Source organism: Streptomyces sp. NPDC051987 (genome assembly GCF_040680735.1).
GTDB lineage: Bacteria > Actinomycetota > Actinomycetes > Streptomycetales > Streptomycetaceae > Streptomyces.
Genome location: NZ_JBFAXI010000004.1, coordinates 1 through 115343 on the forward strand (window position 1 = coordinate 1; position 115343 = coordinate 115343).

The 115343-nt window shown below is 70.9% G+C and carries 100 protein-coding genes and 1 pseudogene; 75 read left to right on the forward strand and 26 right to left on the reverse strand.

All coding sequences use genetic code 11. From position 1 onward, the window contains the following. Nucleotides 1-135: 135 nt before the first annotated feature. Nucleotides 136-3714 carry an FG-GAP-like repeat-containing protein gene (locus AB0M11_RS03015; protein WP_365700702.1) on the reverse strand — a complete coding sequence of 1193 codons (3579 nt, stop codon included), beginning with the start codon at nucleotides 3712-3714 and terminating at the stop codon, nucleotides 136-138. A gap of 415 nt (nucleotides 3715-4129) precedes the next feature. Here AB0M11_RS03015 and AB0M11_RS03020 point away from each other — a divergent pair, with 415 nt between their 5' ends. Then, a complete protein-coding gene (locus tag AB0M11_RS03020) occupies nucleotides 4130-11767 on the forward strand; it encodes a ricin-type beta-trefoil lectin domain protein (RefSeq protein WP_365700704.1) in 7638 nt (2545 codons plus the stop codon). 955 nt (nucleotides 11768-12722) lie between these two features. Here AB0M11_RS03020 and AB0M11_RS03025 read toward each other — a convergent pair. The 3 genes from AB0M11_RS03025 to AB0M11_RS03035 all read right to left on the reverse strand — a co-directional run bounded on the left by AB0M11_RS03025 (nucleotide 12723) and on the right by AB0M11_RS03035 (nucleotide 15466). After that, nucleotides 12723-13568, reverse strand: a complete 846-nt coding sequence (locus tag AB0M11_RS03025) for an FkbM family methyltransferase (RefSeq protein WP_365700706.1) — start codon at nucleotides 13566-13568, stop codon at nucleotides 12723-12725. A 146-nt stretch (nucleotides 13569-13714) separates the two neighbouring features. Then, a complete protein-coding gene (locus AB0M11_RS03030) occupies nucleotides 13715-14602 on the reverse strand; it encodes a hypothetical protein (RefSeq protein WP_365700708.1) in 888 nt (295 codons plus the stop codon). 39 nt (nucleotides 14603-14641) lie between these two features. Further along, complete coding sequence (locus AB0M11_RS03035) at nucleotides 14642-15466, reverse strand: helix-turn-helix domain-containing protein (protein ID WP_365700710.1); 825 nt, start codon at nucleotides 15464-15466, stop codon at nucleotides 14642-14644. Between the two features lie 692 nt (nucleotides 15467-16158). Between AB0M11_RS03035 and AB0M11_RS03040 the strand changes: the two are divergent. Then, nucleotides 16159-16563 (forward strand): annotated as a pseudogene (locus tag AB0M11_RS03040) (DUF5753 domain-containing protein); the annotation flags it as partial. Nucleotides 16564-16702: 139 nt separating this feature from the next. On the opposite strand, the gene AB0M11_RS03045 reads toward AB0M11_RS03040, so the two are convergent. Then, a complete protein-coding gene (locus AB0M11_RS03045; protein WP_365700712.1) occupies nucleotides 16703-17053 on the reverse strand; it encodes a hypothetical protein in 351 nt (116 codons plus the stop codon). Nucleotides 17054-17132: 79 nt separating this feature from the next. Between AB0M11_RS03045 and AB0M11_RS03050 the strand changes: the two genes are divergently transcribed. The 5 genes from AB0M11_RS03050 to AB0M11_RS03070 all read left to right on the forward strand — a co-directional run bounded on the left by AB0M11_RS03050 (nucleotide 17133) and on the right by AB0M11_RS03070 (nucleotide 23999). Next, nucleotides 17133-17780, forward strand: coding sequence for a hypothetical protein (locus AB0M11_RS03050; RefSeq protein ID WP_365700714.1), 648 nt, complete (start codon nucleotides 17133-17135; stop codon nucleotides 17778-17780). Between the two features lie 222 nt (nucleotides 17781-18002). Continuing rightward, complete coding sequence (locus AB0M11_RS03055) at nucleotides 18003-18215, forward strand: bacteriocin immunity protein (protein ID WP_365700716.1); 213 nt, start codon at nucleotides 18003-18005, stop codon at nucleotides 18213-18215. 98 nt (nucleotides 18216-18313) lie between these two features. Next, nucleotides 18314-22954, forward strand: a complete 4641-nt coding sequence (locus AB0M11_RS03060) for an RHS repeat-associated core domain-containing protein (RefSeq protein ID WP_365700718.1) — start codon at nucleotides 18314-18316, stop codon at nucleotides 22952-22954. Between the two features lie 50 nt (nucleotides 22955-23004). After that, nucleotides 23005-23739, forward strand: a complete 735-nt coding sequence (locus tag AB0M11_RS03065) for a hypothetical protein (RefSeq protein ID WP_365700720.1) — start codon at nucleotides 23005-23007, stop codon at nucleotides 23737-23739. A gap of 59 nt (nucleotides 23740-23798) precedes the next feature. After that, entirely contained in the window at nucleotides 23799-23999 is a 201-nt protein-coding gene (locus AB0M11_RS03070; protein ID WP_365700722.1) for a hypothetical protein, read from the forward strand. 84 nt (nucleotides 24000-24083) lie between these two features. Here AB0M11_RS03070 and AB0M11_RS03075 read toward each other — a convergent pair whose 3' ends face one another. Both AB0M11_RS03075 and AB0M11_RS03080 read right to left on the reverse strand, forming a co-directional pair. After that, complete coding sequence (locus AB0M11_RS03075) at nucleotides 24084-26957, reverse strand: poly(A) polymerase (protein WP_365700724.1); 2874 nt, start codon at nucleotides 26955-26957, stop codon at nucleotides 24084-24086. A 3-nt stretch (nucleotides 26958-26960) separates the two neighbouring features. Beyond that, nucleotides 26961-28613 (reverse strand): RNA ligase family protein, encoded by a 1653-nt coding sequence (locus tag AB0M11_RS03080; RefSeq protein ID WP_365700726.1) that lies wholly within the window; start codon nucleotides 28611-28613, stop codon nucleotides 26961-26963. A 549-nt stretch (nucleotides 28614-29162) separates the two neighbouring features. Between AB0M11_RS03080 and rpsJ the strand changes: the two genes are divergently transcribed. The 31 genes from rpsJ (at nucleotide 29163) to truA (ending at nucleotide 46633) form a co-directional block, all read left to right on the forward strand. After that, nucleotides 29163-29471: a 30S ribosomal protein S10 gene (gene rpsJ, locus AB0M11_RS03085; protein WP_003948644.1), complete on the forward strand. Its 309-nt coding sequence runs from the start codon at nucleotides 29163-29165 to the stop codon at nucleotides 29469-29471. 16 nt (nucleotides 29472-29487) lie between these two features. Further along, entirely contained in the window at nucleotides 29488-30132 is a 645-nt protein-coding gene (gene rplC / locus AB0M11_RS03090; RefSeq protein WP_181801294.1) for a 50S ribosomal protein L3, read from the forward strand. A 7-nt stretch (nucleotides 30133-30139) separates the two neighbouring features. After that, a complete protein-coding gene (gene rplD, locus AB0M11_RS03095; RefSeq protein ID WP_365700729.1) occupies nucleotides 30140-30796 on the forward strand; it encodes a 50S ribosomal protein L4 in 657 nt (218 codons plus the stop codon). Next, a complete protein-coding gene (rplW, locus tag AB0M11_RS03100; RefSeq protein WP_365700731.1) occupies nucleotides 30796-31215 on the forward strand; it encodes a 50S ribosomal protein L23 in 420 nt (139 codons plus the stop codon). The genes rplD and rplW overlap by 1 nt, the downstream gene beginning before the upstream one ends. Before the next feature lie 38 nt (nucleotides 31216-31253). Next, nucleotides 31254-32090, forward strand: a complete 837-nt coding sequence (rplB, locus tag AB0M11_RS03105) for a 50S ribosomal protein L2 (RefSeq protein WP_093499642.1) — start codon at nucleotides 31254-31256, stop codon at nucleotides 32088-32090. Between the two features lie 12 nt (nucleotides 32091-32102). Further along, on the forward strand, nucleotides 32103-32384 hold the full coding sequence (rpsS, locus tag AB0M11_RS03110) for a 30S ribosomal protein S19 (RefSeq protein ID WP_023547380.1): 282 nt from the start codon (nucleotides 32103-32105) through the stop codon (nucleotides 32382-32384). A 43-nt stretch (nucleotides 32385-32427) separates the two neighbouring features. Beyond that, nucleotides 32428-32775, forward strand: a complete 348-nt coding sequence (gene rplV / locus AB0M11_RS03115) for a 50S ribosomal protein L22 (RefSeq protein ID WP_019329637.1) — start codon at nucleotides 32428-32430, stop codon at nucleotides 32773-32775. Beyond that, a complete protein-coding gene (gene rpsC / locus AB0M11_RS03120) occupies nucleotides 32775-33602 on the forward strand; it encodes a 30S ribosomal protein S3 (protein ID WP_093499641.1) in 828 nt (275 codons plus the stop codon). Before rplV ends, rpsC begins: the two co-directional genes overlap by 1 nt. A gap of 5 nt (nucleotides 33603-33607) precedes the next feature. Then, nucleotides 33608-34027 (forward strand): 50S ribosomal protein L16, encoded by a 420-nt coding sequence (gene rplP / locus AB0M11_RS03125; RefSeq protein ID WP_046732372.1) that lies wholly within the window; start codon nucleotides 33608-33610, stop codon nucleotides 34025-34027. Next, the gene (gene rpmC / locus AB0M11_RS03130) at nucleotides 34027-34251 is read left to right on the forward strand and encodes a 50S ribosomal protein L29 (protein ID WP_030174543.1); all 225 of its coding nucleotides are present in this window, start codon (nucleotides 34027-34029) and stop codon (nucleotides 34249-34251) included. The genes rplP and rpmC overlap by 1 nt, the downstream gene beginning before the upstream one ends. Further along, complete coding sequence (rpsQ, locus tag AB0M11_RS03135; RefSeq protein ID WP_361282967.1) at nucleotides 34251-34538, forward strand: 30S ribosomal protein S17; 288 nt, start codon at nucleotides 34251-34253, stop codon at nucleotides 34536-34538. The genes rpmC and rpsQ overlap by 1 nt, the downstream gene beginning before the upstream one ends. Nucleotides 34539-34635: 97 nt before the next feature. Beyond that, a complete protein-coding gene (rplN, locus tag AB0M11_RS03140; protein WP_003998823.1) occupies nucleotides 34636-35004 on the forward strand; it encodes a 50S ribosomal protein L14 in 369 nt (122 codons plus the stop codon). A gap of 2 nt (nucleotides 35005-35006) precedes the next feature. Beyond that, the gene (gene rplX, locus AB0M11_RS03145; protein ID WP_030671805.1) at nucleotides 35007-35330 is read left to right on the forward strand and encodes a 50S ribosomal protein L24; all 324 of its coding nucleotides are present in this window, start codon (nucleotides 35007-35009) and stop codon (nucleotides 35328-35330) included. Next, the gene (rplE, locus tag AB0M11_RS03150) at nucleotides 35330-35887 is read left to right on the forward strand and encodes a 50S ribosomal protein L5 (protein ID WP_023547375.1); all 558 of its coding nucleotides are present in this window, start codon (nucleotides 35330-35332) and stop codon (nucleotides 35885-35887) included. The genes rplX and rplE overlap by 1 nt, the downstream gene beginning before the upstream one ends. 5 nt (nucleotides 35888-35892) lie before the next feature. After that, nucleotides 35893-36078 carry a type Z 30S ribosomal protein S14 gene (locus AB0M11_RS03155; protein WP_003948630.1) on the forward strand — a complete coding sequence of 62 codons (186 nt, stop codon included), beginning with the start codon at nucleotides 35893-35895 and terminating at the stop codon, nucleotides 36076-36078. A gap of 211 nt (nucleotides 36079-36289) precedes the next feature. Beyond that, entirely contained in the window at nucleotides 36290-36688 is a 399-nt protein-coding gene (gene rpsH / locus AB0M11_RS03160) for a 30S ribosomal protein S8 (protein ID WP_004927242.1), read from the forward strand. Nucleotides 36689-36712: 24 nt separating this feature from the next. After that, nucleotides 36713-37252 carry a 50S ribosomal protein L6 gene (gene rplF, locus AB0M11_RS03165; RefSeq protein WP_365700736.1) on the forward strand — a complete coding sequence of 180 codons (540 nt, stop codon included), beginning with the start codon at nucleotides 36713-36715 and terminating at the stop codon, nucleotides 37250-37252. A gap of 3 nt (nucleotides 37253-37255) precedes the next feature. Beyond that, the gene (gene rplR / locus AB0M11_RS03170; RefSeq protein ID WP_020941679.1) at nucleotides 37256-37639 is read left to right on the forward strand and encodes a 50S ribosomal protein L18; all 384 of its coding nucleotides are present in this window, start codon (nucleotides 37256-37258) and stop codon (nucleotides 37637-37639) included. Between the two features lie 36 nt (nucleotides 37640-37675). Further along, nucleotides 37676-38281 (forward strand): 30S ribosomal protein S5, encoded by a 606-nt coding sequence (rpsE, locus tag AB0M11_RS03175; protein WP_030860989.1) that lies wholly within the window; start codon nucleotides 37676-37678, stop codon nucleotides 38279-38281. 2 nt (nucleotides 38282-38283) lie between these two features. Continuing rightward, nucleotides 38284-38466: a 50S ribosomal protein L30 gene (gene rpmD, locus AB0M11_RS03180; RefSeq protein ID WP_003974250.1), complete on the forward strand. Its 183-nt coding sequence runs from the start codon at nucleotides 38284-38286 to the stop codon at nucleotides 38464-38466. Between the two features lie 2 nt (nucleotides 38467-38468). Beyond that, nucleotides 38469-38924 carry a 50S ribosomal protein L15 gene (rplO, locus tag AB0M11_RS03185; protein WP_030233862.1) on the forward strand — a complete coding sequence of 152 codons (456 nt, stop codon included), beginning with the start codon at nucleotides 38469-38471 and terminating at the stop codon, nucleotides 38922-38924. Between the two features lie 187 nt (nucleotides 38925-39111). Further along, nucleotides 39112-40425, forward strand: coding sequence for a preprotein translocase subunit SecY (gene secY, locus AB0M11_RS03190; protein WP_365700739.1), 1314 nt, complete (start codon nucleotides 39112-39114; stop codon nucleotides 40423-40425). Beyond that, the gene (locus AB0M11_RS03195) at nucleotides 40425-41090 is read left to right on the forward strand and encodes an adenylate kinase (RefSeq protein WP_365700741.1); all 666 of its coding nucleotides are present in this window, start codon (nucleotides 40425-40427) and stop codon (nucleotides 41088-41090) included. The genes secY and AB0M11_RS03195 overlap by 1 nt, the downstream gene beginning before the upstream one ends. A 116-nt stretch (nucleotides 41091-41206) precedes the next feature. Beyond that, nucleotides 41207-42043, forward strand: coding sequence for a type I methionyl aminopeptidase (gene map / locus AB0M11_RS03200; protein ID WP_365700743.1), 837 nt, complete (start codon nucleotides 41207-41209; stop codon nucleotides 42041-42043). A 237-nt stretch (nucleotides 42044-42280) separates the two neighbouring features. After that, a complete protein-coding gene (gene infA / locus AB0M11_RS03205; RefSeq protein WP_003948620.1) occupies nucleotides 42281-42502 on the forward strand; it encodes a translation initiation factor IF-1 in 222 nt (73 codons plus the stop codon). Between the two features lie 61 nt (nucleotides 42503-42563). Then, nucleotides 42564-42677, forward strand: a complete 114-nt coding sequence (gene rpmJ, locus AB0M11_RS03210) for a 50S ribosomal protein L36 (RefSeq protein ID WP_003998809.1) — start codon at nucleotides 42564-42566, stop codon at nucleotides 42675-42677. Between the two features lie 188 nt (nucleotides 42678-42865). Further along, on the forward strand, nucleotides 42866-43246 hold the full coding sequence (rpsM, locus tag AB0M11_RS03215) for a 30S ribosomal protein S13 (protein ID WP_031167100.1): 381 nt from the start codon (nucleotides 42866-42868) through the stop codon (nucleotides 43244-43246). A gap of 70 nt (nucleotides 43247-43316) precedes the next feature. Beyond that, complete coding sequence (gene rpsK / locus AB0M11_RS03220; protein ID WP_003956432.1) at nucleotides 43317-43721, forward strand: 30S ribosomal protein S11; 405 nt, start codon at nucleotides 43317-43319, stop codon at nucleotides 43719-43721. Nucleotides 43722-43864: 143 nt separating this feature from the next. Beyond that, nucleotides 43865-44887 (forward strand): DNA-directed RNA polymerase subunit alpha, encoded by a 1023-nt coding sequence (locus tag AB0M11_RS03225; RefSeq protein ID WP_003966937.1) that lies wholly within the window; start codon nucleotides 43865-43867, stop codon nucleotides 44885-44887. Nucleotides 44888-45094: 207 nt separating this feature from the next. Further along, nucleotides 45095-45619, forward strand: a complete 525-nt coding sequence (rplQ, locus tag AB0M11_RS03230) for a 50S ribosomal protein L17 (protein WP_365700745.1) — start codon at nucleotides 45095-45097, stop codon at nucleotides 45617-45619. 168 nt (nucleotides 45620-45787) lie between these two features. Next, nucleotides 45788-46633, forward strand: a complete 846-nt coding sequence (gene truA, locus AB0M11_RS03235) for a tRNA pseudouridine(38-40) synthase TruA (RefSeq protein ID WP_365700747.1) — start codon at nucleotides 45788-45790, stop codon at nucleotides 46631-46633. A 4-nt stretch (nucleotides 46634-46637) separates the two neighbouring features. Here the strand turns inward: truA and AB0M11_RS03240 are convergent, their stop codons facing one another. The 6 genes from AB0M11_RS03240 to AB0M11_RS03265 all read right to left on the reverse strand — a co-directional run bounded on the left by AB0M11_RS03240 (nucleotide 46638) and on the right by AB0M11_RS03265 (nucleotide 55150). Then, nucleotides 46638-48668 (reverse strand): acyltransferase family protein, encoded by a 2031-nt coding sequence (locus AB0M11_RS03240; RefSeq protein WP_365700749.1) that lies wholly within the window; start codon nucleotides 48666-48668, stop codon nucleotides 46638-46640. Nucleotides 48669-48700: 32 nt separating this feature from the next. Next, a complete protein-coding gene (locus tag AB0M11_RS03245) occupies nucleotides 48701-49801 on the reverse strand; it encodes an NDP-sugar synthase (protein ID WP_365700751.1) in 1101 nt (366 codons plus the stop codon). 14 nt (nucleotides 49802-49815) lie between these two features. Continuing rightward, nucleotides 49816-51042, reverse strand: coding sequence for a hypothetical protein (locus AB0M11_RS03250; RefSeq protein ID WP_365700753.1), 1227 nt, complete (start codon nucleotides 51040-51042; stop codon nucleotides 49816-49818). A gap of 23 nt (nucleotides 51043-51065) precedes the next feature. Then, on the reverse strand, nucleotides 51066-52517 hold the full coding sequence (locus tag AB0M11_RS03255; RefSeq protein ID WP_365700755.1) for a glycosyltransferase family 2 protein: 1452 nt from the start codon (nucleotides 52515-52517) through the stop codon (nucleotides 51066-51068). 262 nt (nucleotides 52518-52779) lie between these two features. After that, nucleotides 52780-54171 carry a glycosyl hydrolase gene (locus tag AB0M11_RS03260; protein WP_365700757.1) on the reverse strand — a complete coding sequence of 464 codons (1392 nt, stop codon included), beginning with the start codon at nucleotides 54169-54171 and terminating at the stop codon, nucleotides 52780-52782. A gap of 100 nt (nucleotides 54172-54271) precedes the next feature. Continuing rightward, on the reverse strand, nucleotides 54272-55150 hold the full coding sequence (locus AB0M11_RS03265) for a hypothetical protein (RefSeq protein WP_365700759.1): 879 nt from the start codon (nucleotides 55148-55150) through the stop codon (nucleotides 54272-54274). A 369-nt stretch (nucleotides 55151-55519) separates the two neighbouring features. On the opposite strand from AB0M11_RS03265, the gene rplM reads away from it, so the two are divergent. The 3 genes from rplM (at nucleotide 55520) to glmM (ending at nucleotide 58057) form a co-directional block, all read left to right on the forward strand. Then, nucleotides 55520-55963 (forward strand): 50S ribosomal protein L13, encoded by a 444-nt coding sequence (gene rplM / locus AB0M11_RS03270; protein ID WP_020941688.1) that lies wholly within the window; start codon nucleotides 55520-55522, stop codon nucleotides 55961-55963. A 42-nt stretch (nucleotides 55964-56005) separates the two neighbouring features. Continuing rightward, nucleotides 56006-56518, forward strand: coding sequence for a 30S ribosomal protein S9 (gene rpsI / locus AB0M11_RS03275; RefSeq protein WP_352359615.1), 513 nt, complete (start codon nucleotides 56006-56008; stop codon nucleotides 56516-56518). A 180-nt stretch (nucleotides 56519-56698) separates the two neighbouring features. Further along, a complete protein-coding gene (gene glmM, locus AB0M11_RS03280; RefSeq protein ID WP_365700761.1) occupies nucleotides 56699-58057 on the forward strand; it encodes a phosphoglucosamine mutase in 1359 nt (452 codons plus the stop codon). Between the two features lie 115 nt (nucleotides 58058-58172). On the opposite strand, the gene AB0M11_RS03285 is transcribed toward glmM, so the two are convergent. From AB0M11_RS03285 to AB0M11_RS03295, 3 genes are read right to left on the reverse strand one after another with little or no spacing between them, the layout of a single operon-like run. Continuing rightward, nucleotides 58173-59111 carry a DUF389 domain-containing protein gene (locus AB0M11_RS03285; RefSeq protein ID WP_365700763.1) on the reverse strand — a complete coding sequence of 313 codons (939 nt, stop codon included), beginning with the start codon at nucleotides 59109-59111 and terminating at the stop codon, nucleotides 58173-58175. Nucleotides 59112-59136: 25 nt separating this feature from the next. Then, nucleotides 59137-60126, reverse strand: a complete 990-nt coding sequence (coaA, locus tag AB0M11_RS03290; RefSeq protein WP_365700765.1) for a type I pantothenate kinase — start codon at nucleotides 60124-60126, stop codon at nucleotides 59137-59139. Then, the gene (locus AB0M11_RS03295; RefSeq protein WP_365700767.1) at nucleotides 60123-60554 is read right to left on the reverse strand and encodes a hypothetical protein; all 432 of its coding nucleotides are present in this window, start codon (nucleotides 60552-60554) and stop codon (nucleotides 60123-60125) included. Before AB0M11_RS03295 ends, coaA begins: the two co-directional genes overlap by 4 nt. 140 nt (nucleotides 60555-60694) lie before the next feature. Between AB0M11_RS03295 and glmS the strand changes: the two genes are divergently transcribed. The 8 genes from glmS (at nucleotide 60695) to AB0M11_RS03335 (ending at nucleotide 69330) form a co-directional block, all read left to right on the forward strand. Next, a complete protein-coding gene (gene glmS / locus AB0M11_RS03300) occupies nucleotides 60695-62542 on the forward strand; it encodes a glutamine--fructose-6-phosphate transaminase (isomerizing) (protein ID WP_365700769.1) in 1848 nt (615 codons plus the stop codon). 27 nt (nucleotides 62543-62569) lie between these two features. Next, the gene (locus AB0M11_RS03305; protein ID WP_365700771.1) at nucleotides 62570-62941 is read left to right on the forward strand and encodes a holo-ACP synthase; all 372 of its coding nucleotides are present in this window, start codon (nucleotides 62570-62572) and stop codon (nucleotides 62939-62941) included. 73 nt (nucleotides 62942-63014) lie between these two features. After that, a complete protein-coding gene (locus AB0M11_RS03310; protein WP_365700773.1) occupies nucleotides 63015-64466 on the forward strand; it encodes an NAD(P)H-hydrate dehydratase in 1452 nt (483 codons plus the stop codon). A gap of 480 nt (nucleotides 64467-64946) precedes the next feature. Next, on the forward strand, nucleotides 64947-65798 hold the full coding sequence (locus tag AB0M11_RS03315; protein WP_365700775.1) for a L,D-transpeptidase: 852 nt from the start codon (nucleotides 64947-64949) through the stop codon (nucleotides 65796-65798). Between the two features lie 132 nt (nucleotides 65799-65930). Further along, on the forward strand, nucleotides 65931-67151 hold the full coding sequence (gene alr / locus AB0M11_RS03320) for an alanine racemase (protein ID WP_365700777.1): 1221 nt from the start codon (nucleotides 65931-65933) through the stop codon (nucleotides 67149-67151). Nucleotides 67152-67288: 137 nt separating this feature from the next. Continuing rightward, nucleotides 67289-68551 carry an alpha/beta hydrolase gene (locus AB0M11_RS03325; protein WP_365700779.1) on the forward strand — a complete coding sequence of 421 codons (1263 nt, stop codon included), beginning with the start codon at nucleotides 67289-67291 and terminating at the stop codon, nucleotides 68549-68551. Continuing rightward, entirely contained in the window at nucleotides 68517-69029 is a 513-nt protein-coding gene (gene tsaE, locus AB0M11_RS03330; RefSeq protein ID WP_365700781.1) for a tRNA (adenosine(37)-N6)-threonylcarbamoyltransferase complex ATPase subunit type 1 TsaE, read from the forward strand. Before AB0M11_RS03325 ends, tsaE begins: the two co-directional genes overlap by 35 nt. Before the next feature lie 130 nt (nucleotides 69030-69159). Next, nucleotides 69160-69330, forward strand: a complete 171-nt coding sequence (locus tag AB0M11_RS03335; protein WP_365701012.1) for a hypothetical protein — start codon at nucleotides 69160-69162, stop codon at nucleotides 69328-69330. Between the two features lie 217 nt (nucleotides 69331-69547). On the opposite strand, the gene AB0M11_RS03340 is transcribed toward AB0M11_RS03335, so the two are convergent. Further along, the gene (locus AB0M11_RS03340) at nucleotides 69548-70111 is read right to left on the reverse strand and encodes a hypothetical protein (protein ID WP_365700783.1); all 564 of its coding nucleotides are present in this window, start codon (nucleotides 70109-70111) and stop codon (nucleotides 69548-69550) included. A 124-nt stretch (nucleotides 70112-70235) separates the two neighbouring features. On the opposite strand from AB0M11_RS03340, the gene tsaB reads away from it, so the two are divergent. The 4 genes from tsaB to AB0M11_RS03360 are packed head-to-tail and all read left to right on the forward strand — an operon-like array spanning nucleotide 70236 to nucleotide 72775. Further along, nucleotides 70236-70892: a tRNA (adenosine(37)-N6)-threonylcarbamoyltransferase complex dimerization subunit type 1 TsaB gene (gene tsaB / locus AB0M11_RS03345; protein WP_365700786.1), complete on the forward strand. Its 657-nt coding sequence runs from the start codon at nucleotides 70236-70238 to the stop codon at nucleotides 70890-70892. 17 nt (nucleotides 70893-70909) lie between these two features. Then, nucleotides 70910-71434 carry a ribosomal protein S18-alanine N-acetyltransferase gene (rimI, locus tag AB0M11_RS03350; protein WP_365700994.1) on the forward strand — a complete coding sequence of 175 codons (525 nt, stop codon included), beginning with the start codon at nucleotides 70910-70912 and terminating at the stop codon, nucleotides 71432-71434. Beyond that, on the forward strand, nucleotides 71427-72515 hold the full coding sequence (gene tsaD / locus AB0M11_RS03355) for a tRNA (adenosine(37)-N6)-threonylcarbamoyltransferase complex transferase subunit TsaD (protein ID WP_365700788.1): 1089 nt from the start codon (nucleotides 71427-71429) through the stop codon (nucleotides 72513-72515). The genes rimI and tsaD overlap by 8 nt, the downstream gene beginning before the upstream one ends. Continuing rightward, nucleotides 72512-72775, forward strand: a complete 264-nt coding sequence (locus AB0M11_RS03360) for a hypothetical protein (RefSeq protein WP_365700790.1) — start codon at nucleotides 72512-72514, stop codon at nucleotides 72773-72775. Before tsaD ends, AB0M11_RS03360 begins: the two co-directional genes overlap by 4 nt. Before the next feature lie 27 nt (nucleotides 72776-72802). Here the strand turns inward: AB0M11_RS03360 and AB0M11_RS03365 are convergent, their stop codons facing one another. Further along, entirely contained in the window at nucleotides 72803-75100 is a 2298-nt protein-coding gene (locus AB0M11_RS03365) for a glycoside hydrolase family 3 N-terminal domain-containing protein (protein WP_365700792.1), read from the reverse strand. Between the two features lie 114 nt (nucleotides 75101-75214). Between AB0M11_RS03365 and AB0M11_RS03370 the strand changes: the two genes are divergently transcribed. The 5 genes from AB0M11_RS03370 (at nucleotide 75215) to AB0M11_RS03390 (ending at nucleotide 80776) form a co-directional block, all read left to right on the forward strand. Next, nucleotides 75215-76246: a LacI family DNA-binding transcriptional regulator gene (locus AB0M11_RS03370; RefSeq protein WP_365700794.1), complete on the forward strand. Its 1032-nt coding sequence runs from the start codon at nucleotides 75215-75217 to the stop codon at nucleotides 76244-76246. 104 nt (nucleotides 76247-76350) lie between these two features. Further along, nucleotides 76351-77733, forward strand: coding sequence for an endo-1,4-beta-xylanase (locus tag AB0M11_RS03375; RefSeq protein WP_365700796.1), 1383 nt, complete (start codon nucleotides 76351-76353; stop codon nucleotides 77731-77733). Nucleotides 77734-77828: 95 nt separating this feature from the next. After that, nucleotides 77829-78884: an LCP family protein gene (locus AB0M11_RS03380; RefSeq protein WP_365700798.1), complete on the forward strand. Its 1056-nt coding sequence runs from the start codon at nucleotides 77829-77831 to the stop codon at nucleotides 78882-78884. A gap of 121 nt (nucleotides 78885-79005) precedes the next feature. Next, nucleotides 79006-79362 (forward strand): YciI family protein, encoded by a 357-nt coding sequence (locus AB0M11_RS03385; protein WP_365700801.1) that lies wholly within the window; start codon nucleotides 79006-79008, stop codon nucleotides 79360-79362. A 193-nt stretch (nucleotides 79363-79555) separates the two neighbouring features. Next, nucleotides 79556-80776: an RNA polymerase sigma factor gene (locus AB0M11_RS03390; protein WP_365700996.1), complete on the forward strand. Its 1221-nt coding sequence runs from the start codon at nucleotides 79556-79558 to the stop codon at nucleotides 80774-80776. 58 nt (nucleotides 80777-80834) lie between these two features. Here AB0M11_RS03390 and AB0M11_RS03395 read toward each other — a convergent pair whose 3' ends face one another. Next, on the reverse strand, nucleotides 80835-82007 hold the full coding sequence (locus AB0M11_RS03395) for a methyltransferase domain-containing protein (RefSeq protein WP_365700803.1): 1173 nt from the start codon (nucleotides 82005-82007) through the stop codon (nucleotides 80835-80837). 90 nt (nucleotides 82008-82097) lie between these two features. On the opposite strand from AB0M11_RS03395, the gene AB0M11_RS03400 reads away from it, so the two are divergent. From AB0M11_RS03400 to groL, 4 genes are all read left to right on the forward strand, one after another. After that, nucleotides 82098-82988 (forward strand): polysaccharide deacetylase family protein, encoded by an 891-nt coding sequence (locus AB0M11_RS03400; RefSeq protein ID WP_365700805.1) that lies wholly within the window; start codon nucleotides 82098-82100, stop codon nucleotides 82986-82988. Nucleotides 82989-83032: 44 nt separating this feature from the next. After that, the gene (locus AB0M11_RS03405) at nucleotides 83033-83788 is read left to right on the forward strand and encodes a polysaccharide deacetylase family protein (RefSeq protein ID WP_365700998.1); all 756 of its coding nucleotides are present in this window, start codon (nucleotides 83033-83035) and stop codon (nucleotides 83786-83788) included. Between the two features lie 355 nt (nucleotides 83789-84143). Further along, a complete protein-coding gene (groES, locus tag AB0M11_RS03410) occupies nucleotides 84144-84452 on the forward strand; it encodes a co-chaperone GroES (RefSeq protein ID WP_004955293.1) in 309 nt (102 codons plus the stop codon). A gap of 118 nt (nucleotides 84453-84570) precedes the next feature. After that, nucleotides 84571-86196: a chaperonin GroEL gene (groL, locus tag AB0M11_RS03415; protein WP_365700807.1), complete on the forward strand. Its 1626-nt coding sequence runs from the start codon at nucleotides 84571-84573 to the stop codon at nucleotides 86194-86196. A gap of 222 nt (nucleotides 86197-86418) precedes the next feature. Here the strand turns inward: groL and AB0M11_RS03420 are convergent, their stop codons facing one another. Both AB0M11_RS03420 and AB0M11_RS03425 read right to left on the reverse strand, forming a co-directional pair. Further along, nucleotides 86419-87192: an SDR family oxidoreductase gene (locus AB0M11_RS03420; RefSeq protein ID WP_365700809.1), complete on the reverse strand. Its 774-nt coding sequence runs from the start codon at nucleotides 87190-87192 to the stop codon at nucleotides 86419-86421. 97 nt (nucleotides 87193-87289) lie between these two features. Beyond that, the gene (locus tag AB0M11_RS03425) at nucleotides 87290-87958 is read right to left on the reverse strand and encodes an MOSC domain-containing protein (RefSeq protein WP_365700811.1); all 669 of its coding nucleotides are present in this window, start codon (nucleotides 87956-87958) and stop codon (nucleotides 87290-87292) included. A gap of 79 nt (nucleotides 87959-88037) precedes the next feature. On the opposite strand from AB0M11_RS03425, the gene AB0M11_RS03430 reads away from it, so the two are divergent. Further along, nucleotides 88038-88937, forward strand: coding sequence for a LysR family transcriptional regulator (locus AB0M11_RS03430; RefSeq protein WP_365700813.1), 900 nt, complete (start codon nucleotides 88038-88040; stop codon nucleotides 88935-88937). A 102-nt stretch (nucleotides 88938-89039) separates the two neighbouring features. Here the strand turns inward: AB0M11_RS03430 and AB0M11_RS03435 are convergent, their stop codons facing one another. After that, nucleotides 89040-89372 carry a WhiB family transcriptional regulator gene (locus tag AB0M11_RS03435; protein ID WP_365700815.1) on the reverse strand — a complete coding sequence of 111 codons (333 nt, stop codon included), beginning with the start codon at nucleotides 89370-89372 and terminating at the stop codon, nucleotides 89040-89042. Nucleotides 89373-89753: 381 nt separating this feature from the next. On the opposite strand from AB0M11_RS03435, the gene AB0M11_RS03440 reads away from it, so the two are divergent. The 4 genes from AB0M11_RS03440 (at nucleotide 89754) to AB0M11_RS03455 (ending at nucleotide 94223) form a co-directional block, all read left to right on the forward strand. After that, on the forward strand, nucleotides 89754-90365 hold the full coding sequence (locus tag AB0M11_RS03440) for a response regulator transcription factor (RefSeq protein WP_003948568.1): 612 nt from the start codon (nucleotides 89754-89756) through the stop codon (nucleotides 90363-90365). Between the two features lie 277 nt (nucleotides 90366-90642). Beyond that, complete coding sequence (locus AB0M11_RS03445) at nucleotides 90643-91230, forward strand: sigma-70 family RNA polymerase sigma factor (protein ID WP_365700817.1); 588 nt, start codon at nucleotides 90643-90645, stop codon at nucleotides 91228-91230. 250 nt (nucleotides 91231-91480) lie between these two features. Beyond that, nucleotides 91481-92983, forward strand: coding sequence for an IMP dehydrogenase (guaB, locus tag AB0M11_RS03450; RefSeq protein WP_365700819.1), 1503 nt, complete (start codon nucleotides 91481-91483; stop codon nucleotides 92981-92983). A 115-nt stretch (nucleotides 92984-93098) separates the two neighbouring features. Further along, nucleotides 93099-94223: a GuaB3 family IMP dehydrogenase-related protein gene (locus AB0M11_RS03455; protein ID WP_365700821.1), complete on the forward strand. Its 1125-nt coding sequence runs from the start codon at nucleotides 93099-93101 to the stop codon at nucleotides 94221-94223. 106 nt (nucleotides 94224-94329) lie between these two features. Here the strand turns inward: AB0M11_RS03455 and AB0M11_RS03460 are convergent, their stop codons facing one another. Beyond that, a complete protein-coding gene (locus AB0M11_RS03460; RefSeq protein WP_365700824.1) occupies nucleotides 94330-95538 on the reverse strand; it encodes a nucleotide sugar dehydrogenase in 1209 nt (402 codons plus the stop codon). 544 nt (nucleotides 95539-96082) lie between these two features. Between AB0M11_RS03460 and AB0M11_RS03465 the strand changes: the two genes are divergently transcribed. After that, nucleotides 96083-97789, forward strand: coding sequence for a glycerol-3-phosphate dehydrogenase/oxidase (locus AB0M11_RS03465; protein WP_365700826.1), 1707 nt, complete (start codon nucleotides 96083-96085; stop codon nucleotides 97787-97789). 326 nt (nucleotides 97790-98115) lie between these two features. On the opposite strand, the gene AB0M11_RS03470 is transcribed toward AB0M11_RS03465, so the two are convergent. Beyond that, on the reverse strand, nucleotides 98116-99159 hold the full coding sequence (locus tag AB0M11_RS03470; RefSeq protein WP_365700828.1) for a serine hydrolase domain-containing protein: 1044 nt from the start codon (nucleotides 99157-99159) through the stop codon (nucleotides 98116-98118). 171 nt (nucleotides 99160-99330) lie between these two features. Here AB0M11_RS03470 and AB0M11_RS03475 point away from each other — a divergent pair, with 171 nt between their 5' ends. The 4 genes from AB0M11_RS03475 to AB0M11_RS03490 all read left to right on the forward strand — a co-directional run bounded on the left by AB0M11_RS03475 (nucleotide 99331) and on the right by AB0M11_RS03490 (nucleotide 108125). Beyond that, entirely contained in the window at nucleotides 99331-101421 is a 2091-nt protein-coding gene (locus AB0M11_RS03475; RefSeq protein ID WP_365700830.1) for a serine/threonine-protein kinase, read from the forward strand. Between the two features lie 137 nt (nucleotides 101422-101558). Then, nucleotides 101559-104360: a protein kinase gene (locus AB0M11_RS03480; protein ID WP_365700832.1), complete on the forward strand. Its 2802-nt coding sequence runs from the start codon at nucleotides 101559-101561 to the stop codon at nucleotides 104358-104360. A 200-nt stretch (nucleotides 104361-104560) separates the two neighbouring features. After that, on the forward strand, nucleotides 104561-106336 hold the full coding sequence (locus AB0M11_RS03485) for a serine/threonine-protein kinase (RefSeq protein WP_365700834.1): 1776 nt from the start codon (nucleotides 104561-104563) through the stop codon (nucleotides 106334-106336). A 127-nt stretch (nucleotides 106337-106463) separates the two neighbouring features. Next, complete coding sequence (locus tag AB0M11_RS03490) at nucleotides 106464-108125, forward strand: protein kinase (RefSeq protein WP_365700836.1); 1662 nt, start codon at nucleotides 106464-106466, stop codon at nucleotides 108123-108125. A gap of 84 nt (nucleotides 108126-108209) precedes the next feature. On the opposite strand, the gene AB0M11_RS03495 is transcribed toward AB0M11_RS03490, so the two are convergent. Beyond that, nucleotides 108210-110126, reverse strand: a complete 1917-nt coding sequence (locus AB0M11_RS03495) for a glycosyltransferase family A protein (RefSeq protein ID WP_365700838.1) — start codon at nucleotides 110124-110126, stop codon at nucleotides 108210-108212. A gap of 134 nt (nucleotides 110127-110260) precedes the next feature. Here AB0M11_RS03495 and AB0M11_RS03500 point away from each other — a divergent pair, with 134 nt between their 5' ends. The 3 genes from AB0M11_RS03500 (at nucleotide 110261) to AB0M11_RS03510 (ending at nucleotide 114933) form a co-directional block, all read left to right on the forward strand. Then, a complete protein-coding gene (locus AB0M11_RS03500) occupies nucleotides 110261-111319 on the forward strand; it encodes a serine/threonine-protein kinase (protein WP_365700840.1) in 1059 nt (352 codons plus the stop codon). Nucleotides 111320-111455: 136 nt separating this feature from the next. Beyond that, complete coding sequence (locus AB0M11_RS03505) at nucleotides 111456-113081, forward strand: succinic semialdehyde dehydrogenase (protein WP_365700842.1); 1626 nt, start codon at nucleotides 111456-111458, stop codon at nucleotides 113079-113081. Between the two features lie 73 nt (nucleotides 113082-113154). Beyond that, nucleotides 113155-114933: a GMC family oxidoreductase gene (locus tag AB0M11_RS03510; RefSeq protein ID WP_365700844.1), complete on the forward strand. Its 1779-nt coding sequence runs from the start codon at nucleotides 113155-113157 to the stop codon at nucleotides 114931-114933. A gap of 133 nt (nucleotides 114934-115066) precedes the next feature. Here the strand turns inward: AB0M11_RS03510 and AB0M11_RS03515 are convergent, their stop codons facing one another. Then, nucleotides 115067-115264 carry a hypothetical protein gene (locus AB0M11_RS03515; protein ID WP_365700846.1) on the reverse strand — a complete coding sequence of 66 codons (198 nt, stop codon included), beginning with the start codon at nucleotides 115262-115264 and terminating at the stop codon, nucleotides 115067-115069. Nucleotides 115265-115343: the final 79 nt, after the last annotated feature.

Sequence of the window (115343 nt, forward strand, 5' to 3'; positions counted from 1 at the left end):
GGTGTGTGGGGTGGGGCCCCCCCGGGGGGGGGGCGCGGGGAGTTCAACCCCAGGGGGGGGGCCTCCCCCACACACCCGGGGCCCCGGGGGAGCGGGGGCGGCTGTAGGGGCCGCCGGCTCTCCAGGGCGCCGGGCTCAGCCGAAGGCGAGCTTGCCGGTCCAGGTGCCGATCACCGTGCTGTAGCCGCCGAGCGCCGACTTGCCGCCGAAGTAGAGGCGCACGCTGCCGCTGCTCAGGTGGGCGTACAGGTCGGGGATCCCGTCGGCGTTGACGTCCGGGACGGCGAAGAAGCGGGGCACGTCGGTGCTGGACCAGCCGCCGGCCGCGTATTCGGCGTCGGAGCCGTCGGCACTCGACGCCGCGGTGGCGAGGGAGAGGACGTCGACGCCGGTGCCGGCCGTGTTGGCCTTGCCCTTGCGCAGGAGCAGCCGGCCGGAGTCCGAGCGGTAGAGCAGGTCCGGGATGCCGTCACCGCTGATGTCGGCGACCGAGACCAGGTCCCGGGTGGTCCAGGCGCTGCCGGTGTTCAGCAGGGTGGCACCGGCGAAGGAGCCGCCGGTGTAGCCGGTGAACGCCCAGTACTGGGTGCCGGAGGTCATGAACAGGTCCGGCTGGCCGTCTCCTGTCACGTCCCCGACGGCGAGGATCTGGTCGAAGGCGGAGGGGGCCGGGACGTTGACGCTCGCCCCGTTGTTGTCGGTGCCCTTGGCCGGCAGCAGGATCGGCAGACGGGCGCAGGTGTTGAACCCTCCGAAGCCGTCACCGGGGTAGACGTAGAGCCTGCCGTCGCCCATGCGGGCGATGAGGTCCTGGAGCCCGTCGCCCGGGTAGTAGTCGCCGGTGTGGGTGATCAGCGCACCCTTCCAACTGAGGTCGGCGGAGGTGCAGCCGTCGGTGTAGGCGGTGTTCTTGGTGACCTTGCCGTAGGACGGGTTCATTCCGACGTACAGGTCGCCGTCCTTGCCGGAGGGGTAGTTCCGCAGGGTGTAGGAGGGGGTGCCGTCGTCGTCCGTGGACTCGTTGATGGTCAGCAGGTCGGGTTTGTCGTCACCGGTGAGGTCGGCGGCGGACTCGTCCCGGTCACTGGGGCTGACGAAGATGCGGTAGGCGTTCGGCTCGGCCGACGCGTTGCCGGCGGCGTCCACGGCCTTGACGTACAGGACGGCGACACCCGCGAGCGGCGGGGTGACGGAGGCCACCGCGGTGTAGAAGTTGGTCTTGACCACGTCGCCCGATGCGGTGGTGCAACTGGTGCCGTCGCCCACGGTGGCGGTCTTGTCGTAGGTGGTGTTGTTCCAGCTGTAGACGTACTTCGTGGCCCGGTCCCAGGGGAGGTTCCAGAACGACATGCAGCCGGAGTGGCCGAAGGTGGCCTTGGACCACTGGTCCTCGCCGCTGTCGTTGTCGACGTCGGCCTCGTCGAAGTCGTCGGACGTGACGATCGGGGTCTTCGGGGCGACCGTGTCGATCTTGAAGTAGCACGTGTAGCTGGTGGCGGACGTGCCGCCGCTGCCGCCCGTGTCGTCCTTGACGTACACGTTCCAGGAGTACGTCCCGTCCTTGAGGACGTAGCCGCCGCTGCTGGTGGTGTTGTCGAACGTGTAGCTGGTCGTGCTCTTGCCGGAGGCGGACGCCTCACGGTTGTAGACCGTGCCGGTCCCCACGTTCTTCAGCGTCACGTGCATGACGTCGAGGTCGTCCTTGCCGTCCGGGTCGGAGGTGGCCGCGGAGAAGACGATCTGGTCGTTGCCGCCGATCGTCACGTAGGGCGAGCTGGTGGTGCACTTGCCGGGGCTCATCCTGAGCTTGGCCGGCCTGTTCGGTTTGGTGTTGAAGGTGACGTCGATGTTCGGGCCGGCGTTGTCGTTCGTGGCCTGGAACTTCTTCCACGCGTACTGGTCGTCCTCGTTCGAGGCCTGGATGCCCAGGGTCCAGTGGTTCAGGCTGTGGTCGGCCGCGTACTGGGCCGCGTCCTCGACGTCGAACTCCGTGTTCCCTGCCGCACAGCTCTTCTTGTAGCCCTTGGCGTACGACTTGGTGTCGAGGCGTGTCGTCCAGCCGGGCTGGTTGGACCAGCTGGTCTTCTTGTCGATGTCACCGGTCCGCCACACCTCGACGTCCTTCTTGGTGCAGGACCAGGAGTACGTCTCCTTCATGTTCAGGGTGGCCTTGGTGACGTCCGTGGTGCGCACCTTCTCCGGCCACTCCATGGTGAAGAAGGAGCGGCTGGTGCCGTAGGTGTCGGACTCGTAGCCGGCCCGCGCTTCGTTGGTGCCCTTGTTGAAGCCCCGGCCGTTGTAGAAGGTCGCGGTGTTCCAGCTGCCGCGCTTGTACACGGTGGTCCAGCTGCCCGCGTCCGTGTTGGTGGTCGGGTCGATGAAGACCGGGTACTTGGTGGTCGCCTTCGCCAGCAGTTGCCGGTCGGGCGTGATGGTGATGGTGCCGTCGTCGGCGAGCGTGGGATCGATGCGGGACGAGTGGGTGCCGGGCTGCGGACCGGCGAGACCGGGCAGCTCCCGGTCGATGGCAGTGGTGGAGGGGACGACGACCGCGTCCTCGTCGCCGGCCGGTTCGGTGGTCGCCGGGTCGGTGGCGGTTTCGGCGGACGCGCTGTCGCTCACGGCCGGGGAGGCGGCGGCGTCGCCATCGGTCTCCGTGGTGGCGGTCGGCTCGGGGGTGGCGTCGCCGAAGCCCGAGTCGCCCTTCTGGTCGTCCTCGATGGTGTGCCGGGCGGTGTCCGACGCGTCGTCGCCGGTGGTGGCACCCGGCTCGGCGGACGACGCCGGCGTGGTGCTCGGCGCCGGGTCGGGGTCGTCCGGGCCGCCGTCGGGGTGGGTGAGGTTGTCGGTGGCGGCTTCCTTGCCGGCCGAGTCCCACATGAGCAGGGTCGGGGTGGCCGCCACGTCGTTGCCGTCCGCGTCGTAGGCGTGGACGGAGCCGCTGCGGGAATCCAGCCTCATCGTCAGGCCGGGGGAGGAGAGGCCGTAGGAGATGGTCTTCAGCGCCGGATTGGCCGCTGCCTCGGCCGACTTGACGACCAGGACCTCGGAGAAACCGCCGTCGTTGGCGGCGACGACGAGGTCGACGCCGGGGAGCACCTCGCGGTAGAGCGCCTCGTTGCTCTCGACCTCGGGGGCGGGGAGCGAACCTGGCCAGGTGAGCTCGATGGTGTGACCGGCCGTCGTGAGGGTGACGAGCGTGCTGGTCGAGCCGTCGGCAGCGGTGTCGGCGCGGTAGGCGGCGGGGTGGACGTAAGAGGCCTGTTCGGCGCCCGAACCGGTGGACTTCGACGACCTGCTCCTCGTCCCGCCCGAGAACACCACCGGTGTGGTCGTGGCCGTCGTGGCCCAGTTCCCGTCGGCCGTGCGCCGCAGCGTCGGGTCGATCGCCCTCCACTCCCCGGCGACCTTGGTGCGCACCGGTGAGACGTGGATGCGGGTGGTGAGGGTGTGGTCCGGGTTGGCCCAGGTCGTGGTCTTCGCGGTGCGGGCGGTGACCACCTCGACGGGCTGTCCGGTGCGCTTCGCCAGAGCGCGGGCCTCGGTCTCGGTGCGAGGGTGCGGCTTCGCCTCGTGCCGCACGGTGTCGGGGTCGCCGTCGCGGTCGGGCAGCAGTACCCAGGCGGTGGCTGCCGCCACGATCAGCGCCAACAGCCCTGCGAGCAGCCGCGCGTGACGGTGGCTCAGTCTGCCTGGCCAAGAAGCGGAGGACACCGGACCGTTTCCCCTCTGACGGTGGCGACATGCGAACGGCCCTCCCTGGACGGCAGTTTGACGAGCTTTTACCGAGGCATGGGGAGGCCGTGTGGAGATCATGAACGGGAGGGGTGCGCGGAACAAGGCCCTTGGGGGCGCGAGGCGACGCCCGAGGCTGTCGCGGGGGTTTATTCCGGCCTTAACTGACGCCGATCTGTGCCCAGTTGAGCCTTCTTGTCATGTTACCGTCAGTGATCAATCCCACACGAAGTCGAACACTCTGGCGCACGGCTCGGCTGTTGATCAATAATCCCCGCTGTTTTCTCCTTACTTTCTCCATACCTTTTCGCGCGGCTGTTCTTACGTCTGACGGATTCATCCGCATCGCCGGACCGGGGCGCCTTCCCGGCCGTGCCCACCGGGGGGTTTCTTCGTGTTCGGTCGATCACGTCTGCGCTGGCACCGCGGGATCCGCCGCGCGATGGCGCCCGGCGGCGTTTTGCTGCTGTCCCTCGCCCTCTCCATAGGCGTGCTGGACAGCCAGGCCTTCGCCGAGCCGCCCCCGGACGACGATGTCGCCGCGATGGTGGACGTCCCGGCCACCGACCCGGTGGACGGTGCCGACCAGTCCCTGGACGGATACGCACGCCAGTACGCCATCGACGCGGCCGAGAACGACACCGACCCGCCGGACGGCAGCACCACCATCCCGGCCGCCGGACCCGACGGCACCGCCGACATCACCCCGGCGAAGCTGGCCGCCGCCGCCGACGGACTGATCCAGGTCGACGGCGGCGTCCCGGTGAAGATCGGCGCGGCGTCGGCCGACGCGGCCGAGCAGCCCACCGGCACCTGGTCGGTCAACGTGCTCAGTCAGGCCGACACCGCCGCGGCCGGCGTCAACGGGCTGCTGATGCAGATCACCACCAGTGACGACACACCGGCACCGGCCCGCGTCCAGATCGACTACACCGCCTTCAAGAACTATTTCGGCGCCCAGTGGTCCGACCGCCTCCAACTGGTCCGCTACCCCGAGTGCTTCCTCACCCAGCCGGACAACGAGGCGTGCGCCACCCCGGAGCCCCTCGACAACTCGGCCGACCTGCGGGCCGACGCGACGACCACGGACGCCGACGGCAACGAGACCACCGACCTGGGCGAGACCAAGGTCGGCGCGACCCTGGACCTGTCCACTCCCATGGCGGCCGACACCGCCACCGGCACGACCACCGCCGACGCCGTCGCGGCCCTGAGCAAGGGCAGCGTCCAGCCGGCGGTCTGGCACGGCGCGTCCGCCAGGGCGATGGCGGCAGCCGCCTCCGCCGGGGCGGGCGGGGTCCTCGGCACGACCGACACCGGCAGCGGTCCCGGCGGATCCTTCCGGGCGACGCCGCTCTCCTCGGCGGGCAGCTGGGCGGCCGGCTCGTCCTCAGGCGGCTTCTCCTACACCTACGGCATCGACACCCCGCCGGTCTCCGCCGGTCCGACCCCGGCCATCGCGTTCTCGTACAACTCCCAGGCGGTGGACGGCAAGACGTCCGCCGCCAACCCGCAGACCTCCTGGATCGGCGAGGGCTGGTCGTACGAACCCGGCCACATCGAGCGGTCGTACCGGGGCTGCGCCCAGGACCAGGACGGGGACGACGCCAACAACAAGGGCAAGAGCAAGAAGACGGGCGACCTCTGCTGGGCGTCGTCGAACGCGGTGATGACCCTCGGCGGCACCACCGTCGAGCTGGTCCGCAGCGACAGCACCGGCGAGTGGCACCCGAAGGCGGACGACGGCACCAGGGTCGAGCTCAAGACCGGCGCGGACAACGGCGACGGCGGCGGTGACGACGACAAGGGCGAGTACTGGATCGCCACCACCCGCGACGGCACCCAGTACTACTTCGGCCTGGACAAGGTCGGCCACGGCCACGCCGACACCGACTCGGTCTCCACCGTCCCGGTCTTCGGCAACGACCCGAAGGAACCGTGCCACGCGGCCGCATTCAAGGACTCCTCCTGCGACCAGGCCTGGGCATGGCAGCTCGACAAGGTCGTCGACCTGCACGGCAACGCCATGGTCATCACCTACGACCAGGAGGAGAACTACTACGCCAAGAACAAGTCGACGAAGCAGAACACCAAGTACGACCGCGCGTCCTACCCGCTGACCATCGAATACGGTCTGAACAAGGACGACCTGGGCGCGGTCCCGGCCGCCAAGGTCGAGTTCAGGACCGACCAGCGCTGCCTCAACGCGAACAACGGCAAGTGCGACCCGGACGACTTCACCAGCGACGATCCCGACAAGTACCGCGTCTGGTACGACACCCCGCGGACGTTCCTCTGCAAGTCGGCCACCGCCAAGCAGTGCCCGACCTTCCCGACCTTCTGGACCCGCAAACGCCTGGAGAAGGTCGTCACCTGGGCGCACCGGGACGGCACCGGCACCCTCTCCCCGATTGACGAGTGGACGCTGAGCCAGGCCTTCGACAAGGGCTGGTACCAGACCTCGCCGGGCATGTGGCTGTCCGGCATCCAGCACGGCGCCTATGACGCCGACACCACCGACCCGGACGACGCACCGGGCGCGGCGCTGCCCTCCGTCGTCTTCGACGGCACGGCGATGCCCAACCGGGTCCGCGACGGCGGTGGTGACGAGGAACTCACCTACCTCCACCCCCGGATCACCGGCATCACCGACGAGAACGGCAAGAAGACCGTCGTCGACTACAACAAGGGGTGCACGTCCGCGCCTGCGGACAGCGACATCGCCGACAACACGGCAGCCTGCTATCCGGTGCACTGGTCGGCCGACGACACCGTCGAGAACCCGCCGCTGGCCTGGTTCAACAAGTACACGGTCGCCCGCGTGACCGAGCAGGACACGGTCGTCAGCACGTCCGCCCTCGCTTCACCGGACCTCGTCACCACCTACACCTACGGGGGCGGCGGCTACTGGGCGAAGAGCGACGCGGAGTTCACCAAGCCCTCGCAGCGCACTCACAGCGACTGGCGGGGCTACGCCTACGTCACCACGCAGGTGGGCGACCCCGACGGTCCCGCCGCCACCCGCTCCAAGTCGACCGCGTACTACCTGCGCGGCTCCGGAAAGACCCTGAAGGACGACACCGGCGCCACCCTCAGCTCCGACGACGTCGACGAATACGCGGGCCAGGCCGCCGAGACCGTCACCTACCTGTCCTCCGAAGCCGCGGCGGCCGTACACAGCCGGGTGATCACGGTCCCCGGGGCCACCACGGAGACCGCCCGCCGCAAGCGCACCGACGACACCGACCTGGTCGCCCGCCGCTCCTACATCCGCCGCGTCGACGACCTCACCGCCTACGACGGCAAGTGGCGTGGCACCCGTACCACCACGACGGTCGACGACAACGGTCTGGCCAAGCTCAGCGAGGTCTCCACCGTCACCCTGTCGTCCCCCGGTGACACGACCCCGGCTATCGCCGGCACCACCTGCACCCTCACCACCTTCGCCAACGACGCGTCGGCCAACCTCTACGGTCTGCCCAAGCGGGTCCTGACCACGGCGACCGCCTGCGACGGCGTCACCACCGCGGCCACCGACAAGGTCGTCTCCGACGTCACCTCCGGCTACAACGCGGCCGGCGACGCGACCAGCGAGAAGACCCTCAACGGCGACGGCACCGCGAGTGTCACCAGTTCGCTCACCGAGTACGACACCTACGGCCGCGCCACCAAGGTCAGCGACGGCGCCAGCCCGGCCCACGAGACGAGGACGGCCTACAACCCGGGCAGCAGCCCGTACGTCGTCACCGGCACCACGGTCACCAACGCCAAGAGCCAGGCGACCATCATCACCCTCGATCCGGCCCGCGGTCTCACCCTCACCACCAAGGACCCCAACGGCAACATCACCCGTTACGCCTACGACCAGCTCGGCCGTCTGGTCACGGGCTGGCTCCCGGGTGACGACGACGCCCTGCCCTCGACGAGGATCAGCTACGCCCTCGGTGCCAAGACCCCCACCAGCGTCACCACCAGCACCCTGCGCGACAACGGCTCCTACAGCGACTCGGTCACCTTCTACGACGGCCTGATGCGCACCGTCCAGACCCAGTCGCCGGACGCAACCGGCCTCGGCCGCATCGTCACCTCGGTCCGCTACGACGACCACGGCAACGCTGCCCGCACGGACAACGGCTACTACGTCCTCGGCCTGCCGGCGAAGTCCTGGTACCTGCCGGCCAGCCAGCAGCCGATCCCCAACTCGACGAAGGCGACCTACGACGGCCTCGGCCGCCCGGTGAAGACGACCACCCTGCACCACAACGCCGAGTTCTCGTCCGCCACGAGCACCTACAGCGACACCGACGCCTCGGTCACCGTCGTCCCGCCCACCGGCGCCACCGCCACCAAGACGATCGGCGACGCCCTCGGCCGCGCGGTCAAGCAGATCACCTATACCAACGCCGACCGCTCGGCGAGCACGTACACCGAGACGACGTACGACCCCCTCGGCAACGTCACCCAGGTCAAGGACAAGTCCGGCCGTGTCTGGTCCTGGACCTACGACTCCCGCCACCGCGTCCTGACCAGCACCGACCCCGACTCCGGCACCAGCCGCACCTGGTACGACGACCAGGACCACGTCACCCAGACGAAGGACGCCACGGGCAAGGTCCTGCACTACGGCTACGACGCGCTCGGCCGCAGGCTGTCCATGACCGTGGGCTCGGCGAGCCTGCCCTCGGTGGAGTGGACGTACGACACGGAGGCCAACGGCATCGGCCTTCCGGCCACCTCCGTCCGCCACACCACCCCTGGCTCCGCCGCCGGTGACATCGTCACCGAGGCGACCGGCTACACGCAGCGGGGGCAGCTCACCGGCAAGACGGTCACGATCCCCGCGATCAGCGGCCAGACCAACAACGTCTCCGGCTCCTACCACTGGTCGTACACGTACACCCCCACCGGCAAGGTCCAGTCGACGACCCTGCCCGCGACCCCCGGCGGCATGACGACCGCCGAGAAGGTCATCACCCGCTACAACGCCCAGGACCTGCCGATCTCCACGTCCGGCTGGGACTGGTACACGACGGGCGCGATCTACAACCCGTACGGCCAGATCACCCGCTCCACGACGGGCAAGAACCCGTACCGGGTCTGGACGAGCGCCCTCTACGACGAACCCACCGGCCTGCTCCTGCACTCCTACGCGGCCACCCAGACGGCGAAGGGCCTGGTCTCGCAGACGGCCTACGCCTACGACCAGGCGGGCAACACCAGCCTGGTGGCGACGGGTTCGACCGCCGGGTCGACCACGACCTGGGACAACCAGTGCTTCACGTACGACGCGCGCGGCCAGCTGGTAGAGGCCTGGACGGGCGCGACGGCGAAGCAGTGCACGGACTCGTCGGGCACCACGTGGAAGGCCACGGACTCCTCGGCGACGGCCGCCGGCGGCGTGGGCGCCACCCCGTCGACCTCGACGATCGCGACGGGCACGGCGACGTACAGCTCCCTCGCGTACTGGCAGTCGTACCGCTACGACGACCTGGGCAACCGCACGACGGTCACGAACCACAGCACCCAGCGAACGGCGTCGGGTGACCTGAACACCGCCCTGGACGGCTCGACCTCGTACGCCTACGGCGACACCGGCCGGCCGGACACCCTGACCGGCTGGACGGAGAAGTCGGTCACGCCGGCGGACTCGGGGACCAAGACGGTCACCGAGGTGAACTCCGCGACCTACGACGACGCCGGGCGTACCGACACCCGCACGATCAACGGTGACTCGCAGTCGTTCGTGTACGACGGCGAAGGCCTGCTGACGTCCGTCTCCGGCTTCGGCGCGGGCAAGGGCGCGATCACCGGACCCGGCGGCCTGTGCCTGGACGACGCCGGCTCCCTCACGGCCGACGGCACCGCGATCCAGATCTACACCTGCAACGGCACCACCGCTCAGAAGTTCAGTGCCAACGGCGGCAAGCTCACGGTCCTGGGCAAGTGCGCCACGGCCGCGGGCACCGCGTCGGGTTCGGCGGTCACTCTCCAGACGTGCGTCCCGGACGCGACGGCGCAGTCCTTCGTGCTCCGCACGGACGGCACGTTCTACAACGCGGCGACCAAACTGTGCCTCAACGCCCCCGCCACCACCGTGGGCACCGACCTGACCCTGGCGGCCTGCACGGCGAGCGCGTCGACGCAGAAGTTCACGATCGCGGCGACCACGTCCTACCTCTACGACGCGGACGGCAACCGGATCGCGAAGACGACCGGCGGCTGGACGACCCTCTACCTCGGCGAGACCGAGGTGATGGGTTCCCAGACGACGACGGCCACCAAGGCGATGCGCAGCTACGCCCAGGCCGGCGCCCCGACGGTGGTCCGCTACACCTCAAGCGCCACCTCCGCCCACACCCTGGCCGCCCAGATCACCAACACCCAGGGCACGGGCACGGTCCAGATCAAACTGGCGTCCGGGATGGCGGTCTCCTCCCGGTCCTACGACGCGTGGGGCAACCTGCGCGGCGACCTGGCCGGCGTGGCGGCCTGGGCGGGCTCGCGGACGTACATCGGCGGGGACGACGAGTCGAGCACGGGCCTGATCCATCTGGGCGCGCGCGACTACGACCCGGTGACCGGCCGCTTCACGACCATCGACCCGGTCATCGACTTCTCCGACCTTCTCCAACTGGGCGGGTACGCCTACGCGGACAACAGCCCGGTGACCAAGGCGGACCCGAACGGCGAGTTCTGGGGCTTCTCCCAGATCGCCCACGCGGCGTGGAAGGCGACCAAGGTCGTCGCGCACGTGGCGTACGAGTACTCGGGCGTCGCGGACATCGTCAGCTGCGCCACCAACCCCTCCCTGGGCTCCTGCCTGATGGCGGCGGCGACGATCGTGATCACGGTCGCGACCTTCGGCGAGGGCGGCCTGGCCCTGGCCGCCGCGAGGGGCGCGATGCGCTTCGGCGGCGGGGTCCTGGCGCGGGGCGCGGAACAGGCGGCGGTGAAGACCGCGGAGAAGACGGTCGTCAACACGGCGGCGAAGGCGGTCGAGAAGAAGGTCGTGAAGACCGCCGAGGAGAAGGCGGCGAAGGCGGTCGAGAAGAAGACCGTCAAGTCGGCGGAGGAATCGGCGGCGAAGACGGCGGAGAAGGACGCGGGCAAGGCCGCCGAGAAGGAGGGTGACGCGGCCAAGGCCTCCGACGAGGGCCAGGACGCCGCCGAGTCCTCCGGCAAGTGCAACAGTTTCACCCCGGACACGAAGGTCCTTCTGGCCAACGGCAAGACGAAGGCCATCAAGGACCTGAAGCCCGGCGACAAGGTGAAGTCGACGGACCCGGTCCTGGGCGGCCTCGGCACCCAGACGGTCACGGCCACCATCAGGGGCCACGGCACCAAGCACCTGGTCCGCCTCACCCTGGCCAACGGCAAGTCCGTCACGGCGACGGACGGCCACCCGATCTGGCTCCCGAAGCTGCACCGCTGGGCCAAGGCGAAGGAACTCCGCCCGGCCGACTGGCTGCAGACGTCGGCCGGCACGTACATCCAGATCACGGCGGTACGGGCGTGGACCCAGACGGCGACGGTCAACAACCTCACTGTCTCCAGCACGCATACGTACTACGTTGAGGCTGGCGATACGCCAATCCTCGTCCACAACTGCAACACGGCATACAGCGAACTGGACGGCGCAGGGCGGGCGGGCCCCGCCTATGCCGAGGTTTCTCCACAGACGCTGGCCGACGCGGCCGCAGACAAGATCGGGAGCTCGGCGGGGCGCCGCTACAAGCCCGCCGGTTTCCAGGGAGACGCGGCCGGACATTCTCGCGGGCATCTGATCGCAAGGCAGTTCGGCGGAAGTGGCAGAGATCTGCGTAATCTTGTGACGCAAGGACAAGCGCAGAACAATGGAGCAATTTCCACATTCGAGGACATGATCGCTGATCATGTGAGAAACAGTGGGAATACGATCGTGATGAGCGTGACACCGGAATATGCGAATGGCGGTGTCATCCCGAGCCACGTCGTGATCGAAGCCGTTGACGACCTCGGATGGTCTGTCTTCGGGAGATTTGCGAACATCTAGAACCATGGAACGACGGATGACCGACCTGGAGGAACTGATCGCTCTCTGCCCCGTGCCGGACGGGCGATCCGCGTCGGCCTGGTCAGCATGCGATGAGACCGGGGAAGAGGTTGCGCTCCTTCCCCGGTGCCATCGAGCGATGATCTCGGCCTATGGTGTGGGATGCTTCGACGAGTTTCTCTGGGTGTACGGGGAGGGGATCGAGAACCCTTACCTCGACATCCGAAGCCGGACTGAGGTGGCTCAGTCTATTCTTCGGGCCCGTGCGCGTCCTCAGTTGGAGGCGTGCCTTTCGGAGTTCGGGGTGCGGCCCGATGAACTCATGCAGTGGGGAGGGACGGACAATGGTGACTCCCTTCTGTGGGTCCCCAGTGGGCCCCCGGATGACTGGCCAACGGTCATTCTGGAAGTGCGGCAGCGTTCTGTGATGCTGGTTCGTCGGCCGTCTGTCCGGATCGTTTTCGAACTTCTTACAGGCGCGTTGGTGACATCGATATTTCCTGACGACTTTCCCAGCCCGCATCCCGTCTTCAACCCTTCCCCCTGAACCGGCTTGACCTCAACAGCACCACCGCCCGTCGAACGCCAAGTCGCAGTTCCCGGTTCCGGTAGCTCAGGCCCTGCTGTTTCAGGTCGGCGTACGTGATGAGGCCGTCCGGGAACTCCTTCCGGTGAGCGCGGCCCACGCGAGAATGCACTCGACGGCAAACTTCGTGGCCTTGTCGCTGAGTTCCCCGGGTGGACGACCGTTCCGGGCGTCCCACTCCGTAGTGGCGCTCGCGTCCAGGACGAGGACTGGGGTGGTGTGTAGTGGTGTGATCATGCGACTGAAGATGTCGAGGAGCCGGGCCGGGTGGTGGCTTTTGGTCGAGGGGTCGGTCTGGGGCGAGTACGGAGCGCCAGTCGATGCCCTTGGTGGCGAAGAAAGGGTGGGGCAGCCTGATGCCGTGGGAGCTCAGTCCCGCGGCGCGAAGAGCAGGTTGCGGGTGTGCGGCGGCCGGGGTTCGTTCCAGGGCACCAGCGCGCCGTCGTGCTCGGCGATCCAGTGGACGTCGTAGCAGAGTGGATCGAACTCGGCGATGAGGTCGTCGAGGGCGGCGTCGACCAGGGCCTCCATCACCAGGGTCGGCCGGTCGCGCTTCAGCACCTGGCGGGCGCCGCGGAGCACCGACATCTCGTGGCCCTCCACGTCGATCTTGACGAGGTCCAGCCTGGTCTCGGCGAACACCTCGTCGAGGGTGAGCAGTTGGATGCGCTTCTGCTGGGCGTCAGGGGCGGCGCCGCCCTCCAGCGTCGAGCCGGTGGAGAGCAGGTTCCCTGAGAAACGGACGCTGATGTCCGCCCAGCCGGGTTCGCTGGAGACACCGGCCTGGTGGAGCTTGACGTTCTGCACGCCGTTGGAGCGGACGTTCACCGAGAGCCGGGCGTGGATCTGGTCGACCGGCTCGAAGGAGTGCACCTTCGCCTTCGGGTTGGCGTGCGCGGCGATCATCGAGAAGTAGCCGACGTGAGCGCCGACGTCAGCGATGGTCGAGCTCCGCGCGGCCAGCCGGGACCAGGTGGCGAGCGTGCCGGGCTCGTAGCCGAACGTCCCGTTCCACAGGGTGTCCATGGCCACCGCATCGTCGTTCACGCAGAACATCACGAACGGCGGACAGTACGGCGACTCGATCTCCACGTAGCCCCGGTAGGGGAACTTCTTGCGGTGCACGCGGATGATGTCCCCGGTGGCGACCGGCCTGACCGACGGTGCGTGGGCCAGCATGCGGGCGTTGGCGGCTTCGACCTCGGAAATACGCATTGGGTGATGGTAAAGCCGAGGTCAGAAAATGTCACAGGGTTTCGAAATGATCAGAAAGGGCAACGCACAGGTTTTTGTGGGTGGCATTTCTGGAGCTTGTTCATTTCGAATAACCTGGAATTAACCCGCTCTTTCGCTCGGGCTGTCTACCCCTCTGTGTCTTCGAAGAGTTCGGCCGTGGTGGTGGCCGTGGCGGCGCGGGTGAGCCAGGTGGTGAGGGTGTCGTGGTCGTCGCAGGTGGTGATGCGGTCGCGGGCTTCGTCGCTGACGTCGATGCCACGGCCGCTGAGGACGACGAGGAGGGCTTCGGAGAGGCCTTCGGAGAGGCCTTCGGCGCGCAGGGCCTGGGCCGTCTGGGACTGGAAGATGGAGAGGTCGACGGCCATGAGGTGCCTCCAAAGGTCCGCGGCGGGCGTCTTGCCCAGGCCTTGTTCGGTGAGCTCGATGTAGATGCTCGCGGTGTCTTCGTCGTCGGCCTGCAGGCCCTTCAGGGCGGCTGCCAGTGCCTTCAGTATGGCATCGGACTCAGGCGCGCGGCTGTGCAGCGCGGAGGACAGCACGGCGAGGGAGATGTCCTTGGCAGCCGCCTCCGGCGTGTCGATGACGGGCACGGTGTCCGGGCCCAGGACGAGCGGGCGCAGGGTGAGGGTGGGCCACTGCGGGGGACCGAAGCTGACCTGCCGCGCCGCCCAGGAGGCCGTGTTCCTGTCCTGGCAGACGACCAGCAGTACCGCCGGCATCTTGTACTTGGCGTAGAGATACGCCAGGTAGTAGGCCCAGCTGGCGGGCTTGTCGGCGTCCTGACCTCCCTGGGCCTCCACAGCGAGCAGGAAGCTGCCGTCCTTCACCGTGTCGAGGCGGAGGAGGGTGTCGACGCGGCGTTCCAGGGGGCGGTTCTCCGTCAGGTCCGTGGGAAACGGCGACGCCGAGACCGGATCGCCGAAGGAGACGCCGAGCGCCCTTACGGCTCGGGGGAAGAGCCCCGGATCCTGCTGGAAGATCCGGTGCATCGCTTCGTGCGGGGAGCTGACCATGAGGAGGGCTCGGGACCTCTCGGCGTAGGGATGGGCTGGTCATGCCGCTCTCGGTAGCGGCTGGTGGGTGCGGCATTCCCGGCAACGGCCGGGTTGCGCCGCGCGGAACGGGCGGTCGCAGCCGTCGCAGTCCTGGAAGGGGAGCGGACGCGGCGGGGCGGGCGGTGGTGGCGGTGGCAGGTACTCGGTGAGGCGGTGGGCCAGGAGGCCCGCCGGGTGGAGGAGCGGCTCGGCCGGGAGGCAGGACGTGAGGGCGCGGCGTACGGCTTCGGGCGAGGCGCCGCGCTCCAGCCAGGCGTCGATGGCCGGGGCGAGCCGTCGTACCTCGCGTTCGGGGAGGAGGAGGCGGGGGTCGTCGTGGTGAAGGCGGGAGAGGAGGGTGGTGGCCGTGCGCCGCGAGTCCGGCGCGGTGTCCGCGGGTTTCGGCAGAGGTGGCTTCGGCGGGTGTGGTGGTGGTGCTGCCGCGGGATGCGGCCGATCCGGGCGTGGTGCCGGTGCCGGTGCCGGTGCCGGTGGTGGTGCCGGTGTCGGTGGTGGCGGTGGTGGCGTAATCTCTCGTCCCTCCTCCACCCCCGTCGGCCGGTTGTACGACACCGTCCGTGAGACCACCCGGCCGTTCGGCAGCCGCTCGCGCGTCCGGGACAGGTAACGCTGTGCTTCCAGTTCACGCAGTGCCGCCGCGATCCGCACCTCGCCCTCCGGGAAACGCCCGGTCAGCGACTTGATGTCCACGCGGGCGCCGGTCGGCAGCGATTGGATGTGGCCGGCGAGGCCGATCGCGGTGAGGGAGAGTTCGCGGTGCTGGAGAAGGCGGTTGTCGACCACCTTGTACCGCGTGGTGAGCCGGACGTTGACGTGGGTCACCCCGTACGAGGGGTTCGACCCGGGAACGGCTGACCGGGCGCGCTAGTGTGCTCTGCATCCATCGGGAAGGTCTTGCTTCCTAGGTGGTCAGGCCCTCGATCGGGATCGCTACTCCCGGCCGGGGGCCGTCGTATGTGCGGGGGGTGGCCGTCTGCGTGCTCGCTCGGTCACCCGGTGTTGTCGCGGCGAGCATATGCCGGGCAACCGGCACCGAATCCAGCCCAGTTGGCCATGTTCACTCCGGAGGGTGACGGGCAGCGGCGGGGAGGCGGGTGAGGTTGGGGAGGGGGATTTTCCCCGGGTTTTTTAACTACTTGGCGGCGGGCGTCACCGTCTCGCGGCGGACCGCGTGACGGTCAGTTCGGTCCGGACGGTCTTGCGGGGGCGGGGTCCGAGGGAGACGCCCCAGCGGTCGGCGAGGGCCTCGACGATCACCAGTCCGCGGCCGTTCTCGTCTTCCCGGAGGGGAGTCGCAGGCGGGGGCGGCGCTCCTCGCAGGTGTCCGTCACCTCGATGCGGACTGTGTTCCGGACGACGTACATCGACAGCCGGAAACCACGGCCCGCCGTCCGCCCGTGCGTCGCCGCGTTGGCCGCCAGTTCCGCGACGACGTGCGCCGCGTCCTCCGACGGCAGCCCCCACGACCGCAGTTGCTCGGTTGCGGATCGGGCAGGAGAGGGAGGTGGAGGGGGGTGGAGCTCCAGCTCTACGACCCGCTCCACATCCATGGGTTGCTGCAGACACCCGAATACGCGCGCGGGCTGCTCCGGATGCGTCGCCCGGCATACAGCGGGGACGAGGTGGAGCGGTTCATCGCCGCGCGCGTGGCCCGCAAGGCCGTCTTCGAGCGGGACCCGGCGCCCGAACTCAGTTTCGTTCTGGAGGAGTGGACGCTCCGGCGTCCGCTCGGCGGGCGGCCGGTGCTCCGTCAGCAGCTGGAACACCTGTTGGGGGTCGCGGAGTTGCGGAACGTCGAGCTTCAGGTGATGCCGATGGACCGTGAGGAGCACGCGGGGGTCGACGGCGGAATCGAGGTGCTGAAGTCCGAGGACGGCTCGGCGGTGGGGCGTTCGCCCGCGGTGGCCAGCGGCCGACCCCGGGCCCAGTCCGCGAGCTCGGCGACCCTGCCCAGGCAGGCCTCGCCGTCATGGGCGTCCTTCATCATGGCGCGCTGCATGTCGATGATGAGCAGTGCTGTGTCCGGCATGAGATGAGCCCGTCCGCGCGGTACGCGGACTACTCCGCCTTTTTCCCGCCACCACCCTGTTGCTGCGGCTGACCCTCCGGCCGGACCGCGTCCTTCGCCTTCTTCGCGAGGTCGTCGTCCAGCTTCTTGAACTCGCGGACCACGGTGTCGGACATGTCGGCGAGGGAGTCGATCTGCTTGGTGATGTCCTCGCGGCCGTCGTGCCAGTTGGACTCGAAGTCGTCGAGGGCGTCGTAGACGGTGCTGCTGCCGACGTCGTCCTGGTAGGACTCGAACATCTTCTTGGTGTGGTTGAGGCGTTCCTTGATGGAGCGCAGCTTGCGGCCGTAGTCCTCAAGCTCGCTCAGCGGTATGGCGAGATCGCTCTTGCCGTTGCCCACGTGACCGTCCCCCGTTCGCGCGTCTCGTAGTCTGGGCCGCACCGTATATCAGATCATCGGGGGAGGGGTTGCGTACGCCATGGCTCGCTACATGGAGACGCTCACCATCGAGCGCGGCGGATTCCGGATCAAGGTGCCCGAGTCGTGGTGGGAGTTCGACGTACGGCCGGAGTCCCGGGACGACTCGATCCGGCGGATGGTGAACGAGCGCGTCGCCCAGTACCCGGAACTGGCGCAGTACCGCGACACGTACGTCGCGTTCCTCCGCAAGTCCGCGGCGGACGCCTGGAAGTCGGGCGCGATGTACTGCGGCTGCATGGCGGAGAGCTTCGGCGGGGACACCCCGATCACGGGCTCGGTCACGGTGTCGCTGGTCGGCGGCCGTACCCGCGAGGGCGCGCCGCTCTCCAACGACCCCGCCGCCATCGCCGCCCGGCTCGCCCCCAAGGAGGCCCACCGGGAGGGCGACTCCTGGCGCAAGGTGACGACCGTCGACATCCCCGGCGTCGGCCCCGCCGCCCGCACCTACGGCATCGAGGACATCCCGATCCCCGAGGACAGCCTGGGCCGCACCATCCGCGCCGTCCTGATGCAGACATTCATCCCGGTCCCCGGCCAGGAGGGCAAGGTCGCCCTGGTGGCCGGCAGCAGCCAGGTCCTCGACCTCGCCGACTCGTTCTTCGACATCTTCGACGCGATCACGTCGACGTTCCGGTTCGCGGACTGAGCCTTTGCGGTGGGGGACCGGTGCCGATCGACGACACGCTCACCTTCGTGCCGTTCCGGGACCCTGCCACCGTGGCTCAAGCGCCGGTGGGTGTACGTGACGGTGCGGGACAAGCTGGAGTACTGGTGGCTGCGGTGCACGGCTGCGGTCGAGGACAACCGGCGGATCCTGCGTGGACGCCGCCTTCGCTGAACACTTCGGCTGAGCCGAGAGGATGCTCACGTGCCTTCGAAAACCCGTGACGAACTCATCCGGCTGGTGCAGCAGATCATGGACGCAGGCCTCCCCGAGCGGGAACACGATGCGCTGCTGGAGAGGCTGAAGCAGAGTGTCTTGCATCCCCGGGTAAGCGACTTGATCTACTACTCGGACCCGGAACTCACGGCCGAGGAAGTGGTGGACCAGGCTCTGGCCTACCGCCCGATCGCGTTGTGAGCCCGGCCCGCTGGGCTTCACCTCGAACGGCCGTTCCTTGTAAGTTCGCGTGTGCACAGGTTTGTTGACGGGGCGTACGCGACGGGGGTTGCGGGATCATGGCGGGTTATCGACCGGCGGACTGGCATCCACTCGACCTGGACAGGGACCCGACCCCCGGTGATCCGCAGCGCGTGCGCACCCTCGCCGCGCAGCTGCATTCCTTCGCCGACGACGTCTCCGACGCGCTGCGCCTGGTCAAGGGGATGGCCGGTGAGGACACGCTCCTGCAGTGGGCCGGCAAGTCGGCGGAGGTGTTCAAGGAGCAGTTCAAGGACGTCCCGAAGAACCTGAAGAAACTGAAGAAGTCCTACGAGATGTGCGGCGACGCCCTCGCGGACTACTGGCCGAAGCTGGAGCGGGCGCAGGCGCTGGCGGACAAGGCCCTCTCTAGGGCGAAGGAGGCCCAGTCGGACCTGTCCTCGGCCAAGTCCCGCCTGTCGTCGGCTGATTCGTGGGTGACCCGGGCGACGAAGGAAGCGGACAAGTACAAGGACGATCCCACCGGCAGCAAGTCGGACGGTGACAAGCCGGACGAGGGGAAGGTGCGGGCGGCCGCCCGGGACGTGCAGAGCGCGAAGTCCGCGCACAGCAAGGCGCAGTCGGACGTCACCGGCGCGCAGAGTGCGCTGGACGCGGCGAAGAAGATGGCCGAGGACGCGCGGAAGATGCGTGACGACGCGGCGGGTGAGGCGAAGCGGAAGATCGACGAGGCCTCCGACGCCGGGATCCCGAACCGGCACTGGTGGCAGGACGTCGGGCACTGGTTCGAGGACAACTGGGACACCATCGTCACCGTCTGCAAGGTCGTCGTCGCCGTCGTCGGGATCATCGCGATGATCATCGGTGGGCCGATCCTCGGGGCGATCGTGCTGGTCGCGGCCCTCGTGGTGCTTGCGGACACGCTCTACAAATACTCCAAGGGGCAGGCGTCCCTATGGGATGTGGCGTTTGCGGCCATGGACTGCATACCCGGCGGCAAGGGCATCACCTCCCTCGGGAAACTCGCCAAGGGCGTTAAGGAGATGAAGTTCCTCAAGGGCGGCCTCAAGGCCATGAGCAGAGGACTCGGCAAGGACCTGCGCAAGGGAGCCGAGGACGTCCTTGAGAAGAGCAAACCAGGCAAGGGGAGGTGCAAGAACGGCGACCCCGTCGACATGGTCTCCGGCGAGATGCTCATCGAGCAGACCGACGTGGGTCTGCCTGGTGTGCTTCCCGTCATTCTTCGCCGGACGCACCTGTCCACCTACCACTGGGGCAATTGGTTCGGCGAGTCATGGGCCTCCACCCTCGACGAGCGGCTGGAAGTGGACGAGGACGGAGTGCTGTTCGCCACCGAGGACGGAATGATCCTCTGCTATCCGGTTCCGGATGCCGAGGGCTCGGCGCTGCCGGTGGCGGGGCCTCGCTGGCCCCTGACCTCGGACGACGAACATCCTGGAGAGCTTCGGGTCACCGACCCCAAGACGGGGATCACCCGACACTTCTCCCCCTCGGCGAGCGGGAGTCAGAACGAATCGGCGTTCACCCTGCCGCTGGCCGCGATATCGGACCGCAACGGCAACCGCGTCCACTTCGACCGTGCTCCCGACGGCGCGCCCGTGGCGGTACGGCACTCCGGCGGCTACCACCTCGACGTCGACACCCGTGGCGGCCGCGTAGCCGGGCTCAGGCTGCGCAACCCCGCCGACGGGCCCGCGGGAACCACGATGCTGCGGTTCGGCTACGACGGGGCCGGGGACCTCACGGAGATCCACGACTCCACCGGAGTGCCGTACACCTTCACCTACGACCTCGCCGGAAGGATCGAGTCCCGGACCGACCGGAACGGCTCCTGGTACCGCTACAGCTACGACGACCACGACCGTGTCGTCCGAGGCGAGGGCGCGGACGGCGTGCTCGACTGCACCATCGAGTACGACTCGGAGGCCCGTGCCACCCGGTACACCGACTCCCTCGGTCGTACCACCGTCTACCGGCACAACGAGCGACTGCAACTCATCTCCACCACCGATCCGCTCGGCGCGACCGTACACAACGAGTGGGACGAGTCGGACCGGCTGGTGAGCCGCACCGACGCCCTGGGAAACACCTTCGGCTACGCCTATGACACCGTCGGCAACATCACGACGATCACGCGCCCCGACGGCACGTCCGCGTCCGCCGCCTACAACGACCTCCACCTGCCGGTCTCCGTGACCGAAGAGAACGGTGTCGCGTGGCAGCACGGCTACGACGAACGGGGAAACCGGACCGTCACCCGCGACCCGCTCGGCGCCGAAACCCGCTACTCCTACGACGCGACCGGGTTCCTGACAGAGGTCACCGACGCCCTGGGAAACCGGCACACCGCTGTCGGGAACGCCGTGGGGCTGCCGGTCCGGCTCACCAACCCGCTCGGCAGCGTCTCAACGGCCGAGTACGACGCTTTCGGCCGGACGACGGCTCTCACCGGTGCGCTGGGGCAGGTCACCCGGTTCGGATGGACCGTCGAGGGGCGGCTCTCCTGGCGGCAGACCGGTGACGCACCCGCGGAACGCTTCGAGTGGGACCCTGCCGGAAACCTCGTGCGATACACCGACGAGGCCGGCAACACCAGCTCCTACACGCCCACACACTTCCAGCTCGCCGCCGCCCGGACCCGCCCCGACGGCTCGCGGTACACGTTCACCTATGACACCGAGCTGAACCTGGTCCAGGTGACCAATCCCCAGGGTGCCACCTGGGACTACACCTACGACGCGGTGAACCGGGTGATCGCGGAGACCGACTTCAACGGGCGCACGCTCAGCTATGAGGTGAACGCCATGGGAGGGCTCACGGCGGCCACCAACGGCGCCGGCGAGACCGTCTCCTTCGGCAGGGACGCCCTGGGCCGCACGACTTCCTTCCGGCACGACGACCAGACCACGGTGCTCCGGTACGACAGACAGGGGCAACTGGTCGAACAGACCGGGCCCGAGGTCAGGGTCGTCCGCGCCTACGACCCCGTCGGCAGGCTCGTCTCGGAGAGCGTCGACGGCCGTACCACGACCTTCCGCTACGACGCACTCGGCCGCCGGGTCGAGCGTCGGACGCCTTCCGGGATCGTGTCCACGTGGACCTACGACGCGGCGGGGCGTCCCGACGGCCTGGAGGCCGCGGGCCACCGCATCGGTTTCCGGTTCGACGCCGCAGGACGGGAGACAGCCCGCAGCCTGGGCCCCGAGATCACGCTCGGCCAGTCCTGGGACGAGGCCAACCGGCTCACGTCCCAGACGCTCTCCCGGCATCCGGAGGGCGCGGAGACGCTGCTCCAGCACCGCAGCTACGCCTACCGCGCCGACGGCTACCTGACAGAGCTGAGCGAACTGACCAGCGGCACGCGGCGATTCGACCTCGACGCCGGCGGACGCGTCACCGCCGTCCACGCGCGCGACTGGACGGAGAGCTACGCCTACGACGACCTCGGGAATCTGGTCCAGGCGTCGACACCGGTGACCGGCGCAGACGACAGGGACCGGGACTTCACGGGAACCCTGATCCGCCGAAGTGGCCGAACCAGCTACGAACGGGACTCCGACGGACGCATTGTCCGGTCGGTACGCCGACTGCTCAACGGGCAGAAGCGCGTGCACACGTTCGCCTGGAACAGCCAGAGCCAGCTCGTCGGCACCGTGACGCCGGAGGGCACGCACTGGCGCTACCTCTACGACGCGGAGGGCCGCAGAGTGGCGAAGCAGTGTTTCGCCGCGGACGGCACCGTCGCCGAGGAGACGCGCTTCACCTGGGACGGAGCACGGATCGCCGAACAGGTCACGACGAGCGGCCGGGTGACCTCGTGGGACTACGCCCCGGGCACCCACCTGCCGCTGACCCAGATCGACCACCGGCCGGATCGTGCCGACGAGGACACCCGCTTCCACGCGGTGATCACCGATCTGTCGGGAGCGCCCGCCGAACTCGTCTCACCCGACGGTGAGCTGGCCTGGAAGCGCCTCACCACGCTGTGGGGCCTGCCGATGGGGGTACAGTCCGGCGGTTCGGCGACATCCGCGGACGCGGTCGCCTGCCCCCTGCGCTTTCCCGGCCAGTACGCCGACGCCGAGACCGGATGGCACTACAACCGCCACCGTCACTACGACCCGGAGACCGGGCACTACACGACTCCCGATCCACTCGGGCTGCTGCCCGCCGCAAACGACACCGCCTATGTGTCCAACCCCTACCGGTGGATCGACCCGCTCGGCCTGTACCGGGACGAGGACAACGGTCAGTACGCGCGCGACCCCGACGCGCCGGAGACGGCCCACAACAGGAAGAGTGAGTACCCATCCAGTTACCGGGAGTCGACACACGACGAGATGGCCAAGAACTGGACGCTGGAGGGCGTGGACCAGGACGCGCGGCCGGTCGACGCACGGGGCAACAAGATCCCGCGGGAGGATCTCACCTGGTTCGACTCCAAGGGTGACATCATCTGGGACCCGAAGAACCCCGGTTCGAAACCGTTCCATGAGACGGTCACGTACGAGCACACACAGCCCGTCGTGGATCACTGGAACAGCACCGGCTACGACACCGGCCGGGCCACCCGGAACGACTTCTACAACGACGCCAGCAAGATGGAAGCGATGGAGAAGAGCAAGAACTCCCGCGGCGGGGCGCTGATGGACGCGCGCTACCGACAGGACACGGGCGACAACTACTCCTGCCGCTGAAGACCGGGCCCGACGGCCCGCAACCGACCCCGGACCCCCCGGAAGGAACCATGGATCTGCAGTCCACCGTCACCGCGTTCCCGCGGGCCACGCCGATCGACGGCCTGGAACGCGCCTGGACGTGGCGGCTGAACCCGGTGCTGAACTTCGCGGGGGCGCTGACCGGCGACGGCACCCGGCTTCTCCAGATGAACCAGGTCCGCCGGCACGACGACGTGCTGGCGGCCGCGGTGCTTGCCTTCGCCCGCGCGCACGAGTCGGAGCTGATCGCGGAGGGGCGCTTCCTGACCTTCGTCGGCGGCTTCGAAGCGCCCGGGTACGCCTTCGACGCCGTCGCGGCCACCGTTCCCGAGGTGCACGGTCACCACCGGGTCCAGAACCCCGACCTCACGCCCGTGACCACCATCGTCTTTCCCGCGTACCGGTGCGAGTTCTCCGGGCGGGAGACGCTGGAGGAGGCGGAGGCCAGGTATCACAAGATGCTGCCCACCGCGGACATCGGCCGTGGACCCCTGCCGTTCCTGAAGATGCGCTTCGACAACCCGCGTACCGGGGGAGGCAGCAACAATCCGGGGCGTGCCCTGGCCCGGCCCGAGGTCCTGTTGGCCGAGATCCCGGAGCTGAGGGACGCGCCCGGCGGGTTCGTGGAGTACGAGAACCACACCGGTGAGGTACGGCGCGTGCAGTGGGACCGCGACGGCACGTGGGTGCTCTCGGACGCGTCCGGGAGCCGGGAGCTGGGACTCGACGAGGCCCTGCCCCTGGTGGAGGAGAGCCTGCGCTGATCGTCAGTCCCGAGCGGCCGGATCCGGACGCCTGCGTCGAGGAGCTGTACGACGCAGCGGTGGCGGAACTCCCGACGGTTGTCTCGCAGCTGACATCCGGAGTCCTCGGACCCCGGCTCCAGGAGTCGGACCGGGATGTGACAGGGGGCGAGGAGTTCATCGATCACCGGGCGTGGATCGTCGCGGACAAGGTCGTTCTGACCGGGGTCAAGCACGATGACACCGATGCGCCTGTACAGCTCGTGGTCGTACTGCGCTAGGACACTCCGGATGCCGACGGCGAGGACGACGAGGACGACGACTGGTCGTGACGGGCCCTGCCCGGCTGCGTCCGACGCGGAGCGTCAGCGCAGGGTCGGCACCCCGCCTCCTTCGGTCCGGGTCAGCGTGACTCCGGTGAGACCGCGCAGTCGGCGTTCGGCGAGGGCCGCGAGGTGGTCGGCGGTCGGTGGGGCGGAGCCCAGGCCGATGGCGTAGCGGAGCGGGTTCGTGGTGAAGGGGCGGGGCCAGGCGTGGCAGTCGGGGACCGACGTGGAGAGGTCGGTGAGGAGGGCTCGCATCCTGCCCCGCACCCGGCCCTCGTCCGCGTCCGGGCCCACCGTCAGGACCGCCCAGGCCGCGTGGCGGCGGTGCAGCGGGGGCGGGGCGAGGAGTTCGGCCCGGGGGTAGGGGTCCGTGGTTCCTTCCAGCAACTCCCAGGCGCGGAACAGCTCCTGGGCCAGCAGGTCACGCATGCCCGCCGTCACCTGGTCGGTGCAGGGGCGCACGGGGGCGGAGGGTGTCATGACGGTGAGGGGGAGGAGGGGCTGGGTTCGGGCGGTTGTCCTGCCTACCGGTTCCCGCCAGTCCCAGGCCGCCCAGGTCGCGAAGAAGTGGCGTAGGAGATCGCCCGGCGCGAGGTCGCCGGCCTCGGCTGTGGTGCGGGCCGCCAGGACGGACCAGGCCAGGCCCGGCAGGCCCCCGAACGGCGCCGAGTCCAGGCCCCGGGCCCTCGCCCAGGCCTTGACCTGCGTGGCCAGCCGCGCGAAGGCGGCCGCACGCCCGTCCACCGAGGCCAGCACCGCGTCGGCGTCGCTCACCGCGCTGAGCGCGAGCGCGGCCGCCTCGCCCAGCTCGGTCCGGCGGGAGACCGCCTGAGCGGGGTCCGCCGAGCCCGTGGCGACCACGACCAGGTCCACGTCCAGCCCCCCGATCCGCAACCGCAGACCGGGTACGCGGGCCCCGACCACCTCGCGCACGTCCGTCGTCTCGGGGAGAGCGGCGGCCAACCGCGCCCGTACGGCGGGGAGTCCGGCCGTGCCGGGCAGTGCCGCCACCAGGTCCAGGTCCGCGCCGGGCAGCGCGCAGCCCATCCGCCGGGAGCCGACGACGTGGACGATGCCGTCGGAGAACGCCTTCTCGATGCGGTGGGTGGTCTCCTCGGCCACCCGTGCCAGGTCCTGGGCCCCGTCCCGCGGCATGTCCCGCGCCTCGTCCTCCGCGACCTCCTCCGCGGCCTCCTCCGTCCACCGCACCTCGCCCGTGCCCAGCGTCACCGTGGCCCGCACCCGCATCGGCTCGTCCCCGCGCCGCGAGAGGAGGGCCAGCTCGCCGACCCTGACCGGCATCGGGGCGAGCCGGGCCGCGCAGGCGTCGGCGAGGGTGTTCGGGTCGGTGGTGCGGCCCAGGCTCAGGTGCGGTGTGAAGCCGGGGTGGCGGCCGCCGCAGCGGGGGAAGTGGCGCAGCAGTGTGCGGTGCAGATCGGCCCAGGGCTCCTCACCCGCGGCCGCGGGGTCGAGCCAGACGGTGGCGTCGTCCCGGTGGCCGAACCACTGCACCCCCTCCAGCCGGGCGTCGAAGGGCGCGGTGGCGGCCGTCGCGAGCACCGCCGCCGCCCGCTCGAAGGCGTGTTCCGGGACGAATCCGAAGAGCAGGTTCACATGCGGGGGCCAGCGGCGGATCTGCGGGTCGTGGTCCCGGCGGATCTCCTGCAGCGGGGCCCACAGGTCCTCGGGCGGGAGCCACGCCAGCGCCGTGCGGGGCGTCGGTCCCTCGGCGAGGGACTCCAGGGCGGCCGCCCCGGGAGCGGCCGGCGTGAGCTCGGCCAGGACACCGTAGTGGTCGGAGAGGTACGTTCCCTCCGCCGACGGCGCGTCACCGCGGAGTTCGGCGTGCCCTGCGCGCAGCCCCTCCCCGCGCAGCAGCACCCGGTCCAGCCGCGAGGCCCGGCCCGTCAGCGACGAGACCGCGGCCAGCGGATTGCAGACCGGGTCGAAGGTCGGGGTGGTGTCGTCGGCGCCGTGCACCTCGCTCCACGCGTCCCGCAGGCCCAGCGTCACCTGCGGTGTGCGGCCGCCGTCGTTGAAGTCGCCCAGCAGGACCAGGTCGGCGTCCACGCCCGCGAGCCCCTCGGCGATCCGGGTGAGTTCCGCCGTGCGCCGGTCGGCGCCGTTCTCCGAGTGGTCGCTGCTCAGATGGGTCGCCGCGACGACCACGGGCCGTCCGCCCGCTTCCACGACGAGGGCGGTCAGCGCCTTGTGCGGGGCGAGTTCGTGGTGCGCGGCCTCGATGACGGGGAGCCGGCTCAGGAGCAGCAGGCCGCACGTGTCGACGTCGCGCCCGCGCGGGTCCGTGCCCAGGACCCAGTCCGCCCGCACCCACTCCTCGCCCAGCAGCAGGGTGAGGAGTTCCGCATCGACCTCCTGCAGCGCGATCACGTCCGCGTCGGCCTCGCGCAGGGCCCGCAGCAGCAGCGGCCTGCGCCGGGCACTGTCGATGCGGTCGGCGTCGTACCGGTCCCAGAGGATGTTCCAGGTCAGCACCCGCACGCCCCCGGCCGCTCGCACCCCCTCGGCGTCGGCTGCCCGCACACCCCCGGCCGCCCGCGCACCCGCAGGCGCGTCCCCGTCTCGTGTGGGGACCGGCCCCCAGTCCGCGCCGTTCCACGCGTACGGCGTACGCGCCGTGAAGAACGGCGCCCGGAGCAGCCGGGCCTCGCGCACCCGTCCCGCCCGCGTCGCGTCGAGCCGGTCCGTCCCCGTGGCCCGGTCCCACACCACCTCGCCGTCGGCCTCGATGAACAGCACCCGGTGCCAGGGGATCTCGCCCCCGGGCACGAACGCGGGCAGCGGGACCCGCTTGGGCGCGGCGCCGCGCCGGCGGACGCCGAGGACGAAGCGGGCCGGGTCGAAACGCGCGTCCCAGCGCACCCGGTGGTAGATCTCCTCGCTCGTGCGCACGCCTCACACCTCTTCCTCGACGGTCCCGGCCGCCCCGATGTACCAGGTGCGATGGGCGTCGCCGGGATACGGCGGGACAAAGCGCCGCAGCTGGCCGGTGAGCACGTCGGGCGGCACCGGGTGCTCGCGGCGGGCGTTGCGCCGTACCAGTTCGTCCTCGTCCACCAGGACCACGGCGTGCGTGATCAGAGCGTCACGGCGGTGGGCGATGCCGTGCACCAGCGTGCGCTGCTGCTTGGTGAGGGACGTGGCGTCCCACACCACGGTCGCGCCGTCGGCCAGGGCCCGGTCCAGCAGGCCGAGCCCCTCGCGGAGGACCTCGGCGTTGGCCCGCTGGTCGGCGCGCGAGCCTCGTGCCTCGCGCAGGTCGTCCAGACAGACGTAGGCGTCCACGCCCGCAAGTCCCCGTGCGAAGGTGCTCTTGCCGCTGCCGGCCGGGCCGACCGTCTGGACCAGCTTCGGGAACGCGCCGGACCGCCGGCGCCAGGTCGCGGCGACGGCCTCGTCGGCACTGCCGATCCGCCCGAGCGCGTACGCCTCGCGGGCCTCGGCCCGGCACCGGGCGGCCGGGTCGGCCGGCAGTTCGGCGAACGCCTCCCGCAGCCCGAGGCTCCGCACGTCCTCGGCGTGCAGCGCCGACCACTCCACCTGCTCGCGCGCCGCGTCCGTGCGCGCGGTGGCGCGGGCGACCGCGTGCAGCAGGCCCAGATCGGCGGCGTAGGACAGGCGCACCAGACCGGCCCGCCGGTCCTCGTCCGGATACGGCCGGTGCAGCGCCTGGTGCAGCCCCACCAGGTCGGCGACCAGGCGGCCGAGCGGGACGCCCGCCACCGTGGCGAGCCGCGCCGCCAGCCGCCCGCGCCGCACTCCGTGCAGCAGCGCGGCCAGGACGCCGGCCAGCAGGTCGTCCCCCGACAGCCCCGCCGGATCGAAGCGGCCGACGGCAGTTGCGTCCCCTTCGCCGGGCAGCCCCACGGCCTCCTCCAGGGCCCGCACGTCGGCGGCCGCTCCCGAGCGCACCGCCCACAGGGCCGCCCCGGCCCCGAGCCTGTTCTCGGTCACCGCCGTGTGCATCCAGTGCGCGTCCGTCCGCACATGGCCCGCCCGCACCCACTTGGCCACGCGGTCCCCGAACTCCTGCGCGTCGAACCCGTCCGCGACCCGGACGACATAGCCCTCCTGCCGTCCGGTGTCCACCCGCAGAGCGCGCAGCGCCCGCTCGTCGAAGAGGCCTCGCCACAGCACCCGGGGAACGGGGACGCCGAGCCCGCGCAGGAAGACCACCGTCCGGTCCCAGTCCAGGCAGCGGCCCCGCGCGTCCCAGACCGAGAAGCCGTAGAAGTAGCTGTCCAGGTCGTCGTACGCGATCGAGTGGCGGGCGAACATGTTCTCCCCGCACACCCGCCACCCCGCCGGGACGGCGTGGCCGATCCGGGCCTGGAGCGCCTTGACCCAGGTGCGGGAGGGATGAGGGGCCGAGTCCAGCGAACGGGCGTGCAGGCCGTCGGTGTATAGGGTGGTGTTCTCGCCGTCGAGCTTCTCGGTCACGACGACCTCGCGACCGCGCAGACCGGACAGGTCGGTGACCCGGAGGTCGTCGGCGGTCGCACCGGGCGACCAGGGCAGATGCCGGGTCCGTGGATAGTGCGTACGCATGATGAACGTCCCCCGTGACAGCCGTCGTGCCTGTTCAGCGTAGGGTCGCGGGGAGGCGGCGGGCGAGCGGATTACGGTGGCGGCCGGGACCGGCCGAGGGCCTCCGGAACGCCGCCGGGGAGGGGCCCGGTTTGAGCTGCGTCACTCCGGGGGTATGCTCCCCGGCCCGATTGGCCAGCCCCCCGCCCTCTGTGGCAGACTGTCCGAGTTGCTCGGTCGAGTGTTGATGCTGCGCGCCTCCCGCCGGGAGGACCGGAAGCGAGTCCCACAGTACTCGTCGTCCTAACTGCCTCACGGCAGCACTGGGGCGGACGTACGGGAATCTTTCGGGAAGTGTGGTGCGGCACCGGCCAGGCGCCCGGTGGGCCTTCCGCCCCCGGCTTGCGGTTCCGGAAGGGCCGTGTGCATTCCCCGCAGGGATGTTCGAACAAGGGACATCTGTGTCAGCGAGGGTGCGACACGCCCGACCGCGTGGGTCGGAGGAAGGAAGGCGGCACAAGGAATCGCCGGGTTCCAGAGCGTTAGCAGAGACAGGACTACTGAGTAGCCATGGCGGGACAGAAGATCCGCATCCGGCTCAAGGCCTACGACCACGAGGTCATCGACTCCTCGGCGAAGAAGATCGTCGAGACGGTGACCCGCACTGGTGCGTCGGTCGCGGGCCCGGTGCCGCTGCCCACTGAGAAGAACGTGTACTGCGTCATCAAGTCGCCGCACAAGTACAAGGACTCGCGCGAGCACTTCGAGATGCGCACCCACAAGCGCCTGATCGACATCCTCGACCCGACCCCCAAGACCGTTGACTCTCTGATGCGACTCGACCTCCCGGCCGGTGTCGACATCGAGATCAAGCTCTGAGGCCGGTGATCTGAGAATGGCTAAGCAGATCAAGGGCATCCTGGGCGAGAAGCTCGGCATGACGCAGGTGTGGGACGAGAACAACCGTGTCGTCCCGGTCACCGTCGTCAAGGCCGGCCCCAACGTCGTCACCCAGGTCCGCACCAACGACGTCGACGGCTACGAGTCCGTCCAGCTCGCCTTCGGCGAGATCGACCCGCGCAAGGTGAACAAGCCCCTCAAGGGTCACTTCGCGAAGGCCGACGTCACCCCCCGTCGCCACCTCGTCGAGATCCGTACGGCCGACGCCGCCGAGTACACCCTCGGTCAGGAAGTCACCGCCGAGGTCTTCGAGGCCGGCGTGAAGGTCGACGTCACCGGCAAGAGCAAGGGCAAGGGCTTCGCCGGTGTCATGAAGCGTCACAACTTCAAGGGCCTCGGCGCCGGTCACGGCACCCAGCGCAAGCACCGCTCGCCCGGTTCCATCGGTGGCTGCGCCACCCCGGGCCGCGTGTTCAAGGGCCTCCGCATGGCGGGTCGCATGGGCAACGAGCGTGTCACCACCCAGAACCTGACCGTCCACGCCGTTGACGCGGAGAAGGGTCTGCTGCTCATCAAGGGCGCGGTTCCCGGTCCGAACGGCGGCCTCGTCCTGGTCCGCACCGCGGCCAAGGGGGCCTGAGGTACCGATGAGCACTGTTGACATCCTTTCGCCTGCCGGCGAGAAGACCGGAACCGTCGAGCTCCCCGCGGAGATCTTCGGCGTGGAGAAGGTCAGCATCCCGCTGATCCACCAGGTCGTCGTCGCGCAGAACGCGGCCGCCCGCCAGGGCACGCACAAGACGAAGACCCGTGGCGAGGTCCGTGGTGGCGGCAAGAAGCCGTACCGCCAGAAGGGCACCGGCCGCGCCCGTCAGGGCTCGACCCGCGCGCCGCAGTTCGCCGGCGGTGGCGTCGTCCACGGCCCGCAGCCGCGTGACTACTCGCAGCGCACCCCGAAGAAGATGAAGGCTGCCGCTCTGCGTCACGCCCTCACCGACCGGGCGCGCCACAACCGCATCCACGTCGTCACCGGCGTGATCGAGGGCGAGACCCCCAGCACCAAGGCCGCTCGCACGCTGTTCGGCAAGATCTCGGAGCGCAAGAACCTGCTCCTGGTCGTCGACCGCGCCGACGAGGCCGCGTGGCTGTCCGCCCGCAACCTGCCCCAGGTCCACATCCTGGAGCCGGGCCAGCTGAACACGTACGACGTGATCGTCTCGGACGACGTGGTCTTCACCCAGGCCGCCTTCGAGTCCTTCGTCGCCGGCCCGAAGGCCAACGACACCGAAGGGACCGAGGTCTGATGGCTATCCGCCACCCGAGCATCGCCTCGAAGGCCGCCAAGGCCGCCAAGGCCGCCCGCGTCGCCAAGGCGCGCCGCCACGAGGCCGAGGGCAAGAACACCGTCGAGACCCCGCTCAGCAAGTCGTACACGGACCCCCGTGACGTCCTGCTGAAGCCGGTCGTCTCCGAGAAGAGCTACGCGCTCCTCGACGAGAACAAGTACACGTTCATCGTCGACCCGAACGCCAACAAGACCCAGATCAAGCAGGCCGTCCAGGCGGTCTTCTCGGTCAAGGTCACCGGGGTCAACACGATCAACCGCCAGGGCAAGCGCAAGCGCACCCGCACCGGCTTCGGCCAGCGCGCGGCGACCAAGCGCGCGATCGTGACCCTCGCCGAGGGCGACCGTATCGACATCTTCGGCGGTCCGACCGCGTAAGCGGGTCGGATCGTCCGATATCGGACGAGGACTGAGAAATGGGAATCCGCAAGTACAAGCCGACTACGCCGGGCCGTCGTGGCGCCAGCGTCGCCGACTTCGTCGAGGTCACGCGGTCCACGCCGGAGAAGTCGCTGGTCCGCCCCCTGCACAGCAAGGGCGGCCGTAACAACGCCGGTCGTGTGACCGTTCGCCACCAGGGTGGCGGACACAAGCGCGCCTACCGCGTGATCGACTTCCGTCGTCACGACAAGGACGGCGTGCCGGCGAAGGTCGCGCACATCGAGTACGACCCCAACCGCACCGCGCGCATCGCGCTGCTGCACTACGCCGACGGCGAGAAGCGCTACATCCTCGCCCCGCGCAACCTGCAGCAGGGCGACACCGTGGAGAACGGTCCCGGGGCCGACATCAAGCCGGGCAACAACCTGGCTCTCCGCAACATCCCGGTCGGTACCACGGTCCACGCGATCGAGCTCCGTCCCGGCGGTGGCGCCAAGTTCGCCCGTTCCGCGGGTGCCTCGGTGCAGCTGCTCGCCCGTGAGGGCGCCATGGCGACCCTCCGTATGCCGTCCGGCGAGATCCGCATGGTGGACGCGCGCTGCCGCGCCACCGTCGGTGAGGTCGGCAACGCCGAGCAGTCGAACATCAACTGGGGCAAGGCCGGCCGCAAGCGGTGGCTGGGCGTCCGCCCGACCGTCCGCGGTGTCGTGATGAACCCGGTCGACCACCCGCACGGTGGTGGTGAGGGCCGGACCTCCGGTGGTCGTCACCCCGTGTCCCCGTGGGGCAAGAAGGAAGGCCGTACTCGTTCGCCCAAGAAGGCGTCGAACAAGTACATCGTCCGCCGCCGCAAGACGAACAAGAAGCGCTAAGGACGGGTTGAGATGCCTCGTAGCCTGAAGAAGGGGCCCTTCGTCGACGACCACCTGATCAAGAAGGTGGACGCCCAGAACGAAGCCGGCACCAAGAACGTCATCAAGACCTGGTCCCGCCGCTCGATGATCGTCCCGGCCATGCTGGGTCACACTCTCGCGGTGCACAACGGCAAGACCCACATCCCGGTGTTCGTCACCGAGTCGATGGTCGGCCACAAGCTCGGCGAGTTCTCGCCGACCCGCACCTTCCGGGGCCACGTCAAGGAAGACCGGAAGTCGAAGCGCCGCTAACAGCGGATCGCATTCAGACACGTAAGTAACTGAAGGGACAACCATGGAAGCCAGGGCCCAGGCGCGGTACATCCGCGTCACGCCCATGAAGGCCCGCCGCGTGGTGGACCTCATCCGTGGCATGGACGCCACGGAGGCCCAGGCTGTTCTGCGATTCGCTCCGCAGGCAGCCTCCGTGCCGGTCGGCAAGGTGCTCGACAGCGCCATCGCCAACGCCGCGCACAACTACGACCACACCGACGCCGACAGCCTCTACATCTCCGAGGCGTACGTCGACGAGGGTCCGACCCTGAAGCGGTTCCGGCCGCGCGCCCAGGGCCGTGCCTACCGGATCCGCAAGCGGACCAGCCACATCACCGTGGTCGTCAGCAGCAAGGAAGGAACCCGGTAATGGGCCAGAAGGTTAACCCGCATGGGTTCCGGCTCGGTGTCACCACGGACTTCAAGTCCCGGTGGTACGCCGACAAGCTGTACAAGGACTACGTCAAGGAAGACGTCGCCATCCGTCGGATGATGACGTCCGGCATGGAGCGCGCCGGCATCTCCAAGGTGGAGATCGAGCGCACCCGTGACCGCGTCCGCGTGGACATCCACACCGCGCGTCCGGGCATCGTCATCGGCCGCCGCGGCGCCGAGGCCGACCGCATCCGCGGTGACCTGGAGAAGCTGACCGGCAAGCAGGTCCAGCTGAACATCCTCGAGGTCAAGAACCCGGAGACGGACGCTCAGCTGGTGGCCCAGGCCGTCGCCGAGCAGCTCTCCTCCCGCGTCTCCTTCCGCCGTGCCATGCGCAAGAGCATGCAGTCGGCGATGAAGGCCGGCGCCAAGGGCATCAAGATCCAGTGCGGTGGCCGCCTCGGCGGCGCCGAGATGTCCCGCTCGGAGTTCTACCGCGAGGGCCGTGTGCCCCTGCACACGCTCCGCGCGAACGTGGACTACGGCTTCTTCGAGGCCAAGACGACCTTCGGCCGCATCGGTGTGAAGGTCTGGATCTACAAGGGCGACGTCAAGAACATCGCCGAGGTCCGCGCCGAGAACGCCGCTGCCCGCGCCGGCAACCGCCCGGCCCGTGGCGGTGGCGCTGGTGACCGCCCGGCCCGTGGTGGCCGTGGTGGCGAGCGGCGCGGTCGCAAGCCGCAGCAGGCTCCCGCTGCCGAGGCCCCCCAGGCCGAGGCCGCCGCCGCTCCGGCTGCTGAGAGCACCGGAACGGAGGCCTGACCGACATGCTGATCCCCCGTAGGGTCAAGCACCGCAAGCAGCACCACCCGAAGCGCGACGGCGCCGCCAAGGGCGGTACCCAGGTCGCGTTCGGCGAGTACGGCATCCAGGCGCTCACCCCGGCGTACGTGACGAACCGTCAGATCGAGGCCGCTCGTATCGCCATGACGCGTCACATCAAGCGTGGTGGCAAGGTCTGGATCAACATCTACCCGGACCGTCCGCTCACCAAGAAGCCCGCCGAGACCCGCATGGGTTCCGGTAAGGGTTCTCCGGAGTGGTGGATCGCCAACGTCAAGCCCGGACGCGTGATGTTCGAGCTGTCGTACCCCAACGAGAAGATCGCCCGTGAGGCGCTGACCCGTGCGGCCCACAAGCTGCCGATGAAGTGCCGGATCGTCAAGCGCGAGGCAGGTGAAGCGTGATGTCGGCCGGTACCAAGGCGTCCGAGCTGCGCGAGCTGGGCAACGAGGAGCTTCTGGGCAAGCTCCGCGAGGCCAAGGAAGAGCTGTTCAACCTCCGCTTCCAGGCGGCCACGGGTCAGCTCGAAAACCACGGCCGTCTGAAGGCGGTCCGCAAGGACATCGCGCGGATCTACACCCTGATGCGCGAGCGTGAGCTGGGCATCGAAACGGTGGAGAGCGCCTGATGAGCGAGAGCAACGTGACTGAGAAGAACGAGACGCGGGACAGCTTCCGCAAGACCCGTGAGGGTCTCGTCGTCAGCGACAAGATGGACAAGACCGTCGTCGTCGCCGTCGAGGACCGCGTCAAGCACGCGCTGTACGGCAAGGTCATCCGCCGTACGAACAAGCTCAAGGCGCACGACGAGCAGAACGCCGCGGGCGTCGGCGACCGCGTCCTCCTCATGGAGACCCGGCCGCTGTCCGCGACGAAGCGCTGGCGCGTCGTCGAGATCCTCGAAAAGGCCAAGTAATTCTCCTGCGGGGCATCCCTCGCAGGACAGTTCCGCCAGGCTCCGGGGGCCGTTCTGAACGGCCCCCGGGGAACCGGCAGACAAACAGGAGATAGACGTGATCCAGCAGGAGTCGCGACTGCGTGTCGCCGACAACACTGGTGCGAAGGAGATCCTTTGCATCCGTGTGCTCGGTGGCTCCGGTCGCCGCTACGCGGGCATCGGTGACGTCATCGTCGCCACCGTCAAGGACGCGATCCCCGGTGGCAACGTGAAGAAGGGTGACGTCGTCAAGGCGGTCATCGTTCGCACCGTCAAGGAGCGCCGCCGTCCGGACGGCTCGTACATCCGCTTCGACGAGAACGCCGCCGTCATTCTGAAGAACGACGGCGACCCTCGCGGCACCCGCATCTTCGGCCCGGTCGGCCGTGAGCTGCGCGAGAAGAAGTTCATGAAGATCATCTCGCTCGCGCCGGAGGTGCTGTAAGCATGAAGATCAAGAAGGGCGACCTGGTCCAGGTCATCACCGGTAAGGACAAGGGCAAGCAGGGCAAGGTCATCGCGGCCTACCCCCGCGAGGACCGCGTCCTGGTCGAGGGTGTCAACCGGGTCAAGAAGCACACCAAGGCCGGCCCGACCGCTCGCGGTTCCCAGGCCGGCGGCATCGTCACGACCGAGGCCCCGATCCACGTCTCCAACGTCCAGCTGGTCGTGGAGAAGGACGGCAACAAGGTCGTCACGCGTGTCGGTTACCGCTTCGACGACGAAGGCAACAAGATCCGCGTTGCCAAGCGGACGGGTGAGGACATCTGATGGCGACCACCACCACTCCGCGTCTGAAGCAGAAGTACCGCGAGGAGATCGCGGGCAAGCTGCGTGACGAGTTCAAGTACGAGAACGTCATGCAGATCCCCGGCCTCGTCAAGATCGTGGTCAACATGGGTGTCGGCGACGCCGCCCGTGACTCGAAGCTGATCGAGGGCGCGATCCGCGACCTGACCACCATCACCGGTCAGAAGCCGGCCGTCACCAAGGCCCGCAAGTCCATCGCGCAGTTCAAGCTGCGTGAGGGTCAGCCGATCGGTGCCCACGTCACGCTCCGTGGCGACCGCATGTGGGAGTTCCTGGACCGCACCCTGTCGCTGGCGCTCCCGCGCATCCGCGACTTCCGCGGCCTGTCTCCCAAGCAGTTCGACGGCCGTGGCAACTACACCTTCGGTCTCACGGAGCAGGTCATGTTCCACGAGATCGACCAGGACAAGATCGACCGTACCCGGGGTATGGACATCACCGTGGTGACCACGGCGACCAACGACGCTGAGGGCCGCGCGCTCCTTCGTCACCTCGGCTTCCCGTTCAAGGAGGCGTGAGCGAGATGGCGAAGAAGGCTCTGATTGCCAAGGCCGCCCGCAAGCCCAAGTTCGGTGTGCGTGGCTACACGCGCTGCCAGCGCTGCGGCCGTCCGCACTCCGTGTACCGCAAGTTCGGCCTGTGCCGCGTGTGCCTTCGTGAGATGGCTCACCGTGGCGAGCTGCCGGGCGTGACCAAGAGCTCCTGGTAATCCCCCTTTTCTAGGGATTTCAGAGGCTCTCGGTAAGCATCTGGGTGGTCAGGGGCCCACCCCTCCATGGCTTAGGCTTGGAGGGTTGGGCGCCTGACGCCCGTACGACTTACTACGCCGTAGGTCCACCGCGCCGCACCCGTCCCGTCTCGGATCGGGGAGAGGGATGGCGCACCAGGAAACCCCGGCGAGAGAGGCCGAAGGCCAATTCATGACCATGACTGATCCGATCGCAGACATGCTCACGCGTCTGCGTAACGCGAACTCGGCGTACCACGACACCGTGGCGATGCCGCACTCGAAGATCAAGTCGCACATCGCGGAGATCCTCCAGCAGGAGGGCTTCATCACGGGCTGGAAGGTCGAGGACGCCGAGGTCGGCAAGAACCTCGTCCTGGACCTGAAGTTCGGTCCCAACCGTGAGCGCTCCATCGCGGGCATCAAGCGCATCTCCAAGCCCGGTCTCCGGGTGTACGCGAAGTCCACCAACCTGCCGAAGGTGCTGGGCGGCCTCGGCGTGGCGATCATCTCCACGTCGCACGGGCTCCTCACCGACAAGCAGGCCGGCAAGAAGGGCGTGGGTGGGGAAGTCCTCGCCTACGTCTGGTAGCAGAAGGGAACGGAGGAAACAGCTATGTCGCGCATCGGCAAGCTCCCCATCGCGGTTCCCGCCGGCGTGGACGTCACCATCGACGGCCGCACGGTGACGGTCAAGGGCCCCAAGGGCGAGCTGACCCACACCGTCGTGGCTCCGATCGACATCGCCAAGGGCGAGGACGGCACTCTCGCGGTGACCCGCCCCAACGACGAGCGTCAGAGCAAGGCCCTGCACGGCCTGTCCCGCACGCTGGTGGCGAACATGATCACCGGCGTGACCCAGGGTTACGTGAAGAAGCTCGAGATCAGCGGTGTCGGTTACCGCGTGACCGCCAAGGGCTCGAACCTCGAGTTCGCGCTCGGTTACAGCCACCCGATCACGGTCGAGGCCCCCGAGGGCATCACCTTCAAGGTCGAGGCTCCGACCCGTTTCTCGGTCGAGGGCATCGACAAGCAGAAGGTCGGCGAGGTCGCGGCCAACATCCGCAAGCTGCGCAAGCCCGACCCGTACAAGGCCAAGGGCGTCAAGTACGAGGGCGAAGTCATCCGCCGCAAGGTCGGAAAGGCGGGTAAGTAAGCCATGGCATACGGGCAGAAGATCCTCAAGGGCGACGCCTACAAGCGCGCCGCGATCAAGCGCCGTCACATCCGGATCCGCAAGAACATCTCCGGTACGGCGGAGCGTCCCCGTCTGGTCGTGACCCGCTCCAACCGCCACATCGTGGCGCAGGTGATCGACGACCTGAAGGGCCACACCCTGGCTTCCGCGTCCACCCTGGACGCGTCGGTCCGCGGTGGCGAGGGCGACAAGTCCGCGCAGGCCAAGCAGGTCGGCGCCCTGGTCGCCGAGCGTGCCAAGGCCGCCGGTGTCGAGGCCGTGGTGTTCGACCGTGGTGGCAACCAGTACGCCGGGCGCATCGCCGCCCTGGCGGACGCCGCCCGCGAAGCCGGGCTCAAGTTCTGAGCCGCTTGTAGCTAGCGGAAAGAGAGAGGTAATCCAATGGCTGGACCCCAGCGCCGCGGTGGCGGTGCCGGTGGCGGCGAGCGGCGGGACCGGAAGGGCCGTGACGGCGGCGCTGCTGCCGCCGAGAAGACCGCGTACGTTGAGCGCGTCGTCGCGATCAACCGCGTCGCCAAGGTTGTGAAGGGTGGTCGTCGCTTCAGCTTCACCGCGCTGGTCGTGGTGGGCGACGGTGACGGCACCGTGGGTGTCGGTTACGGCAAGGCCAAGGAGGTGCCGGCCGCCATCGCCAAGGGCGTTGAGGAGGCCAAGAAGCACTTCTTCAAGGTCCCGCGTATCCAGGGCACCATCCCGCACCCGATCCAGGGTGAGAAGGCGGCCGGCGTCGTCCTGCTCAAGCCCGCGTCCCCCGGTACCGGTGTTATCGCCGGTGGTCCGGTGCGCGCCGTGCTCGAGTGCGCCGGTATCCACGACGTGCTGTCGAAGTCGCTCGGCTCCGACAACGCGATCAACATCGTGCACGCGACCGTGGCGGCCCTGAAGGGCCTGCAGCGTCCCGAGGAGATCGCGGCCCGCCGCGGTCTGCCCCTGGAGGACGTCGCCCCCGCGGCTCTGCTCCGTGCGCGTGCCGGGGCGGGTGTGTGATCATGGCGCAGCTCAAGATCACGCAGGTCAAGTCCTACATCGGCAGCAAGCAGAACCACCGTGACACCCTGCGTTCCCTTGGCCTCAAGGGCATCAACACGCAGGTCGTCAAGGAGGACCGCCCCGAGTTCCGCGGCATGGTGCACACCGTCCGCCACCTCGTGACGGTCGAGGAGGTCGACTGATCATGGCGGAGCAGAACCCGCTCAAGATCCACAACCTCCGTCCGGCCCCCGGCGCCAAGACCGCCAAGACCCGTGTCGGTCGTGGTGAGGCGTCGAAGGGTAAGACGGCCGGTCGTGGTACCAAGGGTACGAAGGCCCGTTACCAGGTTCCGGAGCGCTTCGAGGGTGGCCAGATGCCCCTCCACATGCGCCTTCCGAAGCTGAAGGGCTTCAAGAACCCGTTCAAGACCGAGTACCAGGTCGTGAACCTCGACAAGCTGGCCGCGCTGTACCCCGAGGGTGGCGAGGTCACCGTCGAGGGTCTGGTGGCCAAGGGCGCCGTTCGCAAGAACGCGCTCGTCAAGGTGCTCGGCCAGGGTGAGGTCTCCGTGGCGCTGCAGGTGACGGTCGACGCCGTCTCCGGCTCCGCCAAGGAGAAGATCACCGCCGCCGGCGGCACCGTCACCGAGCTCGTCTGAGTTTTCCGGACGTCTCGATGACGTAAGCGAATCCCGACCGGGGATACCTCACAATGGGGTATCCCCGGTTGGTCGTTCCTAGGGGGCCAGTGCGGCCGGTAAGGTGGCCAGCACTGTTCTTTTCTCATTCGTCGAACCTCAAGACCGTCACCCTTGACGCAGTTGCGCGGGGGTCGCAGGAGGCACCGTGCTCACCGCGTTCGCCCGGGCGTTCAGGACGCCCGACCTGCGCAAGAAGCTGCTCTTCACGCTCGGCATCATCGTGGTGTACCGGGTCGGTACCCACATCCCGATCCCCGGCGTCAACTACAAAGCCGTCCAGACGTGTGTCAGCGAGGCGTCCGGCAACCAGGGCCTGTTCGGTCTGGTGAACATGTTCAGCGGCGGCGCGCTGCTGCAGATCACGGTCTTCGCGCTCGGCATCATGCCGTACATCACCGCCAGCATCATCCTTCAGCTGCTGACCGTGGTCATCCCGCGACTGGAAGCCCTGAAGAAGGAGGGCCAGGCAGGCACGGCGAAGATCACGCAGTACACCCGTTACCTCACGGTGGCGCTCGCCATCCTGCAGGGTACCGGCCTGGTGGCCACCGCCCGCAGCGGCGCCCTGTTCTCCGGTTGCTCGGTCGCCTCCAGCATCGTCCCGGACCAGGCGATCTTCACCACCATCACCATGGTCATCTGCATGACCGCCGGTACGGCCGTCGTCATGTGGCTCGGTGAGCTGATCACCGACCGCGGCATCGGCAACGGCATGTCGATCCTGATGTTCATCTCGATCGCCGCGACCTTCCCGTCCGCGCTGTGGGCCATCAAGAAGCAGGGCACGCTGGCCGACGGCTGGATCGAGTTCGGCTCGGTCATCGCGGTGGGTCTGGTCATGGTCGCGCTGGTCGTCTTCGTCGAGCAGGCGCAGCGCCGCATTCCGGTGCAGTACGCGAAGCGCATGATCGGCCGCCGTTCCTACGGCGGTACGTCTACGTACATCCCGCTCAAGGTGAACCAGGCCGGTGTGATTCCGGTCATCTTCGCCTCCTCGCTGCTCTACATTCCGGCGCTCGTGGCGCAGTTCGCCGGCGGCAACTCGGGCTGGAAGGAGTGGATCACCCAGAACCTGACCAAGGGTGACCACCCGATTTACATCGTTTCGTACTTCTTGCTCATCGTTTTCTTCGCGTTCTTCTATGTCGCTATTTCCTTCAACCCCGAGGAAGTAGCCGACAACATGAAGAAGTATGGTGGCTTCATCCCGGGCATCCGGGCTGGCCGACCGACCGCTGAGTACCTCTCGTACGTGCTCAACCGGATCACCTGGCCGGGTTCGCTGTATCTGGGGCTGATCGCTCTCGTGCCGACGATGGCGTTGGTGGGCTTTGGGGCGAGCAACAACTTCCCGTTCGGTGGCACCAGCATCCTGATCATCGTGGGTGTCGGCCTCGAAACGGTGAAGCAGATCGAGAGCCAGCTCCAGCAGCGCAATTACGAAGGGTTCCTCCGCTGATGCGAATCGTCCTCGTCGGGCCGCCTGGCGCCGGTAAGGGAACGCAAGCCGTTCGCCTTGCCAAGGAGCTTCAGATCCCGCACATCTCCACGGGCGACCTGTTCCGCGCCAACATCAGCCAGGAGACGGAGCTCGGGAAACTCGCGAAGTCCTACATGGACGCCGGCAACCTGGTCCCCGACGAGGTCACCATCGCCATGGCAAAGGACCGCATGGAGCAGGAGGACGCCGTGCGCGGCTTCCTGCTGGACGGCTTCCCGCGCAACGTCTCGCAGGCCGAGGCGCTCGACGAACTGCTGAAGGCAGAGAAGATCAAGCTGGACGCCGTGCTCGACCTCGAAGTCCCCGAGGAAGAGGTCGTCAAGCGGATCGCCGGGCGGCGCCTGTGCCGCAACAAGGCGGAGCACGTCTTCCACGTGACGTACAGCCCGCCGAAGGTGGAGGGCGTCTGCGACCTCTGCGGCGGCGAGCTCTACCAGCGCGACGACGACTCCGAGGACACCGTCCGCACCCGGCTCGAGGTCTACCACACGCAGACCGAGCCGATCATCGACTACTACAAGGCGCAGGGCCTGGTCGCGACGATCTCCGCCCTGGGGCCGGTGGACGAGGTCACCCAGCGCGCGCTGGACGCGCTCAAGCGTGACGAGGGCGACGAGAAGTAGTCCCTCGGCGGTTCCGGCCGCGGTGCCCCCTGGGGTGCCGCGGCCGTACTGTTGTGTTCGGTTCGGTTGACGCCGGCGTTGACGTCGGCGCGAGTGATGGAGAGCGCAGGCCACCCATGGTGCAGATCAAGACCCCCGAGCAGATCGCCAGGATGCGGGCGGCGGGCCTGGTCGTGGCGGCGATCCACGCGGCCACCCGCGAGGCGGCGGTCCCCGGCGCCAGCACCAAGGACCTCGACGAGGTGGCCCGCAAGGTCCTCGCCGAGCACGGCGCCAAGCCGAACTTCCTCGGCTACGGCGGTTTCCCCGCCACCATCTGCACGTCCGTCAACGAGGTGGTCGTCCACGGCATCCCCTCGGAGGACGTCGTCCTCAAGGACGGCGACATCATCTCCATCGACTGCGGCGCGATCGTGGACGGCTGGCACGGCGACGCGGCCTACACGGCCTTCGTGGGCTCCGGTCACGCCCCGGAGCTGATCGAGCTCTCCCGGGTCACCGAGGAGTCGATGTGGGCCGGCATCGCGGCGATGAAGCAGGGCAACCGCCTGGTCGACGTCTCCCGGGCGATCGAGACGTACATCCGCCGCCAGCCGAAGCCGGGCGGCGGCAAGTACGGGATCATCGAGGACTACGGCGGCCACGGCATCGGCACCGAGATGCACATGGACCCGCACCTGCTGAACTACGTCGACCGGCGGCGGGGCAAGGGGCCGAAGCTGGTGCCGGGGTTCTGCCTGGCCATCGAGCCGATGGTGTCGCTGGGGACGCCCCGCACGCAGGTCCTGTCGGACGACTGGACCGTGATCACCACGGACGGTACGTGGTCGTCGCACTGGGAGCACAGTGTGGCGCTGACCGAAGAGGGGCCGTTGGTGCTGACGGCTCCTGACGGGGGCAAGGCCAAGCTGGCCGAGCACGGGGTCACGGCTGCGCCGGATCCGTTGGGCTGAGCGCCGTGTGAAGGCACGGCCCCGGTGGGGGCTTGTCGCGCAGTTCCCCGCGCCTCTTAACGGGGCGCTTTACTCGTGCGCGCTTAATGATCTGCCGTGCAGGGCAGGCTTTCCCGATTCGTCTTTCCGGGTGCGCTGACGTAGACTGACTCGTCGGCTCTCGTGCACCCGCATGTCCGCATGCGCTCGTAGTGGTGCCAGTGAGTCGATCAAGGTAGTCGATTCGAAGGGCGAAGCGTGGCCAAGAAGCAAGGTGCCATCGAGATCGAGGGCACTGTCGTCGAGTCTCTTCCGAACGCCATGTTCAAGGTCGAGCTCCAGAACGGCCACCAGGTCCTGGCACACATCAGCGGCAAGATGCGCATGCACTACATCCGCATCCTCCCTGACGACCGGGTCGTGGTGGAGCTGTCTCCGTACGACCTGACGCGTGGCCGGATCGTCTACCGCTACAAGTAGATCTTGCCCACGTCCCGCGTGAGCGGGGCCGCCGGCAACTGACCCGGAGAACCTCAATCCCATGAAGGTCAAGCCGAGCGTCAAGAAGATCTGCGACAAGTGCAGGGTGATCCGCCGTCACGGTCGGGTCATGGTCATCTGCGAGAACCCGCGCCACAAGCAGCGCCAGGGCTGACGCACGACCGATCCCTCTGCATCCATCGCAGAGATTCGCGCGACGCAAGCTGAATTGTTCATACGCAGAATCCAGGCGCTGTGCGCCTGACACCCCCGGTTCGGAGGCCGGGGACCCAGTTCGTACCTGATACGGCGGCTGGGAACCGGTTCTGCGGAAGACCTCCGACGATCACCAGGAGCCATTGAATGGCACGCGTTTCCGGTGTTGACATCCCGCGCGAAAAGCGCGTGGAGGTCGCCCTCACCTACGTGTTCGGCATCGGCCGGACACTCTCGCAGCAGACGCTGGCCGAGACCGGCATCGACCCGAACACCCGCGTTCGCGACCTGACCGAAGAGCAGCTGGTCGCCATCCGCGAGTACGTCGACAACAACATCAAGACCGAGGGTGACCTCCGTCGCGAGATCCAGGCCGACATCCGCCGCAAGGTCGAGATCGGCTGCTACCAGGGTCTGCGTCACCGCCGTGGCCTGCCCGTCCGCGGTCAGCGCACCAGCACCAACGCCCGCACCCGCAAGGGCCCGCGTCGCGCCATCGCCGGCAAGAAGAAGCCGGGCAAGAAGTAGTCCTCAGCGGACAACGCTTCATCAGCGGTCTTCGCTGTAGGACCGACCACCTCCCCGTAGGAGTTACTAGATGCCCCCCAAGGGTCGTCAGGGCGCTGCCAAGAAGGTGCGCCGCAAGGAAAAGAAGAACGTCGCTCACGGCCACGCGCACATCAAGAGCACGTTCAACAACACGATCGTCTCCATCACGGACCCGTCGGGCAACGTGATCTCCTGGGCCTCCGCCGGCCACGTCGGCTTCAAGGGCTCCCGGAAGTCCACGCCGTTCGCCGCGCAGATGGCCGCCGAGTCGGCTGCCCGCCGCGCTCAGGAGCACGGCATGCGCAAGGTCGACGTGTTCGTGAAGGGCCCGGGTTCCGGTCGCGAGACCGCGATCCGCTCCCTGCAGGCCACGGGCCTTGAGGTCGGCTCCATCCAGGACGTCACCCCGACCCCGCACAACGGCTGCCGTCCGCCGAAGCGTCGTCGCGTCTGACCTCGCTTCGCAGGGCTGCTCGGGCGGTACGGCTCCGTAAGGGGCGTGCCGCCCGTACCCTTGCAGTACCCGCGCCTCTCACCGGTGCGGTTCCGTCGGGCGTCAAATAGCGGGCGTCCACGAAAGAAGGATCTGATCCACACATGCTGATCGCTCAGCGTCCCTCGTTGACCGAAGAGGTCGTCGACGAGTTCCGCTCCCGGTTCGTGATCGAGCCGCTGGAGCCGGGCTTCGGCTACACCCTCGGCAACTCCCTCCGCCGCACCCTCCTGTCGTCGATCCCCGGTGCCGCTGTCACCAGCATCCGCATCGACGGCGTCCTGCACGAGTTCACCACCGTGCCGGGCGTCAAGGAGGACGTCACCGACCTGATCCTCAACATCAAGCAGCTGGTCGTCTCCTCGGAGCACGACGAGCCGGTCGTGATGTACCTGCGCAAGCAGGGCCCGGGTCTGGTCACCGCCGCCGACATCGCGCCCCCGGCCGGTGTCGAGGTGCACAACCCCGACCTCGTCCTCGCCACGCTCAACGGCAAGGGCAAGCTGGAGATGGAGCTCACGGTCGAGCGCGGCCGCGGTTACGTCTCCGCCGTGCAGAACAAGCAGGTGGGCCAGGAGATCGGCCGTATCCCGGTCGACTCCATCTACTCGCCGGTGCTCAAGGTCACGTACAAGGTCGAGGCGACCCGTGTCGAGCAGCGCACCGACTTCGACAAGCTGATCGTCGACGTCGAGACCAAGCAGGCCATGCGTCCGCGTGACGCCATGGCGTCGGCCGGCAAGACCCTGGTCGAGTTGTTCGGTCTGGCGCGTGAGCTCAACATCGACGCCGAGGGCATCGACATGGGCCCGTCCCCCACGGACGCCGCCCTCGCCGCCGACCTCGCGCTGCCGATCGAGGAGCTGGAGCTCACGGTCCGCTCCTACAACTGCCTCAAGCGTGAGGGCATCCACTCCGTGGGTGAACTCGTGGCGCGCTCCGAGGCGGACCTGCTGGACATCCGCAACTTCGGTGCGAAGTCCATCGACGAGGTCAAGGCGAAGCTGGCCGGCATGGGCCTGGCCCTCAAGGACAGCCCGCCCGGATTCGACCCCACCGCTGCGGCTGACGCCTTCGGGGCCGATGACGACGCGGACGCGGGCTTCGTGGAGACCGAGCAGTACTGAGCGCTCCGCGAGGAGGCCGGTTCTGCGGCTGCGGGTGCGCTGTGGCTTGTCGCGCAGTTCCTCCCCCAGCCTTCGGCCGGGGGTACCCCCAGCGCCCCTTCCGGGGCGCCCCTTCGGGGACGCCCCGGATCTCCGACAGACGACCGTCTGCTCGGATACTGACTCCGGTACCTGACACGGCCGGGGCAGACACACAGGAGAAGAAACATGCCGAAGCCCACCAAGGGTGCCCGTCTGGGCGGCAGCGCCGCGCACGAGAAGCTGCTCCTCGCGAACCTCGCGAAGTCGCTCTTCGAGCACGGTCGTATCACCACCACCGAGGCGAAGGCGCGCCGTCTGCGTCCGTACGCCGAGCGTCTGGTCACCAAGGCGAAGAAGGGCGACCTTCACAACCGCCGTCAGGTGCTCCAGGTCATCACGGACAAGAGCGTCGTGCACACGCTCTTCACCGAGATCGGCCCGCGGTACGAGAACCGTCCCGGTGGCTACACCCGCATCACCAAGATCGGTAACCGTCGTGGCGACAACGCGCCCATGGCCGTCATCGAGCTGGTCGAGGCGCTGACGGTCGCCCAGCAGGCGACGGGTGAGGCCGAGGCCGCGACGAAGCGCGCGGTCAAGGAGGCCGAGGAGGCCAAGGCTGCCGAGACCACCGAGGTCGAGGACGCCAAGGTCGACGTGACCAAGGCCGACGAGGCCGAGGACGCTGCCGAGGAGCCGAAGGACGCGTAAGCGTTCTGCCGGGGACTGCCGGCCCGCGGCGGCGGGCTCGTCGTGGCTGTCGCGCCCGCGCGGCGGAGCCGCAGATCGATGCAGTCCCGCGTCCCTGGCGGGGCGCATGAGTGGGCCTGTTCCTTTTACGGAACGGGCCCACTTTTCTTTACCTGAGAGGATTCTTCCGTGAGTGACGAAGTTCAGCCCGGTCATGTCCGGGTCCGTCTCGACCTGTCCTATGACGGGACCCACTTCCACGGGTGGGCCAAGCAGGCCGGTGGGAAGCGGACCGTGCAGGGGGAGATCGAGGACGCGTTGCGGATCGTCACGCGGTCGCAGGGCACGACGTACGAGCTGACCGTGGCCGGGCGGACGGACGCCGGGGTGCACGCGCGGGGGCAGGTGGCGCATGTGGATCTGCCGGCCGGGGTGTGGGAGGAGCAGCGGGAGAAGCTGCTGAAGCGGCTCGCGGGGCGGCTGCCGAAGGACGTGCGGGTGTGGGCGCTGGGGGAGGCGCCGCCGGGGTTCGACGCGCGGTTCGCGGCGCTGTGGCGGCGGTACGTGTACCGGGTCGGGGACCGGCCGGGAGGCGTGGACCCGCTGCTGCGCAACCACGTGCTGTGGCACGACTGGGAGCTGGACGTGGAGGTCATGGACGCCGCCGCGAAGTCACTGGTCGGGGAGCACGACTTCGCCGCCTACGCGAAGAAGCGCGAGGGCGCGACGACGATCCGGGAGATCCTCGGTTTCGGGGTGAGCCGGCGCTCCGACGGGGTCGTCGAGATCGAGGTCAGGGCCGACGCGTTCTGCCACAACCAGGTGCGGTCGATGGTCGGCGCGCTGCTGTTCGTGGGCGACGGGCACCGGGGCGTGGAGTGGCCGCGGAAGGTGCTGGACGCCGGGGTGCGGGACAGTGCCGTGCATGTCGTGCGGCCGCACGGGCTGACCCTGGAGGAGGTCGCGTACCCGGCGCCCGACCAGCTGCTGGAACGGCAGCGGCAGGCACGCCGGGTACGGGTGCGGGCGGTCTGAGGGGTCAGCCGGCCAGGACCTTCCTGAAGGTCGGCTCAAGGAACGGCTCCAGGGACGCGGCGTAGCTGCCGGTCATGTGGCTGTTGTCCCAGTAGACGACGTGGCCGCCGATCACCGCCGGGCAGTAGCCGTTGGCGCAGAAGGCGGGGAGGGGGTTGATGACCGTGGCCCCGTACTTCTCGGCGACCTGGCGCTCCAGCTTGCGGAAGTCGGGCAGGTCGACGGCGGTCTCGGACGGCAGGGTGCACTCGGCGGGGTGCTTGGAGTTCTCTGCCAGGCAGTCCGGGATGTTGAAGGTCGGCTTCGGGGTGTCGGCCAGGTAGACCAGGTCCGAGCCCATGGCCTGCAGCTTCTTGAAGGTGTCCGCGGCGCCCTCGCGCACGGTGGTGTACTGGACCCGGTTGGCCACCACGACGACGTCCGGCTTGAGCTTCCTGATGTAGGCGAGAGCGGTCGTGCGCCACTTCGGGCACTCGGTGTACTCACGCCCCAGGTCCGCACGGGTGATCTTGTAGACCTCGGGGGAGCAGCCGCTCTTGATGACCGTGACGACCTTGACGTGCAGTTTGCGGCCGAGCGTGTCGAAGGCGTTGCCCCACTGGTAGGCGTGCGAGTCGCCGAGCAGCACCATGGTCCGCTCCGACGTCCTGTCGCCGATCACGCAGTCGTCGTGCGGGGTGAAGCTGGTGACCAGCAGCTGGTCGATGCAGCCGTGGTCGCCCCGGTCGTCCGGGGACTTCAGCAGCACGCTCTCGCTGACCTTGGGGGCGCTGCGCTCGCTCACCGCCTGCTCCACCGACCTGGTGCCGTCGAAGCCGGTGAGCGCGGCGGCGGTGCCCGCGGTGCCGAAGGAGAGGTTGAGCGGTACCTGGAGCGCGACCACCATGGCGACGGCGGAGGTGGCCGTCAGGGTGCCGCCGGTGAGGATGCCCCGCCAGGGGCGGACGACCAGCTTCACGTTCTCCCGGAACCGCTTCTCGACGACGTAGTGCGTCGCGATGGCGATGAGGAAGGAGAGGACCGCCACCCGGAAGCGGTCGGAGTAGCCGAACTCCCAGCCGATGATGTGCGGCCAGAGGATCAGCAGCGGCCAGTGCCACAGGTACCAGCCGTAGCTGACCTTGCCGACGAAGTCGAGGACCGGGTTGTCGAGGAGCCGCTCCACACCGAGGCGGGGGTTGGCGCAGCCGCCGGCGATGATCAGCCAGGCGCCGAGCACCGGGCCCAGCACGGCGTAGCCCGGGAGCGGAGTGTGCTCCGTGATGAGGAGACCGGTGACCAGGGTGGTGGCCAGGCCCAGCCAGGAGACGAGCGCGGCGAGCACCTGCGGCATGCGGGAGACGGAGGGGGCCCAGAGCGCGAGCAGCACGCCGAAGGCGAGTTCCCAGATGCGGGACTGGGTGCCGAAGTAGGCCAGCGGCTGGTTGCTGGTGGTCTCGGTGCAGCCCAGGTAGAACGAGCCGCCCACCACGGCCGTCAGGACCGCTCCCACCAGCAGGCGGTTGCGGAACACCAGCCGGCTGAGCCAGGCCACGGCGACGAGCACGATCGGGGTGGCGAGGTAGAACTGCTCCTCGATGCCCAGCGACCAGAAGTGCTGGTAGGGCGACTGGCTGCCGTCGTTGGCGAAGTAGTCGGTGCCGTTCTCGGCCAGCCGCCAGTTGATGACGCTGAGCGAGGCGGCGAGGCCGTCGTCCATGTAGCCGCGGAAGCTGAACGGGCTCGCGTAGATCCAGGACAGGACGCCGGTGACGACGATGGTGAGGGCGGCGCCCGGTGCCAGGCGCCGGAAGCGGCGGGCCCAGAACTTGCTGAGGGACACCTTGCCGGTCCTGTCGATCTCGGCGAGCAGCTGGCTGCCGATGAGGAAGCCGCTGAGCACGAAGCTGACGTCCACGCCGCCGTGGATGTCGAGGATGCCGCAGTGCATGCAGACGACCATCATGATGGCGACGGCACGCAGGCCCTGGATGTCCGGCCGGTACTTGCGCAGCCGCTCTGTCTGCGTCTCGGCCGTTGAACGTTGGCTGGTCACGTCTCTCCAGTAAGTCCCGCCGGACGGCGGCTTCAGTGGACCGTCGGGCAGGCGACAGCCGTACCGCTGACGCGCACGCCCTGGGCGGGGATGCGGATACCGCACGACAGCCTCAGCTGGGCGGGGAGTTCGTTCTGGGCGCCGACGTGGGAGTGGCAGCCCACGACGGCCTCGCGAAGGATCGATTCGCTGCCGATCGAGGAGTCGTGGTCCACCACGGACTCGTGCACCCGGGAGCCGGCCGCGACGGTGACACGGGCGCCGATGATGGAGCGGTCGACGACCACGTGCGGGCCGATGACGGCGTGCGGGCCGACCGTCGAGCCGCCGGTCACCCGCGCGGTCGGGTCCACCACCGCCGTGGGGTCGATCAGGGCCTCGGCCGGCGGTCCCACCAGGGGAGAGTCCGCTCGGCCGGTGATCAGGTCGGCGGACCCGTGCACGAAGGCCAGCGGGGTGCCGAGGTCGCGCCAGTACTCGTCGGTGGTGTGGCCGAAGACCCGCCGGCCGTCCGCGACGAGTGCGGGGAAGGTCTCCTGCTCGACGGAGACCTCCCGGTCGCCCGGGATGGCGTCCAGCACGGACCGGCTAAAGACGTAGCAGCCCGCGTTGATCTGGTCGGTGACGCACTCCTCCTGGGTCCTGGGCTTCTCCAGGAAGGACAGCACCCGGCCGGACGCGTCGGTGGGCACCAGGCCGAAGGCGCGCGGGTCGGCGACCCGGGTGAGGTGCAGCGTCACGTCGGCCGCGTTGGCCTCGTGGTAGGCCAGGACGCCGTGCAGGTCCACGCCGGAGAGGATGTCGCCGTTGAGGACGAGGACCGGGGCGTCGGGCCGGTCGCCGCGCAGCAGCCGTCCGGCGTTGCGGATCGCTCCGCCCGTGCCGAGGGGGATCTCCTCCACGGCGTACGAGATCGCCAGGTCCTGGGAGAAGTCCTTGAACTCCTCCTCGAAGAGGCTCGCGAGATATGAGGTCGCGAAGACGACGTGCCGCACGCCTGCGGCGGTCAGTTTGGCGATCTGGTGCCGGATGAAGGAGGCGCCGGCGACCTGGAGCAGCGGTTTGGGGGTGTGGTTGGTCAGCGGTCGCAGGCGGGTTCCCTTGCCGCCCACGAGGATGATGGCTTCCTGCATGATTCCTCGCTCGGTCAGCTCGTGGTGCCGGTGCCGGGGCCCGCGTAGTCGGAGGCGAAACAGCTCTTGATGGCCTTCTCGCTGAGTGGGCGGCCGGCGAAGTCGAGCCGGGAGGCGGTCCTGTCGTCGGGCGGGGTGTTCGGGTCGTCCTCGAAGTGGATCGACCACCAGTAGACGCCCTGCATGTGCCGCTCCTGGACCACCTTGCAGACGGCCGTGTACCAGGTGGCCTGCACCTTCGTGTTGACCGTGCGGTGGCTGTAGAAGTCGCCGGGGGCGTGGTAGGCCCCGTTCATGGCGCCGATGCCGGACTCGGAGACGAGGATGTTCGGCAGCGCGCCGGTCGCCTTCCGGTCCAGCCACTTGTCCCAGCCGTCGACCAGGTCCTCGACGGGTGCCGTGTCCGGCACCTTGACCGGGAAGTAGGCGTCGACGCCGAGGTGGTTGACGGGCATGTCGATACGGCCCGTGACGTAGTTGTCCCAGTTGGCGTCGTAGGCGATCTCGCCGGAGAAGGTCTGCTCGGCGGAGTCGACCAGGGCGTTCCAGCCCGGGTCGCCCTCCAGCGAGTTGAGCTCGGTGCCGATCACGAAGGTGTCGGTCCTCGCCTCGTCGGCGGCTTGGAGGTAGGGGGCGAGGAGTTTCTTGTACGAGGCGAACCAGGCCGACCGCGAGGCGGGCTCGACGTCGCCGCGCCAGCCGTCCTCGGGCTTCAGGGACGACTCGTCCATGATCGGGCGCAGCCGGGTGCGGAACCCGGCGTCCTTGAACACCTTCAGCACCCGTTCCAGCCGCTTCGGGGTCGGGGTCATGGCGCCCGCCCACACCTCGTCCGACGTGCCGTTCCTGGTGTAGAAGGGGAAGGAGACGGACACCGAGTTCGCGCCCAGGCCGATCAGGTACCGGGCGTGTTTGCGGGCCTGCTTCTCGATGAACGCGTCGGACATCCGGGTCCGGTCGTCCTCCCAGTAGATCTGCACGCCCCACTGCGGCTTGCCCGCCTTCCAGGGCGTGGCGACCTTCAGGGCGTCGGCGGTCGCGGAGGGGGAGGCGGAGGTCGTGCCGGGGCGGGTGCCGTCGTCCGAGGGGGTGGACTCGGCGGGGTCGCCGAGGACGAGCCGGGGCAGGGCCGAGTCCGATTCCCAGCGCACCGGGTGGTCGCCGAGGACGAACGGGGTGCCCAGCACGACGGCGAGGACGGTCACCGGGAAGATGGCGAGCAGGGGCAGTCGCGAACGCATGTCAGTGGATGTCTTCCGGGAGGTCAGGCGGGCTTGGCGATCACGACGAACTTGTTCTCCTCGCGCCGGACGAACTTCAGGAAGCCCTTGAAGCCGCCGAGCCCTTCCAGCACGGAGAAGACGGGGATGCAGGCGACCACGACGATCGGCTCCCACCACTTGCGCCGGCCGCTGAGCGAGGCGAGCGCGTTCAGCCGCAGGCCCTCCCAGTACGTCCAGATGACGTAGGCGAAGTTCAGGGCCCAGAGGAGGACGATGGACTGGGTCACCGGTGAGGTGTTCATGTCGTTGATGAGCCAGCCCACGAGCAGGACGGCGCCGATGTGCTGGAGCGGGCCCAGGATCCAGGTGGCCACGCAGATCGACAGGAACCAGCGGTAGCGCAGCGGTACCGCCCGGTTGAAGCAGAGGGCCACCAGGCCCCAGGCCCAGCGTTCGCGCTGCTTGACGAAGTCGGCCGCGCTGGCCGGGGAGGCGCCGTAGCAGCGGCCGTTGAACCAGTCGCTGCGGCCGGGGTACGTGCGGCAGAAGGTCAGGGCGAGGCGGGCGTCCTCGACGATCTCCTTGGGACCGAAGTCCCAGCCGATCTCGGCCTCGACGGACGCGCGGAGCACGAGCAGTTCGCCGTGCACACCGGCTGCCGGCGTGCCCAGGCCGGTCAGGGCCCGGAAGCGGGCGATGTCGTCGGCGGGGCGTACCGCGTCGGCGAGCCAGGTGAAGAGGTTGACCGCGTTCTCGCGGGGGTAGGTCAGGATGCCCTGGGCCATGTGCTTGGCCTCGTCGGGATGGGCGCGGCGCTGCCGGTTGATGAACTGGGCGAGCGAGGCGGCGGTGTCCGGGCCGACGCCGGTGTCGTCGTCCATGTGCAGCACCCACACGTATTCGAGGGCCTCGCCCTCCGCGATGCGCAGCTCGTGGGCGTAGTGGTTGGCGCGGGCCTTGAAGCGGGTGCCGTTGGCCGGGACGTAGTCCTTGGGGACGGTGATCACCCGGATCAGCGGGTGGGAGTCGGCGAGCCGGTCGATGTCGGCCGCCGCCTCACAGCCCTCCTCGGTGAGGATGTCGACCCGCATGTAGGGGAAGTACTCCGGCAGGTGCTCGACGTAGGAGAGGACCGAGCGTTCCAGGGCCGGATAGGTGTCGTGGCGGCCGATGGTCGGGCAGAGCGCGATCAGGAAGTCCTGCTCGGCCGGTGCGGGCGGGGTCATCCGGTCGCTCTTGCGGACCCGGCGGCGGATCAGCAGGGCCCCCTGGAGGCCGATCAGCACGCCGGCGGCCGGCAGGGACCAGACGACGGTCAGGATCCAGCTCATCAGGGAGGAACTGGGCCGGTAGGACCACAGCCCGAAGACGACCAGCAGGACGAACGGCAGCAGGAACGGCAGGATGCCGGGTTTCCACGAAGCGGTGCGCTTTGCCAGCTTCGCGCTGTGTCGCGAATGCGGGTTTCCCCCGTCGACCACTGTCGATGCCATACGGCTACATGCTCTTCCGTGAGATCGGTGGCCGCCGGACGGCATGACTCGGTGACGGGTGCGGTGACACGAGAAACCTCGTCCCGTCCGCCCCGCTCCGGGTCGTGATGTCGCCCCCCGGCGCCTTCTTCGGCGTTCTGTGGCCGGCTCAGATGCCCCCCCGGGCGACCTGCGCCCCGGCCATAGCAAGAGATCAAATCCTGCCACGTAAGAATCAGCTATGAAACTCAGGTAAGCAAGGTGTAGTAGGAAAGTAATAATCCTAGGCCCGGTGGAACGCGGTCCAGTCGAACCCCGTCCGCCCGTCTCCGGGGCCGGTGATGACGCGGGACGACGCATAGGTCGTCTTCACGTCTTCGGCGGTGTTCTTGCCGGTGGGGCCGGAGACATTGGCGTAGGTGAGGGACTGTCCCCATACCGTCCAGAGCACCCAGGGGGTGGCCGACAGCGTGCCGGGCTGGGCGGAGCCGAGCGGCACGTGGAAGGACTCGGCCATGACGCGCGGGCGGTCGTAGCGCTCCAGGCCCCGGTACCAGACCTCGGTCCACCGCTTGCCGCGGAACGGCCGCCGGGGGGTGTCGCTGTAGTCGTCCACGCCCACGACGTCGACGTACCGGCCGCCCGGGTAGTAGTCGGCCGGCTCCCGGGCGGTGCTGCCCTCCCAGGCGCTCGGCGCCCACACGAAGAGGAGGTTGTGCAGGCCGCGGGTGCCCACCAGGTAGTCGTAGGTGGCACGCCACAGCCGCCGGTAGGCGGCCGGCTCCTGCCCCGCCCACCAGAACCCGTGCCCCGGCCTGGCGTTCATCTCGTGGTACGGCCGCAGCAGGACCGGCACCCCGTGCTCCGCGAGGTAGCCCAGGTGGTCGGCGAGGTAGCCGAGGTCCCGCAGCAGGTCCCGGTGCTCGGCGGTGCCCGGGGTGACCACCCGGCCGAACCAGCCGCTGTCCCGGGCCGCGGGGGAGTTCTGGTAGCGGGTCTGCTCGAAGCCCTTGACGGTGCTGCCGGGATAGGGCTGGTGGAAGGAGAAGCCGACGATGCCCGCCGGCCCGCCGCCGTTCGGGGGCAGGCTCACCCGGGTCCCGGAGGCGCAGTCGACGTGTGTGCCCGAGGGGCGGTACGAGCCGTCCGCCGGCCGCGGCAGCCCCGCCCACACCCCGAGCGCCAGGTCCACCGCGTCCTCGGCGTACCCCCAGCCCTCGCGGCAGCTCGGCCACGAGGCGCGGGAGTACGAGCGCGGCTCGCCCACCGCCCACCCCGGCCGCCCGTACCCGGGCCCCAGGTCCACCTCGACGAATCCCGGGAACCTGCCGGTGATGTCGTGGGCCTTCTTGTAGTAGTAGCCCGGCTGCTTGGTGCCCCGGTAGTCGCCGTACGACGCGTTGTACCGCTCGTTGTGCAGCTCGACGTGCTGGCCGATCACCGTCCGGGACGGCTCGCCGCGCCGCGCCCGGTTCTCCAGGCCGGCGAGCAGGGCGTAGACCCGGCGCGCCTCGGGTGCCGCCCGCGGGTCCCGGGCGCGCAGGTCGACGGGGACGGGGCGCGGGCCGCCGCCTGGACCGGCGGTGTCGCTCCGGGTGGCCCACCAGGCCAGGGGTGCGAGCAGCCCCGCCGTCACCCCGGCCCCGGCCAGCCGCACCCGCCCACGCATCCGCATGTGTCCCCGACCCCTCCCCGGCCCGCCCTGCGTGCCCGATTCTGCCTCGAAGGGGGGTTCGGCGACTTCCCCAAGGGGTGCGGCGCCTGCGGCGGAGCGCTCAGTTCTGGGCCGCCGCCGACGCCTGGGCCTCGCCGCGGCGGTGGATCTGGCGGAAGGTGAACTCCGCCAGGTCGTCACCGGCCTGGAAGACCTTGGTGTCCTTGGTGGTGACGTCCTTGCCGTTGAGGAAGCCGGCGGTGGTGAAGTAGGCGTAGCGGCCGTACGAGTTCGTCGTCGTCCGGCAGACGCCGGAGTCGCAGAAGGCCTTCACGCCCGAGCCGGCCAGGGTGGAGACGAAGCCCTTCTTGTCGGCCTCGGTCTTGGCCTTGCCCGCCTGCCCCGCGGTGTTGAAGACGGCCACCCCGACCGTGACCGCGACGCCGTCCTTGGAATAGGTGACCCGCAGCAGGCGGGTGCAGTTGTTCTTGGTGAGGACGGCGGGGAGGGTGCCCTTGGCGGCCGTGGCGCAGTTCTTGGTGTCGGCCGTGGCGCCCTTCTTGTAGACCGTCTCGCCCATGGTCAGCTGGGTGCCCGGGAAGAGGGTCTCGGCGCTCAGCGGTGCCGTGTCCTTCTGCACGCTGGATATGAACTCCTGCGGGTCCAGCGGCGGGGGTGCGCTGGTGGGCTCGAAGGACGGCACCGAGCCGGCCGAGTCGCTGGGCAGCGAGGCGCTCGCGGGCAGGTCGGTGGGCGTGCCCGAGGCGTTGTCATTGCCGTTCGCGGACACCACGGCCATGGCGACGGCGGTGCCGATCGCCAGGGTGGCGACCACGCCACCGCCGATGAACAGGACTCTGCGCCGTTTGTTGCGCGTTTCCGAGGCCTCGGCGAGCGATGCCCAGTCCGGCGTCTGCCCGGTGCCACTGCTCCAGGGCTGCTGAGACTGCGGTTTCCACGGATCCCACTGGGACTGAGGTCCCCCCTGCCCATAACTCATGGGGCGCATCTTAGACGGGGGCAGGGGGGTGCCGGTGCGACTGTAGGAACGGCGGCAGGGGACCTTTGGGGGCAGGACGGCGCATCCTGGTACGGCGGCGCGCGGCGGTTTTCCGTCCCGTCCCGAGCGGGGTCTCCGGCCCCTCGGCGGGAGCTCGTTTTGACCCGTCCGGGGCCGCCCTTGTAGGCTTGCGCTTCGTTGTGTATTGGCTTGCTCATTCTGACAAGAGTGGCCTCTACCTAGGTTCCCTGGAGCAGTTACCAGTGGGCGGCATACGGGCAGCGTTCCCGGCACTGTCGTCCCCAGCTGCACGATCGCTTCAGTGATGCCATGTGTCAGCACCCATCCACTGAAGAAGAAGGCTGCGAAGTGCGTACGTACAGCCCCAAGCCCGGCGATGTGACTCGCCAGTGGCACGTCATTGACGCTCAGGACGTCGTCCTGGGCCGTCTCGCCACCACCGCCGCGTCCCTTCTCCGCGGCAAGCACAAGCCGATCTACGCGCCCCACGTCGACACCGGTGACTTCGTCATCATCATCAACGCCGACAAGGTGCACCTCTCCGGCAACAAGCGGACCCAGAAGATGGCGTACCGCCACTCCGGCTACCCGGGTGGTCTGCGCTCCGTCCGTTACGACGAGCTGCTCGACAAGAACCCCGAGAAGGCCATCGAGAAGGCCGTCAAGGGCATGCTTCCCAAGAACACGCTGGGCCGTCAGATGCTCTCGAAGCTGAAGGTCTACAAGGGTGACGTGCACCCGCACGCTGCGCAGCAGCCGGTGCCGTTCGAGATCACCCAGGTCGCGCAGTAGTTCCGGCCACCCCCTAAGACAGAAAAGAATCTGAGGAGCATCGTGGCCGAGACCACTGCCGAGCAGCCGCTCGAAGAGCTTGACATCGACAGCTACACCACGGAGTCGGACGTCCCCGTCGAGGGCGAGTACACCTCCGAGTCCCTCGCGTCCCGCTTCGGCGACCCGCAGCCGGCCGCCGGCCTGGGCCGTCGCAAGAACGCCATCGCCCGCGTCCGGATCGTCCCGGGCACCGGCAAGTGGAAGATCAACGGTCGCACCCTTGAGGACTACTTCCCGAACAAGGTGCACCAGCAGGAAGTCAACGAGCCCTTCAAGGTGCTCGAGCTCGAAGGCCGTTACGACGTCGTCGCCCGCATCGCCGGTGGCGGTGTCTCCGGTCAGGCCGGTGCGCTCCGTCTCGGTGTCGCCCGCGCGCTGAACGAGGCCGACGTCGACAACAACCGCGGCCCGCTCAAGAAGGCCGGCTTCCTCCGCCGCGACGACCGTGCTGTCGAGCGCAAGAAGGCCGGTCTCAAGAAGGCCCGCAAGGCCCCGCAGTACAGCAAGCGCTAATCACCAGCTGCCTGCACGTACTCCGAACGCCCCGGCGGCACGCCACATGTGCCGTCGGGGCGTTCGTTTATCCCGGCCAAGGGCGTATAACGACACAAGACGCTCAAAGGCTGGTGTGATCGCATGACTAAGCGCCTGCCATCATTTCCTGGCAGCAAGGACGCTTCTTCAGGAGGACAAGTGGGACGACTCTTCGGCACGGACGGCGTGCGCGGTGTCGCCAACGCGGACCTGACCGCCGAGATGGCGCTCGGGCTCTCCGTCGCGGCAGCGCACGTGCTGGCCGAGGCGGGCACGTTCGAGGGTCACCGGCCGACGGCGGTCGTCGGACGGGATCCGCGCGCGTCCGGGGAGTTCCTGGAGGCGGCCGTGGTCGCGGGCCTGGCCAGCGCAGGCGTCGACGTCCTCACCGTCGGGGTGCTGCCGACGCCCGCCGTCGCGTTCCTGACCGGCGCGCTCGGCGCGGACCTCGGTGTCATGCTCTCCGCCAGCCACAACGCCATGCCCGACAACGGCATCAAGTTCCTCGCCCGCGGCGGTCACAAGCTCGACGACGAGCTGGAGGACCGGATCGAGGCGGTGTACGAGTCCCACCGGCACGGCGAGCCCTGGGAACGGCCCACCGGCGCGGGCGTCGGCCGGGTCCGGTCCTACGACGAGGGGTTCGAGCAGTACGTCACCCATCTCCTCGGCGTGCTCCCGAACCGGCTCGACGGTCTGAAGATCGTCCTGGACGAGGCGCACGGCGCGGCCGCGGGGGTCTCGCCGGAGGCGTTCCGCCGGGCCGGCGCCGAGATCGTCACCATCGGCGCGGAGCCCGACGGGCTCAACATCAACGACGGCTGCGGGTCCACCCACCTCGGCAAGCTCAAGGCCGCGGTCGTCGAGCACGGCGCCGACTTCGGCATCGCGCACGACGGAGACGCGGACCGCTGCCTGGCCGTGGACCACACCGGTGCGGAGGTCGACGGCGACCAGATCATGGCCGTCCTCGCCCTCGCCATGCGGGAGCGGGGCGCGCTGCGCGCCGACACCGTCGTCGCCACCGTCATGTCCAACCTCGGCTTCAAGCTGGCGCTGGAGCGGGAGGGGCTGCACCTGGTGCAGACGGCGGTCGGCGACCGGTACGTGCTGGAGGAGATGAAGGAGCACGGGTACGCCCTGGGCGGCGAGCAGTCCGGCCACGTCATCATCCTCGATCACGCGACGACCGGAGACGGCACGCTCACCGGGCTGCTGCTGGCGGCGCGGGTCGCCGGGACCGGGCGGTCGCTGCGGGAGCTGGCGGGCGTGATGGAGCGGCTGCCGCAGGTGCTGATCAATGTGCCGGACGTGGACAGGTCACGGGTGCGGACGTCCGCGGACCTGGCGGCGGCGGTCGCGGAGGCGGAGCGGGAGCTCGGGGAGACCGGGCGGGTACTGCTTCGTCCCTCGGGGACCGAGCCGTTGGTGCGGGTGATGGTGGAGGCGGCCGACATCGAGCAGGCGCGGTCGGTGGCGGGGCGGTTGGCGGATGCCGTGAAGTCGGCGCTGGGGTAGTCGGGTTCTCCGGGTCCGGGGTGCCGGGGACTGTGCTGTTGCGGGATGCGGGTCCGTGGTGGCCGGTCGCGCAGTTCCTCCCCCCAGCCTTCGGCCGGGGGGACCCCCAGCGCCCCTAAAGGGGCGCTGACCCCTGGGCCGGCTTCCGCCAGAGCCATTTCTGGGCCAGCAGCGTCGTCGTGCCCGCCAGGACGATGCCCAGCAGGTTCAGCAGGAGCTGTTCCGTCGAGCCCCAGGCCTGCCGGTACTCGGTGTAGGCGAACGCCACCGCCGCGTTCGAGGCGGCCGGGACCGTCGTCACCGAGATCGCCACGCCCACCAGGGCGCCTGACTTCGCCGACGTCAGGGAGAGGATGCCGGCGGTGCCGGCCAGCACCGCGACCACGAACGAGAAGGCGTCGGGCCGGTAGATGAAGTTGGTGTTCGGGCGCTCCGCCTCCAGCTGCACCTTGCTGAACAGGCCGAGGCCGTCCATGAGGTAGGTGAACCCGACCGTCACCAGCATCGCCACCGCGAAGCCGACGAGCAGCGCGGTCAGGGAGCGCAGCGCGAGGCGGGGGTGGCGCCGCACCACTGCGGTGCAGATGCCGGCCAGCGGGCCGAACTCCGGCCCCACCGCCATCGCCCCCACTATCAGGATGGCGTTGTCCAGGACGACACCGCAGGCCGCGATCATCGTGGCCAGGGTGATGAAGGCGACGTAGGTGGCCGACAGGGTCGACTCCTCGTGGGTCGCCTCGGTCAGCCCTTCCCACAGCACCGCGTCCGCGCCCTCGCCCGGCGCCTCCGCCTCGGCCGCGTCCGCCCGTCGGGACAGGGACAGGCCGATGTCCTCGACCGCGATCGAACCGGTCCGGTCGATCTCCAACGCCCGCAGCCCGCGGATGAGTTCGTCGCCCGCCTCGCGGGCCACGTCGCACATCACGACGTCCCCGGCGGGCTCGCGGGCGGCGCCCGGCAGGACGACCAGATGCGTGGTGCCCACCGTCGTCCCGATCAGGCGGACGACGTCGTCCGTGCGGTCGGCCGGGGTGATCAGGCGCAGATGCAGCATGGCGCCTTTCTAACAGGCCGGGGTGTCAGAGCTTGCGCAGCCTCAGGCGCTGCACCTTGTGGTCCGGGCCCTTGCGGACGACCAGGGTGGCGCGGCCGCGGGTCGGGGCGATGTTCTCCACCAGGTTGGGCTTGTTGATGGTCCGCCACAGGCCCCGGGCGTAGTCGACCGCCTCCTCCTCGGAGACCTGGGTGTACTTCCGGAAGTACGAGTCCGGGTTCTGGAAGGCGGTCGCGCGCAGCTTGCGGAACCGGTTGAGGTACCAGTGCTCGATGTCCTCGGTGCTGGCGTCCACGTAGACGCTGAAGTCGAAGTAGTCGGCGAGACCGACCCGGGTGCGGCCGTCCTTGCCGGGGAGGGCGGGCTGCAGGACGTTCAGTCCCTCGACGATCAGGATGTCCGGGCGGCGGACGGTGAGCTTCCGGTCCGGGACGATGTCGTAGATGAGGTGGGAGTAGACGGGGGCGGTGACCTCGTCCTTGCCGGCCTTGATGTCGGCGACGAAGCGGGTCAGGGCCCGGCGGTCGTACGACTCCGGGAAACCCTTGCGCGACATCAGGCCGCGGGCCTCCAGCTCCCTGGTCGGGAGCAGGAAACCGTCCGTGGTCACCAGCTCGACGCGGGGGTGCTCGGGCCAGCGGGAGAGCAGGGCCTGCAGCAGCCGGGCGACGGTGGACTTCCCGACGGCCACCGAGCCGGCCACCCCTATGACGAACGGGGTGCCGGACTGGGAGCCCTGTTCGCCGAGGAAGGTGTTCAGGGCGCCCCGGAGGCCGTCCGTGGCACCGACGTACAGATTGAGGAGGCGCGACAGCGGGAGATAGATGTCGCGCACCTCGTCGAGGTCGATGACGTCACCGAGGCCACGCAGCTTCTCGACCTCCTCCGCGGTGAGCGGCAGCGGCGTCTTGTCGCGCAGCGCGCTCCACTCGGCGCGGGTGAGGTCGACGTAGGGAGTCGCCTCCGGCCTGTGCCGGTGGGCGCTCCGGGAGATCGGGGAGACCGGAGAGATCACATCCCATTGTTAACGGAGTTTGAACGGGACGGGAGGTGGGGTCGGTCACGTGCGCCGTCCGGCACGGCAGCGGAGGCCTCGCGCAGCGCGAGACTCCTGCCCGCCAGCAGGGCGAGTGACTTGGCCCGTGCCACGAAGGTCTCCGGGTCGTCCATCAGGGAGGTCACCCGCGGCGGATAGATCTCGGTGTCGACGTGGCCGGGAAACACGTCGCGCAGCGCGGTCAGGACGGTCGTCCGGTCAGGCTCCGGCAGCCGGTCGACGAAGACGTAGCCCGACGCGACATCCGCGGTCAGGTCCCGCCTCGCCCGGTCGTCGGTGACGTACCGGAGGACGAAGGCGGCCGCGTCCTCGAAGAGGGCGGAGGTGGCGAACCAGTCGAGGTTCTCCTCGGGCCGGCCGGACGGGAGTGACACCAGCTTTGTCATCGCTGCCTTCCTCTGGTGCGGGAGTCCGCTGCTCAGGTCATGCTCTCGTGCGCCCGGCCGGTTCCGGAACTCGGTTGGATTTCCGATTTCGGGCACGCTGAGCCGGGTTCCGGCGGAGTCCGGGTCTTAGGCTGCCGCTCATGTGTGGAATCGTGGGATACGTGGGGGCGCAGTCGGCGCTCGATGTGGTGGTCGCCGGACTCAAGCGGCTGGAGTACCGGGGGTACGACTCGGCGGGCGTCGCCGTGCTCGCGGACGGCGGGCTGGCGTCGGCGAAGAAGGCCGGGAAGCTGGTCAACCTGGAGAAGGAGCTGACGGAGCGGCCGCTGCCGACCGGATCCACCGGTATCGGGCACACCCGCTGGGCCACGCACGGCGGGCCGACGGACGCCAACGCGCATCCGCATCTCGACAACGCGGGCCGGGTCGCCGTCGTCCACAACGGCATCATCGAGAACTTCGCCGCGCTGCGCGCCGAGTTGGCGGAGCGCGGGCACGACCTCGCCTCCGAGACGGACACCGAGGTGGTCGCGCACCTGCTCGCCGAGGAGTTCTCCGCCGCCGCCGACCTCGCCGAGGCGATGCGGCTGGTGTGCCGGCGGCTGGAGGGCGCGTTCACCCTGGTCGCGGTGCACGCCGACGATCCGGACGTGGTGGTGGGCGCGCGCCGCAACTCCCCGCTCGTGGTGGGCGTCGGAGCGGGGGAGGCCTTTCTCGCCTCGGACGTCGCCGCGTTCATCGCCCACACGCGGTCGGCGATCGAGCTGGGCCAGGACCAGGTGGTGGAGCTGCGCCGGGACGGCGTGACGGTCACGGGCTTCGACGGCGCCCCGGCGGACGTCCGTTCGTACCACGTCGACTGGGACGCGTCGGCGGCGGAGAAGGGCGGCTACGACTACTTCATGCTCAAGGAGATCGCCGAGCAGCCCAAGGCGGTCGCCGACACCCTCCTGGGCCGTATCGACGCGGGCGGCTCGCTGACGCTGGACGAGGTCCGGATCGGCGCCGCCGAGCTCCGGGAGGTCGACAAGGTCGTCATCGTCGCCTGCGGTACGGCCTTCCACGCCGGCCTGATCGCCAAGTACGCCATCGAGCACTGGACGCGCATCCCGTGCGAGGTGGAGCTGGCGAGCGAGTTCCGCTACCGGGACCCGATCCTGGACTCGCGCTCGCTGGTCATCGCCATCTCCCAGTCCGGCGAGACCATGGACACCCTGATGGCCCTCAGGCACGCCCGCGAGCAGGGCTCTAAGGTCCTCGCGATCTGCAACACCAACGGCTCGACGATCCCGCGCGAGTCGGACGCGGTGCTGTACACGCACGCCGGGCCGGAGGTCGCGGTCGCCTCGACCAAGGCGTTCCTGACCCAGCTGGTCGCCTGCTACCTGGTGGCGCTGTACCTCGGGCAGGTGCGGGGCACCAAGTGGGGCGACGAGGTCGGCGCGGTGATCCGGGACCTGTCCAGGATCTCCGGCGCGGTGGACCGGGTCCTGGAGACCATGGAACCGGTACGGGCGCTGGCGCGCACCCTGGCCGACAAGAAGACGGTGCTCTTCCTCGGCCGGCACGTCGGCTACCCGGTGGCCCTCGAAGGCGCCCTGAAGCTCAAGGAGCTGGCGTACATGCACGCCGAGGGCTTCGCGGCGGGCGAGCTGAAGCACGGGCCGATCGCGCTGATCGAGGAGGACCTGCCGGTGGTGGTCGTGGTCCCGTCCCCGCGCGGTCGCTCGGTGCTCCACGACAAGATCGTCTCCAACATCCAGGAGATCCGGGCCCGCGGCGCCCGCACCATCGTGATCGCGGAGGAGGGCGACGAGGCGGTCGTGCCGTACGCCGACCACCTGATCCGGATCCCGGCCACCCCGACCCTGCTGCAGCCGCTGGTCGCCACGGTCCCGCTCCAGGTCTTCGCCTGCGAGCTGGCCACCGCCCGGGGCAACGAGGTGGACCAGCCGCGCAACCTCGCCAAGTCGGTCACCGTGGAGTGACGGGGGACGGACCTTAGGGTGCTGACCATGAGCATCATCGGGGTTGGCATCGACGTCGCCGAGATCGACCGGTTCCGGGAGTCCCTGGAGCGGACTCCCGGGCTGGCCCGGCGGCTGTTCATCGAGCGGGAGCTGTATCTGGCCGGCGGCGAGCGGCGCGGTGTCGCCTCGCTCGCGGCGCGGTTCGCGGCCAAGGAGGCGCTCGCCAAGGCGCTGGGCGCGCCGCCCGGACTGCTCTGGACGGACGCGGAGGTGTACGTCGAGGACAACGGGCGGCCGCGGCTGCGGGTGAAGGGCAGCGTGGCCGCCTGCGCCGCGGAACTCGGCGTGCGCTCCTGGCATGTGTCGCTCAGTCACGACGCCGGGGTGGCGTCGGCGGTGGTGATCGCGGAGGGGTGAGCGGGGCGGGAGGGGTGACACGGGTGGGGCCGGGCGGGTGCGTGTCCCACCGGTTCCGGGGGAGACTCGGGGCATGCGGACTGCTTACAGCGTGGAGACGGTACGGGCGGCCGAGCGGGAGTTGATGGCGCGGCTGCCGGAAGGGGCGCTGATGCAGCGGGCCGCCGCCGGGCTGGCCGCCGCCTGTGCCGACCTGCTGGGCCGGGTGTACGGCAGCCGGGTGGTGCTGCTGGTCGGCAGCGGGGACAACGGCGGGGACGCGCTGTACGCCGGGGCGCGGCTGGCCCGCCGAGGAGCGGGGGTCGCGGCGGTGCTGCTCGCGCCGGAGCGCGTGCACGCGGGTGGGCTGGCGGCGCTGCGCCGGGCCGGCGGCACCGTCGTACGGCACGGTGGCGCCGGGGAGTTGATCCTGCGGGCCGATCTCGTCGTCGACGGGATCGTGGGGATCGGCGGCAAGGGCGGCCTGCGGCCGGAGGCGGCTGAGCTGGTGGCGGTCGTGGAGCGGTCCCGGGCCGCCGTCGTCGCCGTGGACCTGCCGAGCGGGGTGGAGGCGGACAGCGGCGAGGTGCGGGGGGCGGCCGTACGGGCAGACCTGACCGTGACCTTCGGGACGCACAAGCCGGGACTGCTGATCGATCCGGCGCGGGAGCACGCCGGGTCGGTACGGCTGGTCGACATCGGGCTCGAACTGCCCGAGGAGGCCGAGCTGGAGGCGTTGCAGGACGTGGACGTGGCACGGCTGCTGCCGGCGCCGTCGGCGGAGAGCGACAAGTACCGGCGGGGCGTGGTGGGCGTCGTGGCCGGGTCGGCGCGCTATCCGGGGGCGGCCGTACTGGCCGTCGCCGGGGCGTTGCGGGGCGGGGCCGGGGCCGTACGGTACGTCGGGCCGGCCAAGGACGAGGTGCTGGCCCGCTTTCCCGAGACGCTGGTGTCGGACGGGGGGCCGCGCAAGGCCGGGCGGGTTCAGGCGTGGGTGGCCGGACCGGGCGTCGGGGACGACGCCGACGCGGTCGCCGAGGTGCTGGCCGAGGACGTGCCGGTGCTGGTCGACGCCGACGGGCTGCGGCTCGCCGACCGGGACGCGGTGCGCGGCCGTACGGCGCCGACGCTGCTGACGCCGCATGCCGGGGAGGCGGCGGCCCTGTTGGGGGTGCGGCGGGAGGAGGTCGAGGCGGGCCGGCTCGCGGCGGTCCGCGAGCTGGCGGCGGCCTACCGGGCGACGGTGCTGTTGAAGGGGTCGACGACGTTGGTGGCGGAGCCGGGCGGAGGGTCCGCCGTCCGGGTGAACGCGACGGGGACGCCCTGGCTCGCCACCGCCGGGAGCGGGGACGTGCTGTCGGGGCTGGCCGGGTCGTTGCTGGCGGCGGGGCTGGACGGGCGGGACGCGGGGAGTGTGGCGGCGTACCTGCACGGGCTCGCGGGGCGGTTCGCGGCGGAGGGGGCGCCTACGGTCGCCCACGAGGTCGCTGCGCGGTTGGGGGCGGCTTGGCGGGGCGTCTTCCCACCCACCCACCCGACTGGGTAGACCAGACCCCCCGCCACGGGGCTCCGCCCCGGACCCCGCAGGGGGTGGCTTCGGCAGCGCGGGTTCGTGCGGCTGAGTGGCTTGGTGCCGGGTCGCGGGGCCGGTGTTGGTCGGTAGGCCGACCCCGCCCCGCCACGGGGCTCCGCCCCGGACCCCGTGGGGGATCGGGGGTCGGGCGCGGGTTGGTGGGGGCTGGGCGCGCAGTTCCCCGCGCCCCTTACGGGGCTGGGCGCGCAGTTCCCCGCGTCGCTTCCGGGGCGGGGGCGCACCCACGCGGCGCAGCCGCACATCGATGGGGTCCCGTGCCCTTGTCGGGGCGGGGGGTTGGGCGTCGGCCTCGTGCATCGCCTGGGTGACCTCGCCGCGCGGCTTCCCGGAATTCCCCACCCTGCGGGGTTGTCTGATCGCATGATTAGTGGACGAATCGTGTGCAACCGGGGTGGTCTTGCGCGGGGTGTCGCGGGAACCCTCGTCGGTGTCGTGGCCGTTCTCTCGCTCGGTGCCGGGACCGGGGTCGCGGTCGGCGTCGCCCCCGAGCCGCCCGCCGCCGTCCCCGAGTCCGAGCTGGTGCCGGGGGTCGCGCCGGGCCCCTCGCAGCCCTGGCAGATCGACACGCCCGACCAGATGCTGGCGCCCAAGGTGTACACGCCCAGCGCCAAGGAGGACGCCGTCGAGCCGAAGGCCGCGGCGCCGGGGACGTACGACCTCATCGAGTACGTGCCGCTCAGCGACGCCGTCGCCAAGGTGAGCTGCTCCAAGCTCACCGGGCCGTACCAGCGGCAGATCGAGCAGTGGCTGAAGCTGACGGCGGACGGGAAGCAGTCCGCCACCGACTGCAAGGCCATCCAGGCGTTCCAGAAGAAGTACGCGATCAAGCCCGCGATCGGGTTCGCGGGGCCCGTGACCTGGTATCAGATGATGCTCCTGTCGGCGCGAAAGAACCCGAACGCCGGGAAGAACTGCCCGGTGAGGTCGTACCGGGTCGCGTGCGTCGACCTCGACCGGCAGGTCACCTGGGTGCAGAAGGGCGACAAGGTGATCTACGGGCCCGTGCAGATGCGCAGCGGACGCAAGGGGTACGCCACCCGGGCCGGCTGGCACACCGTCTACTGGCGGCACAAGAACCACTGGTCGACCCTGTACAACTCGCCCATGCCGTACGCCCAGTTCTTCGACGGCGGCCAGGCCTTCCACGCCGTCTACGGCTCGATCTACACCACCGTCGGCTCCTGGGGCTGCGTGAACCTCCGGCTCGGCGACGCGAAGAAGCTGTGGGACGTGCTGAAGAAAGGCGACAGGGTGTACGTGTGGGGGCACCGGACCGGTACCTGACCCGCGGGTGCGTGGGTCCGTGCGCGGCCCCGTACGTGAGTCCGTGGGCGGCGGGTACCCGTGGGCGGCCGGTAGCCGTACCGGGGGCTGTGCCGGAGGGCTGTCGGAGGCCTCTGAGACACTGGGGGCGCGATGAGAGAGACAGCGACTGCACCGACCGCGCCCCTGCGCGCCCGCGCCGAGATCGATCTGGCCGCCCTGCGGGCCAACGCGCGGACCCTGCGTGCCCTCGCGCCGGGCGCGGCCCTGATGGCCGTGGTGAAGTCCGACGCGTACGGCCACGGGGCCGTCCGCTGTGCCCGTGCGGCCGTCGAGGCGGGCGCGAGCTGGCTCGGCACGGCCACCCCCGAGGAGGCGCTGGCGCTGCGCGCGGACCCCGGGCTGCCCGCGGACGTGCGGATCATGTGCTGGCTGTGGACCCCGGGCGGGCCCTGGCGCGAGGCCGTCGAGGCCGGTCTCGACGTGTCGGTGAGCGGGATGTGGGCCCTGCGGGAGGTGACCGAGGCGGCGCGTGCGGCCGGGCGGCACGCGCGCGTGCAGCTCAAGGCCGACACCGGCCTCGGGCGCAACGGCTGCCAGCCCGCCGACTGGCCCGAGCTGGTCCGCGAGGCGCTGCGTGCCGAGGCGGCGGGGCTGGTCCGGATCACCGGACTGTGGTCGCACTTCGCCTGCGCCGACGAGCCCGGCCACCCCTCCGTCGCCGCCCAGCTCACCCTCTTCCGCGAGCTGCTCGGGTACGCCGAGGAGCAGGGCGTGCGCCCCGAGGTGCGGCACATCGCCAACTCGCCGGCCACCCTGACCCTCCCCGAGACCCACTTCGACCTCGTCCGCACGGGCATCGCGCTCTACGGCCTCTCGCCCAGCCCTGAGCTGGGCAGCGCGGCCGACTTCGGCCTGCGCCCCGTGATGACGCTGTCCGCCTCCCTCGCCCTGGTGAAGCACGTACCGGGCGGGCACGGGGTCAGCTACGGACACCACTACGTCACCCCCGGCGAGACCACCCTCGGGCTCGTCCCCGTCGGCTACGCCGACGGCGTCCCGCGGCACGCCTCCGGCACCGGTCCCGTCCTGGTCGGCGGCAAGTGGCGGACGGCCGCCGGGCGCATCGCCATGGACCAGTTCGTCGTGGACCTCGGCGGTGACGAACCCGAAGCGGGCGCGGAGGCCGTGCTCTTCGGTCCGGGCGACCGGGGCGAGCCGACCGCCGAGGACTGGGCCCAGGCCGCGGGCACGATCGCATACGAAATCGTCACCCGCATCGGAACCCGCGTTCCCCGCGTCTATGTGAACGGGGAACCGAGTGGGCAAGAACCAGGGGACGGACCGCGCAGCGGTCCGGGCAACGGCGACTGACCCTCGGGTTCGGCCGCGGCACAACCCGGTTACACCTGTATCAACGGCGACAGCGGCACCACCGGTGACGGCAGGCTCGTCGGCGTCACCCGTGTCACCTAACCAGCGAACTGCAGTACGGCGAGGAGGAGCGGTACGTGAGCGAGAGCAGTGCGGAGGCCGTAGCGGAAGCCGCCGCGGCGGCCGTCGTCGCCTCGGCCACGGGGGCGGCCTCCGGCAGCTGGCGCAAGGTGACCGGCGTCGCCGGGGCCGCCATAGGGGTGCTCGCCGCCGGGGCGGCCGCCGGGGTCGCCCTGGAGCGGATGACCGTCGGCCGCGGGATGCGGCGCAAGGCCCGGCTGGCACTGGACTCGGCGGGCCCGTACGGCACCCTGCGCGGCACGCCCGGCAAGGCGTACGCCGACGACGGCACCGAGCTGTACTACGAGGTCGACGAGGTGGAGCCCGACCTCGGCGCGGCCGTCTCGCCGCGCCGCCGCCGGCTCTTCGGCCGCAAGGCGCCCGCGCCGGTCACCGTCGTCTTCAGCCACGGCTACTGCCTCAACCAGGACTCCTGGCACTTCCAGCGGGCGGCGCTGCGCGGGGTCGTCCGCACCGTGCACTGGGACCAGCGCAGCCACGGCCGCTCCGGGCGGGGCGTCGCCCAGCACGAGAACGGGGTGGAGCTCACCATCGACCAGCTCGGCCGGGACCTGAAGGCCGTCCTGGACGCGGCCGCGCCGGAGGGGCCGCTCGTGCTGGTCGGCCACTCCATGGGCGGGATGACCGTGATGGCGCTGGCCGCCCAGTATCCCGACCTGATCCGGCAGCGGGTGGTCGCCACCGCCTTCGTCGGTACCTCGTCCGGGCGGCTCGGCGAGGTCAACTTCGGGCTGCCGGTCGCCGGGGTCGCCGCCGTGCGCAGGGTCCTGCCGGGCGTGCTGAAGGCGCTGGGCACGCAGGCCGCGCTGGTGGAGAAGGGGCGGCGGGTCACCGCGGACCTCTTCGCGGGGATCATCAAGCGGTACTCGTTCGCGTCCAAGGACGTCGACCCGGCGGTGGAGCGGTTCGCGGAGCGGATGATCGAGTCGACGCCGATCGACGTGGTCGCCGAGTTCTACCCGGCCTTCACCGACCACGACAAGACCGCCGCGCTCGCCTACTTCCAGAACCTGCCGGTGCTGGTGCTGGCCGGGGTGCAGGACCTCGTCACGCCCAGTGAGCACAGCGAGGTGATCGCCGACCTGCTGCCCGACGCCGAACTGGTGCTCGTCGCGGACGCCGGGCACCTCGTCATGCTGGAACACCCGGAAGTGGTCACCGACCGCCTCGCCGACCTGCTCACCCGCGCGGGTGCCGTGCCGGCAGGGGCTACCGTAAGTGGCTATGGAAGCACCAGCAGCACGGCACAGCCAGGCTGAGATCGAGTTGACCGTGACCTCCCCCGAGCAGATGGGGGAGCTGGGCCGCCGGCTGGCGAAGACGCTGCGCGCCGGTGACCTGGTGATGCTCAGCGGGGAGCTCGGTGCCGGCAAGACGACGCTGACGCGCGGGCTCGGGGAAGGGCTCGGCGTGCGCGGGGCCGTCACCTCGCCGACCTTCGTGATCGCCCGTGTCCATCCGTCCCTCGGGGACGGGCCGCCGCTCGTCCACGTCGACGCGTACCGCCTGGGCGGCGGGCTCGACGAGATGGAGGACCTGGACCTCGACGTCTCGCTGCCGGAGTCCGTGGTCGTCGTGGAGTGGGGCGAGGGCAAGGTCGAGGAGCTGACCGACGACCGGCTCATGGTCCGCATCCACCGGACGGCCGGCGACACCACCGACGAGGCGCGGCATGTGACGGTGGCGGGGCTGGGCGAGCGGTGGGACGGGGTGGATCTCGGGGTGCTGTCGGCCTGAGCGGCGTGTGAACGTTCCGACAAGGCGTCGGCAAGATGTTGCGCCGGGTGCATCGGGCGTGGTCACATGGTATCCAGTCCGTGGTTAGGTCTACCTAACCATGTCCGCCCCCGTACGTCAGGAGGCGCCCGTGTCCGTGTCCCAGTCCGAGGAGCGGCGACCGGTCGCGGTCGCCGTGGTCCCCGGGGTCTCCATGGGGCAACTGCTGGCGTCGTGCGCGGCGGCCGATGCGGTGTCCCGGCCGCCGAGAGCGCCGGAGCCGGCGTCGAGGCCGGCCGCGCAGGACCGCAAGGCCGCCTAGGCCCGCGCCCCAAAGGGGCGCGGGGAACTGCGCGACCAGGCACGACGGTGCCGCAGCCGATAGATCGCAGCACTTCCCCCCGGAGCGGTCAGGGGGTTCGGCCGGTGGGTCCCTGCGGGCGCGTGGGGGCTTGTCGCGCAGTTCCCCGCGCCCCCCAGGTGGCGGCTGCGCCGCCGACTGGTTCCGTCGGCGCGACCGTAGCCGCTTTCGGGGGCGCTCAGCGGATCACGACCACCTTCACGCCGATCGTGGCGAAGTTCCACATCGCGTTGCCGTCCGCGCGGGTCTCCCGGATGCCGCCGGTCCTGACCGTCGGGTCGGGGGGTGCGGCGGGGCGTTGCGTGGTGGCGGCGCTGAAGCCGATGGCCGAGCCGTCCTTCGTGGTGGTGAAGCGGACCACGTGCTCGATGGGGAGCCCGTCGGTGCCCGTGATCGCCTTCGAGCGGGACGTCACCCAGTAGGAACCCAGCGGTGGGTCGACGGTGCCCGGGTTCACCGTGAAGGTGCGCTCGACACGGCCCCGCTCGTTGACGAGCCAGACCCGGTCGTCGTCCACCGAGTACACCACCCGTTCACCCGTCCCGGAACCGTTCGGCAGGGCGGTGGGGTGGCGGTGGTCGCGGGGCGCCTTGGTGGCCGGCGCGCCGGGCGCGGGGCTCGCCGACGCCCGGCCGCCGAGACCGGGCGGTACGGTGGCCGAGGCCTGGTAGGCGAGGAATCCGACCACCCCGACAGCCGCCGCGGTGAGGCCGGCCACGACTGACGAGCTGGTCCCTGCCACGTGCGCCACCTCTGCTTGCCGTAGAGCATCGCCGTATATGTCGTACTTCGTGCAGACCGTAGCAGTCAGTGACCGTCCGACCCGGCCGGGCGTGCTCGCGGCGCCGGAGCCGTAGGCTGTTCGCGTGCTCTTGCTCGCTCTGGATACCGCCACCCCCGCCGTCACCGTCGCGCTGCACGACGGTACGGCCGTCATCGCCTCGTCGAGCCAGGTGGACGCGCGCCGGCACGGCGAGCTGCTGCTGCCGGCCGTCGACCGCGTCCTCGCCGAGGCGGGCGTCAAGCTGGACGCCGTCACCGGGATCGTCACCGGCATCGGCCCCGGCCCCTACACCGGCCTCAGGGTCGGCCTGATGACCGCCGACACCTTCGGGCTCGCGCTCGGCGTGCCCGTCCACGGCCTGTGCACGCTCGACGGGCTCGCCTACGCGGCCGACATCGAGAAGGGCCCGTTCGTCGTCGCGACCGACGCCCGCCGCAAAGAGGTCTACTGGGCGCTGTACCAGGACTCGCGCACCCGGCTCACCGAGCCCGCGGTCGACCGGCCCGCCGACATCGCCGAGAAGGTGGCCGGGCTGCCCGCCGTCGGCGCCGGGGCGCTGCTCTACCCCGACACCTTCCCGGCCGCGCACGAGCCCGAGCACGTCTCCGCCGCGGCCCTGGCGTCGCTGGCCGCCGAGCGGCTGGCCGCGGGGCGGGAACTGCCCGCACCCCGGCCGCTGTACCTGCGCCGGCCGGACGCCCAGGTGCCCAGGAACTACAAGGTGGTCACCCCGAAGTGACCGCGAAGCTGCGCGAGATGCGCTGGTGGGACATCGACCCGGTGCTTGAGCTGGAGAAGGACCTGTTCCCCGAGGATGCCTGGTCCCGGGGGATGTTCTGGTCGGAACTGGCGCACGCGAGGGGGCCGGCGGCGACCCGGCGGTACGTGGTGGCCCTGGACGGCGACCAGGTCGTCGGGTACGGGGGGCTCGCCGCGCAGGGCGCCGCCTCCGAGGGCGGCTCCGCCGCGGTGGGGGACATCCAGACCATCGCCGTACGCCGTGACCAGTGGGGCTCCGGGCTCGGCGGCGAACTGCTCACCGAGCTGCTGCGGGCCGCGACCGCCTTCGAGTGCGCCGAGGTCATGCTCGAATGCCGGGTGGACAACATCCGCGCCCAGAAGCTCTACGAGCGGTTCGGCTTCGAGCCCATCGGGTTCAGACGCGGCTACTACCAGCCGGGCAATGTGGACGCCCTGGTGATGCGCCTGACGACCGGGCAGCCCGGCAGTGGCTCCGCCACCGGGCCCACCTCCGAACAAGGAACCGAGAACAATGGCTGACGAACCCCTGGTGCTGGGGATCGAGACCTCCTGCGACGAGACCGGCGTCGGCATCGTCCGGGGCACCACCCTGCTCGCCGACGCCGTCGCCTCCTCCGTCGACGAGCACGCCCGCTTCGGCGGGGTCGTGCCCGAGGTGGCGTCGCGGGCGCACCTGGAGGCGATGGTCCCGACCGTCGAGCGGGCGCTCAAGGAAGCCGGCGTGAGCGCCAGGGACCTCGACGGCATCGCGGTCACGGCCGGACCCGGACTGGCGGGCGCACTGCTGGTCGGCGTCTCGGCGGCCAAGGCGTACGCGTACGCGCTCGGCAAGCCGCTCTACGGCGTCAACCATCTCGCCTCGCACATCTGCGTCGACCAGCTGGAGCACGGCCCGCTCCCGGAGCCGACGATGGCCCTCCTGGTCTCCGGCGGCCACTCCTCCCTCCTGCTCTCCTCGGACATCACCTCCGACGTGCGGCCGCTCGGCGCGACCATCGACGACGCGGCCGGCGAGGCCTTCGACAAGATCGCCCGCGTGCTGAACCTGGGCTTCCCCGGCGGTCCGGTCATCGACCGGTACGCGAAGGAGGGCGACCCGGAGGCGATCGCCTTCCCGCGCGGTCTGACCGGCCCCCGAGACCCGGCGTACGACTTCTCCTTCTCCGGTCTCAAGACGGCGGTGGCCCGCTGGATCGAGGCGAAGCGGGCGGCGGGCGAGGAGGTCCCGGTGCGGGACGTGGCCGCCTCCTTCCAGGAGGCGGTCGTGGACGTCCTGACCCGCAAGGCCGTCCGGGCCTGCCGGGACGAGGGCGTGGACCACCTGATGATCGGCGGCGGGGTCGCCGCCAACTCCCGGCTGCGCGCCCTCGCGCAGGAGCGCTGCGAGGCGGCCGGCATCCGGCTGCGGGTACCGCGGATGAAGTTGTGCACGGACAACGGCGCGATGGTGGCCGCCCTCGGCGCGGAGATGGTCGCCCGCAACCGGACCCCGTCCGGCTGGGACCTCTCGGCGGACAGCTCCCTGCCGGTGACGGACCCGCACGTCCCCGGCGACCACGACCACGTGCACGAGGTCAGCAAGGAGAACCTGTACTCGTGACGGTCGCGGCGATGTGGGAGGCGCGGGCGACGCAGGGCCGGGGCGCGGACCTGCTCGCGTGGGCCCGCGCACAGGAACTGCCCGGCGCCCCGCTGCGCCGGGAGACCTTCCGGGCACCGCAGGACCGGGTGCTGGTGATCACCTGGTGGGAGGCGTCGTACGACGACTCGGGCATCCCCGAACTCCCCGAGCCGCCCGGCGACTTGGTGGCCCGGCCGGTGCACCGCTGGCGGTTCGAGTCGGTGGGTGACACCCCCTAGGACCGCTCCCCTCCCGCAGGGGAGCGGTCAGTCCACCTCCGTCGTGCAGCGCAGCACCCGGTCAGGGCCCAGCCGGCGTACCGGGCCGGTCAGCCGCAGCCGGGTCACGGCGCGCACCTCCGCGCTCGACGCCGCCACCCGCAGCTCCAGGTCTCCCGGTTCCACCACCCGCGCTCCCTCGCGGTCGGTGAAGGCCGACAGGTCGGCGTGGAAGCGGAAGGTCAGGCGCCGGGACGCGCCGGGGGCCGCGTCCACCCGCTGGTAGCCGATCAGGCGGACGTCCGGGCGGGTCACCGAGGCCACCGGGTCGTGCAGGTAGAGCTGGACGACCTCGGTGCCCGCCCGGTCGCCGGTGTTGCGGACCGTCAGCGTGACGTCGTACGAGCCGTCCGTGCCGATCTCGGCCGTGTCCGGCGAGGCCAGGGCCCACGCGAACGTCGTGTACGAGCGGCCGTGCCCGAAGGGGTACTGCGGGGTCGGGTCCAGGTTGCTGACCTCGCCCGCGAGGCCCAGTGGAGGCTGGAGATAGGTCCAGGGCTGGCCGCCCGGCACGCGCGGGACGCTGACCGGGAGGCGGCCCGACGGGTTGACGCGGCCGGACAGCACCCCCGCCACCGCCGGGCCGCCCTCCTCCCCGGGGAAGAACGCCTGCACCACGGCGCCGAGCCGGCCGTCCCAGCGGCCCAGCGCGTACGGGCGCCCGGTGAGGAGGACGAGGACCACCGGGACGCCCGTGGCGAGCAGCGCGTCCAGCAGGCCGCCCTGGACGCCGGGCAGGTCCAGATCGGCCACGTCGCAGCCCTCGCCCGAGGTGCCCCGGCCGAAGAGGCCCGCCCGGTCGCCCAGGACCGCCACGCACACGTCGGCCTCCGCGGCGCGGGCCACCGCCTCCTCGAAGCCGGAGGTGTCGGGGTCCGTCACGTCGCAGCCCTCGGCGAAGGTGACCTTGGCGTCGGGGAGTTCGGCGCGGAGCGCGTCGAGGACGGTCGGGACGGCGATCCCCAGGTCGACCTCGGGATGGTGGGTCAGCACGTGCGAGGGGAAGGAGTAGCAGCCGAGCATGGCGAGCGCGTCGGCCGCCCGGGGGCCCACCACCGCGATACGGGTGTCGGGGGCGAGCGGGAGGGTGCCGTCCGGGTTGTCCAGCAGGACCACGGACTCCTCCGCCAGGCGGCGCGCCAGCGCGCGGTTCGCCGTCGAGTCGAGGTCGACCTGCTCCGCCGAGACGGGCTCCCAGCCCTCGTCCAGCAGGCCCAGCTCGCACTTCTGGAGCAGGACGCGGCGGGCCGCCCGGTCCACCAGGGCCTCGGGCACCGCACCCTCGCGGACCGCCGCCACCAGCGGGCGGCCGTAGCACTTCAGGGTCGGGAGCTCGACGTCGATGCCCGCCGCGAGCGCGAGGTGGGCCGCCTCCGCGTCGGTGCCCGCGACGCGGTGGAGGGTCCGGAGGAAGCCGATGCCGAAGTAGTCGGCGACCACGGTGCCGGTGAAGTCCCATGCGGTGCGCAGGAGGTCGGTCAGGAGGCGGGGGTCGGCGGAGGCGGGGACGCCGTCGGTCTCGTTGTACGCCGCCATCACCGAACGGGCCCCGCCCTCCCGGAGCGCCATCTCGAACGGGGGGAGGGTGACGTCCGCGAACTCCCGTACCCCGGCCCGGACCGGGGCGAGGTTGCGGGCGCCGGCAGAGGAGGCGTAGCCGGCGAAGTGCTTGAGGGTGGCGATGACCCCGGCCTGCTCCAGTCCCCGGACGTACGCCGTGCCGACCGTGCCGACCAGGTACGGGTCCTCGCCGATCGTCTCCTCGACCCGTCCCCAGCGCGGGTCGCGGACCACGTCCAGGACGGGCGCCAGGCCCTGGTGGACGCCGACCGAGCGGAGGTCGCTGCCGATGTGCCGGCCCAGCTCCTCGACCAGCGGCGGGTCGAAGGCGGCGCCCCAGGCGAGCGGGACCGGGTAGGCCGTCGCCTGCCAGGCCGTGAAACCGGCCAGGCACTCCTCGTGGGCGATCGCCGGGATGCCGAAGCGGCCGGCCGCGACGATCCGACGCTGGGCGCGGGCCAGTGCGCGCACGCCCAGCGCCGGGTCCACGGGGGCGGTGCCGAAGGAGCGGGTCAGCTGGCCGAGGCCGAGGGTGATCAGCTCGTCCCATTCGTAGTCGGCGGTCATCTCGCGTTGCAGCGGGGCGACCCCGTCACCGTCCGTGGCGGCGCCCACCCACACGCCGTACAGCTGGGCGGTCTTCTCCTCCAGCGTCATCCGGCCGAGCAGGTCGTCGACGCGGGCGGCGGCGGGCAGTGCGGGGTCGCGCCAAGGAGCGGTGGTCATGAAACTCCCGTCTCTGTGCTGCGCGAATGTTTCGTACCACACACCGAATGTTCCGGGAACCTATGGCGTGCAGAGGTCTTCGTCAAGGGGGAGTGCGGGGATACGATCGCGGTCATGACGCCTCCGAAGTCCGCAGAAACGCAGACGGCGACCCTCGCCGAAATCGCCCGTGAGGCCGGGGTGTCCGCTCCGACTGTTTCGAAGGTCCTGAACGGGCGGGCCGATGTCGCCCCGGCCACCCGCACCCGGGTGGAGGAACTGCTGCGCGCCTACGGCTACCGGCGGCGCCGTGCCGAGGCCTCCCGGTCGCCGCTGATCGACCTGGTCTTCCACGAGCTGGAGAGCGCCTGGGCGATGGAGGTCATCCGGGGGGTGGAGAACGTGGCCCGGGACGCCGGCCTGAGTGTCGTGCTCAGCGAGAGCGCGGGCCGGCTCACCCCGGGGCGGACGTGGGCCGACCAGGTGGCGGCGCGGCGGCCGCACGGGGTGGTGCTGGTGCTGTCGGGGCTCGACGAGTCGCAGCGGGCGCTGCTGCTGAGCCGGTCGATCCCGTTCGTGGTGATGGACCCGGCGGGGGACCCGGGACCGGACGTGCCGTCGATCGGGGCGACGAACTGGCAGGGCGGGCTGGCCGCCACCCGGCACCTGGTGGAGCTGGGCCACCGGCGGATCGGGGCGATCAGCGGGCCGTCCCGGATGATGTGCAGCAGGGCCCGGGTGGACGGGTACCGGGCCGCGCTGGAGACCGCCGGGCTGCCGGTCGATCCGGCCCTGATCAAGGCCGGTGACTTCCATCACGACGCCGGCTACCGGCTCGGCCTGGAGCTGCTGCGCATGCCGGACCGGCCGACCGCGGTCTTCACCGGCAACGACCTGCAGGCGCTCGGGCTCTACGAGGCCGCGCGCGAGCTGGGGCTGCGCATCCCGGAGGACGTCAGCGTCGTCGGGTTCGACGATCTGCCGGTGGCCCGCTGGGTGGGGCCGCCGCTGACGACCGTACGGCAGCCGCTGACCGAGATGGCCGAGGCGGCGGCGCGGCTGGTGCTGGAGATGGGGCGGGTGGAGGAAGCGACCACCGCGACCCGGGTGGAGCTGGCGACGAGTCTGGTGGTGCGGTCGAGCACGGCGGCGCCCGCGAGCGCCTGAGGCGTGCGTGGCTGGAAGATGACGTATTGACGGGTGGTGCGGGCGCCCCCACACTCCTCCGAAGCCAATCGGTTGCACAACCGAAACTTTCGGAGGCTACCCGCATGAGAACCTCCAGAACCTCCACGACCCGGCGCACGTTCGGGAATCTGTTACGGGCGGGGCTGGCCGGTCTGGTCGCGGGCGTCGGCCTGTTCGCCGCCGGCACCGCTCCCGCCCACGCCGCCGACACCCCGCTGCGCGACCTGGCCGCCGCGAAGGGCAAGGTCATCGGCACCGCCGTCACCGGCTCCAAGCTCACCGGCACCTACGGCGACCTCGCCGGCAGTCAGTTCAGCTCCCTGACCCCGGGCAACGCCATGAAGTGGGGGACGGTCGAGCCCAGCCAGGGCAGCTTCAACTGGAGCGAGGCCGACCAGATCGTCGCCTTCGCCCAGGCCCACAACCAGCAGGTGCGCGGCCACACCCTGGTCTGGTACAGCCAGAACCCCGGCTGGCTGACGAACGGCACCTGGACCTCGGCCCAGCTCGGCAGCCTGCTGCAGAACCACATCAGCACCGAGGTCGGCCGCTACAAGGGGAAGATCGCCGCCTGGGACGTCGTCAACGAACCCTTCAACGAGGACGGCAGCTACCGGTCGACGATCTGGTACAACGGCCTCGGTTCCGACTACATCGCCAACGCCCTGACCTGGGCGCACGCGGCCGACCCCGCCGCCAAGCTGTACATCAACGACTACAACGTCGAGGGCGTCAACGCGAAGAGCACCGCCCTGTACAACCTGGTCAAGGACCTGAAGAGCCGGGGCGTCCCGATCGACGGGGTGGGCCTGCAGGCGCACCTGATCCTCGGCCAGGTGCCCGCCACCCTCCAGCAGAACATCCAGCGCTTCGCCGACCTGGGCGTCGACGTGGCGATCACCGAGCTGGACATCCGGATGGCGCTGCCCGCGGACAGCGCCAAACTCGCCCAGCAGAAGGCGGATTTCACGTCGGTGGTGGCCGCGTGCGTGGCCGTGAGCCGCTGCGTCAACGTCACCGTATGGGGCTTCGCCGACTCGGACTCCTGGGTGGACAGCACCTTCCCGGGCTACGGCGCGGCGACGCCGTACGACGCGAACTACGTGCCGAAACCGGCGTACTACGGCATCGCGGAGGCGCTCGGAGGCACCACGACGCCCCCGCCGCCGACCGGCGCCTGCACCGCCGCCTACAGCGTGACCAGCCAGTGGAACACCGGGTTCACGGGCCAGGTGACGATCTCCTGTGCCGGGGCCGCGCTGAACTCCTGGCACGTGAGCTGGACCTACGGCGCGGGCCAGCAGATCACCCAGGCCTGGAACGCCGGCTGCACCCAGTCGGGCGCGGTCGTCACCTGCTCCAACGCCTCCTACAACGGGACGGTCGGAGACGGGAGTTCGGTGACCTTCGGGTTCAACGCGACCTGGAGCGGGAGCAATCCGGTGCCCGCCGTCACCCTGGGCTGAACCCCGACTGAGAAGGGTGAGATTCTCCGAAGAAAACCTCTTCGCGCCCCTCGCGCTAACAGTCCCCTAATAATTCGGACTTACGTTCCTGCCTTGTGACGGGACACGAGGAGCAGGGCGACGCGGGCAGACGAGTGGGCCGGCGGTCGAGAGCGCTGAAGATCGCCGGCCTCACCCTGGCGGGGGCCATGACGCTCGGCATCGCCGCCGCGGGGTGGGCCTACTGGCACCTCAACGACAACATCAAGAGCGTCGACATCAACAGCGCGCTCGGGGACGACCGTCCGGCGAAGGCGGTGACGACGCCGACGGCCGCCGCGTCCGCCTCCGCGTCCCCGTTGCCCACCGGTTCGACGAACATCCTGGTGCTCGGTTCGGACTCGCGCAGCGGCAAGGAGAACAAGAAGCTCGGCGGCGGCAGCAGCTCGGGCGCCCGCTCCGACACCGCGATGGTCGTGCACATCGACGCGGGCCGCACGTCGGCCACCGTCGTCAGCATCCCGCGCGACACCCTCGTCACCCGGCCCTCCTGCCCGCTCGCCTCCGGCGGCTCGACGTCCGTCGCCTACGGCGCGATGTTCAACAGCGCCTACTCGGTGGGCGGGGCGGTGTGCGCGGTCAAGACGGTCGAGTCGATCACCGGCGTCCGCATGGACCACTACCTGGAGATCGACTTCTCGGGCTTCGCCAAGCTGGTCGACGCGCTCGGCGGGGTGACCGTGACCACCGACCAGGACATCGACGACGACGACAGCCACCTGCACCTGAAGAAGGGCACCCACCACCTGGACGGCACCCGGGCCCTGGCGCTCGCCCGAACCCGGCACGGCATAGGCGACGGCAGCGACCTGGGCCGGATAGGCCTCCAGCAGAAACTGGTGAAGGCCCTCCTCGACCAGATGGCCTCCACCAGCCTGCTGACCGACCCGGCCAAGCTCTACGAGGTCGCCGACGCGGTCACCTCCAGCCTCACCACCGACACCGGCCTGGACTCCCTCAGCGAACTGATGCGGCTGGGCCAGAGCCTGAAGAGCCTCACCTCCGCCCACGTCAGGACCGTGATGATGCCCGTGGTGACCGCTCCCTCGGACCCCAACCGGGTGATCGCGAAGGAACCGGCGGCGAGCGACCTGTGGGCGTCCCTGCGCTGAGGCCCGCGGGGGGCGGAAAAAAATCCGAGGGAATTCCGGTGCGCGTGTCGATCCGGATGAGGGCCGTTCGACGCAAGGGTGAGATGCGGGGAGAGACCCCGCCGCGAACCGAGGAGTCACCGTGCCCCGTTACCTGTCGCTCGTACGGATCGACGAGACCGCCGTCCCCGCCGAGGGGCCCAGCGAGGAGCTGATGCAGCGGATGGGCGAGCTGATCGAGGAGATCACCAAGGCCGGCGTGATGCTGGACACCGCAGGGCTCACGCCGACCTCCCAGGGCACTCGGGTGCACTGGGAGGGCGGGAAGATCTCCGTCACCGACGGGCCGTTCACCGAGGCCAAGGAGGTCGTCGGCGGCTACGCGATCATGCAGTGCAAGGACAAGGCCGAGGCCCTGGAGTGGACCAAGCGGTTCCTCAAGGTGCACGAGGAGTTCTGGACGGTGACCTGCGAGGTACGGGAGATCGCGGAGGGCTGACCCTCCTGGCGTACGTCCGATGGTGGGTGTTGCATGGGGGGCTGTGAGCACACAGCCCCCCGCGGAGGCCTCCGCCGACACCGGCACCCGGGCCGACACCGACGCCGGTGCCCGGACCGGTGACGAGGCCGGTGCCCGGACCGGTGACGAGGCCGGTGCCCGGACCGGTGACGAGGCCCGTGCCCGCCACGCCATCGAGACCGTCTTCCGGCTCGAAGCGCCCCGCGTGATCGCCGGCGTCGCCCGGATCGTCCGGGACGTCGGCATCGCGGAGGAACTGGCACAGGACGCGCTGGTCGCCGCCCTGGAGCGGTGGCCCCGGGACGGCGTGCCCGACAACCCGGGCGCCTGGCTCATGGCCACCGCCCGCCACCGCGCCGTCGACCTCGTCCGGCGCCGGGAGAACTACGCCCGCAAGCTCGCGGAGATCGGCCGCAGCACGGCGACGACGGCCCCGCCCGAGGAGCCCGCCGACCCGGAGGACATCGACGACGACCTGCTCCGCCTGGTCTTCACCACCTGCCACCCGGTGCTGTCGCCCGAGGCTCGCACGGCCCTCACCCTGCGCCTCCTCGGCGGCCTGAGCACGGCCGAGATCGCCCGCGCCTTCCTCGTCCCCGAGCCGACCGTCGCCCAGCGCATCGTCCGCGCCAAGCGCACCCTCGCGACGAAGGACATCGCCTTCGAGGTGCCGTACGGCCCCGACCGCGAGGCCCGGCTCGGGTCGGTCCTGGACGTCATCTACCTGATCTACAACGAGGGGTACGCGGCCACCGCGGGCGACGACTGGCTGCGCCCGTCCCTGTGCGAGGACGCGCTGCGGCTGGCCCGCCTCCTGTCCGGGCTGATGCCGAAGGAACCGGAGGTGCACGCCCTCACCGCCCTCCTCGAGTTCCAGTCCTCCCGAGCGGCGGCCCGCACCGGCCCCGACGGCGAACCCGTCCTGCTGCGCGACCAGAACCGCCGCCGCTGGAACCGCATGCTCATCGCCCGCGGCATCAGGGCCCTGGCCCGCGCGGACGCCACGGCGACCGGCGCCCCGGGCCCGTACGCCCTCCAGGCGGCCATCGCGGCCTGCCACGCGCACGCGTACACCTACGAGGAGACCGACTGGACGGCCATCGCCACCCTGTACGGCCTGCTGGCCGCCCGCTCCCCGTCCCCGGTCGTCGAGCTGAACCGCGCGGTGGCCGTGTCGATGGCCCAGGGCCCGGCGGCGGCCCTGGCGATCGTGGACCCGCTGACCGCCGAACCCGCCCTCCGCGACTACCACCTGCTGCCGAGCGTGCGCGGCGACCTGCTGGTGCGCCTCGGGCGCACGGCCGAGGCCCGCACGGAGTTCGCACGCGCCGCGGGGCTGGCCCGCAACGAACGGGAGCGCGAACTGCTGCTGCGACGGGCCCGGGAGTCCTAGCCCGGCTGTCCGGGTGCGGACCGATGGGGACTGGTCGCTTTCAGGGGCGGCGGATCGCTCAGGACCGCGCCGGTCGGCCCAGCAGCATGGTGGGCGCCCCCGCCACCCGGGTCAGGAACACGGTCGCCGCGTTCGGGCCCTGCGGCCTGACCTTCCTGCGCAGCTCCTCCGGCTCCACGGCCGAGCCGCGCTTCTTGACGGTCAGGATCCCGACCTCGCGCTCCCGCAGCAGGGCCTTCAGCTTTTTGACGTTGAAGTGGAGCTGGTCGGTGATCTCGTACGCCGTCGCGTAGGCGGTGGCGTGGAGGCCGTCGGCCGTGATGTACGCGATCGTCGGGTCGATCAGGCCGCCGTCCAGCTCCTCGGCCACCTCGGCGACCAGGTGGGCGCGGACGACGGCGCCGTCCGGCTCGTAGAGGTAGCGGCCGACCGGGCGGACGGCCGGGTCGGGCAGGCCGCGGCCGAGCAGGGTGCGCGGACCGGGCAGCAGGGTGGCGCGGACGGCCCCCGGGGCACCGGTGCCGAACCACAGCACGGCCTCCTTCACGTCTCCCGCGTCCGAGATCCACTCCGCCTCGGCGTCCGCCGGGACCGTTTCGTGCGGGATGCCGGGGGCGATCTTCAGCGCGGCCACCCGGGCGGTCGCCGCGGTCGCCACCGCCCAGGACAGGGGCGGCGAGTAGGCCTCCGGGTCGAAGACGCGGCCCCGGCCGCCGCGCCGGGCCGGGTCGACGAAGACGGCGTCGTACCCGGCGGTGTCCACCTCCTGGACGTCCGCCTCCCGGACCTCGATCAGGCCGGCGAGCCCGAGTGCGTCGGCGTTCGCCCGCGCGGTGGCCGCCGTCACCGGGTCCCGGTCCACGGCGAGCACGCGGATGCCGGCCCGCGCGAGCGCGATCGCGTCGCCGCCGATCCCGCAGCACAGGTCGGCCACCGAGGTCACGCCGAGCGCCCGCAGCCGCCGGGCCCGGTACGTGGCGACACTCGCCCGGGTCGCCTGCTCGACCCCGTTCGGCGTGAAGAACATGCGGCCCGCGTCCGCCTCCCCGAACTTCGCCGCCGCCCGCTGCCGCAGCCGGGCCTGGCCCAGCGCCGCCGACACCAGCTCGGCGGGGTGCTCGCGGCGCAGCCGGGTGGCGACCGCGAGCTCGTCGGCGGGCGCGGTGCCGCGCACCTCGTCGAGGAGGGCGCGGCCCTCGGTGGTGAGGAGGAGGGAGAGGTGGTCGTTCACCGGGTCATTGTCGGCCAGTCGGTGGATGGTTCGCCGCCGGCCGCGGTTTCTGCCGGGGTTCCGGGGAGGTGGCTGGAAAGATCCGGCACCATGCGAGTAGTCGTACAAAATGACAAAAACAGGGTGGTTTCGGCCCTTGCCGCTCTCGCCGCCGTGGCCGCCGTCGCCGTCGTCTCCGGCTGCGCCGGACCGGCGGGCCCGGCCGATGTCCGCCCCGCCGCGGGCCAGCAGGCCCACCGCCCCGCCGCCCCCGACGACCACGCCGCCCTGGTCGCCGCCGCCCGGCGCTGGGGGCTGGACGCGGTCCCGCTGCGGCCCCCGGCGCCGCCGGCGCACAAGCCGACGATCACCGCTCGCGACGGCTTCGAGGTGGACGGTCAGCAGGAGGACGACCTGCCCCCGGTCTTCACCACCGTCCCCACCAGGAAGAAGGTCGTCTTCCTCACCATCGACGACGGCGCCGAGAAGGACCCGGACTTCCTGCGGATGATGAGCGACCTGCGGATCCCCTACACCGCTTTCCTCAGCAACTACCTGGTCAAGGACGACTACGGCTACTTCCGCCGGATGCAGGCCGAGGGCCACACCCTCAACAACCACACCCTCACCCACCCCTACCTGCCGGGTCTGACCTACGAGGAGCAGAAGCACGAGATCTGCGGCATGCAGGACATCATGAAGCGGCAGTTCGGCAAGGCGCCGACGGTCTTCCGCCCGCCCTACGGCAACTACAACGGCGACACGCTGCGCGCGGCCAAGTCCTGCGGCATCAAGTACGCGCCGATCTGGGACGAGGAGGTGTTCGTCGACCACTGGGAGTACCGCGAGTGGGACCGCTCGCTGCACCCCGGTGACATCGTCCTCACCCACTTCCGCGGCCGTGACGACTGGGACGGCACCATGGTCGACGACATGCGCCGCTTCCTGAACAAGGTCACCCGCGACGGCTACGCGGTGGCGCGCCTGGAGGACTACCTGTGAGCCGACCGAGGGCGACGGCCGCCGTCCTGGCCGCCGCCCTCCTGATGTCGGCCTGCGCGCCGTCCGTCGCCCCCATCGAACGGCTCGGCAGGAAGGCGGCCGACCGGGTGCACCCGCACGGCGCCGCGGGCGAGCCGGCGTACCGCCGGTGGGGGCTGGCCGCGCCGCTCTCCCCGGCTCCCCGCCCGCCGCTGCACCCGCTGTCGCTGCGCGCCGACCTCCCCCCGGTCGTCGACCACGTCCCCACCTCCGACCGGGTGGTCTTCCTGACCTACGACGACGGCGCCGAGAAGGACCCCCGCTTCGTCGACATGGTCCGCGAGCTGCGCCTGCCGGTGAGCCTGTTCCTCACGGACAGCGTGGTCGGCCCCGGCTACGGCCACTTCGCCCGCCTCCAGTCGGTCGGCGCGAGCATCCAGAACCACACCCTCGACCACCCGGCGATGCGCGGCCTGCCCTACGCCGGCCAGCGCGCCGAGATCTGCGGCCAGCAGGCGAAGCTCAAGTCCCGCTTCGGCATCCGCCCCCGCCTCTTCCGCCCGCCCTACGGCACCTACGACACCACCACCCTGCGCGCCGCGGCCGACTGCGGTGTGACGGCGGTGGTCCTGTGGCGGGCGGCGACGACCCCCGACGGCATCACCTACCGCACCGGCGACCGGCAACTCCGCCCCGGCGACATCATCCTGGTAGGCCCCGACGAGGCCCTCGGCCCATCCCTCAGAGAACGCACCACCACCCTGCTCCGCCGGGTACAGGCGGCCGGCCTGGCGGTGGGCCGGCTGGAGGACTACCTGTGACAAGTTCCCGGCCGACGTCGGCGCTCAGCCGCACATCCGCCTGTCCGGCCGCACATTCAGCCCGTCCGGCGTTCGAGGACGAGGCCGGAGGCCGACCGGCGGGGGTCTGGGGGCGGCAGCCCCCGGGGACGGTCACCACAACTCCGGCCACCCGGGATTTTTCGGCGCCGCGCCGCAGGCAATTGGCACTCCGCTTGACCGAGTGCTAATCGCGGTCATAGTCTCGGCTCTGGCACTCGGCAGATGAGAGTGCCAACAACGCGACGGGCAGGTCCGGCACCCGCGACGACGGATCCACCTGGTCGCCACCTCAGACAGTTAACCCCGTGAGATCTCCGAAGGGGGAGGTCGGATCGTGACGACCGCCAGCTCCAAGGTTGCCATCAAGCCGCTTGAGGACCGCATCGTGGTCCAGCCGCTCGACGCCGAGCAGACCACGGCCTCCGGCCTGGTCATCCCGGACACCGCGAAGGAGAAGCCCCAGGAGGGCGCCGTCCTCGCCGTGGGTCCGGGCCGTTTCGAGAACGGCGAGCGCCTGCCGCTCGACGTCAAGGTCGGCGATGTCGTGCTCTACAGCAAGTACGGCGGCACCGAGGTGAAGTACAACGGCGACGAGTACCTCGTCCTCTCGGCTCGCGACGTGCTCGCGATCATCGAGAAGTAACTCACCTCAAGCACATTCTGCTTTGAGCTGCGCCCCTGGCCCCCGCGATCTCATGAAGCCGGGCGTCAGGGGCGCGGTTCGTTTCACCCACGCTTTCCGAGAGGGCTGAACCGCTCCCATGGCGAAGATCCTGAAGTTCGACGAGGACGCCCGTCGCGCCCTTGAGCGCGGCGTCAACAAGCTTGCCGACACGGTGAAGGTGACGATCGGCCCCAAGGGCCGCAACGTCGTCATCGACAAGAAGTTCGGCGCCCCCACCATCACCAACGACGGTGTCACCATCGCCCGCGAGGTCGAGATCGAGGACCCGTACGAGAACCTCGGCGCCCAGCTGGTGAAGGAGGTGGCGACCAAGACCAACGACATCGCGGGTGATGGTACGACCACCGCCACCGTGCTGGCCCAGGCGCTCGTCCGCGAGGGCCTGAAGAACGTCGCCGCCGGTGCCTCCCCGGCCGCCCTGAAGAAGGGCATCGACGCCGCGGTCGCCGCCGTCTCCGAGGACCTGCTCGCGTCGGCCCGCCCGATCGACGAGAAGTCCGACATCGCCGCCGTCGCCGCGCTGTCCGCCCAGGACCAGCAGGTCGGCGAGCTCATCGCCGAGGCGATGGACAAGGTCGGCAAGGACGGTGTCATCACCGTCGAGGAGTCCAACACCTTCGGCCTGGAGCTGGACTTCACCGAGGGCATGGCCTTCGACAAGGGCTACCTGTCGCCGTACTTCGTGACGGACCAGGAGCGCATGGAGGCCGTCCTGGAGGACCCCTACATCCTCATCAACCAGGGCAAGATCTCCTCCATCGCCGACCTGCTCCCGCTGCTGGAGAAGGTCATCCAGGCGGGTGCCTCCAAGCCGCTGCTGATCATCGCCGAGGACGTCGAGGGTGAGGCCCTCTCCACCCTGGTCGTCAACAAGATCCGCGGCACCTTCAACGCGGTCGCGGTCAAGGCCCCCGGCTTCGGCGACCGCCGCAAGGCGATGCTGGAGGACCTGGCCATCCTGACCGGCGGCACGGTCGTCTCCGAGGAGGTCGGCCTCAAGCTCGACCAGGTCGGCCTGGACGTGCTGGGCTCCGCCCGCCGCGTCACGGTCACCAAGGACGACACCACGGTCGTCGACGGTGCCGGCGACTCCTCCGCCGTCACCGGCCGCGTCGCCCAGATCAAGGCCGAGATCGAGAACACCGACTCCGACTGGGACCGCGAGAAGCTCCAGGAGCGCCTCGCCAAGCTGGCCGGCGGCGTGTGCGTGATCAAGGTCGGCGCCGCCACCGAGGTGGAGCTGAAGGAGAAGAAGCACCGTCTGGAGGACGCCATCTCCGCGACCCGCGCCGCGGTCGAGGAGGGCATCGTCTCCGGTGGTGGCTCCGCGCTCGTCCACGCCGTGAAGGTCCTGGAGGACAACCTCGGCAAGACCGGCGACGAGGCCACCGGTGTCTCCGTGGTCCGCAAGGCCGCGGTCGAGCCGCTCCGCTGGATCGCCGAGAACGCCGGCCTGGAGGGCTACGTCATCGTCTCCAAGGTCGCCGACCTGGAGAAGGGCAACGGCTACAACGCCGCCACCGGCGAGTACGGCGACCTGGTCAAGGCCGGCGTCATCGACCCGGTCAAGGTCACCCGCTCCGCCCTGGAGAACGCCGCCTCCATCGCCTCCCTGCTGCTGACGACCGAGACTCTGGTCGTCGAGAAGAAGGAAGAGGAGGAGGCCGCCGCCGCGGGCCACTCCCACGGCCACGCCCACTGAGCGAAGCACCACCGCTTGAGGAAGCCCCCGTCCCCGGTCGTCCGCCGGGAACGGGGGCTTCGCCCCTCGCGGGCTTTCACTGTGGTCTCGGTTCCCCGGCGCGTCCAGTGCTCCGGACAGACCCGTCGTCTCCGGGAGACGCGAGGGCCCCGCGGCCGCGACCGCACCACACCCCACCATCGTCGCACCGGCCCGGTCCGCACGCGCGGCGCCACCGCCGCCCTACTGCGGCCCGTACCTGCGGCCCGTCTTCGAGCTGATGCCGCCCACCAGCCCGCGCGGCGCCATCTTCGCCAGGCCCGTCAGCACCTTGTACCGGGGATCCGGGACCGACAGCGTCTTGCCACGCGCGAGGTCCGCGAGCGCGGCCGCGACCAGCTTGTCGGCGTCCAGCCACATCCAGCCGGGGATGTTGTCCGTGCCCATGCCGGCCCGCTGATGGAACTCCGTGCGCACGAACCCCGGCGCCAGCGCCATCAGCCGCACTCCGCTGCCCGCGAGATCGCGCGCCGCGCCCTGGGTGAACTGCACGACCCACGCCTTGGAGGCGCCGTACGTGCCGCGCGGTACGAAGGCCGCCACCGACGCCACGTTGACCACCCCGCCCCGGCCGCGCTCCCGCATCGCCTCGGCGGCCGCGGCCGTCAGCCGCAGCACCGCCTCGCAGTGCACCTTGAGCATGCGCAGCTCGTCGGCCATCGGCACGTCGAGGAACTGGCCCTTGTTGCCGAAGCCGGCGTTGTTGACCAGCAGGTCGACCGGGTTCCGGCGGTCGCCGAGCCGGGTGGCGACCGACTCGATGCCGGCGTCCTCGGCCAGGTCGGCGGTGATCACCTCCGCCTCGATGCCGTGCCGGTCGTGCAGCTCGGTCGCCTGCTCGCGCAGCCGTTTGGTGTCCCGCGCCACCAGGACGAGGTTGTGCCCGTCCGCCGCCAGCCGCCGCGCGAACGCGGCACCGATCCCCGCGGTCGATCCCGTAATCAGAGCCGTTGTCATGGGCCAAGGGTAGTTACCCGGACTGACGGCGTCCGCTGTGCGCACCGGCTCCGCCGAAGGGTGAAGCACCGGTGAACGGCGTGCGCGTGACGGCTGGTCAGCCGCCCTGCGCCGCCACGTACCTGCGTGCCCGCGCCAGTGCCTCCGGGTGCAGCGCCGCGCCCGCCGCGAGCAACCGGGGCAGCAGCTCCCGCTCGGTGGTGGTCGCGCGGAACTCCATCGCCGCCGTCACCCCGTGCGTCGGCCGGTGGACGATCTCGATCGGGTCCCCGGCCCGGATCTCACCCGGTTCGATCACCCGGAGGTAGGCACCGGTCGCACCCTTCCGCGTGAACCTCTTCACCCATCCCCGCTCGCCCAGATGGCCCTGAAAAGTGCGGCACGGGATGCGCCCGGAGGTGACCTCCAGTACGAGCCCGGCGCCGATCCGCCAGCGCTCGCCGATCAGCGCGTCCGACACGTTCAGCCCGTTTGTCGTGAGGTTCTCACCGAAACAGCCGTTCGGCAGCGGGCGGCCGAGCTCCGTCTCCCAGATGTCGAGGTCCTCGCGCGCGTAGGCGTACACGGCCTGGTCGTCGCCGCCGTGATGACGCAGGTCGCACACCGCGTCGCCGGCCAGGCCGCTGCCCGCGGCCCCCTTGGGGCCCGGGGCCGCCACCCGCACCGGCCCGTCCACCGGCCGCTTGTCGATGCCGGTCAGGCCGTCCTTCTGGTCCGAGTACGGCACGGCACGCGCGCGTCCCAGGTTCACCGAGAGAAGCTCCATGCTCCGACGGTAGGGGACGCACCTCAAAGCGTCGTCCCGTTGTTCAACGAGGAACCCAAGACCGCCTTATGCTCGGAGGGTGATCGAGGCACGTCATCTCCGCGTCCTGCGCGCCGTCGCCACCACCGGGTCCTTCTCGGCGGCCGGGCGCGAGCTGGGCTGCACCCAGCCCGCCGTCAGCCAGCAGATGAAGGCTCTGGAGACATCGGTGGGCACCCCGCTGCTGGTCCGCACCGGCCGCGAGATGCGCCTGACCCAGGCCGGCGAGGCCCTGGTCCGGCACGCCTCCGGCATTCTCGCCGGGCTCACCGCTGCGGAGGAGGAGGTCGCCGCCATCGCCGGGCTGCGCGCGGGCCGGGTGCGGCTGGTGTCCTTCCCGAGCGGCAGTTCCACCCTGGTGCCCACCGCCCTCGCCGCGCTGCGCGCCGCCCACCCGGGCACCCGGGTCTCCCTGGAGGAGGCCGAGCCGCACCGGTCCGTGGAGCTGCTGCGGGACGGCGACTGCGACATCGCGCTGGCGTTCCGCTACGAGGGCGCGGCGGACGCCGGGGAGTGGGACGACCTGGTGGTGCGGCCGCTGCTCAGCGACCGGCTCGTCGGCCTGGTGCCCGAACGGCACCGGCTCGCCCGCGCGGACTCCGTCGCCCTCGGCGAACTCGCCGACGAGTCCTGGATCGCGGGCTGCCCGCGCTGCCGGAGGCAGCTCGTCCAGGCGTGCGAGAGCGCGGGCTTCACCCCCCGTATCGACTTCGCCACCGACGACTACCCGGCCGTGGTCGGCCTGGTCGGCGCGGGTCTGGGCGTCGCCGTCCTGCCCCGGCTGGCGATCGAGTCGGTGCGGCCCAGAGGCGCGCGCACGGTGGCGCTAGAGCCCGCGGTGCGGCGGGAGATCGTCGCCCTCACCCTGCCCGACCTGGCACGGGTGCCGGCCGTGGCGGCGACGCTGGAACAGCTGGGCCGGGCGGCCCGGCGGGCATGACTGTGGCGGGCACGCGCGCGTGCCCGGATGCCAGGCACGTGCGCGTGCCCGGTGGTCAGCAGACTGTCAACGCAAAAGCCAACGGTGTGCAGAAACGTTCTTTCATGTGTCGGAGGCGGAGTCGCCGCTGGTGGTCGACGACGCCGACACCAGCCTGTTGCGCGCCCGCCCCATGAGCTCTTCGCGCTCGTCCTCGGTCAGGCCGCCCCACACGCCGTACGGCTCACGGACCGCCAGCGCGTGCGCCGCGCACTCCGCGCGGACCGGGCACCTCATGCAGACCTCCTTGGCCGAGTTCTCACGGGCACTCCGAGCCGCCCCGCGCTCGCCCTCGGGATGGAAGAAGAGCGAGCTGTCGACCCCGCGGCAGGCAGCCAGGAGCTGCCAGTCCCACAGGTCCGCGTTCGGTCCGGGAAGGCGGGAGAAATCTGCCATTACGTGACCCCTTGTAGCCGTTCTGGGCGGATACGGTGCCAACGACCGTACATCTCCGGTCTAGAGAGATGAAAATATGACTCATTGGCAATCTAGCTCCAGACACTGTGAAACAGGAAGAAAAAGGGCTAAATGGGGCATTGGTTGTGATGAAAAGTTGAGGGTCTGACGTCCATGTCTGCACCGTGTCCGCACCCTCACGTAGAGTGCCGAAGACGGCATGCAGCCCCGTAACTCTTTCGAGTGACCGTCGTTGAGAGTGCGGTGGCGGTTGAAGCAACAAGCGCTCGGGCAGGCGTCCGAGACGTTCGACCGCACAGGTGACGATTCCGTACCAGCCTGGAGGCTCAAGGTGACGCGCATCAGCTGCGGAGGACGGTCATGACATCCGTCCTCGTCTGCGACGACTCCCCGCTTGCCCGAGAGGCGCTGCGCCGCGCGGTGGCGACCGTGCCCGGTGTCGAGCGCGTGACCACGGCGGCCAACGGCGAGGAAGTCCTCCGCCGCTGGGGCGCCGACCGTTCCGACCTCATCCTCATGGACGTGCGCATGCCCGGTCTGGGCGGCGTCGAGACCGTGCGCCGGCTGCTGTCCGCCGACCCCGGCGCGCGCATCATCATGCTCACGGTCGCCGAGGACCTGGACGGCGTGGCCCTCGCCGTGGCCGCCGGCGCCCGCGGCTACCTGCACAAGGACGCCTCGCGCGCCGAACTGCGGGCCACCGTGACCCAGGCGCTCGCCGACCCGACCTGGCGGCTGGCCCCGCGCCGCCTCCGCTCGGCCGAGATGGGCGCCGCGCCCACCCTCACCGCGCGCGAGATCCAGGTCCTGGAGGGCATGAGCCACGGCCGCTCCAACGCCGAGATCGGCCGCGAGCTGTTCCTCTCCGAGGACACCGTGAAGACCCACGCGCGGCGCCTGTTCAAGAAGCTCGGAGCCTCCGACCGCGCCCACGCGGTGGCCCTCGGCTTCCGCTGGGGACTGGTCCGATAGCAGGGCGATGAGCTGCGCCGCAGCGCGGAAGCGGGCCGGCCGGACGCCCCCGCCCACCCCACCGTGGGCGGGGTCCGCGCAGCGGGGCGCCCGCGGCCCGCTGCTCGTTTCGGCGCGGATGCCGCATCCTTGAGGTGTGGAGTCTCTCGGGGACGAGTCGTTCGAGCGGAAGGGGAGGGCGCAGGAGATGAGTTCCGGCGCACCTGCTCATAACGCTTCGGTGCACAACGACGGACGCGATGCCACGCCGCCGACGGCAGCAGGGCACCATGGACCGATGCGCGACGACGAGGCGGTCACTGCCGTAGGGCCGATCGGTGCTCTCGTCCATCGCGCCGTAGACGGGGACGAGCAGGCCACGCACGACCTGCTCGCCCATGTCCACCCCCTCGCTCTGCGTTACTGCCGCACCCGTCTGTCCCGCCTCCCGGGCGATGCCCGGCACTTCGTCGAGGACCTCGCGCAGGAAGTGTGCGTGGCGGTCCTCCTCGCCCTGCCCCGCTACCGCGACACCGGTCGCCCCTTCGAGGCCTTCGTCTTCGCGATCGCCTCCCACAAGGTCGCCGACCTGCAGCGCGCCGCGATGCGCCACCCCGGCTCCACGGCCGTCCCCTCGGACGAGATGCCGGAGCGCCCCGACGACTCCCTCGGCCCCGAGGAGCGCGCGCTGCTCAGCAGCGACGCCGAATGGGCCAAGAAACTCCTCGCCAACCTGCCGGAGAACCAGCGCGAGCTGTTGCTGCTCCGCATCGCGGTGGGCCTCACGGCCGAGGAGACCGGCCAGATGTTGGGAATGTCACCGGGGGCGGTGCGCGTAGCCCAGCACCGGGCCCTGAGCCGACTGCGGGCGCTGGCGGAACAATAGGCGGCAGCGGCCGGCACCGGGTGGCCGCGGGCGGACGGGTTCAGGCCGGCACCGGGTGGCCTCGGGCGGACGGGGTCAACCCTGCACCGGGTGGCCGCGGACGGGTTCAGCCGCCCCCGATGAACAGGCGCATCCCCGTTTCCGTACGAACATACGAAGCCGCGAGCTGAGTCGTACCGTGGAATTTGGGGCCCGTGCTTCCCGTTAGCATGGACATCCGCACCGTTCAAGGCCATTTGGGGAAGGTGTCATGACTGCCAACGTCGACGGAGTGCCCGGAAAATTCGCGACACTCGGGCTGACCTACGACGACGTGCTGCTGCTGCCGGGCGCATCCGAGGTGCTCCCCAACGCGGTCGACACCTCGTCCCGCATCTCCCGCAACGTCCGGGTCAACATCCCGCTGCTCTCCGCGGCGATGGACAAGGTGACCGAGTCCCGCATGGCCATCGCGATGGCCCGCCTCGGCGGTGTCGGCGTGCTGCACCGCAACCTCTCCGTGGAGGACCAGGTCAACCAGGTCGACCTGGTCAAGCGGTCCGAGTCGGGCATGGTCACCGACCCCATCACGGTGCACCCGGAGGCGACCCTCGCCGAGGCCGACGCGCTGTGCGCCAAGTTCCGCATCAGCGGCGTGCCCGTCACCGACCCGGCCGGCAAGCTGCTCGGCATCGTCACCAACCGTGACATGGCCTTCGAGTCGGACCGCAGCCGCCAGGTGCGCGAGGTCATGACGCCCATGCCGCTGATCACCGGCAAGGTCGGCATCTCCGGCGTCGAGGCCATGGAGCTGCTGCGCAAGCACAAGATCGAGAAGCTGCCGCTCGTCGACGACCAGGGCATCCTCCGCGGTCTGATCACCGTCAAGGACTTCGTCAAGGCCGAGAAGTACCCGAACGCCGCCAAGGACGCCGAGGGCCGCCTCCTCGTCGGTGCCGCCGTGGGCGCCAGCCCCGAGGCCCTGGACCGTGCCCAGGCGCTCGCCGAGGCCGGTGTGGACTTCCTGGTCGTCGACACCTCGCACGGCCACAGCAGCAACGCCCTCAGCTGGATGGCGAAGATCAAGTCGAGCGTGGACGTCGACGTGATCGGCGGCAACGTCGCCACCCGCGACGGCGCCCAGGCGCTGATCGACGCCGGTGTCGACGGCATCAAGGTCGGCGTGGGCCCCGGCTCGATCTGTACCACCCGAGTGGTCGCCGGTATCGGCGTCCCGCAGGTCACCGCCATCTACGAGGCCTCCCTGGCCGCCCGCCCGGCCGGCATCCCGCTCATCGGCGACGGCGGCCTGCAGTACTCCGGCGACATCGGCAAGGCCCTCGCGGCCGGCGCCGACACCGTGATGCTCGGCAGCCTGCTCGCCGGCTGCGAGGAGTCGCCTGGCGAGCTGCTCTTCATCAACGGCAAGCAGTTCAAGTCGTACCGCGGCATGGGCTCGCTCGGCGCCATGCAGTCGCGCGGCCAGGGCCGCTCGTACTCGAAGGACCGCTACTTCCAGGCCGACGTCGCCTCCGACGACAAGCTCGTCCCCGAGGGCGTCGAAGGCCAGGTGCCCTACCGCGGCCCGCTGGCCAACGTGCTGCACCAGCTCGTCGGCGGCCTGCGCCAGACCATGGGCTACGTGGGCGCGGCCACGGTCGACGAGATGGAGTCCAAGGGCCGCTTCGTCCGCATCACCTCCGCGGGCCTCAAGGAGAGCCACCCGCACGACATCCAGATGACGGTCGAGGCGCCCAACTACAGCAGCAAGTAGTCACCGAGGTATTTCCAGGCCTTTCCAGGGCGGTCCCGGGCGCACCGGGGCCGCCCTCGCCGTGCCCGTCGGCGATACTGGAAGACGCTGAAACGCAGAGGGAAAGGCCACAGACGTGACTGAGATCGAGATCGGGCGCGGCAAGCGCGGCCGCCGGGCGTACGCCTTCGACGACATCGCCGTCGTCCCCAGCCGCCGTACGCGGGACCCGAAGGAGGTCTCGATCGCCTGGCAGATCGACGCCTACCGCTTCGAGCTGCCGTTCCTGGCCGCCCCCATGGACTCGGTCGTCTCCCCGGCCACCGCGATCCGCATCGGCGAGCTCGGCGGCCTGGGCGTGCTCAACCTGGAGGGCCTCTGGACGCGGTACGAGGACCCGCAGCCGCTGCTCGACGAGATCACCGAGCTGGACGCCGACACCGCCACCCGCCGCCTCCAGGAGATCTACTCCGCGCCCATCAAGGAGGAGCTGATCGGCGCGCGCATCAAGGAGGTGCGCGACTCCGGCGTGGTCACGGCGGCCGCGCTCTCCCCGCAGCGCACCGCGCAGTTCTCCAAGGCGGTCGTGGACGCGGGCGTCGACATCTTCGTCATCCGCGGCACGACGGTCTCCGCGGAGCACGTCTCGTCCTCGCACGAGCCGCTCAACCTGAAGCAGTTCATCTACGAGCTCGACGTCCCGGTGATCGTCGGCGGCTGCGCCACCTACACCGCGGCCCTGCACCTGATGCGCACGGGCGCGGCGGGTGTGCTGGTCGGCTTCGGCGGCGGTGCGGCCCACACCACGCGCAACGTGCTGGGCATCCAGGTCCCCATGGCCACCGCGGTCGCCGACGTGGCCGCCGCCCGCCGCGACTACATGGACGAGTCCGGCGGCCGCTATGTGCACGTGATCGCCGACGGCGGGGTCGGCTGGTCCGGCGACCTGCCCAAGGCGATCGCCTGTGGCGCCGACTCGGTGATGATGGGCTCCCCGCTGGCCCGCGCGACCGACGGCCCCGGCAAGGGCCACCACTGGGGCATGGAGGCGGTCAACGAGGAGCTGCCGCGCGGCAAGAAGGTCGACCTCGGCACCGTCGGCACCCTCGAGGAGATCCTCACCGGCCCGTCCCACACCCCCGACGGCTCGATGAACCTCTTCGGCGCCCTGCGCCGCGCCATGGCCACCACCGGCTACAGCGAGCTGAAGGAGTTCCAGCGCGTCGAGGTGACGGTGGCGGACTCCCAGCACAAGCGGTAACCCCCGTCCGGCGAACGGACGAAGGGCCGGTCGTCCCCGGGTGGACGACCGGCCCTTTCGCCTGCCCGAGTGCGCTGCCGGCCCGGCGGGCCCCGTCCCGGCCGGGTCAGAGCCGGTGCGCCGCCCCCGTCGGGGTCGCTCCGCGCGTGTCCAGCAGCAGCTGGGCCTTCACCGACAGGCCCTGGAGGTCGTAGGTGCGGTGCTGCTGGAGCAGGATCGTCAGGTCGGCGTCGGCGGCGGCCTCATAGAGGGAGTCCGCGCGTGGCACCGGGCGGTCCAGGACGCTCCAGGACGCGACGTGCGGGTCGTGGTAGCTGACCGCGGCGCCGAGCTCCATCAGGCGGACCGCGATCTCCTGGGCGGGGCTGTTCTGCTGGTCGGCGAGGTCCGCCTTGTAGGTGACCCCGAGCAGCAGCACGCGCGCGCCGCGCGCCGACTTCCCGTGCTCGTTGAGGAGGGCGGCGGCGCGCTGCACGACGTAGCCGGGCATCCGGCTGTTGACCTGCTGGGCGAGTTCCACCATGCGCAGGCCGCGGCCCGCGAGGCCGGACAGGTCCTGGGCGACGCCGTGGCCGCCGACGCCGGGGCCGGGACGGAACGCCTGGAAGCCGAACGGCTTGGTCTCCGCGCAGCGGATGACGTCCCACAGGTCGACGCCCAGGTCGTGGCAGAGGACGGCCATCTCGTTGACGAGGGCGATGTTGACGTGCCGGAAGTTGGTCTCCAGGAGCTGCACGGTCTCCGCCTCGCGCGGGCCCCGCGCGCGTACCACCTTGTCGGTGAGCCGGCCGTAGAACGTGGCGGCGGACTCCGTGCACGCGGGCGTGAGGCCGCCGATCACCTTGGGAGTGGTGGCGGGCGTGAAGTCGCGGTTGCCGGGATCCACCCGACTGGGCGAATAGGCGAGGTGGAAGTCGCGGCCCGCGCGGAGGCCCGACCCCTTCTCCAGCAGGGGCCGCAGGAAGTCCTCCGTGGTGCCCGGATGGACCGGCGACTCCAGGATCACCGTCGTGTGCGGACGCAGTCGTGCGGCCAGGGTGCGCGCGGCGGCCGCCAGCTGGCTCAGATCCAGCCCGCCGTCGGCCCCGCGCGGGGTCGGTGCGCAGATCACGGCGGTACGCACCCGCCCCAGCTGGACCGGGTCCTCGACCACCCGGAAGCCCTTCGCGAGCATCCGGCGCAGTTCGGCGGGGCTCAGCGAGCCCGCCTCGGGGCCGGTGGCGTAACCGATCGTGGAGACGCCGGCGGCCACCGCGGCCTGGGCGAGGGGCAGGCCGTAGGGACCGAGTCCGATGACGGCGAGGTCTGCGGGCATGGCGTGGGCCGTCCTTCCCAGTAACCGATGCGGGACAGGCGCGCAAGCCCTGTGGACAGGACGAGCGAGGCGCACGGTCAGACTAGGAGTAAATATGACCGTTATGCGGGATTGTTTTCATGTGTCTTCCGTGGGTTCGGTGGCCGTTGTCCACAGGCTGGGAGTGAGTGGTGGCTGAAGTCGGGCGAGCCGGTCAGAATTTGCGCAGGGGCCGAGCCCGCCCGGGGCGCGGCCGACATGACCGATGACCGATGACCGACGAGGCGATCGGCGGCTGAGGGCGGCGGAGGCGAGGCTGACAGGGCCGGCGAGGTCCGGTGGCCGGCATCGACCCATGACCGTCGGGTACCGGACCCTCCGGGACCCGGGGCCGACGGCGATGGACGGCTGGGTTTCCGTCGGCCCTGGTGGCCGGTGGCCGGTGGCCGGTGGCCGGTGGCCGGTGGCTGGTGGCTGGTGGCCAGTGGTGTACGGCGGACGGCGAACCGTGCCGAGCGGGGCCGATGGCGAGCGATGACCGATGGCGGCAGAGCGGGAGGCAGCGGTGAGGACAGCGACACTGGGGCCGGAGCAGCGGGCACAGTCCTTGGCGGCCATGGCCGAGCGCGAGCTGGACGTGCTGGTGGTCGGGGGTGGAGTGGTCGGCGCGGGCACCGCGCTGGACGCGGTCACCCGGGGACTGAACACCGGCATCGTCGAGGCCCGCGACTGGGCCTCCGGCACCTCCAGCAGGTCCAGCAAGCTGGTCCACGGCGGGCTGCGCTATCTGGAGATGCTCGACTTCGCCCTGGTCCGCGAGGCCCTCAAGGAGCGCGGCCTGCTCCTGGAGCGCCTCGCCCCGCACCTGGTCAAGCCGGTGCCCTTCCTCTACCCGCTCCAGCACCAGGGCTGGGAGCGCCTGTACGCCGGTTCGGGCGTCGCCCTCTACGACGCGATGTCCATGGCCCGCGGCCATGGCCGCGGGCTGCCCGCCCACCGCCACCTGAGCCGCCGTCACGCCCTGCGGATCGCGCCCGCGCTGCGCAAGGACGCCCTGGTCGGTGCCATCCAGTACTACGACGCCCAGATGGACGACGCCCGCTATGTGGCGACCCTGGTGCGCACGGCGGTGTCGTACGGCGCGAAGGCGGCCAACGGCGCGCGGGTGACCGGCTTCCTGCGCGAGGGCGAGCGGGTCGTCGGGGCCCGGGTGCAGGACGTGGAGGGCGGCGGGGAGTACGAGATCCGCGCCCAGCAGGTCGTCAACGCGACCGGGGTGTGGACCGACGACACGCAGGCGCTGGTCGGCGAGCGCGGCCAGTTCCACGTCCGCGCGTCCAAGGGCATCCACCTGGTCGTCCCCAGGGACCGCATCCACTCCACGACCGGCCTCATCCTGCGCACCGAGAAGTCGGTCCTGTTCGTGATCCCCTGGGGCCGGCACTGGATCGTCGGCACCACCGACACCGACTGGGACCTGGACAAGGCCCATCCGGCCGCCTCCAGCGCCGACATCGACTACCTCCTCAACCACGTCAACTCGGTGCTCGCGGTGCCGCTGTCGCGCGACGACGTGCAGGGCGTCTACGCCGGTCTGCGTCCGCTGCTGGCCGGTGAGTCCGACGCCACCAGCAAGCTGTCGCGCGAGCACACGGTCGCGCACCCGGTGCCGGGGCTCGTGGTCGTCGCGGGCGGCAAGTACACGACGTACCGGGTGATGGCGAAGGACGCGGTCGACGAGGCGGTGCACGGGCTCGACATGCGGGTCGCGGAGTGCGTCACCGAGGACATCCCGCTGCTCGGCGCGGAGGGCTATCGGGCGATGTGGAACGCCAGGGCCCGGATCGCCGCCCGCACCGGCCTGCACGTGGTGCGCGTGGAGCACCTGCTGAACCGGTACGGCTCGATGGCGGAGGAGGTCCTCGACCTCATCGCCGCCGACCCGGGCCTGGCCGAGCCGCTCTCGGCCGCCGACGACTACCTGCGCGCCGAGGTCGTCTACGCCGCCTCCCACGAGGGCGCCCGCCACCTCGACGACGTCCTGACCCGCCGCACCCGCATCTCCATCGAGACCTTCGACCGCGGCACCCGCAGCGCCCGCGAGGCCGCCGAGCTGATGGCTCCGGTCCTCGGCTGGGACAAGGACCAGATAGAGCGGGAGGTCGAGCACTACGAGAAACGCGTCGAGGCGGAACGCGAGTCCCAGCTCCAGCCCGACGACCAGACCGCCGACGCGGCCCGGCTGGGAGCACCGGACATCGTGCCCCGGTAGGACCCGGTAGGACCCGGTAGGACCCGGTAGGACCGGTAGGACCCGGGCGGGGCAGGCGGGCGCACGGGCAGGCGGGCAGCGGCCAGGGCGGGGAGACATCCCGTTCCGCAGCAACGCTGCTGTGCCGCAACGGCCCTGGGCCGCGGGTGCGCCGTGCCGCAACGGCGCCGTGCCGCAACGGCGCGTGTCGCAACGGCGCTGCGCCGCGGGGGTGCTGTGCCGCGAGGGTGGTTCCGGCGGTTCCGGGCCACCTGCACCGGCCGAGCCTCGGACTTCACCCGATCGAGCGACCCGGCGTCGGGATCTCCCTCCGGACCCTGGCCGTTCTACCGGGTGCGAGGGCAGAACTCGGCCGCGAGCAGTGCGGGTTCGAGGGCCGGGTCTGCGATCGCCGTCGTGTTCACGCGGTACGTGAGGACATGCCGGCCGCCGATCGACGCAGCGCTCCGCACGTAGCTGCCCGTGATCCGGCCGTTGTGCCCCCACACCGTGGTCCCGCACGGCAGCTTCACCGGAAAGATCCCCAGGCCGTACGCGCCATGTGCGGCACGGGTGTCGAGCATCTCGCGCAGCCGGCGCGGGGGCAGCAGCTCGCCGTCCAGCAGCGCCGCGTAGAAGCGGTCCAGGTCGTCGAGCGTGGTCACCAGCTCACCCGCCGCGCCGGCCACGCGCGGGTCGAGTTCGGTGACGTCGGAGCCGTCGGCCGCGTAGGCGCGACCGTGCGGGGAGGGCAGCGTGGTGCGGGCACCCGGGAAGGACGTGCCCGTCAGACGGAGGGGAGTGATGATGCGGCGCCGGACCTCGGTGGCGTACGAGTGGCCGGTGACCTGGCGGATGACCATGCCGAGCACGACGTAGTCGGTGCTGGAGTACGCGTAGCGGCCCAGCCGGGTCGAAGGGAGGGAGAGCGCGATGCGCACGGCCTGAAGCGGAGTCAGGGGGACGGCACCCCGGGTGACCGTGGTGAAGTCGGCGAGCCCGCCGGTGTGGTCGAGCAGGGCCCGCAGGGTGATCCTCCGTCCGTCCACGCCGCGTCCGCGCAGCAGTCCCGGCAGATGCCGCTCCACGGTGTCGGAGAGGGAGAGCCGGTTGTCCGCGGCCAGTTGCAGGACGACGGTGGCGATGAAGGTCTTCGTGATGCTGCCGGCGCGGAAGCGGTCGGCGCGGGCGATGCCCGGGCCCGCGGCCGCGTAGCGGACGTCGTCGCCGTCGTGGTCCAGCAGGGCGGCCGCGGGCGCTCCGCCTTTGGTGACGAACTGTGACAGCAGCGGGTCCGTGCCCTCCGCCGAGGATGCGGATCCGGCCATCAGCGGGCCGAAGAGGAGGGCAAGAGAGACCGGTATGGCCACCAGTGTCCGAAGCGACGTCATCCGGGATCCTCCCTTCTCGCGGCCCATCATCCCGGCGGGTGTGACGTCCCCCGTCACCAGGGGGTCGGATCGGCCGGTACCGATGGGCGGTCAGGGGGCCCCTGGGCGTCGGGCACTTGTCGGGTGAGGGACAATGAAGGCTCTGTCAGGGCGGGTTGCATGAGGGGACGCATGTCGGAGGCGGAGCGGGCGAGCACTTCTCGTCAGGAGACTCGTCAGGACAACAGCGAGCGTCTTCTCGCCGGGCGGTACCGGCTGGGAGGAGTGCTCGGCCGCGGCGGCATGGGCACGGTGTGGCGGGCCGAGGACGAGACCCTCGGCCGGACGGTGGCCGTCAAGGAGCTGCGGTTCCCGTCGAACATCGACGAGGAGGAGAAGCGGCGCCTGATCACGCGCACCCTGCGCGAGGCCAAGGCGATCGCCCGGATCCGCAACAACAGCGCGGTGACGGTCTTCGACGTGGTCGACGAGGACGACCGGCCCTGGATCGTGATGGAGCTGGTCGAGGGCAAGTCGCTGGCCGAGGTCATCCGGGAGGACGGCCTGCTGAAACCCAAGCGGGCGGCCGAGGTCGGCCTGGCGGTCCTGGACGTGCTGCGGTCCGCGCACCGCGAGGGCATCCTGCACCGGGACGTGAAGCCGTCCAACGTGCTGATCTCCGAGAGCGACGGCCGGGTCGTGCTCACCGACTTCGGTATCGCCCAGGTCGAGGGCGACCCGTCCATCACCTCCACCGGCATGCTCGTCGGCGCCCCCTCCTACATCTCCCCTGAGCGGGCCCGCGGTCACAAGCCCGGCCCCGCGGCCGACCTGTGGTCGCTCGGCGGCCTGCTGTACGCGGCGGTCGAGGGCACACCGCCGTACGACAAGGGGTCGGCGATCGCCACGCTGACGGCGGTGATGACCGAGCAGCTGGAGGAACCGAAGAACGCGGGTCCGCTGAGGGACGTCATCTACGGGCTGCTCACCAAGGACCCGGCCAAGCGGCTGGACGACGCGGGCGCGCGGGCGATGCTCAACGCGGTCGTCAACGCGCCGGAGGAGGCGCCCGCCGACGCGACCCGGGTCGTGCCGCTGCCTCCGCAGCCGGAAGCGCCGCAGGTGGAGAAGGCCGCCGGGCCCAAGCGGGGCGAGGAGGCCGGGGAGAAGTTCCGCGGGGCGCTGCGGTCGGTGCGGAAGGCCGCCGGTGCGGCGAGTGCCGTGGCGGCTACCCGGACGAAGACCACGGGCACCGGCGCGGGCGCACGTGCGGACGCGGGTGCCGAGGCGGCCACGGCCGTGGCCCCTGCCCCTGCCCCTGCCCCTGCCGCTTCGGCCGCGGCGCCGGTCGCGGGCGTGCGTCCGGCCGTCGCGGGCGGCGGGTCCGGTGCCACCACCGCCTCGGCGGGGGCCAGGACCGCGGCGAGCAAGGCCAGTTCGGGGTGGCCCGTGATGCCGCCGCCGGATCTGGACCTGGCGCCCCGGCCCGTGCCCAAGGCGCCGCTCACCGACGTGGTGCCCAGGCGCACCCTGGTGATCATCGCGGTGGTGGTGGTGCTCGCGGTGCTCGGCACCGTGCTCGCCATCACGCTGAACGGTGACGGGGACAGCAAGGGGAGCGGCAGGAGCGGCGGTTCCAAGGCGGTGGCGACCTCGGGGGCGAGCGCGAGCACCGGTTCCGGCGCGAGGTCCGGTTCCGGGGCCACCACCAAGAAGGACGCGAGCGGCGGCACGCGGACGGACGGGGCCACGCCGGCGGCCGGCTCCTCCGGGAGCGACGACTCGGACGCGTCCGGGGGCGACGCGTCCGCGGCGTCGAACTCCAGTGGCAGCGGCGGTGGTGGCGGCAGCGCGCCGGTGGTGTCGACGTACAAGGGCGATCAGGGGTACTCGATCGGGCTGCCCAAGGGCTGGAAGTTCCAGACCGGGAGTTCCGCGGGGGACCGGTTCACCGGGCCCGACGGACAGAAGCTGCTGGTCGCCTGGACGAGCACGCCGAAGGACGACCCGGTGGCGGACTGGGAGAACCAGGAGCGTTACATGGTGCGCTCCCAGTACCAGAAGATCCGCATAGCCCAGGTGAGCTACCGCGGCTGGACCACGGCCGACTGGGAGTTCACCTACGTGGACGGCGGCACCGAGTACCGCACCGTCGACCGGGGGTTCGTCGTCAGCTCCCGGCAGGGGTACGCGCTGATGTACACCGCGAAGGCCGCGGACTGGAGCGGTGAGCTGCGCAAGGACACCTGGAAGACGCTGACCGCGTCCTTCGAGCCGAAGTGACAAATTCGCATCCCCACAATGCGACTTGCCTCCGGCACGTATCGTGAGTGGTTGCGGACCGTACGCATCCAGGTATGCGCACATAACGGGCCGCGAAACGAACGGATTTGACCAGCCGGGCGGCCGGGGGAGGCAACGTGGACGACTACGCGGGTCGGGTGCTCGCCGACCGCTACCGCCTGCCGCTGCCCCCCTCCGACGAGTACGAACACACCGAGACGCGGGCCTTCGACACCTACAGCGGGCAGGAGGTGTTCGTCCGGCAGGTGCCGTTGCCGGAGGTCGTCGAGGCGGAGGTGCTGGACGCCGAGGGGCTGCCGGAGGGTTTCACGGCGCGTGACCGTGGCGGGCGTCGGCCGCCGACGGTGCGGACCGCGACACGCCGGCCCAGCGACCCGGTGGTGCGGCGCGCTGTGGAGGCCGCGCAGGCCGCCGCCCGGATCCCCGACCACCCGCGGCTCGACCAGGTCTTCGACGTGTTCGCCGAGGGCGGTTCGCTCTGGATCGTCAGCGAGTCGGTCGCCGCGCGGTCGCTGGCGGCGGTCCTCGCCGAGCAGCCGCTGAGCCCGTACCGGGCGGCGGAGGTCGCCTCGGACGTGCTGATGGCGCTGCGCGTGCTGCACGCCCACGGCTGGGTGCACCGCAACATCACCGCCCGCACGGTCCTCGTCTGCGACGACGGCCGGGTGATGCTGACCGGCCTCGCGGTCGGCGCGGCGGAGGAGGCGCTGTGCGGGTACGACCCGGTACCGGCGCCGGAGGGTGAGCCCGGCGGGAACGGCGGCTCGTTCCCCGGCCCCGGGCGGGCCGCGGAGGCGGAAGGTTCCGCCTCCAGGGGTGTGCTGCCCAGTGCGCCCGGTATGCCCGGTACGGGCGGTTCCGCCGGATCGGGTGTCGTCGCCGTCGGGGGCATCGGGAGCAGTGGTGGTGTGCCCGGTGGTACGGCCGGCGCGCAGGGGGCGCCCGGCGTGCCGGAGACCGATCCCGAGGCCGCCCGGCGCGCCGCCATCCAGGCGCGGGCCGCCGGCGGGCTGCCCAGTGCCGGTGCGGAGGAGGGCTCGGGCGGCACCGGTTCGGGTGCCGTGGAGCGACGGGCGCTGGAGACCGGCGCGGACATCCGGGCCGCTCGGGCCGGCGCGATCGCCGCGTACCGGGCGGGAGCCAGGGCCGCCGCCCGGGTCCAGGAGGCCCAGCAGGGCGGCCGACCCGCGTTGCCCGGCGCCCGGCCACCGGCCGAGGACGACACCGCGGCGCCCGCACCGCAGCTGCCGTACGGCCCGGCACACGCCAACGGGGCGGCCCAGCAGCCGTATGCCAACGGCGTGGCACAGGCGCCGCACCCGAACGGGCAGGCGCAGCAGCCGGGCGGGGAGCAGCGGGCCGCCGGTGGTGTGCCGCCCGGTCAGATAGCCGACCCCTACGGGGTGCGCGGCGCGCCGTCGCCCTGGCACGGCGCGGCCCTCCGCCCCCGTCCCGGCACGCCCCCCGCGGTGGCCCCGGACCAGGACCGCACCGCGCTCCAGGCCACCGGACCCGGCGCGGTCGCGCCGCCGGCCGGTACCGGCGCGGCCGCTCCGGGGACCGGCCCCGGAGCGCAGGGCGGCCCAGGACAGCCGCACGCCGTCGTGCCCGCGCAGGGCGGCGGGCCCGCCGCCCGCTGGGGCGAGCCGGCCGTCGTACCGGGGCGGCGCGGGCCCGCCACCGCGCTGGCCGCCGAGCGGGCGCGGCAGGTGCGGATGACCGTGGTGGGGCCGGTGACCGAGCGCTGGGCGCCGGAGCAGGCCGTTCCCGTGCACGAGAACTGGCAGTTGGCGGCGCCCATCGGACCGGCCACCGACCTGTGGGCGCTCGGGGCGCTGCTGTTCCGGTCGGTGCAGGGGCACGCGCCGTATCCGGAGGAGTCGACGGCCGAGCTGGTGCAGCTGGTGTGCTCGGAGCCGCCCGCCTTCGCGGAGGAGTGCGGGTCGCTCAGGCCGGTCGTGGAGTCGTTGCTGCGTCAGGACCCCACCGAGCGGCTGGACTTCGAGGAGCTGCGCGGGTGGCTGCGGTCGCTGGTGCGGTCGGCGCCCGAGCCGGACGCCGGCACGCATGTCGTCCCCGCCCCGCCCACCGACCCGCGGCGGCTGCCGATCGTCCGGCGCCGCGGTGAGCTGGTGCGCAGGCGCCGGGCCGGGCTGCCCGCGCCGCACGGCCGGCACAAGCGGGCCCGGCAGGAGGCCAAGTCCCCGCGGCGGCTGGGCCGTACGCTGCTGCTGCTGGTCCTGCTCCTGCTGGCCGCGGCGGTCGCGTACGCCATGCTGTTCCTGCCGAAGAAGGGCAGCACGGACGACGGCGCGGCCACCGGCGGCCGGACGGGCGCGGCCGGCGAGTCGAGCTCCGCACCGAGCCGGAGTGCGACGCCCTCGCCGACCCCGACGCCGACTCCCACCTCGACGCCGTCCACCGAGACGCAGACCACCGCGGGTTCGACCGGCGGCTCCACCGTCGCCGACGGGTTCACGCTGCGCAACGACCCGAACGGCTTCCAGGTCGCCGTGCCCAAGGGCTGGAGCCGTACTCCGAAGAACGGCAGCGGACAGGTGATCTACTCGCACGGCAGGTTCGAGCTGATCGTCGTGGCCGGGCGGGACAGCGCGGCGGCCTACGGCAGCGATCCGATGGCGTACCAGCGGGACAGGGAACCGGAGTTGCAGCCGTACCGGGACTCCAGCTGGGCCACCGCGGGCGGCCTGCGGACCATCACGGTGGGTCAGCAGGTGTCGGTCGAGGGCCAGTTCACCTGGACGGACAGCCGGCAGGGCGACCTCTTCGTGCGCAACATGGTCTTCCTGATCAACGGCAGGTACCACATCGTGCAGGTACGCGGCCCCGAGTCGGAGCGGGACGAGGTCACGGCGCTGTACCAGCAGGCGTCGGCCACGTACAAGTACACGGGCTGAGACACCCGGACCCGGCGCGTGGAAGCCGACGTGTCACGGGGGTGGGCGGTTCCCGTTCCGGTGGGGGGATTTCGTTCACATCCGGTCGCGGAAGGGGGAACCGTCACAGTGCTGTCTCCGTGGGACCCCGCTTGTTCCCTGGCCGAGGGGCGGTCCTTAGTCTGACCCTGACAAGAGCATTGCGGGGCAACGTGAATCAGATGCAGGGCCTGCTCATCGCGGGCCGCTACCGGCTGGCCGACGTCATCGGCAGCGGCGGCATGGGCCGGGTGTGGCGCGCCCATGACGAAGTGCTGCACCGCGCGGTCGCCATCAAGGAGTTGACGGCCGCGCTCTACGTCTCCGAGGGCGACCAGGCCGTCCTGCTCGCCCGCACCCGGGCGGAGGCCAGGGCCGCGGCGCGCATCAACCACTCCGCCGTCGTCACCGTCCATGACGTGCTGGAGCACGACGGCCGCCCGTGGATCGTCATGGAGCTGGTCGAGGGGCACTCGCTGGCCGACGCGGTCAAGGAGCGCGGACGCATCGAGCCGCGGGAGGCCGCCCGGATCGGACTGTGGGTGCTGCGCGCGCTGCGTGCCGCGCACAGCGCCGGGGTGCTGCACCGGGACGTCAAGCCGGGCAACGTGCTGCTCGGCCGGGACGGCCGGGTCCTGCTCACCGACTTCGGCATCGCGCAGATCGAGGGCGACACCACGATCACCCGTACCGGGGAAGTCGTCGGATCCGTCGACTACCTCGCGCCGGAGCGCGTGCGCGGGCACGATCCGGGGCCGTCCTCCGACCTGTGGGCGCTGGGCGCGACGCTGTACACGGCGGTGGAGGGGCGCTCGCCGTTCCGGCGCACCTCGCCGCTCACCACCATGCAGGCGGTCGTCGAGGACGAGGCCGGCGAGCTGCTCAGCGCGGGCCCGCTGGAGCCGGTCATCACCGCCCTCCTGCTCAAGGAACCGGCACGGCGCCCGAGCCCCGAAGAGGCCGAGCAGATGCTCGCGGAGGCGGCGGAGGGACGTCGGCCGAGCACGGCACAGGCGTACGTGCCGACGCAGTCGCAGCCGGGCGGGGGGACACGGCTGGACTCCTACCGAGATGACTCGTACGGCCGTGGTCCCCACGGTGGTGACGCCCGCGGCGGCGGCTCCCGCGGGGACTCGTACGGCGATGTGTACAGCGGTTCGTACGGCGATGTGTACAGCGGCTCGTACAGCGGTTCGCTCGGCGGTTCCTACGAGCTGGGGCGGCCGTCCGGCGGTTCCCCGGGTTCGCCGGCCTCCGTCGGTTCCTCCGCACCCGTCACCGTGCACCCCGGGCGGCGCCGGCTGCGGACGCTCGCGCTCGTCGTGGCCCTGGCCGCGCTGGTCGGCGGTGGTGTGGCCGTGGCCCTGCAGAAGTGGGACTCCGGGAAGCGGGAGGAGGGCGGCGGCGTGGCCTCGCCGGTCACGTCCACCGCCCCCTCGCAGGGCGGGACGGGGACGCCGACCTCGAACGGCACGATTCCCGCGGGCTGGAAGCAGTACAAGGACCCCGTGGGCTTCACGCTGTACCTGCCGGCGGGCTGGAAGCGCTCGGTGTCCATCAAGAAGAAGGCGGGCCTGGAGCAGATCGACTACTCGCCTGACGGAGGCACCCACCTCGTACGCGTCGCCGTCGACACCTCGCCCGACTTCGACAACGCGTACGACCACATGCGCAACCTCGACGCGCAGCTCCGGAATCGACTGGTGGACTACCGGACGATGAGCCTGACGAAGGGCGTGTACCGGGACATGCCGAGCTCCCGCTGGGAGTACACGTGGACCGCGCTGCCGAAGGACGCGAAGGTCCCGGGGCCGTACCGGGCCCTCGACGTCGCCTACTTCAACGGCGACGGCGTCGAGTACGCGCTCTACACCGCCTCACCGGTCGGCGACTGGGCCACCACCAGCAAGCAGTTCACCTCCGTCCTCCAGAGCTGGCGCGAGGGCGACGTCACCTGACGGGAGCGGGACACGGGGTCGGCCGGGCGTTCGACCAGGGGGTCACCGGCCGTCCCCGCGGCGGCCGCGCGCTTGGCCGGATAGCGACTGGAGAGAGGGCCGTGCCCGGCGCGGCATGATGGGGCGCATGGCGACCGATGGGGATCAGAGGGACGGCCTCCGTGTCATTGCCGGGCGTTACCGGCTGGAGAAACGGCTCGGGCGGGGCGGGATGGGGGTCGTGTGGCGCGCGACCGACCAGCTGCTGGGACGGCAGGTCGCCGTCAAGGAGCTCACCGTCGACGACTCCCTCTCGGACGACGAGGCCCGGCTGCGCCGTGACCGCACCCTGCGTGAGGCACAGGCCGTCGCCCAGCTGCACCACCCGCACATCATCGTCGTGCACGACGTGGTCGAGGACTGCGGACGGCCCTACATCGTCATGGAGCTGATCGACGGCGGCTCGCTCGCCGACCGGATCTCGCGGCGCGGACCGGTGGACGTCGGCGAGGCCGCGCGGATCGGGATCGCGCTGCTCAGCGCGGTGCGTACGGCGCACGAGGCCGGTGTGCTGCACCGGGACATCAAACCGGCGAACGTGCTCGTCGAGGCCGACACCGGGCGGGTCGTGCTCACCGACTTCGGCATCGCCCAGGTCGCGGGCGCCACCACGCTCACCGAGACCGGTTCCTTCGTCGGCTCGCCCGAGTACACCGCGCCCGAGCGGATGTCCGGGGTCCGGTCCGGCCCGGCGTCCGACCTGTGGTCGCTGGGGGCGCTGCTGTGCGCGGCGCTCAGCGGCGAGTCGCCGTTCCGGCGGGACTCGCTCGGCGGGATCCTGCACGCCGTGGTCTCCGACGAGATCAGGCCCCCGGCCCAGGCCGAGCCGCTGCTGCCGGTCGTACGGGGGCTGCTGGAGCGGGATCCCGAGCGACGGCTGGGCGCGGCCGAGGCCGAGCGGATGCTGCGCGGGTTCCTGGAGACGGGAGCCGTGACGGGCGGCGCCGCCCCCGGCACGGGGCAGAGCTCGGGCGGCGCGTCGTACACGCCGACCCAGCGGGACGTCCCGCGGCCGCCGCCCCCGGAACCGGCCGGGACGCAACGGGCCACCGCCACCCGCGGAGTGCTGGTCGCGGCGCTGCTGGTCGCCGCGATGGCCGGGGCGGGCGTGTCGGCGGCCACGCTGCTGTTCCACGGGGGCGGCAGCGGCAGCGCCCCGGGGCCGGGCGGCACGACGGCCGTCTCCGCGTCCCACCAGTCGCCCTCCTCGGTCACCGGCTCGCCCTCCTCGGCCACCACGGCCTCTCCCTCTGCCACCGGCTCGCCCTCCTCGGCCACCCCGCCGCCCGCCACCGCCCCCTCCCGCACCGCGCCCTCCGGGTACCGCCTCGCGCGGGACCCGGCCGGCTTCGCCCTCGCCGTCCCGGAGGGTTTCACCCGCGACCCGCAGGGCGAGCGTGTTTTCTACATGTCGCCCGGCCAGACGTTCCGGCTCGGTATCAAGGTCTCCGAGCCGCAGCCGGACGGACCGGGCGGCGTGATGCGGCGGGCGGCGGCCGAGGGGCCGAGCACCAACCCCGGGTATCACGACGGCCGGGTCACCGACACCACCCATGCCGGACACCCCGCCGCCTTCTGGGAGTTCACCTGGAAGGGCTTCAGCGCGACGGAGGGACCGCGGCACACCTACGACCTCTGCTGGGAGGAGGGCGGACAGCTCTACGACGTGTGGGTGTCCGCGCCGGTCGGCAAGGTGCGGGAGGCGCGGGAGTACTTCGACGTCGCGGTGGACACGTTCACGGCGGGGTGAGGGCGGCAGGCCGGAGCCGGGAGCAGGAGCAGGAGCAGGAGCAGGAGCGGGAGCCGGGACCGGGAGCCGGGACCGGGAGACCGCTCAGGGAGCAGCGCGCCGCACGCGCCGCAGGCCGTCCGTCGCCGCGTCCAGGAGACGGCGCGTCGGGTTCGGCCGGTACGACGGACCCTCCAGCCGTCGCACCGCACCTCCCCTGACCACGGCGTACGCGATCGGCGCCGGTGCCTTGGGGAGCGTGACCGGATGCCGGCCGCTGGGCAGCCGCAGGCGCGCCGGGAGCCGCAGCCGAACCGTGCCCGCCTCGGGGACCAGCTCGCCCCGCACCGTCTCCGTGCCCACGCCGACCTCGACGCGAGCCGGTGCGCCTGCCGCCGCCACGATGTACGGCAAGGCCAGCGAAGCCCCCTCCCCGAGCGCCGGGTTCGCCGCCGCCGGCTCGGCCGTGTCCGCGCCCACCTTCCGCTGCCGCTGGTCGATGTCCAGGGCCAGCTGGCCGCTCCCCGTCCAGTACGGCAGCGCCAGGCGCCCGCCGGTCACCGCCGGCGCGGCGGCCGGGGCCCCCGGCGTGCCCTCGCCCATCACCCGGACCATCCGGTCGATGCCCAGCAGCTGCACGTACGCCCACACGTCGTGCACCCCGCGCTGCAACGGCCGTCCGCCGGCGAGCCGCTCGGGATCGAGGCGCAGCCGCCCGGCCGCGACGAGCTGCACGCGCCCGTCGCCGAGCGGCCGGAGGCCCAGCTCCAGGTCGCCCTCGGGGTACCACCAGTCCTCCCGGTCCCGGTCCTTGACCACCAGTTCGGCATAGGCCAGCCGGAACGGGTCACGGACCTCCCAGCCGTCCCCGGCCCCCGGCACCCCGGTCAGCAATTCCGGGTCGAGCCAGTGCTTCCCGTCCCGTTCGACGAGGGCGAGGGGCTCGCCGTCGCCGCGCAGGAGGCTGAGCGTGACGTCGGCGACCAGGCGGCCGTCCTCCCAGGCCGGCGCCCCGACCTCGCTGCGCGCCTTGACGTGACGGACGCGCTCGGCGAGGGCGACGGCTCCGTCGAAGTCACCGCGTTCGAGGAGTTCGGCACGGAGCCGGGAGACCGCGGGCAGCCCCTCGCGGACGGCCGCGGGGAACTCCGTCAGCGCCAGCTCGCGGGCCGCCTCGAAGCGCGGGCGCTGCTCGGCGGGGTCCTCGCGGAGGATCTCGGGCTCACGGGCACGGGAGAGGACCTCGACGTGGTACAGGCGGTGCAGGAGACGGTTCTGCAGCGCGTCGAGGTCGTCGGAGGGCCGGGTGCCGTCCTTGATCTGGCGGACGACGGTACGGGTGTTCGCCCAGAACCCGTGCCGCGGGTTGAAGCGGTGCTGGGTGTTGTTGCCGCCGTCGTCCCGCTTCATCCAGTAGTAGCAGGGGTAGTCGGCGAGGACGGCGATCCGCTCGGCCTTCAGGTAGGCGGCGCTGACGAAGAACAGGTCCTCCAGGATCCACGGCCCTTCCGGGAAGCGCAGGCCGTGCTCCTCGACGAAGGCCCGCCGGAACATCTTGTGCGGCGACATGCTCTGCATGAGTTCGTCGTTCTCGATGGTGCAGGCGTCGATCGTGTGCCGGAACAGGCGGCGGGGCCGGACCATGGTGCTGGACATCTTGCCGAGCACGACGTCGGCGTCGTTGCGCTTCGCGTGCTCGTACAGCCGCTCCAGGGCCTCGGGCCCGAGCGAATCGTCGTGGTCGACGAACTGGATGTACTCGCCCCGGGCGTGCCGCATCCCGAGGTTGCGGGGGGCGCCGGGCCAGCCGGAGTTGGGCTGCGTGTGCACCTGGACGTGGGGATGCTCGCCGGCGATCCGCTCCAGCCGGGCCAGGGTGTCGTCGGTCGATCCGTCGTCGACGTAGATGACCTCGTACTCGTCGGCGGGCAGACTCTGTGACAGCAGCGACGGCGCGCACTCGTCGACGTACTTCCCGGTGTTGTAGACGGGAACGATGACGCTGACCTTGACTCTCGGCATTCAGGTGACTTTACCGGCCGGCCGCGGGACGGACCGGGGCACGTCGCCCGGGGGACGGGGGTGCCCGCGTCGGCCGGAGGCCCGCTGACCGCGTCGCTTCGACAACGGCATGGTGCGCAAGGTACTCATGTGGCATGAGCGAAGACGGCGAACAGCCGGTCGAGGGACGCCTGATCGGTGGACGCTATCGACTGGCCGAGCGCATCGGCTCCGGGCCGGCCGGCACGGTATGGCGCGCCGTGGATGAGCAGGACGGCGGGGACGGGCAGGACGGCCCTGGCGAGCAGGACGGCCGTGACGGCCGGGAGGGCCCGGAGGGCCGCGAGAGGCAGGACGCTCGTGCCGGGCAGGACCCGGCCGCGGACCGGGTGTCGGCGGACCGTGCGGACGCCCGGGGATCGCGGGACGGTCAGGGCCTCCGGTACGTCGCCCTCAAGGAACTGCGTCTGACCGGAGAGCCGGCGGACGAGGAGCGGCAACGGGCCGCGCACCGGCTGCTGCACGAGGCGCGGGCCGCCGCCCGCGTCGACCATCCGGCCGCCGTCGCCATCCACGACGTACTCCTGGACGGCGAACGCCCCTGGGTGGTCATGGAGTGGGTGGCGGGGGAGTCCCTGCGGGCCGCCCTCGCCGCGCGTGGCCCGCTGCCGCCCGCCGAGGCCGCCCGGGTCGGGCTCGCCGTCCTCGGCGCGCTGCACGCCGCCCACAGCGTCGGCATCGTCCACCGGGACCTCAAGCCCTCCAACGTGCTGCTGGAAGCCGGCGGCGGGCGCGTCGTCGTCACCGACTTCGGCATCGGCGCGGCGCGGCAGGAGCCGTGCGCCGGTGACTTCGTGGCCCCGGAGTGCGGTGCGGGGCACGGGGCCGGTCCCGCCTCCGACCTGTGGTCCCTGGGGGCCGTGCTCCGTACGGCCATGGCGGCCCCGGCGGGACCCCTCGCGCCGTTGCTCGAAGAGCTGGCGGCCACCGAACCGGAGGCCCGGCCGTCGGTCGCGGCCGTCGCCGAGGTCCTGGCCGAGGCCGCCGGCGCCGGCCTTCCGGACTGGGTGACCGCGCCCCCGGTCACCGCCCCCGCCGCCCCGGCCGAACCCGCCGCCCCCGCCGAACCCGTCCCGGCGGCCCCCGAGCCCCGCCGCCTCACCCCGCTCGCCGCCCTCGGCCTGCTCCTCGCCAAAAAACCGGAACGCGGCTGACCGGCGCTGATCGTCCGCGACCAACCCCCTGATCAGCGCATTCCCTGCCAGTGATCACTGGCGGTGTGTGTGCGGTCGGTGAAACCGAGTTACCCACGGGTACCCAAAGGCCCCGCTCCCGAATACCCTGCGGCTCATGACGGACTCGCAGGCCCCGGCCCACGCACCGGCCCCCACCGGCACGAACCCGCTCGCCCCCGCCCCCGCTGGGGCCCGAACCGCCGCCGACGTGGTCACGCCCGAACTGGTCGCCCAGCTCACCAAGGGTGTCGTCGGATCCGGCCGCACCGCCAACCACACGCCCTTCACCGGCGAGAAGCTGGCCGACCTGCCCGAGTCCACCCCTCAGGACGTGGCGCGGGCCTTCGACGCGGCCCGCGCCGCGCAGGCCGTGTGGGCCAAGGTGCCGGTACGGCAGCGGGCCGCCGTCCTGCTCCGCTTCCACGACCTGGTGCTGGCCCGCCAGGCCGAGGTCCTCGACCTCATCCAGCTGGAGACCGGCAAGGCCCGGCTGCACGCCCACGAAGAGGTGCAGGCCGTCGCGGTCGCCGCCCGGCACTACGGCCGCAAGGCCCCCGCCTATCTGCGCCCCAAGCGGCACGCGGGCGCCATGCCCACCCTCACCCGGGTGACCGAGCTGCGCCACCCGCGGGGCGTGGTGGGCCAGATCGCCCCCTGGAACTACCCCCTCGAACTCTCCGTCGGCGACGCGCTCCCCGCCTTCGCCGCGGGCAACGCGGTCGTCATGAAGCCGGACACCGAGACCTGCCTGACCGCCCTGTGGGCCCGCGACCTCCTCATCGAGGCGGGGCTGCCCGCCGGCGTCTTCCAGGTCGTCCTCGGCGAGGGCCCGGTCGTCGGCCCCGAGGTCGTCCGGCACGCCGACTACGTCTCCTTCACCGGCTCCACCCGCACCGGCCGCGAGGTCGCCCAGGGCGCGGCGGCCCGCCTGGTCGGCGTGTCCCTCGAACTCGGCGGCAAGAACGCCATGCTGGTCCTCGACGACGCCGACATCGAGAAGGCTGCGGCCGGCGCGGTCCGCGCCTGCTTCTCCTCGGCCGGCCAGCTCTGCATCTCCATCGAGCGGCTGTACGTCCACGAGTCGATCGCCGACGCCTTCGTCGAGCGCTTCGCCGCCCGCACCAGGGCCATGCGCCTCGGCCGCTCCCTCGCCTACGGCGCCGACATGGGGTCCCTGGTCGGCGAGCGGCAGCTGGAGACCGTCCGGCGGCACGTGGAGGAGGCCGTCGAGAAGGGCGCCACCCTCGTCGCCGGCGGCACCGCCCGCCCGGACATCGGCCCCTACTTCTACGAGCCCACCATCCTCGACGGCGTCGAGGACGCGATGGCCGTCTGCACGGAGGAGACCTTCGGCCCGGTCGTCTCGATCTACCGCTTCAAGACCGACGACGAAGCCGTCGAACACGCCAACGGCACCCCGTACGGCCTCAACTCCTCCGTCTGGACCAGGAACGGCAGCCGCGGCCGCGCCGTCGCCGCCCGCCTGCGCACCGGCACGGTCAACGTCAACGAGGGTTACGCCCCGGCGTACGGCAGCGTGCAGTCCCCCATGGGCGGCATGAAGGACTCGGGCCTGGGCCGCCGCCACGGCTCCGAGGGCATCCTCAAGTACACGGAGGCCCAGACGGTCGCCCAACAGCGCCTGCTGCCGATGGCCCCCGCACTGGGCATGGACGACGAGAAGTACGCGGCCTTCATGAGCACCAGTCTCCGGGTGATGAAGGCACTGAGGCTGCGCTGACCTACGCAGGGGCGCGGGGAACTGCGCGAGCAACCACGATCCACCCGCACGCGAAACTCGACGAGGAGCACCCGTGCCCCAGGACACCTACGACTACGACGTCATCGTCGTCGGCTCCGGCTTCGGCGGCTCCGTCACCGCCCTGCGCCTCACCGAGAAGGGCTACACGGTCGGCGTGCTGGAGGCGGGCCGCCGCTTCACCCGCGACACCCTCCCCAAGAACTCCTGGGACATAAAGAACTACCTCTGGGCCCCGCAGCTCGGCTGCTACGGCATCCAGCGCATCCACCTCCTCGGCAACGTGATGGTGCTGGCCGGCGCGGGCGTCGGCGGCGGCTCGCTCAACTACGCCAACACCCTCTACGTCCCGCCGAAGGCCTTCTTCGACGACCCCCAGTGGCGCGACATCACCGACTGGCAGGAGGAGCTGAAGCCGTACTACGACCAGGCCCAGCGCATGCTCGGCGTACGCCTCAACCCGACGATGACCCCGTCCGACGTCCACCTGAAGGCGGCGGCGGAGAAGCTGGGCGTCGGCGACACCTTCCACCTCGCCCCGGTCGGCGTCTTCTTCGGCGACGGCAAGGACGCCGACGGCGCGGCGAAGGCGGCGCCCGGCGAGCGGGTCGCCGACCCCTACTTCGGCGGCGCGGGCCCCGCCCGCACCGCCTGCACCGAGTGCGGCGAGTGCATGACCGGCTGCCGGCACGGCGCGAAGAACACGCTCAACGAGAACTACCTCCACCTCGCCGAGCGGGCGGGCGCGGTGGTGCACCCGATGACGACGGTCGTCTCCGTCACCGACGACTCCCAGGGCGGCTACGCGGTCGCGACCCTGCCCACCGACGACCGCCGCAGGGCGAAGGGCCGGACCTTCAAGGCCCGCCGGGTCGTCATCGCTGCCGGCACCTACGGCACCCAGACCCTGCTGCACCGCATGAAGGCCGGCAGGCAGCTGCCGTATCTCTCCGACCGCCTGGGCGACCTCACCCGCACCAACTCCGAGGCGCTGGTGGGCGCCCAGACCGACAACCGGCGCTACCGCAAGGCGCACGGCACGGCGAAGGCAGACTTCACGCGGGGCGTGGCCATCACTTCGTCCATCCACCCGGACGAGAACACTCACATCGAGCCGGTGCGCTACGGCAAGGGCTCGAACGCGATGGGCGGGCTGTCGATCCTCCAGGTGCCGTACGCGGAGGGCTCCTCCCGGCTCCTCGGCTGGCTGGCGAACGCGGCCCGCCACCCCCTGCTGGTGCTGCGGTCGCTGTCCAACCGGCGCTGGTCGGAGCGGACCATCATCGGCCTGGTGATGCAGTCGCTGGACAACTCCCTGACGACCTACCTGAAACCGGACGGCGTCGGCAAGGGCCTGCTCACCGCCCGGCAGGGCCACGGCGCCCCCAACCCCAAGCAGATCAAGGCGGCGTCGGAGGCGGCCTCCGTGCTCGCCGCCGAGATCAACGGCTTCGCCGGCAGCAACGTCGGCGAGCTGATGGGCACCCCGCTCACCGCGCACTTCCTCGGCGGCTGCCCCATCGGCGACTCCCGCGAGACCGGGGTGATCGACCCGTACCACCGGCTGTACGGCCACCCCGGCATCTCGGTCGTGGACGGCGCCGCCGTCTCCGCGAACCTGGGGGTGAACCCGTCCCTCACCATCACGGCGCAGGCCGAGCGCGCGATGGCGTACTGGCCCAACAAGGGCGAGGCGGACCCGCGGCCGCGGCAGGGCGAGCCCTACCAGCGCCTCCAGCCCGTCGAGCCGCACCGGCCGGTGGTACCGGCCGAGGCATTCGGAGCGCTGCGGCTGCCCCTCCTCGGGATCCCGGCCGTGCCGCCGAAGAAGTAGGCCGGACGAGGCGGGCCGGGGAGGCCGTCGGACACCGAAGAGGGACCTGTGCCCCCCTCCGAGCTCAGGTCCCTCTTCGATCGGTGCGCGGCCGCCGCCCTGCGACGGTCCGCGCGACCTTGCTCCGTGCGGCTCAGGCGTCCACGTCCGGGTCGGACGGGTCCTCGCTGGGCTCGGCCGACCCGGACGGCTCGCTGGAGGCGGAGGCGGAGGCGGACGCGGACGGCGACGCGGCGAACGCGGCGACCGGCGCGGACAGCAGGGCGACCGGTGCGACGACTGCCGTGACAGCCGCGACGGCCGTCGCGGCCATGATCCGGCGAAGCTGCATAGGGGCCCCCGTGCATCAGCTGCGGTGCCTGGAGGTCACCGCTGGTTTTGCTGATGTGACCGGTGAGTCCTGTGAATGG

Excerpts from the sequence above, each read along its gene's own strand:
- AB0M11_RS03025 (WP_365700706.1), bottom strand. The coding sequence starts at position 13,568 with ATGCGTATTTCCGAGGTCGAAGCCGCCAACGCCCGCATGCTGGCCCAC.
- AB0M11_RS03030 (WP_365700708.1), bottom strand. The coding sequence starts at position 14,602 with ATGGTCAGCTCCCCGCACGAAGCGATGCACCGGATCTTCCAGCAGGAT.
- AB0M11_RS03050 (WP_365700714.1), top strand. The coding sequence starts at position 17,133 with ATGGCTCGCTACATGGAGACGCTCACCATCGAGCGCGGCGGATTCCGG.
- AB0M11_RS03060 (WP_365700718.1), top strand. The coding sequence starts at position 18,314 with ATGGCGGGTTATCGACCGGCGGACTGGCATCCACTCGACCTGGACAGG.
- AB0M11_RS03065 (WP_365700720.1), top strand. The coding sequence starts at position 23,005 with ATGGATCTGCAGTCCACCGTCACCGCGTTCCCGCGGGCCACGCCGATC.
- AB0M11_RS03080 (WP_365700726.1), bottom strand. The coding sequence starts at position 28,613 with ATGCGTACGCACTATCCACGGACCCGGCATCTGCCCTGGTCGCCCGGT.
- rpsJ (WP_003948644.1), top strand. The coding sequence starts at position 29,163 with ATGGCGGGACAGAAGATCCGCATCCGGCTCAAGGCCTACGACCACGAG.
- rplC (WP_181801294.1), top strand. The coding sequence starts at position 29,488 with ATGGCTAAGCAGATCAAGGGCATCCTGGGCGAGAAGCTCGGCATGACG.
- rplD (WP_365700729.1), top strand. The coding sequence starts at position 30,140 with ATGAGCACTGTTGACATCCTTTCGCCTGCCGGCGAGAAGACCGGAACC.
- rplW (WP_365700731.1), top strand. The coding sequence starts at position 30,796 with ATGGCTATCCGCCACCCGAGCATCGCCTCGAAGGCCGCCAAGGCCGCC.
- rplB (WP_093499642.1), top strand. The coding sequence starts at position 31,254 with ATGGGAATCCGCAAGTACAAGCCGACTACGCCGGGCCGTCGTGGCGCC.
- rpsS (WP_023547380.1), top strand. The coding sequence starts at position 32,103 with ATGCCTCGTAGCCTGAAGAAGGGGCCCTTCGTCGACGACCACCTGATC.
- rplV (WP_019329637.1), top strand. The coding sequence starts at position 32,428 with ATGGAAGCCAGGGCCCAGGCGCGGTACATCCGCGTCACGCCCATGAAG.
- rpsC (WP_093499641.1), top strand. The coding sequence starts at position 32,775 with ATGGGCCAGAAGGTTAACCCGCATGGGTTCCGGCTCGGTGTCACCACG.
- rplP (WP_046732372.1), top strand. The coding sequence starts at position 33,608 with ATGCTGATCCCCCGTAGGGTCAAGCACCGCAAGCAGCACCACCCGAAG.
- rpmC (WP_030174543.1), top strand. The coding sequence starts at position 34,027 with ATGTCGGCCGGTACCAAGGCGTCCGAGCTGCGCGAGCTGGGCAACGAG.
- rpsQ (WP_361282967.1), top strand. The coding sequence starts at position 34,251 with ATGAGCGAGAGCAACGTGACTGAGAAGAACGAGACGCGGGACAGCTTC.
- rplX (WP_030671805.1), top strand. The coding sequence starts at position 35,007 with ATGAAGATCAAGAAGGGCGACCTGGTCCAGGTCATCACCGGTAAGGAC.
- rplE (WP_023547375.1), top strand. The coding sequence starts at position 35,330 with ATGGCGACCACCACCACTCCGCGTCTGAAGCAGAAGTACCGCGAGGAG.
- AB0M11_RS03155 (WP_003948630.1), top strand. The coding sequence starts at position 35,893 with ATGGCGAAGAAGGCTCTGATTGCCAAGGCCGCCCGCAAGCCCAAGTTC.
- rpsH (WP_004927242.1), top strand. The coding sequence starts at position 36,290 with ATGACCATGACTGATCCGATCGCAGACATGCTCACGCGTCTGCGTAAC.
- rplF (WP_365700736.1), top strand. The coding sequence starts at position 36,713 with ATGTCGCGCATCGGCAAGCTCCCCATCGCGGTTCCCGCCGGCGTGGAC.
- rplR (WP_020941679.1), top strand. The coding sequence starts at position 37,256 with ATGGCATACGGGCAGAAGATCCTCAAGGGCGACGCCTACAAGCGCGCC.
- rpsE (WP_030860989.1), top strand. The coding sequence starts at position 37,676 with ATGGCTGGACCCCAGCGCCGCGGTGGCGGTGCCGGTGGCGGCGAGCGG.
- rpmD (WP_003974250.1), top strand. The coding sequence starts at position 38,284 with ATGGCGCAGCTCAAGATCACGCAGGTCAAGTCCTACATCGGCAGCAAG.
- rplO (WP_030233862.1), top strand. The coding sequence starts at position 38,469 with ATGGCGGAGCAGAACCCGCTCAAGATCCACAACCTCCGTCCGGCCCCC.
- AB0M11_RS03195 (WP_365700741.1), top strand. The coding sequence starts at position 40,425 with ATGCGAATCGTCCTCGTCGGGCCGCCTGGCGCCGGTAAGGGAACGCAA.
- map (WP_365700743.1), top strand. The coding sequence starts at position 41,207 with ATGGTGCAGATCAAGACCCCCGAGCAGATCGCCAGGATGCGGGCGGCG.
- rpmJ (WP_003998809.1), top strand. The coding sequence starts at position 42,564 with ATGAAGGTCAAGCCGAGCGTCAAGAAGATCTGCGACAAGTGCAGGGTG.
- rpsM (WP_031167100.1), top strand. The coding sequence starts at position 42,866 with ATGGCACGCGTTTCCGGTGTTGACATCCCGCGCGAAAAGCGCGTGGAG.
- rpsK (WP_003956432.1), top strand. The coding sequence starts at position 43,317 with ATGCCCCCCAAGGGTCGTCAGGGCGCTGCCAAGAAGGTGCGCCGCAAG.
- AB0M11_RS03225 (WP_003966937.1), top strand. The coding sequence starts at position 43,865 with ATGCTGATCGCTCAGCGTCCCTCGTTGACCGAAGAGGTCGTCGACGAG.
- rplQ (WP_365700745.1), top strand. The coding sequence starts at position 45,095 with ATGCCGAAGCCCACCAAGGGTGCCCGTCTGGGCGGCAGCGCCGCGCAC.
- AB0M11_RS03245 (WP_365700751.1), bottom strand. The coding sequence starts at position 49,801 with ATGCAGGAAGCCATCATCCTCGTGGGCGGCAAGGGAACCCGCCTGCGA.
- AB0M11_RS03250 (WP_365700753.1), bottom strand. The coding sequence starts at position 51,042 with ATGCGTTCGCGACTGCCCCTGCTCGCCATCTTCCCGGTGACCGTCCTC.
- AB0M11_RS03255 (WP_365700755.1), bottom strand. The coding sequence starts at position 52,517 with ATGGCATCGACAGTGGTCGACGGGGGAAACCCGCATTCGCGACACAGC.
- AB0M11_RS03260 (WP_365700757.1), bottom strand. The coding sequence starts at position 54,171 with ATGCGGATGCGTGGGCGGGTGCGGCTGGCCGGGGCCGGGGTGACGGCG.
- AB0M11_RS03265 (WP_365700759.1), bottom strand. The coding sequence starts at position 55,150 with ATGAGTTATGGGCAGGGGGGACCTCAGTCCCAGTGGGATCCGTGGAAA.
- AB0M11_RS03285 (WP_365700763.1), bottom strand. The coding sequence starts at position 59,111 with ATGCTGCATCTGCGCCTGATCACCCCGGCCGACCGCACGGACGACGTC.
- AB0M11_RS03295 (WP_365700767.1), bottom strand. The coding sequence starts at position 60,554 with ATGACAAAGCTGGTGTCACTCCCGTCCGGCCGGCCCGAGGAGAACCTC.
- glmS (WP_365700769.1), top strand. The coding sequence starts at position 60,695 with ATGTGTGGAATCGTGGGATACGTGGGGGCGCAGTCGGCGCTCGATGTG.
- AB0M11_RS03305 (WP_365700771.1), top strand. The coding sequence starts at position 62,570 with ATGAGCATCATCGGGGTTGGCATCGACGTCGCCGAGATCGACCGGTTC.
- AB0M11_RS03310 (WP_365700773.1), top strand. The coding sequence starts at position 63,015 with ATGCGGACTGCTTACAGCGTGGAGACGGTACGGGCGGCCGAGCGGGAG.
- alr (WP_365700777.1), top strand. The coding sequence starts at position 65,931 with ATGAGAGAGACAGCGACTGCACCGACCGCGCCCCTGCGCGCCCGCGCC.
- tsaE (WP_365700781.1), top strand. The coding sequence starts at position 68,517 with ATGGAAGCACCAGCAGCACGGCACAGCCAGGCTGAGATCGAGTTGACC.
- rimI (WP_365700994.1), top strand. The coding sequence starts at position 70,910 with ATGCGCTGGTGGGACATCGACCCGGTGCTTGAGCTGGAGAAGGACCTG.
- tsaD (WP_365700788.1), top strand. The coding sequence starts at position 71,427 with ATGGCTGACGAACCCCTGGTGCTGGGGATCGAGACCTCCTGCGACGAG.
- AB0M11_RS03365 (WP_365700792.1), bottom strand. The coding sequence starts at position 75,100 with ATGACCACCGCTCCTTGGCGCGACCCCGCACTGCCCGCCGCCGCCCGC.
- AB0M11_RS03370 (WP_365700794.1), top strand. The coding sequence starts at position 75,215 with ATGACGCCTCCGAAGTCCGCAGAAACGCAGACGGCGACCCTCGCCGAA.
- AB0M11_RS03375 (WP_365700796.1), top strand. The coding sequence starts at position 76,351 with ATGAGAACCTCCAGAACCTCCACGACCCGGCGCACGTTCGGGAATCTG.
- AB0M11_RS03400 (WP_365700805.1), top strand. The coding sequence starts at position 82,098 with ATGCGAGTAGTCGTACAAAATGACAAAAACAGGGTGGTTTCGGCCCTT.
- AB0M11_RS03405 (WP_365700998.1), top strand. The coding sequence starts at position 83,033 with ATGTCGGCCTGCGCGCCGTCCGTCGCCCCCATCGAACGGCTCGGCAGG.
- groL (WP_365700807.1), top strand. The coding sequence starts at position 84,571 with ATGGCGAAGATCCTGAAGTTCGACGAGGACGCCCGTCGCGCCCTTGAG.
- AB0M11_RS03420 (WP_365700809.1), bottom strand. The coding sequence starts at position 87,192 with ATGACAACGGCTCTGATTACGGGATCGACCGCGGGGATCGGTGCCGCG.
- AB0M11_RS03425 (WP_365700811.1), bottom strand. The coding sequence starts at position 87,958 with ATGGAGCTTCTCTCGGTGAACCTGGGACGCGCGCGTGCCGTGCCGTAC.
- AB0M11_RS03435 (WP_365700815.1), bottom strand. The coding sequence starts at position 89,372 with ATGGCAGATTTCTCCCGCCTTCCCGGACCGAACGCGGACCTGTGGGAC.
- AB0M11_RS03440 (WP_003948568.1), top strand. The coding sequence starts at position 89,754 with ATGACATCCGTCCTCGTCTGCGACGACTCCCCGCTTGCCCGAGAGGCG.
- AB0M11_RS03445 (WP_365700817.1), top strand. The coding sequence starts at position 90,643 with ATGCGCGACGACGAGGCGGTCACTGCCGTAGGGCCGATCGGTGCTCTC.
- guaB (WP_365700819.1), top strand. The coding sequence starts at position 91,481 with ATGACTGCCAACGTCGACGGAGTGCCCGGAAAATTCGCGACACTCGGG.
- AB0M11_RS03460 (WP_365700824.1), bottom strand. The coding sequence starts at position 95,538 with ATGCCCGCAGACCTCGCCGTCATCGGACTCGGTCCCTACGGCCTGCCC.
- AB0M11_RS03470 (WP_365700828.1), bottom strand. The coding sequence starts at position 99,159 with ATGACGTCGCTTCGGACACTGGTGGCCATACCGGTCTCTCTTGCCCTC.
- AB0M11_RS03475 (WP_365700830.1), top strand. The coding sequence starts at position 99,331 with ATGTCGGAGGCGGAGCGGGCGAGCACTTCTCGTCAGGAGACTCGTCAG.
- AB0M11_RS03485 (WP_365700834.1), top strand. The coding sequence starts at position 104,561 with ATGCAGGGCCTGCTCATCGCGGGCCGCTACCGGCTGGCCGACGTCATC.
- AB0M11_RS03490 (WP_365700836.1), top strand. The coding sequence starts at position 106,464 with ATGGCGACCGATGGGGATCAGAGGGACGGCCTCCGTGTCATTGCCGGG.
- AB0M11_RS03495 (WP_365700838.1), bottom strand. The coding sequence starts at position 110,126 with ATGCCGAGAGTCAAGGTCAGCGTCATCGTTCCCGTCTACAACACCGGG.
- AB0M11_RS03500 (WP_365700840.1), top strand. The coding sequence starts at position 110,261 with ATGAGCGAAGACGGCGAACAGCCGGTCGAGGGACGCCTGATCGGTGGA.
- AB0M11_RS03505 (WP_365700842.1), top strand. The coding sequence starts at position 111,456 with ATGACGGACTCGCAGGCCCCGGCCCACGCACCGGCCCCCACCGGCACG.
- AB0M11_RS03515 (WP_365700846.1), bottom strand. The coding sequence starts at position 115,264 with ATGCAGCTTCGCCGGATCATGGCCGCGACGGCCGTCGCGGCTGTCACG.